Here is a 115,343-nt window from a genome sequence, read left to right as displayed (position 1 = left end):
TGCTGATAAAACGCAGCGATATGACGCTGTATCAGTGCTTCCCACTCAGGATTGCGCGGGTTAGTGCCGGTGACCAGCATTTGCGCACCCGGTAGCGGGTTTTGCACATTGGGGTTATGCGCATCGGCGGTTAGCAGCACGGTTTGCACATGCGGGTTACCCTTGTGAATAGCGGCGATGTAATGCTCAAACGCCTGATAACCATCGAGGTTTTCGCCGTAGTACTGAATGCTGGGCGTCAACACGAAAAAGCCTTGCTGCCGTAAACGCCAGGCCATCTCCTGCTGGGTGATGTCATTCCACTGCTTGCCGACATTACGGCCATTAACCGCTGCGCCCGGCATCATCTTGCCTTCTGTCGTATATTGCTGCGGAATTATCGCAATAGGCGCTTTGGTATTTATCCGGATGGCAGCCACATCGGCCACAGTCCAGTTTTTACCGCTGTAGTTAAAACGCACCCGGTGCATACCCTCCCCCCGGTCAAACTGATAATCGGTGTCCTGCTCCAGTTGAATAAAGTCGGCGGCTGCCGTTTGCTCTGCCAGTGTCGGTTGTACAAACTTAAAGCCGCCACTGCAGGCGGTTAACAGGCTAATGAGCAATAACGAATAAGCTCGCATAAGGTGTCCTTTTTGCGCTGATGTCACCCGATGCTAGCAGCGGCCGTTGACACTGGCATGTTAGTAACTATCGGTTTACACGATATGTCAGGCGCAGACAAAAACCGGCTTGCTGGCGCTTAAGCCCGGCCGCATCCATAGCGTAAACCGATGGTTATTCATTTTCTGCGCGCTTCTGCTGTGCGCACAATGGCGTATTATTTCTTGCCGGAGTTTGCCCTTGAGCCCACTTTATCTGCCTCTGACCGAGCAATTGCGCCAGTTTCATAGCGGCCAGTTATCGCCGGTGACGTTAATGCAGCAAAGTCTTCTGCGTATTGCCCGGCACAACCCGGCGCTAAATGCGTTTAACTTTGTGTTTGCCGATACGGCACTGGCACAGGCGGAGCTGGCTGCAAAGGCCTATCGTGAGGGTACAGCCGGGCCACTTTGTGGCTTGCCGCTGGCGATTAAAGATGAAACCTATATCAAGGGGCAAATCACCACCAATGGCTCACGCTGTCTGGCAGATTTTGTTGCCAAAGAAACCGATCCGGCGGCGCAGCGCTTGCTGGATGCCGGTGCTATAGTGCTTGGCCGTACCACTACACCGGAGTTTTCCACCTCAGCGGTTACCTGGTCAGATTTATGGGGGGTTAGCCGCAACCCATGGAATGCTGATATCACCTGTGGTGGCTCGTCCGGCGGTTCAGCCATTGCGGTGGCCAGTGGCATGGCCAGCTTTGCCAATGCCACTGATATTGGTGGCTCGGTGCGTATTCCGGCGGCGTTTTGTGGCCTGTATGGCTATAAACCACCACATGGCCGGGTCGCTGAAATCAGCCCTTACAACATCGATTTATATTGTCATCACAGTATCTTAACCCGCAGCCTGGCTGACTTACGCTATGTTTACCCCTTGCTGCGCGGTACCGACTGGCGCGACTCTCATTCGTTTGTTCCGGATACCAACCCGGATTTAGCCCCGCGCAAACCGGTTAAGCAGCTAAAAATCGCTGTCTGTGCGCATTTAGGTTTTTACCCGCTGGCAAGTGATATTAAACGCGAATTGCTGCGAAGCGCCGACGCGTTACGCGCACAGGGCTTGCAGGTGGACGAGGTAGAGCTTGACTGGGATGAGCGCGTAATAGACACCGCCAAAATTCAGCAACGCGCGCTGATGGGTTTATTGCTAAGGCGACAGTTTGGTAAGCCAGAGCAGCGCGCGATGATGACACCCTATATGCAGCAGTATCTGGCGCAGGTAGATAGTTTAACGCCGGAGCAAATGCTGGATGCCAATTTATACCTGTGCCAGATGTGGGATGCGCTGGCCAGAGTGTTTAAACACTATGATCTGTTGCTGTGCCCGACCGTCGCCACCAGCGATATCCGGCCAGACTTTGACTACAGCCAGCATCAGGTTAGCGTAGAGGGTAAAACAGTCGATGCCAATAAAGGCTGGTTTATGACCTACCCGTTTAACAGCTTAAGCCAGTGCCCGGTGTTGGCCATGCCCAACGGTTTCTGCGACAACGGCGTACCAAGCTCGGTGCAGATTGTCGGTCAGCCGTATCAGGAAGGTGATGTATTTGCCGTGGCACAGCTGTTGGCCGATACTGTCGCCAGCGGTTTTTACCAAAAGGTGTTGCCGCCACTGGCTGAACCGGTTTAACGGCAAGCCCGGCATTATCGCCGGGCTACCGAAATTGGTCGCATCCGACTAGACTATTACAAAATTAGCAAGCAACATGAATAAATTATTTCTGCAGTGGTGGTGCGGCAATGAAATTAAATTGTGACCTGGGCGAAAGTTATGGCAGCTGGCAAATGGGGCTGGATGCCGATGTTATGCCGCATATTGATATGGCCAATATTGCCTGTGGCTTTCATGCCGGCGATGCCGATGTGATGGCGCGCACTCTGACACTGGCCAAGCAGCATAACGTAACCATTGGCGCTCACCCCTCTTACCCCGACTTACAAGGCTTTGGCCGGCGCAGTATGGCACTGTCACACAGTGAAATTGTTAACTGTATGCGCTATCAGATTGCCGCACTGGATGGCATGGCGTTAAGCGCAGGTGTAACGCTGAGCTATGTTAAGCCTCATGGCGCACTTTACAACGATATGATGGCCAAACCGGCGATATTTGCCGCCGTACTGGACGCCGTAGCTGGCTTTTATAAACCATTAAAGCTAATGATTTTAGCCACCGCCCGCCAACAGGAATTTGCCGCCCAGGCCAAAGCTCAGGGCGTTGCATTATTGTTTGAAGCCTTCGCCGACCGGCGTTATACCGACGAAGGCACGCTAACCCCACGCAGCCAGGCCGGCGCCGTGTTGCATGGCGATGATATGCTGGCACAGGTAAGGCAGTTGGTTAAACATGGCAGTGTTACCACCGCATCCGGCAAACAGCTTGCGCTAAGCGCAGATACGCTTTGTGTGCATGGTGATAACCAGGCCGCAATAGCCCAGGTGCAGCAAATACGGGCACTGTTGGTATGAGTCAGGTGCAATATCAGCTGACTGTCGCCGGTGAAAATGCACTGATGCTGTATTTTGACCAGCGCATCGATCCGGCTATTTCTGCACTGGTGCAGCAAGCCTGTGCACTGATTAAGGCAGAGCTTGCTGAAGATGTCATCGATATCCTGCCATCTTATGCTTCTGTGCTGGTGATATTTAACCCCTTTAGCACCGATTTATACCGGGTGCAGACGCAGCTGCAGCATTGTCTGGCACAGCTGCAAAGCGGTGACAGCCACAGCGGCAAACTGGTTGAACTGCCGGTGTATTACAGTGCAGAATCCGGCCCGGATTTAGCGCTGATCGCCCAGACCAAAAATATCAGTATCGATGAAGTGATTAAGCGGCATCAGGCGATAAGCTATAGAGTCTATGCCATTGGCTTTGCACCCGGTTTTGCCTATTTAGGCGAGGTTGACCCGCTGCTGCAAATGCCGCGTTTAGCCACGCCACGCGCCAAAGTGCCGCGCGGCGCTGTCGCTATTGCCGACAGGCAAACGGCGGTGTATCCGGCGCCTTCTCCCGGCGGCTGGAATTTAATTGGTCTTTGCCCAACGCGGATGTTTGACCCGCAAGCCGAACCCGCGATGCCGGTAGCGGTAGGTGATGAAGTGCGTTTTGTTGCTATTGATAAGGCCGAGTTTATCCGCTTAGGTGGCGAGCTGCCAGAAGCTGAACTGACGGGAGCTAAGCCATGAGCGGATTTAGCGTTATAGCACCCGGCGTACTGAGTTTGCTGCAAGACAGTGGCCGCTTTGGCCAGGGCGCACTGGGCTTAACCACCGGCGGGCCCATGGATGTACCTTCTGCCGCCTGGGCCAACCGTTTGCTGGGTAATGACACCAATGCCACCTTAATTGAGTGCAGCGTTGGTGGCTTGCAGCTACGCGCCGACAGCCCAAGTTATATTGCCGTCACCGGTGCGATATTACCAGTGAGTATCAACGGTAAAGCTGTAGAACAATGGACAGTGCATCAGGTACAGGCAGGCGATGTCATTGAGCTTGGCATGGTAAGCAAAGGCCTGCGTACTTATCTTGCTGTCGCAGGCGGTTTTAACATTGCGCCGCAGTTTGGCAGCACGGCGACCGTGCTGCGCGAAGGCATCGGCGGCTTAAATGGCAATAAACTGCAAGCCGGCGATACGCTTAGCGCGCAGGCCGTTAATAAGCTGCAACGTCAGCGCTTACCGGCGCGTTACCGGCCTCAATTTAACCAGACGCTGACGCTACGGCTGATTGAGGGTTATCAGGCCGGCAGCTTTAGCGCTACCGAGCTCCAGCGCTTTTATCTCAATAGCTACAAAGTGACACCGCAGGCCGACCGCATGGGCTATAAACTAAAAGGTGCGGCTATTCAGTGCCGGCAAACGCAATTGTTGTCAGAAGGCATCTGTTATGGCGCGGTACAAATTCCGCCAGATGGCCAGCCGATTGTGCTGTTAAACGATAGGCAAACCTTAGGCGGCTACCCAAAAATCGGTAGCGTGCTGTCACTGGATTGTGCCTTGCTGGCCCAGGCCGGCGCTGGCACCGAAGTATACTTTACGCCCATTAGCCCCGAGCAGGCGCATAATGCGCTGTGCCTGGCCAAAGTGCGTACCGATGCCATAACCAGCCAATTGGTGAAACTGTAAATGAGCACAGCAGCGGTGGATTATCTGGCCATTAGTCAGCAGATAGAACAATTATTGGTGCGGCAAAATTTGCGCGGTATGGCGACTCTGCAGCCACATTTACGGCCTGGCTATATATTGCGCGCCGCAAAACTACTGAACCAATGCAATGGCACTGTGCTGATTGGCACCGGCTTTCCGGTGCTGGATACTTTTGAAACCGACGGCCCGGTCGGTGCTATTGGTTTATACCAGTTGCTGCAAAAAATCGGCGCCAAGCCGGTAATTGTCTGTGGCGACCCACTGTACAGCGTGTTAAAAGCTGATTATCAGTGCTATCAAATTACAGTAAATCAGTACAATGCATTGCCGGCTATTGCCGAAGCCGCTTTGGCTGAGCTTAACCCCCAGCTGGTGATCTCGATTGAACGGCCCGGTTTTAATGCCAAAGGGCGCTACGCCAATATGCGTGGCGAAGATATTTCAGCCCGCTGTGCCAGCTTTGATTATTTTTTAACGCAGGCGCCCTGCCCGACGCTCGGCATTGGTGATGGCGGTAATGAAATTGGTATGGGCAATGTGTATCAGCAGGTGAGTGCGCTGAATATCACCCCCAGTGTAACCCAATGCGATGAATTGATTGTCGCTGATGTATCTAACTGGGCGGCCTGGGCCTTAGCCGCCATGGTGTCGGTATTGCGCGGTGAGAACCTGCTAAGCGACGCCGATCCGCTGGCCATTTTGCAGTATTTATCGGCCAAAGGCAGTGTGGATGGCGTTACCCGGTTAAATACGCTAACCGAAGATGGCCTGGCGCATACCGAAGGCGAGCAGCTGATTAAAGATCTTGAATTACTAATGAAATGAGAACCGGTTTACCCTAAGCCGACCGTTGCAGGCCAGGATGGCCGAATCGAGCCTACAGGGACGTATTTACGGCGTGTCGGTGTGGGTGAACCGGTTCGATTGACACAACCGAACCGTGTTTACAGCGAGAACCGCAATGACAACAGTATATTTAAACGGCGCCTTTGTACCGGCCAGCGAAGCGAAAATATCGCCGATGGATCGCGGCTTTCTATTTGGCGACGGTATTTATGAAGTGATACCAAGCTACGGCGGCCGCTTTGTTGGCTTTGGCCCGCATATCGAGCGGATGCACAGCGGCCTGGCCCAGCTGTCGATAGACCCAAAGCTAAGCCAGGCCGACTGGCAAAGCATTGCCGACAAATTGCTGGCCGATAACCGCGCCGAGCTGGGCGACAATATCGGCGTGTATTTTCAGGTAAGTCGCGGCACCGATAGCAAGCGCGGCCATGCCTTCCCGGCCAACATAACGCCAACCGTATTCGGTTTTGCCTTTGCTATCCCACCAGAGCCGGTGGCCGATAAAAGTAAAGTCACCACTTATGCTGTGGTCACAGGACAAGACTTACGTTGGCAGCGCTGCCATATTAAATCCACGTCGCTGCTTGGCAATGTGCTGCATTATCAACAAGGCTACAGCCAGGGTGCACAGGAAATATTGCTGTTTGATAAAGACGGCAACTTAACCGAAGGTGCGGCAGTAAACGTATTTATTGTTAAAGACGGCGTTATTGCCACACCGCCACTCAGCCATAAACTGCTGCCAGGCATTACCCGGCAACTACTGCTGGCTATTTTAGCCAAGCACAGCAACATCAAGGTAGAAGAGCGCGATATCAGCGAAGCTGAGGTTTTAGCCGCTGATGAAATCTGGCTTACCAGCTCCAGCAAAGAAATAGCACCAGTGCTGTTTGTTAACGACAAGCCGGTCGGTAACGGCGAGGTCGGTGATGTCTGGCTGGCTGTGCAGCAACTATTTAGCGCGCATAAATTCGACTACTAAGTCATCTTAATCAGGCGCTGTAACCACAGCGCCATATCCTCTCCCCGCCCTGATTAACAAATAATTAATTTACAAAATATTGCCTTTTAGTTATCTTTTAGCAACTTCGTTGGTGCAGAGCTTTCCATGCAAGGTATGAGTACAAAGCGCAAGCCATGGCTGCTGCTAACAGCAGCGCTAGGATTTTTAGTATTTTTTGTTTTTTCACAACAGGTTATGGCAGATATGTTTAGTTGGTTTAAAAAGAAAGAACTACAACTTTCACCGGTAATTCAAGGAAAAATTCTGTTGAATGGTCGGCCGGCTTCAGGAATGACAGTACTTAGAGATCTTAAACACGGTGACGACTCATACAGCGAAAAGCAGGTTACAGATAGCAATGGCCACTTCACCTTCCCAGCAAAAATAATAAAGGTTAGAGAGTCAATGTTTGACACCGCGGTCAAGCACAATATTTACGTTCAGCAAGATGAGATTATTAATATTTTTAGCATCTCAAATTTAAACACTCTCGATTTCAATAGTTTTAATGCCCTACTAAAAGAGATGACATGTGAACTCAGCAACCCAGATTTTGGTTTGGATTTAGAACCTGACCCTTTAAATCCAGGGATTTACTTAGGAGCGATTAGTAAATGCAGCTTCGCTGACGAAAGTGTTATAAAGAATAAGGAAATTATGAAATGAAAACTCTTACACCTCAAATGGCCTCTCAGCTAGCGAATGCAGCATATCAAATACGAACGGCTGAACGAACTGGCTATAGTCTCGGCAAACTGCCTTCACAAATCACCAACAATTTCAGTTTTGATTTAAGTAATGGGCCAATAATGGGCGTCTCTGGCGGCATGCTCTCCCGAGTATTTAACCGTCAAACCGGTTTTGCGGTGATAGGCCATGGTAAAAATCAGTATCAGGGCGATACGGTTTTGGCTATTCGCGGTACTTTTATGAAGATTAGCCTCAAGAGTCTTGAGTTACGTGATGTTGTCACCGACTTACATTTTGGTCTTGCCACTGGCGATAACCAAACACGCATCCACGCCGGATTTAATAAAGTGTTTCAAAGTATCAAACCCGCCCTAACAGAAAGTTTAGACCCGCTGTTACGTGGCAATTCGAGCGGCACTTTACATTGTGTTGGCCACAGCTTGGGAGGCGCGCTGGCTCACCTCGCTGCGGACTGGGTAAAACGTTATTATGGTAACCGGGTCTGTTTATACACTTTTGGCGCCCCGAGGGTTGGGCTGACAGAATTCGCTAAAAAAACAACCTCAACCATAGATAAACACTTTCGCTGCGTACACGCATCTGACCCTATCCCAATGATACCGGTGTGGCCGTTTATTCATGCACCGTATAACAAGCATGAGTTTGTGTTATCACCCGGCATGTCTATCAACCCTTTTGCTCACTCTATGGCCAAACGGCCGGGCTACCTTAACACTGCCAGCGGTCACAGCTGGAAAGAGATAGCACAAAATACCAGAACAAACGCTCAGTCTGTCGTATTGAGATATGCAAACCGCCATCAAGCATCATTTAGCACCTATTGGTCACTGCGAATTACTGATGCCTTGATCACCATCCTAAAAAAGGCGGGACAATTGCCTGTTATTCTGGCAGCAGCCGGGGTTGGAACTGCACTAACATTTTATGATTTGCTGGCTCGTAGCATGGAGCATATTGCTAAACTTACTCCCGAGTTTTTCGAAGATGTTAAAGGATTGCTTGGTCATATGTTAGTGTTTGCCGGTTATGTAACAAAGACAGTTGCGGATCTGACGGCACGCTTTATTCGTTGGGTGTTTGACGTCACTTTGGGTGCACTATATCGCTCTGCTCGGCAGGCGTTTGACAATCTGGAATAGTCGCGGCACTAAAGCATTTCATCCAGCGTTGAATTTATAGTGACAATATTATGACCCCTACCCGTCTTGCCATTTTTAGTATTGTTATTGGCGTCTCGCCATTGCTAATTGCTCTGCTTGGCTCTGCGCTGGCCAGTATGCTCGGCTGTGAGCAAAAAGGCGGTGGTGTTAGCCAGTGCTATTTTTGCGGCAAAGATATTGGCGATATCTTATATGGCATGATGATGATGCACTGGCTGGTGATCATCACCGGCGGTATTGCCGTGTTCGGTGTCATTGCCAGTGTGTTATGGGCCTATGTCAGTCTGAAATGGGCCGTTATCATTATCGCGGCACCTTTTGCTATTGGTTTAGCGGGAGCGATATTTTCTTACGTGCCAATACTTAGCGGGTTTCGTGCCGTTGAAGTGCAACTTAGCCCTGCCGTGTCGGGCGTACTTACCGATAATGGTAAACCGATCGCAGGTGCAACTATCGTGCGTCAATTAACCTATGGCAGTTACGCTGACAGCACAACAGTTACCGATGATAACGGCCAGTTTAATTTTCCGGCGCATAGCATACGTTCACTTCGCCCCGGTTGGCTGGCAGAACGCAGTAAACCCACTTTGGTGAAACATGGTATTTTTCTCAGACAAGGCGATGACCACATAAACCTGTTCTCATGGCAAAGTCACTACAGCTTGGTACAACATCCACTTAGCCAGGTACTCGCCAATTTGCAATGTGAGTTAACCAAAGAGCCTGAACAATACATTATCAACAGTACCATTAAACCGCTGTCTGTCTGGGCACTATGCGAACTACCGCGCCAAAGTGTTGCCAGCGACATTTAACACGGCGTTACAACTGCTGTTTTTTCATCAGCTGCCATACCGTGGTTGACTGCTCGCTTTGCTGCAAATAGTCGATGACTGCCTGCCGCTCAGCCGGCGCTTTATTTTGTGATAGCTTAAAGCGGCCGCTTAGGCTGCTTAAGCTAATTTCCACGCCGACTATCGCTTTAACCAGTTTCTGCTGATAATCCTCAGCTTGCTGCATCGCCGGTGCGCTGTGTGTTTCCTGCTGTCGCACTAATGCCAGGGTTTGTTCAGAATTCAGTAGGCGGGCAGTGCCTTTTAGCTCCACCAGAGCATAGTTCCAGGTCGATACCGCTGGTTGCTGCTGATAACAACTGGCGGGCACAAAGGCATGCGGCCCCTGGACAAGTACAGTCACCTCAGCACCATCCAGCTGGCTTAGCTGTGGGTTATTGCGGGCCAAATGGCAGTAAGCTTTGTCTGCACCAGTTTGCCAGTCAAATAAAAACGGCAGCGGCGTATAGCCTAAACTGCCGGTGCTGCTTAACAACACGCCAAAGTAATGTTGCTGTAAAAACGCCCGTAGTTGTGCCCGGTTTGTAACGTGATAATACGGCGGCGGATACACGAATGACTCCTTACTAATACTGACGCTGAATATAAAAACCATTCTCTACCGGCGTAAAACCGACCTGCGGGTAATACTGCATTGCCGACGGCGCGCTGCGCAGTAACTGCTGCACCTGTGGTCCTGTCGCCTGCTGCACCGCCGCCAGCAGCGCCTTGCCAATCCCCTGCTGCTGGTAAGCTTTATCGACCAGTAAATCACAGATATATACCACATAGGCCTTGTCGGTTAAGCAGCGTGCCAATCCAACTAACTTGCCATCCAATCTTGCCGTCAGCAATAAGTTGCTACTGACCAACATCGTTGCCATCCGGGTGCTGTCGTCTATAGGCCGGTTAATACCAGAGGCGCGGTACAGCGCCAGCATGTCGGGCAAATTAAAACTGCTTTCCTGTTGGTATAGAATATTCATCTGTTGCTCTCCCGTTGTTTGTTGTTAGCTTACTGGCTAAACTGGTACTTAAAAAAGTACCGGTTTAAACAAAAAGAGAGATCCAGTTGCGTTTATTTACTGATGGTCTGCAGCTAAGTGGTAACGGCAGTTTGCAACAACAGCTCTACCAGGTGCTGACACAACAACTGCTAAGCGGACGCTGGCCCGGTGGCGCACTGCTGCCGTCCAGTCGCATGTTGGCAGCCGATCTGGGCTTAAGCAGGAACACGGTAAACCAGGTACTGCAGCAACTGGTGGCAGAAGGCTATCTTGCCGGCCTGCCCGGCCGCGGTTATCAGGTGTGCGCTATGCCAGAGCAGTACTTTCAGCCAGCACCAGCCAGCGCCATGCCGGTAAAGCCGTTGCCACTGCAAAGCTACAAGCTGCCACAAAAACAGGGCCCGGTTAATGGCTTGCTGCAGCCGGGCGTATCGGCGCTGCAGCACTTTCCTTATGCATTGTGGCAGCGCTTGCAGCAGCGCCACGTCTGCCGCGCTGCGCTCAGTGGCTTTGCCGATCCGCTTGGTTATTTGCCACTGCGCCGCGCGCTGGTACCCTATTTGCGGCAGGCGCGCCAGGTTAGTTGCGATGAACACAGTATTCTGATCACCGCCGGTGCCCAGCAGGCACTGTTTGTGGCGGCGAAACTGGTAGCCCGCGCCAATCAGCTGGTATTAATGGAAACGCCGGGGTATCCACGATTAAAACAGGCGCTGCAGCTAAGTGAGCTGCAGGTGCAACATCTGAACGCAGCAACTGCCGACGGGCTGGACATTGCCAGCCTGCCTGGCGATACGGCGGCAAAGGCGTTGTTTTTAACGCCGGGCCATCAGTATCCACTGGGCGGCATTATGCCGTTGCCAAACCGGCTGGCACTGCTGGACTGGGCGCGGCAACATGGCGTCTGGCTGGTAGAGGATGACTACGACAGCGAATTCCAATACCAACACCGGCCCATTGCCAGTTTGCAGGGCTTAGCCGGTGGCGAAGGCGTGTTGTTTGCAGGCTCGTTCAGTAAAACCCTGTTTCCGGGATTGCGGCTGGGGTATCTGGTCGCACCAAAGCGGGTAATTGGCGAGGCCGCGGCGATAGTGCAGGCGCTGCATGGCGATGTGCCGTTATTACCCCAGGCGACACTGGCCGACTTTATCGCAGAAGGCCATTTTGGCCGCCACTTGCGCAAAATGCGCCGCTTTTATCAGCAGCGTAAACAGCTGGCGGTTAAGCTGCTAACCGAGCAACTGCCGCGGTGCCAGTTACACGCCAAAGATGCTGGCCTGCATCTGGTGCTGCAGTTTCCGGCACCGGTAGATGAAGCGGCGTTGCTGCGCGCACTTAGCCAGCATCAAATTAAGGCGCAGCCACTAAGCCGGTATCTGTTTGGCGCTGAGCAGCGTTGTGGTTTGGTTTTGGGCATCGCGAATAACAGCGATGCTGAGTTTCACGCGGCCCTGGCGCAACTATGCCTACTGTGCCGTTTAGCGCTGCGTTGACGATTGCTGCTGACTCATAAAGTCGGCCAGTGGCGCCGGCTTGCCAAAGTAATAGCCCTGAAACTGCTGACAACCTAAATGTAACAGCTTTTGGTATTGCGCGTCGGTTTCAACCCCTTCGGCAATGACCGCCAGCTCCAGGCTTTTGCCTAGTGCCAAAATCGTTTTAATAATGGCTTTGTCGTTCGGGTCACTGAGTATATCGCGCACGAAGGAACGGTCTATTTTCAACTGCTGTAGTGGCAAACGCTTCAGGTAGCTTAGCGATGAGTAACCGGTGCCGAAATCATCCAGTGAAAAACGCACCCCCAGCGCCGTAAGCTGTTGCATTTTGTCTATCACACTGTCGATGTCCTGCAACAGCTGGCTTTCGGTTAACTCCAGCACCAGGCAGTTTGCGTTGGCACCGCTGTCTTGCAGTGCCTTTTGCACATCGGCGACAAAGCTGGCTGCATGCAGCTGGCGGGCGCTGATATTCACTGCCAGATACCAATTAGCGGTTGCGCTGTGGCGGGACCACTCCGCCAGTTGCATGCAACTTTGCTGCAACACCCAATAGCCAATCGCCTGAATTTGGCCACTGCTTTCGGCTACCGGAATAAAGTGCCCCGGCGCCATCATCCCCAGCGTTGGATGCTGCCAGCGCAGTAAGACTTCGGCACCGACAACACCACTACCATGTTGCAGCTGCGGCTGAAAATACAACACAAACTGTTGCTGTAATAACGCCTGGCGTAAACCGGCCGCCAATTCAGCCCGGGCACTGACATCGGCTTGCATTTGCTGATTAAAAAACCGCACGCCATTGCGGCCGCGCTCTTTGGCGTCATACATGGCCAGATCGGCGCGCTGTAGCAACTGATCAGCGTTACAACCGTCAGAGAACATTACCACACCAACACTGGCAGATAAGTTATAAGGCCGTTGCTGTAACATAAAAGGCTCGGCCAGCAACTGCACTATTTTATCGCCAATCAGGCTGGCTTTCTGGCTCGATAACTCAAGGTCGGGGTGCAAATCGGTGAGTAACACCACAAACTCATCACCACCGAGGCGGGCTAGCGTGTCTACCTTGCGTAAATGGGTTTGTAGCCGCTGCGCCACCTGCTGCAGTAACTCGTCGCCCATGGCATGCCCCAGCGTATCGTTTAAGTCTTTAAAATGGTCTAAATCGACAAACAACAAGGCGCCCTGGGCACTGTCAGCCTGGCGCTGGCGTATCGCCACCGCATGTTGCAGCCGGTCCAGCAGCATACGCCGGTTTGGTAAGCCGGTTAGCGCATCATAAAATGCCAGCTGATGTATTTCCTGCTGTTGCTGTTTATGTTCGGTAATGTCGGTAGAAATACCGCACAGCGCATAAATGTGACCTTTATTATCACGTAGCGGTAGCTTTACCGACAGGTAGGTATGGCGTTGCTGGCCATCAAGCGAGGTGTTATTTTCTTCTTCTACCAGACGCTCGCCATGGCGCAGCACTTTTTCATCATTTTGTTGCAGGTTGGCGCATGTGGCAGCATCAAAAAACGCATCATCCCGCCGCCCTAAAGCATCATCTGGCTGACAGCCAAACAACTCTGCCACTTTGCGGTTAATGTACTGGTAGCGCCCCTTGGTATCTTTGATATAAATATGCGCATCAACGCTGTTTAATATGGTGCTAAGCCGCTCTTCACTGGCTTGCAGATGGCGGGTTTTCTCTGCAACTTCGCGCCTTAACCACCAGGCTCCGCCCAGCGCCAGCAATAAAAAACTGCTTAACATGGCCAGTAACCACAACACATTTTGCGGTATAACCGGTGCCGGCACGTCGGTACCCCAACGCTGCAGAATTTGATAATAAGGTGAACTGATATTGGCCTGCCACTGTGCCAGCTGGGTTTCAATTACCGTAAGTAAATCCTGATTACGGCCTTTTTTAGTGGCATAAAACAACCGTGCCGGCTGAAAAATCACATTGCTATGCTTCAGTTGGTACTTCGCCAGCTGGGCCTGACCAAAATAATGATTGGCCGCCACCACGTCGGCCTGACCGGCGGATACCATAGCAAAGGCCTCCGGCATTGAGCGGGCACTAAGCAGCACTGTATCCAGGCCGGCGTCGGTGATCATCTTTTGCAGATATTGCTGCTGCACCGACTCCTGCAGCACCAGCACCCGCTTACCCGCCAGCTCTGCCAGCGACTCAAGCTGCACACCAGGTGCGGTGTACAGCTGCGACCAGCTGTACAAGGCTGGTGTTTGGTGAAAGTCCAGCTGCAACCGGCGCTGCTCGGTTAGCGCCACATCGGGTAGTAAGTCTATTTCACCGGACTGCAGCAACTGCAAACAATAAGCCCAATCACACTGTACGGCTTTTATCTGCCATTGCTGACGCGCCGCGATCTCCAACAACAACTCACCCAGAATACCAGACGGGCTGCCATCCGCAGCAGCAACAATTTTCGGCGCGTTCTGGTACACACCCACCACCACTTCACGCCCGTCGGCTGCAACAAAGGGGCTGCAGGTTAAGGCTAACAACAGGGTGGTGTAGACTCGCTTCATTCCGGCTCCGGCACTGACTTAGTGGCCTAATGTCATCAGCTTATGTCAAAGCCGGCGCTTTGTCAGGCGGCATTTCGCTGGTTACACCTTTAACAGGTAGCCACGCTTATAACACCAGTGCATTAACAGGTAAGACAACAGCAGAAAACTGACCGCAAAGGCTAAAGAGCCATTGTAATGGCCAAACAACGGTTGATAGAGCCTGGCGAACAGCCAGCTGTGCAGCGAGCTTTGGCCAACACTGAGCATACCCAGCAAACGCCCGGCGATACCGGCCAACATAAAAAATAAAATGGCATTGGCGCCAAACACCACAAAGGGCGCACTCCAGCGCCGCCAGCCTTTGACATCGCACAGCCAGATGCAGGCCGCCAGCGCGATGGCGCAATAACCGCTGCTTAACAGCACAAAGCTGGGCGTCCACAGGCTTTTGTTAATTGGCAGGCTAAAATGCCATAACTCAGCCAGCCATACCGCGATCACACCCAACAGCAACAGGCCGCGGATTTTCTGCACCAGGCTACGTTCAGCTTGTAACCATTGCGCCATAAGCACACCACTTAAGCAGCTGGCCACCGCCGGTAAGGTTGACCACAGCCCTTCGGGATCAAAGGCAAAAGGCGTGGCATTACGGTAATAGACGTGAGCCGCCCCCAGCACGGTATAATCCAGCCAGGCAGCAAAGCTGTTACCAAACAACAGCAGGCCGCGAAACTGATTACCCTGCGCATCCTGATAAGGCACAAATAACATCGCCAGCAAATATACCGCACACAGGCCAAGCAACCAGAGGATACGGCCGCGGCTGGCACAGTACAGCACAATAAGCAGGGTAATAAAGTACACCAGGCCAATACGCTGCAGTACCCCCAGCCAGCGCAGCGTCAGCAGTTTCTGCTCAACATAGCTGTAATCCGGCTGCCGAAAATTGTAGTAAAACAGTGCTAAAAACAGCCCCAGGGCAAACAGTTTCAGGCTGCGCAGTGCGCCCTGCCTGATAATGGCCAGCTTACTGGTGGCCTGAGCTTGTTGCAGGCTTAACTGCAGCGACATGCCAACAATGACAATAAAAAACGGAAAAATAAGGTCGGTTAGTGTCCAGCCATGCCAGTCAGCGTGGCGCAGCGGGCCATAGACATAACTCCAGCTGCCGGGGTTATTAACCAGGATCATCGCCGTTATCGTCAGACCGCGCAGGGCATCCAGCGCCAGCAGCCGCCGGGCTGGCAACGGCGCTAAGATGGCATCGGCATAACGCCGGTATAACGCCAGCATCAGTCGTTATATCCGGCCACCGTTACCGGCAGGCGGCCGGTCAGCGGGTATTGCTGTAACAGCGCCTGTGCCAGCGCTTCGTAAGTCGCGTTACCGGCACTGATCGCAGTAACATCTTCGGCCGTGTTATAGGCATAGCTGGCCAGCACCACACCGGCATACTGGCCGTACCGGCTAATATCATAAGGCGCACGCAGGCTAAGAAAGATATGCTTTTTCTGCTGCGCACTTATAAGTGGCAACAGGGTTTCATACTGTTGCGTCTGGCGCTCGTAGGCCGCGGCAATATTCGCAATGCCGGTCATGTCGTCCATACCGCCAATATCGGCCAGGCTTTGCATTGGCGCAATAAAACCGCTAATCAACAGATCGGCCGTGGCAATTTGCTCTGCCACCCGGCTTAAATCGGTTTGCTGCAAACTGATCACGTCAATCTCGAATGCGTTTTGGCTATAGTGCTGCAATGCCGATGCCAGTGCCTGTGCCTTCAGTTGATCCGGCATAATCAGCAGCAGTTTTTTACTGTCGCTCAGGGTAAACGGCCAGGCCGCCTGCGCCGGTTTTACCTGAGTCAGTGCGGCTTTGGCCAGCGCCAGCTCATGAGCGCGATGCACTTTGCTGCCCAGCACGGCCTCGGCCTGCGCCAGCTGTTCTGCATTGCTTACCGCTTGTGGTAGCAACGGATACTGCTGTTTTAACGCCACTATGCGCTGGTAAGACGCGGCCAGCTCAGTTGGGCTGATATCGCCGTTAGCTACCGCGGCGCTCAGCGCTTCCAGCAGCTCGGCCAGGGCACTAAGCTCGCCCGGATGCTGCAGTTTCACCGGCATCAGCGCAATATCGGCACCAGCGGCAAAGGTTTGCACTACCGCTTCTGTATGGCTGAAAAATTTAGCAATACCGGCCATATCCAGCGCGTCGGTGACAATAACGCCGTTATACCCTAACTCTTCACGTAATACACCCTGCAGAATTTTCGCGGATAAGGTAGCCGGTTTCAGCATGGTTTCGCCGTCTTTCGAGACAAAAGTACTGCTGTCCAGCGCCGGATACTGAATATGCGCCGTCATGATCATCCCCGGTGCCTGCTGTTTAATAATGTCGGCAAAAGGCTTTAAATCTACCTGACGGATCTGCTCTGCGCTGTGGTCGACCCGCGGCAAGCCTAAGTGGCTGTCTACTTCAGTATCGCCATGGCCGGGGAAATGTTTTAACGCCGCTATCATGCCACGCTGCTGCATCGCGGCTGTCATGGCCGCGCCCAACTCTGCAACCTGCTGCGCGTTTTCACCAAAGGCGCGCACATTGATCACCGGGTTTTGCGGGTTAACGTTAACATCTACCGTCGGGGCAAAATTCACATTAATGCCCAAAGGCAGCAATTCATCTGCCAGCACCTGCCCCACGGTAGCAGCAAAGGCTGTGCCATGTTCGGCGTAGGTAGCCCCTATGGCCATATTGCCGGCAAAACTGGTGGCCAGGCTGCGCGGCAAGCGCGCTACCCGGCCGCCTTCCTGATCAATACCGATAAACAGCGGCAATTTCAATGCCGAGCCCGCCGCGGCGGCTTGCAGGTCACGGTTTAACTGAATAGTTTGCGCGATACCGCTGAGGTTTTCCGCAAACAGGATCACGCCACCTATATCGTAATCACGGATCAGTGCAGCCAGTTCAGGCGGCAGTTGCGTCATCGCAGTACGGCACTGGCCGCTGGCTGGCGGCTTTGCACAGTAATAGCGTAAATCCAGCATCAGTTTTTGCCCCAGCATTTGCTGTACGCTGGGTTTGCTGCGGTTAACTGCCATGGCAGAGGCCGGCAAAACGCAGCTGAACAGGCTGACAGTAAACAGACAAATTCGCGCTACACATAACATAAAGTTCCTGAAACAGATCACAGCAGCATCCCGGTATTGTGACGAAAGCAGCTGCCAGTACAACAAAAATAAATTATTCATTCAAGAAATATTTAAATGAATACTTTACTCACCCAGTAGACTGTATGTTAAGGTTAAGTACTTTTTATCCGGACATACTACAGATGCAACTGACGTTACTGGACTGGACGGTATTTTTTGGCTATTTCGCCGTGCTGGCCCTGTTGGGCTGGTGGGTAAACCGACGTAAAGCCGGTAACAGCGACGATTACTTTCTCGCCGGCAACAGTATGCCGGTATGGGTGGTAGCCGTATCGGTACTGGCGACCTCACAATCGGCTGCCACCTTTCTTGGTGGGCCCGATATGGGCTTTCGTGGCAATTTAACCTATCTGGCCACCAATATTGGCGCCTTGATCGCCACTTTTATTGTGATTAAATTTTTGCTGCCACGCTACTACCAGCTAAAAGTTACCACTGTGTACGAACTACTGGAACAGCGCTTTGGCGCCAGTGCGAAGGACCATGCCGGCAAAATGTATTTGTTTGGCCGGGTATTTGCCAGTGGCGCCCGCTTGTATATGGCAGCTATTGCTGTTGCTATGTTGTTGTTTAATAACATTCAGGCCAGCAGTGTGCTGGCAGCTATCGTGCTGTTGGCACTTATTGGCCTGGCCTGCACCGTGGCCGGCGGTATTCGCTCGGTGATCTATACCGACGCACTGCAATGCGCGGTGTATGTGCTGGCTGCCCTGCTGGTGCTGGGCTTTTTATACCACAGCCTGGGCCTGGACCTGGCAACCCTGCTGCAGGCATTGGCGCAGCCAGCCGAAGGCGGCCCCTCTAAGCTACTGTTATTTGACTGGCGCTTTGATGTCAGCTCTGGCGGGGTGTTTAATATGTATTCGGCATTAACCGGGTTTATTTTATTGAATATTGCCGCCTTTGGCCTGGATCAGGATATGACCCAGCGCGTGCTGACCTGCAAAGACAATAAAGCCGGTGCCCGGGCGCTGCTGAGCTCGGCACTTATGGTGATCCCCACTATGCTGGTGTTTATTCTGATCGGCTTTTTGTTATATATCTTCTATCAGCGCGCCGACCTATACCAGCCCGCGCAGGGTTTTGCCGACAGCTTTGCCGGCGAAAAAGTGACCGTCTTTATGTACTATGTGCTCAACGAGCTACCGTCCGGCCTGCGTGGCCTGGTGGTAGTGGGCGTGATTGCCGCCGCGTTATCCACTATTACCTCCGGCTTAAATTCTATGTCATCCGTACTGGTTGCCGATATGTATAAGCCCTGGCGCCTGGCACGCCGGCCTGATACCGGCGCCCGGCATTTTGTCCGTGCCGGCCAGTTCGGCATGCTCTTTACCGCCCTGACACTGTCATTAATGGCCATAGTCTGTTTTTACTGGCAGCAATACTCTGATATGCCATTGCTGGCGTTTGCGTTAAGCGTAATGGTGTTTTCTTACAGCGGTTTGCTCGGCGTGTTCTTTACCGCCCTGTTTAGTAAACGCGGCAACCGCTATTCGGTAACAGCGGCACTGCTCAGCGGATTTTGCGTGACCCTGTTGCTGCAACCTTATATTCTGCACCAACTTAGCCCGCCGCTGGCGGCACTGGACTTAGGTTTTACCTGGCAGTTGTGTATTGGCACTGTAATCGCCACGCTGGTGTGTCTGGCCGGCAAAGCAGCACCAACAACGGCCGGCAAGGAGTAACAACATGTGGATCCTGACAGTTGACGGCGGTGGCAGCAAAACCCTGGCCCGGCTTAGCAACAGCAGCACCGGCCAGCAATGGCAACAACAGGCTGGCCCGGCCTCACTGACCAATGACTTTTCCCAGGCACTGGCCAATATTAATTTGCTAAGCCACAGTTTATGTCAGCAAGCCGGTGTTGATAGCCGGCAGCTGGTCGCCGTGATGGGGCTGGCCGGTGCCGGCAACCCACAACAGCAACAGCAGGCGCAGCAACAATTACAACGCCAGTATCAACAGCTATTGCTTACCACTGACGCCCGCACATCGTTATATGGCGCTAATCTGGGCCAGCCGGTGCTGGTGGTCGCTTTGGGCACAGGCTCAGTTGCTATGCGTCTGCAAGCTGATGGCGTTGAGCAGCAAGTTGGCGGCTGGGGCTTTAATATCGGCGATGAAGGTGGCGGCGCCTGGTTGGGTAAACAAACCGTGCGTGAGCTGCTGTGGCAACTAGACAGCCTGGCCGGTATTCAAAGCCCGCTATTACAGCAGGTTGCCCGGCAAATTGGTGATGATGCGGCCACGTTGCTGCCCTGGTTAAAAACCGCCAGCCCGAACGATTTTGCCACTCTTGCCCCGCTGGTGTTTCGTTACAGCGACCGCTGCGCGGTGGCGCAAATGCTGCAACAGCGTCATATTGCTGCGGTGCAACAGTTAGTGTATTGCGCCCGCGAGCACTTTGCACTGCCGGTGGTGTTGCTGGGCGGTTTAGCCGACAGCACGGCCCCTTTGCTGAGCGCCGACATTCGCGCCCTGCTGCAAGCGGCGCGCGGCAGTGCACTGGACGGTGGCCACATACTGGCACAACAACTGATCTCTTCATCATCTTCTGCAGGATAACGCCATGACGAATACTCAACAGGATGCATTGTTGCAACAACTGGACGCCATGAGCTCAGAAGCGCGCAACCCCGACAGCTGGGATATCGATCTGCTGTCCAGCCTGGAGATAGTGCAGCGCATTAATGCCGCCGACCAAACCGTGGCACACAGTGTCGCCGGTTGTCTGGAGCAGGTAGCACAGGTTGCCGACCGCATCGTGAGCGCCTTTGCCAACGGCGGTCGCCTGGTGTATCTGGGTGCCGGCACCAGTGGCCGGCTGGGCATACTGGACGCGGTCGAATGCCCCCCCACTTACAGTGTACCGGCGTCGCAGGTGGTGGCGTTAATTGCTGGCGGCCAGGGTGCCGTATACAAGGCAGTAGAAGGCGCCGAAGATGACCCGCAGCTGGCCGTCACCGATCTAAAGCAGATTGACCTGGCGCCGAATGATATTCTGGTGGGCATCGCCGCCAGTGGCCGCACGCCTTATGTACTGGGCGGCCTGGCTTATGCCCGCAGCCTGGGCTGTTACACCGCCGCTATCAGCTGCAATGCCGATGCGCCGGTGTTAAGCGCGGCCGACACCGGCATTTGCGCCGTCGTCGGGCCCGAGGTGGTTACCGGCTCAACCCGGATGAAAGCAGGCACGGCACAAAAACTGATTTTAAATATGTTGACGACCACGGCCATGATCCGCAGCGGCAAAGTGTACCAGAACCTGATGGTAGATTTACACGCCAGCAATGAAAAGCTGGTGGCCCGTGCCGTGCGCATTGTGATGCAGGCCACCGATTGCCCGGCGCAAACGGCGCGGGAAGCGTTAAAAGCAGCCGATATGAGCGCCAAGCTGGCCATTTTGCATCTACTTAGTGGCCAGAGCATTGACGCCTGCCGTGCTCAGCTGGTGCAACAGCAAGGCTTTATTCGTAAAGCCCTGCCACAGGTGACAAAGCCATGAGAGCCATACTGCTGGTAATGTTACTTAGCTGCTTGCTGGCCTGTCAGGCTGACATTGAGGCGGCTACAGACCGGGTGCCTGTGGCGCCGCTGCAAACCGGTGCAGAGCAGCTAACGCAGTATTTACCCTTATTGCAGGGTAAAAGAGTTGGCCTGCTGGTTAACCAAACATCGCGGATTGGCGACCAGCATCTGGTTGATGTGTTGCTGGCGCATAACGTCAATATTGTCAGCATTTTTGCCCCCGAGCATGGCTTTCGCGGCGATCATGACGCCGGTGCCCATATCCGCAGTGGCACCGACAGCAAAACCGGTTTGCCGCTGTGGTCGCTATACGGCGCCAGCAAAGCGCCCACAGCTGCGCAAATGCAACAGCTGGATATTGTCATTTTTGATATCCAGGATGTTGGCGTGCGCTATTACACCTACATCAGCTCAATGCACTATATGATGCAGGCCGCTGCCACCCATGATGTAGAAATGCTGATACTGGACAGACCCAATCCGAACGGGGCCTATGTTGATGGCCCATTGCTGGACCCTGCCTTTCAGTCTTTTGTTGGTATGCACCCAATTCCGCTGCTGCACGGTATGACAGTGGCCGAGCTGGCACTGATGATTAAAGGCGAAGGCTGGATTAACGCTGCCGACACGCTGCAGCTTAGCGTGGTGCCTGTTGCGCGCTACCGCCGCGATATGCCTTATACGCTACCGGTCAAACCCAGCCCCAACCTGCCGAACAGCCAGGCAGTGGCACTGTATCCGTCACTGGGCTTTTTTGAAGCCACACCGCTCAGTATTGGCCGCGGCACCGCCTTCCCATTTCAGGTTATCGGCTATGATAAATTTGGCCTGGGTAATTTTCAGTTTATGCCGGTATCAACACCAGGCGCGGCACTGACACCGCCACTGATGAACAAAGCGCTGCTGGGGGAAGACCTGCGCCACGTCGCGGCCAAAGGGCTGAATTTAGACTATCTGCTGCGCTGGCACGCGCTGTTTAAGCAGCATAACGAGGTGTTTTTCACAGCGCCGGCTTTTATGGATAAACTGGCTGGTACTGACCAGCTGCGGCTGCAGATAGAACAAGGGCTGAGCCAAACCGAGATCCGTGCCAGCTGGCAGGCCGGGCTGCAACACTTTCGCCGGCAACGCCAGCCGTATCTGCTCTATCCGCCCTAATGCGTGTTGCTGACGCGGCCTTGCCTGCTAACCTTGCTGCTTGGCTAAGCGGTAACGCGCCGCTAATTCACCTTCAATGCGGTTACCTTGCTGATCCAGCATAAACAATTGGTTCTCACCAACAAAAAACTGCTGTGCCTCCCCGCCATCCAGTAATACAGTGCTGCCGGCAGGGTTCCAGCTAAATTGGCCTTGCTGCACAAACGGCGCAGTGGACTTACCAACGTATAGCTGTTGCAGTTGATAACGGCCATCGTGATACAACGTTAGTGTGGTATTGATCGCCTCACAGTCGGCACAGGGCAACATACCCTGATAGCTGCCGGCCCAGTCCAGACTGTTGCGGGCGTTATGCGCTGCATCGGCTATCGCCTTGGCTGGCCCGGCACTGGGTGTGGCAGTGGGTACGCCAGGCTCGCAACCGAGTATGAGTAAAGACGTGCATAGGATTACCGCTGGCTTTAGCATTCTGCCTCCTTGTTTGATATCCGTTGGCCACAGGCGCTGCCCGTTCAGCCGCTACCTGTAGTAATGCCTGGCGCCCGCTGTATGCCAACTGAATCAGCGGCCGCGACACACTGCGGGCAGGCGTTAACAACGCGGGGCACAGGCTCAGGGCAAATCGAACACCAGGGCTTTTACCGCACCACTGGCACTAACGCTGAGCTGGGTTTCATCACTCACTTTAATACCATCACCCGGTTGCAGTTTATAGCCGGCCATATTCAGCTCGCCACTGATCAGATGCAAATACAGCTTACGCCCCACTGCCAGTGGCAGGCTGTGCTGCGCACCATCGGCCAGGATCAGCTGATACAACAGCGCGTCCTGGCGCAACGTTAAGCTGCCGTCACGGCCATCCGGTGACAAAATTAACGTTAAGCCTTCACGCTGGCCAAAGGCTTTTTGCTGGTAGCCCGGCGCGCCGCCCAGCTGATTAGGTTGTAGCCAGATCTGTAAAAACTTCAGCGGTTCTGTGGCACTGGCATTAAATTCACTGTGATAAATGCCACGACCGGCACTCATTAGCTGAAATTCACCGGCCGGCAGCACTTCGGTATTACCGGCCGAGTCTTTATGGGCAATATTGCCCTCAAGCACCAGGCTTAAAATTTCCATATCTTTGTGGCCATGGGTATCAAAGCCCGCTCCCGGCGCTACCGTATCGTCATTAATGACCCGTAACGCAGAAAACCCCATCTGCGCCGGATCGTAATAACTGGCAAACGAAAAGCTATGATAGCTTTGCAACCAGCCAAAATCGGCTTTACCACGCTGCTGTGCTTTACGAAGTTCAAACATGATGCTCTCCCGCTAACTATTGATATAGCCAGCTTAGCCTGCGTAGCATTCGGCTAAAAGCGGAATAATTTGCGCTAAAGGTTCAATTTTTTTGAATTAAAGCAGCGATGTTAACTCTGAACTACACTGAAGCACAGATACCACCGCCTGAGGAAATAAGAATGACGATAAATGTACTGGCCATTTGCGGCAGCTTACGCGCTAAATCAACTAACCGCGGCCTGATCCGCTTTGCTCAGGCCAATGCCCCGGACGGCATGAAGATCCATCTTGCCGATCTACTCGATATGCCATTTTATAATGCTGATCTGGCCGAAAAGCCCGTGGCAGTAGAACAACTACTAAAACAGCTTGCCGCCGCCGACGCCTTGCTATTGGGCTGCCCGGAGTACAATTATTCACTGGCTCCGGCATTGAAAAACGCACTGGATTGGGCCTCACGTGAAGCCGATAACCATTTACTCAGCGGCAAGCCGGTGGCCATTATGGGCGCCGGTGGTGGCATGGGCACCAGCCGGGCGCAGTATCACCTGCGCCAGGTGTGTGTTTACCTTAACCTGCAGCCGCTGAATCAACCAGAGGTCTTTGCTAACGCCTTTAGCGGCAGCTTTGATACCGACGGTAACCTGACTGACGAGCGCATTCAGGCCCTGATTATTAAACAACTGGCTGCGCTGCAAAAATGGACGCAACAGCTGAGAAAATAAGCCTAAGGTGTCTCGCTTGCGGCTTTAGCGCTGGTGGTGGTGACACACTGCCAGCCCCAGCCGCGCTGTTTTTCAGCGAACTCTGCCGCTTTCTGTTCACAATAGCCGGTTTCATTATTCGCCTGCCACAGCACTGAGGTTGCACCGTCTTTGCTGTACTGCACCTCGCACGGTAATTCACCGCCTTGCGGGTATACCACTTCAATAATGCGCACCGCCTCGCCCAACTGGCAATGTATGGTTTGGTTATCAGCCGCGCTGGCGGTAAATGTGGCGGCTAACAGCATTAGCGTAATATATTTCATCCTATCCTCACGTCCGGCAGTTATAAAAACCTGCTTAGTATAGCAAAGCCGCTCAGCTTGGGTTTCAGGTGCCCAGTGGGTTTAACAGTGTCGCGCTGGCTAAATCCAGCAACTGACCATTTAACAGCGCCAGTTGCACCCCGTCAGCATTGACCAGTAAAAACGTCGCGCTGTGCTGGCGCTGTGGTGTGTCACCTGGCAAACGCTTCGGGTTAACCAGCACCGGTAAACTGGTGTTAAGTGTCAGCAGGCTGGCATCGCCACTAAAGTGGCTGTAGCCCTGGCGCAACAACGCGATATAACCGGCCTCGTCCAACGCCAATGGCTGGCTTAGCGCATAGGCTTTCGGTGCCTGATACTGCAAACCCGAGGCATTAAACCGATGGTAACTGCCATAAATAGATAAATCACCCAGGTCACGGATACGGGCGTGCTTAGCAGCCTCAATGTCTAAATCGATAGCCAGATCAACCTGTGCCGTTTGGCCGTTGCTGGCGATTTGCAGCTTATCAATCAGCAAATCTTTAATGCCGCCGTCGCGGTTAAACGGGATCTGCTGATACGCCGTCAATGGCTGTTGCCGGTAAGCATCACTGGCAATGCTGTTCAGGCTCATCACCAGCAGCTGGCTAATCAGCCGCCGGGCTACCTGACGGTTGTCATCGGCCGGGTGGCCGCCTGCTTCTATCAATACGGTGCTGATGCCCATACCGGCGAAGGTATCACCAAACGAGCGCCAGGAGAAAGTGTCATCATATTTTGCCAGATGGCCCGGTAGTTCATGCGCCAGCACTTGCGCCATGTCAGCAATAAGCTGCATGGCTTTACTGCGCGCGGCATCAATATCTTTAGCGGCATTAAACGCCGGCGCCAGCAAGGATATCGTTGCCTGCTTATGGCTGTCGCCAACAGCATGAAAACGGTTTTGATCATGCAGGTTGAGGCCAAAATCGGGTTTGAAGGCCTTTGCCGCCTGCATTAACAGCCTGCCCTCCGGCGTTTGCAGCGCCCTGGCGTCACGGTTAATATCAATACCCATGCTGTTAAAGCGCGAACCGACCGCTGCGCCATCAGGGTTCAGCATAGGGATCACTCTTAGCGTTAGCTTATCCTGCCAGCCTTGCAGCCAGTGCTGGCCTTCTGCTGTCGACAGCAGCGCCAGCAAGTCCAGCAGCGACGCCGTGGCGGTAGATTCATCGCCATGCATTTGTGACCAGGCCAGCACCTTTACCGGCCCATTACCGATATCAATTTGCCATATCGGTGTGCCCAGCAGCGACTGCCCCAGCTGGCTAAAGCGTAGTGCCGGGTTGTGTTGCTGTTGTTGCAGCAGTGGCGCTATATCGGCGTAAGTCAGCTGCGCCTTATCCAGGCCCGCTGCTTTTATCTGCAAATAGTGCTGTGCGGTTAACCCTTGCTGTGCTATCACCTGCTCTGCCTCTGTTTTAAACGCCATGGCCGCCAAGGCCATCGCTACCCCCATCATGGCCACCAGTAGCCCGTTGCTGAAGCGCTGCATACAACACCCTTTACTTAGCCGTAAAGCTGTTAGCATGGCGCAATACTGTTAACAATTGCAAGTCAGTCGCCGGGCAGTGAACCGGCCTGTACAACCGGCTATCGCAAGGCGCTGTGTGCGAAACACTTGCGGCGGCGCGACACAATCTGTATAAATTATTCAGTATTAAAGCAAATTACAATAATAATGACAGGAGGCCATTTTGGCTGATTGGCTAACCCTGCTACCGGCGCTGGTAGCAATTATCGTGGTGTTGTGGCGCAAAGAAGTGATCCTCGCCTTGCTGTTATCACTGTGCACCGCTGAACTGCTGATTTTTTTGCAAGCCGGCCAAAGCAGCGCGCCTATATTGCTGCTGGATGGCAGCATAGCCACGCTGGAGCGCATAGTGGCCGTGACCCGCGATGGCGATAACGCCCGTATTCTGATGTTTTCTTTGCTGGTGGGTGGCTTGCTGGCCTATATGCGCGACTCCGGCGGTGTGTCGGCCACGGTAAAAATGCTGGTAGAAAAAGGCATTGCCAAAACGCCGCGCCAGGCCGGCTTACTGACCTTTTTTATCAGTTCAGTCACCTTTATTGAATCTAACCTCAGCTCGCTGACCGCCGGTATCAGCTCGCGCGGTTTATTCGACAAGTTTAAAATGAGCCGCGCCCGGCTGGCGTATATTATCGACAGTACCAGCGCGCCTATCTGTATTATTATTCTGCTAAACGGCTGGGGCGCTTATATTCTGGGCCTGCTCAGCACCTATTCGCTAGGCGACAACGCCATCAGTGTGCTTATTGGCACTATACCGCTGAATTTTTATGCCCTGTTTACACTGGCGCTGGTGCTATACACCATTATCAGCGGCAAGGTATACGGCCCTATGCGTAAGTCAGAGCAGCAGCTGCATACGCTGGCTGCCCACACCGAAATTGATGTCCCTGCCAGCAAGCCCGCTTTTATGCTGGTACCGCTGCTAACGCTGGTGGCGTCGATGCTGGGTTTTATGTTGCTGACCGGTAATGGCCGGCTGGTAGCAGGCTCGGGTTCACAGTCAGTGCTGTACGCCACCACATTGGCCTGCTTAGTGGCTTATTGCATGATGCTGCTAAGCAAGCGCTTTAAACATCAGCAACTGGTCGATATTGGCTTTAAAGGCATGAGCGAATTGCTGCCGCTGGTTACCATAGTCTTACTGTCACTGGCGCTGGGCAGTAGCTTAAAACTGCTCGGTACCGGCACTTTTATCGCTTCTATTGTTAACGACAGCCTGCCGTTGGTGCTAATTCCGGCGCTGTTGTTTTTAGCCGGCGCGCTTATTTCTTTTACCACCGGCACCAGCTGGGGCACCTTTGCTATTCTCATTCCGATTGGTATGCCGATGGTTGAACTGCTGGGCCTGCCACCGTCGCTGCTGCTGGCAGCAATACTCAGCGGGGGTGTGTTTGGCGATCATTGTTCGCCCATTTCTGACAGTACCGCGGTCAGTTCAGTGGCATCAGGCTGTGACTTACTTGAACACGTAAAAACCCAGCTGCCCTATGCGCTATGTTGTGGTGTGTTGGCGCTGCTGGCCTTTTTGGCCGCAGGCCTGATGATGATTTAACCCGGAGCCGAAAATGAAAACAGCCGTAGCCAGCCTGGCGCTGATATTAAGCAGCACTGTAAGCGCCAATAACATCCCTGCTGATTTTGTTGACGTTGCCAGCCTGATACCTTCAGTGCAAATACAGATGGCCTATGTTGGCCAGCACAACTTTGTTGGCACCCGGGTGGACGGTTACCAGGCCAACAAATGCTATCTGCAGCAAAACGCCGCCCAGGCATTAGTCAAAGTACAACAAGCGGCGCTGGCCCAAGGCTATAGTTTGTGGATTTTCGATTGTTACCGGCCACAAAGGGCAGTAAACCATTTTATGCGCTGGGCGGCCGATTTAACCGACACCCGCACCAAGGCGCAGTACTACCCTAACCTGGGTAAAGACCAGCTGGTGGGTGAATATATCGCCGAGAAATCCGGCCATAGCCGCGGTAGTACAATTGACCTCACCCTGGCCAAACAAGACGAGCAAGGCAGCTGGCGGCCAATTGATATGGGCTCGCCCTTTGATATGTTCGATCCGATATCCAATGTTGGCGCCACCGGTATCAGTGCTGAACAAACGGCTAACCGCCAATTACTGGAAAACGTAATGCAACAGGGCGGCTTTAAGGTATACAGCATGGAATGGTGGCATTTTACCCATCAGCCACCGGCCTACACCGACACCTATTTTGATTTTGTTGTACGTTAAACCACAATAAAAAAAGCCCTGATATCTCAGGGCTTTTTCAGATCAGCATTTAATTATGCTGCAGCTTAGCGCGCTTTGCGCCGGCGTAAGCCGGATAACGCCAGCAAGCCTAAGCCAAACATCGCTACAGACGCCGGCTCGGGCACTGCAGCCGGTGCCGCGCTGGCATTTGCAGTAAACACCAACCGGTTCCAGTTTGTTGCACCATTTAGGGTAATATTAGTGCCACTACGCCAGCCGCCAGCTACCGCTGTTGGTAAGGAGTTATATCCGCCCATCGTATGCCAGCTCAGGCGATCATTTTCCGGTGTGCCACGCCAGCTGCTGCCTTCAATATCAGCTGAACTTTGGTAAATACTGTCACCTAAACCGGCAAAGCCCATAGAGCCACCGTTAAAGTACCAGTTCACATCGTTGGCAGTATGTGTAGTGTTATACGGCGTATAGGTGGTGACATCGGTAAATAATGCCGCGGCCAGCACATCCAGCACCCCTGAACCGTTAAGTTCAGACGCCAGCATCACATAGTCACCATTACAAGCAGAAAACATATTGGCAACCGATACTGAGCTGGCATAAGTGCCCTGATAGCACAAGGTCCAACCCCAATCAGCGGTCACCTGGCTAATAGCAATATCGTTTTGTACACCAACAGGAATAATACCGGCGTTAACCTTACAAGCGAGGGTAAACAGCGCAATTAAAGTAAGTTTTTTCAATGCATACAACCTTTTAAAAGACAAAATGCTAAGCTTACCAAGCAATTATCAGTCCAAAGTTAAATATAGCTATTAATCAACACCTTAAAATAAAGCTTAGCAATCCATTACTTAAGGTTGTAAATAAAACTGACACTAAGAATACGCCGTCTAACAATATAAAGGGTTTACACCGCCTATAACCATCACTAAACGGGCAAATCATCAGGTTAAACAAGGCTGTAAAAATAAATGCCGGGCTAAAAAGGCGCTCAGCTATAGCGGAAGCGCTGTTTACTGTGCCGCCTCGTATTAGCTAAAGCTTGAACACGCAACTTATGCTAACATGCTGTCAGTTTAACCACCGATAGCTGTTAGAGATTGTGACATGGCCAGACGTACCAAAGCCGAAGCCGAAAGCACCCGCGCTGCCATTTTAGATGCGGCCGAAGTGCTGTTTTATCAGCATGGCGTATCCCGTACCACGCTGGAAAAAATTGCCGCGGCGGCCAACGTAACCCGCGGCGCCATCTACTGGCATTTCCAGAATAAAGCCGATTTATTTAACGCCATGCTAGAGCGGGTGCGGCTGCCGTTTCAGCATATGCTGGAAGCACTGGACAACAACACCTCAGCTGAACCTTTTGAGCAGATCCGTCAGCTGTATATCAGCGGTTTGCAACTGATTGCCGGTAGCGAGCAGCACCACAGGGTGCTGACCATAGTGTTTCACCGCTGCGAGTATATTGACGAGCTAAACCCGGCGGTAAATGCCCAGGACCAGTTGGACGAGCAGGCAGTAACGGTGCTGCAACGCGCCTTTGAACGTGCAGCCGCCGCCGGCACTTTACGTGATGGCGTATCGCCACGCTTAGCCGCGATGTCGATGCACATGTATGTCGGCGGTATTATCAGCCACTTTTTGCTTAAACCGCAGCAATGCGACTTACGCCAGCACGCACCGGCGCTGATAGATACTATGCTGCAGGGCCTGAAACAAGCCTGACGCAGACCGGCAGAAAATAATTTCCACTCCATTTACTTGATATTATTTAGTTGCTAGCATTCCGCCAGCTTTAACTAGCTACATAACAATAAAATGGACGCCCTTTTGCCAGTGATGGCGAATGCACTTTGTTGCGGCTCCCCAGTTAATGATCACTATCAGGATTTCAAATGATGCGAACCGTTTTTCTAGCCGGTGCGTTGCTTGCACTGTGGCCAGCGCAGGCCGCGACAACCTTGGCCCCGCAGTTTATTGCCAACCATACTGTACAAAGCCAAGACTATCTGGGCGAGTCTATTAGCTTAACGCTGGGCAGCGAACTGACCGAAAGTATTCTTGGCTACGCCAATATTGTGGCTCAGGGTAATAAAGTAACGGCTATTGCCAGCCAGCAGGGTATCGCCATCTATAGTGTAGAAAACAATCAATATCAGTTATTACACGAAGTAAGGCTGCCAGAGCTGGGCCTTAATGATAATGACTATATTCAGCATCTGATCATATCCGAGGCTGATTTATGGCTGATCTACGTGGTAAATGGTAAAGCCATTACCCTACCAATGGATCCGCAGTACAGCCCACAGCTGAATTCGCGCAGCGAGTTTGAAATGGGTTACATCAATGAGATACAAATCAGTAGTAATGCTTTAGCGGTTAACTACGGCTACCAGATAAATAGCTATGCCATCGACAGTAGCACTGGTGTAATAACGCCCCTGGATACATTAAACCTGACAGAATATGCCTCTTATCTGGGCCTGGCCAATGGTGTAATGACCTTTACGCAATATAATCCGGACACCGAGCAATATCATCTGCAACTGTACCGCTTAGATAATAGCGGACAATGGCAGCAAAGTGCCAGTCACCCACTGCCGTTAGGGCCTTATGGCGCCTACAACCCGAATTATGCCATTCTCAGCCCCAGCGGACAGAATATCCTTTACGGTTACGATGAATTCAGTGCCACCTTATCCTATGACGCTGATACCCAACAGCTGACCGAAACCTATTCCGGCGACTTTCTTGCCGGGTATTATTATGATATCCGCTTTGTGGACGAGGTGAATATTCTACTGTCCACTGGCGACCAACTCGCCGTTTTTGATCGCCAAACCCTACAAACCAAAGGCAGCTACAGCCTGAATCATGTTAACAACAATAGCCTCGCCGTTCACAACCAAAGTATTGCGCTGTTAAACGAATTGGGCCTGACACAGCTGGCAGCTGATACGCTGCAGGTTAACGCCAGCATCACTGCCAGCCAGCAAGGCCGGATGCTGAACTTTGCCAACGATGATGAGTTAGCCGCACTGAACAGCGACTTCATGCTACAGATAACCGGCAATCAGGTTCAACTGTTCCAGCTGGACGCAGCCGGAATGCCAAAGCTGACTCAAACTGGTTCAACCCTAACAATGCTGGGACGTGATCATTATTATTCACGCTATAGCAGCCATCATTTTGGCGATAATATCTATGCTATCTTAGCTAACGATAGCTATTCGGTGCTGAAACTTAACCCTGAAACCGCACAGCTGCAGTTACTGAACAGCGGAACTTTACGCGGCATAAATGGCAGCCAGCTATACAGTTATCGCGATAACGTTACACATAGTGGCAACTACCTGCTGCACGCCAACTACAACACCTTAACTCTGCTGCAGCTAACACCGGATAACCAAATACAATTTATTGACGCTGTCTTGGTGGGCGCCTCAGATATAAACGGCGCTAGCGAAATACAGCTGCTGTTTAGTGTTGGTAATCATATTTACGCTGTAGATGGGCAAAACCAGCAAATTGCTCATTTCACTATCGACAACGCGCGTTTACAGCAGAAAAATCTTTACTCTGATCTGTACCTGCCCTACCTGTCCGGCAAAATAGTGCACGATAATATTGTCACTTTGCTCGGTTCCTCCGATATACATAGCTTTAGCGTTGCCGCAGACGGCGCACTGTCGCTAAATACTACCCGGAATCTGCCGCAAAGCATTACACAATGGACAACCATAGGACAGCGTTTTATGGCGCTGAAATTACATACCACGATGCACGTTATGGAGCTGGATCACACCTCTGGCATCTGGCATACCGCCTTGGTGCTGAATAACCAGCAGCTACGTGATGAGTATAATTTATTGCAACCCTCGCTACTGCCACTGGTTAATAATCTGAGTATCTATGACAGCAGGCAAAAGCGCCTGATACAGTTAGCACATAATAGTGCGCCTTATGTACCCAGCCAGGGGGCGCTTAGCTTGTCACTTAACCAGGGCCAGCCGTTTCAGTTGGCGGTATCCAGCCTGTTTGCTGACGACGAAGATACAAGCTTAACCTTTAGCCTTAGCAACGCTGCCGACAGTTTCAGTTTAACTGACGCTAACCTGCTGCAGTTTAATGGCCAGGCCGTCAGCAGCGGTAGCCTGCAGATCATAGCAGAAGATGAGCAAGGCCTGGCCGTGGCAGCACCAGTTAGCTATCAGCTAAATTTAGCCCCAGTGGCAAAAGAGACAGCGCCGGCCTTTAGCATTGAAGCCGAAGACGCGATGCAATTTGAACTGGCCCAGCATTTTACCGACCCTGAAGGGCAACAGCTGCAGTTTGCGTTACCCAGCCCGCAACAGGGTATCAACCTGTCTTCGACCGGCTTACTCACCGGCTCGTTAAGCGCGGCCGGTCTGCTCAGTTTGACGGTCAACATCAGCGATTCGGCGGGTGCCACCGCTGCGCACCAGGTGCAAATTAATGTTACGGCAAAACCTGCTACCAGCAGCGGTGAAAGCTCTGGCGGCAGTATGCCTTGGTGGCTGCTCAGTATCTTAATGGGCTTGGTAGTACAGCGCGTAAGACGCCACTAAAAAAGCCTAAAAAAACCGGCAAGTCTGCGTGGGACAGAAATGCCGGTAAAGGTACAAAGCGTTAACACAACGGGCAGCAAACACTGCCCGTTTTTATTGGCTATTTCGCCGGGGCGCTATCGGCGTTATACGCCACCTCAGCACTTTTAACGGCAAAGATGCGCATAATCACCAGATAAAACACCGGTACTAAAAACACCGCCAGTACGGTAGCTGAGATCATGCCGCCCAGCACGCCGGTGCCAATGGCATTACGGCTGGCTGAACCGGCGCCGGAGCTTATCACCAGTGGCAGTACGCCAAGCGAAAACGCCATCGAGGTCATAATGATGGGCCTAAGGCGCAGCCGCACGGCTTCCAGAATGGCCGCGGTCAGTTCTCTGCCTTGCTGTTGCAACTCGCGGGCAAACTCCACAATTAAGATGGCGTTTTTCGATGCCAGCCCCATAGTGGTTAATAAGCCAACCTGAAAGTACACATCGTTACCCAGGCCACGCATATAGGCAGCAATTAACGCACCAATAATACCCAGCGGTACCACCAGAATAACGGCAAAGGGCACACTCCAGCTTTCATACAGCGCCGCCAGACATAAAAACACCACTAAAACAGACAACGCATACAGCGCCGGCGCCTGCGAGCCGGACAACTTTTCCTGATACGATGTCGCCGTCCACTCAAAACCAATGCCCGCGGGTAACTGGCTGATCAATTGCTCCATCGTCGCCATCGCATCACCCGAGCTGGTACCCGGCGCCGGCTCGCCCTGAATTTCCATTGCCGATACGCCGTTATAGCGCTCCAGCCGCTGTGGGCCGTAAATCCAGTGACTGCTGGCAAAAGAGGCAAAACTCACCATTTCGCCGCTGCGGTTACGTACATACCAGCGCGCTAAATCTGCCGGCGTCATACGAAACTCCGGCTCGGCCTGCACATACACTTTCTTCACCCGGCCACGGTCAACAAAGTCGTTAACATAGGTTGAACCCCAGCCAATGGCCAGCGTCTGGTTAATATCGTTCAGCGCCACGCCCAGCGCCTGGGCTTTTAGCTGATCGACGTTAATTTGCAGCTGTGGCGCATCTTCCATACCGTTGGGGCGCACGCCCACCAGGTTTGGCTGCTGTGCCGCCATCCCCAGCAGTTGGTTACGGGCATTAAGCAATGCCTCGTGGCCCAGGCCAGCGCGGTCTTGTAAAAACAGCGAGAAACCGGTCGCGCGGCCAAGCTCGGCAATGGGCGGCAGGTTAAAGGCAAAAATCTGTGCCTCTTTTACCGTAGCAAAAAAGCGCCAGGCGCGGCCAATCACCGCTTGTACACTGTCGGCCGGGCCGCGCTCGCTCCAGTCTTTTAACCGCACAAAGGCCAGGCCCATATTCTGGCCGCGGCCGGCAAAGCTAAAACCTGACACGGTAAACACCGACTGCACCGCGTCTTCGCTGGCATAATGCGCCGACACTTTGTCCAGTACCGCTTCAGTGCGCTGCTGGCTGGCGCCGGTGGGCAGCTGCACCATCGATAAAAATACGCCCTGATCTTCTTCCGGTAAAAACGAGGTAGGCAAACGCATAAACATCACGGCCATTACCAATACAATAGCGCCGTACACCAGCATAGAACGCTTCGGCCGGGCCAGCATACCGGCGACACCGCGCTGATAATTACGGTTAGTGCTGTCAAAACCGCGGTTAAACCAGCCAAAAAAGCCCGCTTTGGCCTGATGATCGCCGTGGATCGGCTTTAGCATAGTGGCGCACAGCGCCGGGGTAAAAATCAGCGCCACCAGCACCGACAACGCCATCGCAGTGACAATGGTAATAGAGAACTGTTGGTAAATCGCGCCGGTGGCGCCGCCAAAAAATGCCATCGGCACAAACACCGCCGATAACACCAGGCCTATGCCCACCAGTGCGCCGGTGATCTGGCCCATCGATTTACGCGTGGCTTCTACCGGGCCTAAGCCCTCCTCCGACATCACCCGCTCAACGTTTTCCACTACCACTATGGCATCATCTACCAGCAGGCCAATGGCCAGCACCATACCGAACATGGTCAGGGTATTAATGGTAAAACCAAAGGCAGACATAATGCCAAAGGTGCCCAGCAGTACTACCGGTACCGCCAGGGTGGGGATCAACGTAGCGCGAAAGTTCTGTAAAAACAGATACATTACCAAAAATACTAAGATGATAGCTTCAATCAGGGTTTGCACTACCGAGCTTATCGACACCTCGACAAAGGGCGTGGTGTCATAGGGAATAACGGCGCTTAACCCTTGAGGGAAATACGGCTCCAGCTCGGCCAGTTTGGCTTTAACGGCAGCTGCAGTGTCCAGTGCATTGGCGCCGGTCGCCAGCTCTATGGCTAAGCCGGTCGCATTCATGCCGTTGTAACGGGCTATCACCGAGTAATCTTCACCGCCCAGTTCTATGCGCGCCACATCAGACAGCTTCACCGTGCCACCGTCGGCATTGACTTTCAGTAAGATCTGACCAAACTCTGCCGCCGACGTCAGCCGGGTTTGCGCCAATATCGCCGCATTAAACTGCTGGCCCGGTAAGGCCGGCGCGCCGCCCAGCTGGCCGGCAGTCACCTGATTGTTCTGCACCCGTATGGCGGCGGTTACATCGGCCGGTGTCAGCTGGTACTGGTTTAACTTATCGGCATCTAACCACACCCGCATCGCATACTGGCTGCCAAATACCTGTACATTACCCACGCCTGAAGTACGGCTTAATGGGTCTTTAACATTGGCCACGACAAAATCGGCAATATCATCACGCGCCAGGCTGCCATCTTCCGAGATAAAGCCGACCACCATTAAAAAACCGCCATTGGATTTGGCCACCCGCACGCCGTTTTGTTGCACTTCCTGTGGTAATAGCGGTAAGGCCTGCTGCAGCTTGTTTTGCACCTGCACCTAGGCAATGTCGGCATCAGTGCCGGTTTCAAAGGTTAGCGTCAGGCTGACATTGCCGGATGAGTCGGAGTTAGCCGACATATACATCAGGTTGTCCAGGCCGTTCATCGCCTGCTCTATGACCTGTGTTACCGCATCTTCAGCCGTTTGTGCCGAGGCACCGCGGTAACTGGCGCTGATACTGATCGCCGGCGGTGCAATGCGCGGGTATTGCTCTACCGGCAGCTGTTTAATCGATAACAAGCCGGCCAGCATAATAACGATGGCAATAACCCAGGCAAAAATGGGTCTGTTAATAAAAAAATTAGCCATCTGCGACTCCTTATTGTGCCACAGTCTGGCTGTCAGCCGCAGCCTGCGCCGCCACCACACTTACCCGTGTACCGGGCCGCACTTTTTGCAAGCCAGCCACGATCACCCGCTCACCGGCAGTAAGACCAGACAACACCTGCCAGCTTTGCGCCACCGTACGGCCGGTTTCAATAACACGGGCTTCCACTTCGTTATTGCTGTTAACCACTAACACCGACGCCTGGCCTTTTGGCGTGCGGCTAACCGCGGCTTGCGGTACTAACAGCGCCTGCTCATCGGTACCATGATGCAGCCGTGCCCGCACAAACATGCCGGGCAGCAAATCGCCTTGCTTATTCGGGAACACCGCCCTTAGCGTTACCATACCGGTGCCGGGGTCAACACTCACCTCAGAAAACTGCAGGCTGCCCTGCTGGGCATACTGGCTGTCGTCATCCAGCAGTAAGTCTACCGCCACTTCTGTTGTGGCATCGCCGCGCATTTGCCGCTTTAATTTCAACAGCTCACTGCTCGACTGGTTTAAATCAACATAGATGGGGTCTAACTGGCGAATGCTGGCCAACACCTGGGTCTGGTTTGCCGTAAGCAAGGCACCTTCCGTCACTAAGGATCGGCCAATCTGGCCGCTGATCGGCGCCGTAATCGTGGTGTAAGCCAAATTTATTTGCGCACTTTGTAGCGCCGCTTCGCTGCTGGCCACCGCCGCCTCGGCTTGCATTAATGCCGCCTGGGCATCGTCATAATCCTGCTGGCTTACTGCCTTGCTGCCAAGCAAACCTTTAACCCGTTTCGCCTTTAGCGCAGCATTATGCGCCACCGCTTCAGCACTTTGTAAGTTGGCTTTGGCACTGGCCAGCGCGGCCTGGTAAGGCGCCGCGTCTATTTTGTACAGCACATCGCCCTTTGCCACCATCTGGCCCTCGGTAAACAAGCGCTGCTGCAAAATACCGCTTACCTGCGGCCGGATCTCAGCCTGACGATAATCGGTAGTGCGGCCTGGTAATTCAGTCGTCAGCGCCAGCGCGCTATGTTCAAGCGTTACCACCTCCACTTGCGGTGCCGGCGCCCCCTGCGGTGCTGCGCCCTGCTGCGGCTCGCTGCATGCTGCCAATACGAATATCGCCGCCAGCGCAGCGCCCAGTTTACGTTTCACACCCATACACACTCCTGTTTGACACCACCCTGAAGCGTTACGTGCAGCTTGGGCAGGTTAGGCCGGGGAATATACATACAAGACTGTATGTAATCAAGTGAAAACCGGCACAGCCGAGACAAATGGCGGAAAAAAGCTGACCAACAACCATCAGTGCAGTATAGACTGTCAAAACCCGTAAGGCTGTTAACTAACCACAGGTAGCATATGAGTATACAATTACGCAAAAGCGACAGCGGTATCTACCGCCAGACTATCCGCATTCATCAGCACACTCTTTTTGCCGATGTCAGCAAAGACTTGGGCGGCGACGATAGCGCACCCGACCCACATGATCTTTACGACGCTGCGCTGGCCGCCTGTAAAGCCATTACGGTGATGATGTACGCCAAACGTAAACAACTGCCGCTGGATTATATCGACATAGACATAGCGCGCGACAACAGCCGCGAAGTGCAAGGTACCTATGTATTAAACGTGCAGCTTAAGCTGTTGGGCAACCTGACCGACGAGCAAAAAAGCCAACTGGCCGCCATCGCCGATAAGTGCCCGGTGCACAAACTAATGACAGCGGCAAAGACAGAAGTGCATACCCGTTATAGCTAATACAAGCATTAACCAATGATCAAGTCGACCTAACAGACCTATCTGCCTGAGCCTCGTCCTGTGTTTGACTGTGGTGTTGCCAATACTCTGGTTTCAGATGTAATTCATCTAACTTGTACTGCTCTACCAACTTTGGATGGCCGCCAATTAATGCAATTAAGTCTGCAGCATGATTAATCGGCGCCATGTTGTATGCCTGATCAAGCTTTTTTACCACGTCTTTAAAATATAATGCGGTGCCATAAAGACGCACCGTTTCGTTACTTTGGTAGCGTAGCTCCTGTGCCAGTGCAATCATCCAGAACATTGGCCGCCACCATGAATAAGAAAAATCGCAGCGGGCTATCACATCCCCGGCATCTTTCTGGTATGCCAGGATAGTGAAGAAATTAATTAATTCATCCAGCTTATAGCGGTCATGCTGTTCAGTGGCTTTAAACTCTTCATAACTTTTACAACGACTCACCTTAGATACTTTTGCCCAAACCTGTTCTGTTAACGCCATTTGCTTGGCAACAAAAAAGCGGCTAATCACAAAGTCAAAATATTCCCGGCTCGCCATCGCCGGTATGAGTACATTCATCGATGAATTCTTCACGTTTTGAAAGTACTCACTGCAGTAGGTTTGAAACAAATCAACAATAGCGCTTTCTTTGGCGTAGTCTGCTGTGGTTTTGTTCGCTTTTGCCGTTTCGGCCAGCACTAAACGGGTGTCTTGTAACTCCTGAATTTGTAAGTACACCGTTAAGATAACACCGCAAAACGCAAAGCCGGCAAAAAGCGCATTAACACTGGAAAACACATCAGCCAATGGCTGGCTGGTAAATGCCTTAATCAGCCCCTGTTGGGTTCCGACATACCAGCCCCCCAACCAAACGCCTAAGATCAATGCGCTAGAAAAAGAAATAAGCAACAAGGTTGTTTTACGTTTCATAGAATTTCAGAAATTAAACTATTGATATATGGCAATAACATAACTTATCAAAATTCGCCGGGCCAGTGATAATTGTGTTGTTTTACGATGATGTACACCAACCGCTTAGCTATGTTAAAACGGTATTTTCAACCCAGTATCCGGCCACAATAGTCTGTCATGCACGCCTTAAAGTTAAAATTAAGCCAACTCTATTTGCCTTATCTGCTGTTTAGCCTGGCGCTGCTGGCCAGCTACAACCTCGGCCGCTGGCTGCTGGATATCAAACTGGGTGTCATTCCACTTACCACTGAGATGCTGGACTTATGGCTGCCCATGCTATTGCCCTGGCTATGTATACCGCTGTGGTTAAAGCGGCGCATTAGGCTATTGCGTGGCAATGGCTGGCAAAAAGACGACTATTTTGTCTATTACTTTGTGATCAACTTCTCTATAGCTGGTGTTATCGTTGTTAGTCAGTTTAACCTGGTCAGTGCGCCGTTTTCTTTAATCCCACTGCAACACGTTAACGACGCCGTGCGCCAGCCAACTGAGCAATACTTTGATATAAAAGCATTTAGCGTACAGCGCAGCCGCTGTCGCAATACACAATTTACCAATTCAACCAGCACCAGAGGCGGCACGACTTACTACTTTCACAGCCACTATATTTGCCCGTTTAGCCAGTCAGATAACCTTTGGTACGCCATGCTGTATTCGCGCAGCTACGACCCAAGCTTTGAAGAATCACCACGCCAACTGGAACAACAGCGTTTCTACGCCGAAGCAACGCAGCAGTTTGCCCGGTTAGACCTGCACCAGGTCAGTTACTTTGAACGCCTGCGCCTGTCTGATGACTTAAAAGCGCTGCAAAAAATTATCCCCGCCACCGCTGCAGCCAGCCAACCGCTGGTACTCAGGGCCCGGCATGACCCCTTTAACCAGCGACAAGGCCGCGATTACCGCAATACCCTGTATGCCTTCGCGACAGCCGCAGTGGTGGTGTTGATAATGCTGCTAGTGGCCAAAATTGAACCAGCCACACAACTGCCGATAAATACCCCCGGCAAACCCAAACCCGGCACGGCGGCCAAAAAAGCGAAACCCTGGCGGCGGCGAAAAAGCCGCTAAAGGGCGAAAAAGCAACAAAGTGCCATAACCCGGGAACTGATCTTAATGCCACTGAAGACATGAACCACGCATACCAGCTTGTTATTTAACCACTTTAAGGTGCATGCGCTTATGCGCCTTATCAATGGCGATATCTTCGGCGATAGTTTTTTCTGGCATAACATCCGCCCAACTGCGCAGACCGGCCATTATGCCACTATCAACATGAGCCAGCTCTTCGGGTATTTCAGCGGTAAACAATTCATCAGACCATTTTTGCGCCTTGGCCAACAGCCAGGCTTCAAACTCTGGCGTGCTGGGTTTGGGGTTGCTGTCAGTCGTCATTGTTATCGCTGCCGATACTGTGCAATTGCAATTTACTCAAATGTGTCTGCATAACTGGCTTTTAACATAGCCAGAATGCCGTCTACTGTTTCATGCTGATCGCCGGTATCGCCTGCCTCATCATCACTCAAGCTGTCATAATCAATAGCGTCATAGCGCTGTTTTTCAGCCTCAACAATGGTTATTAATGCAGCTAGCTCTTTTTTTAACAGCGAAACTTTTGCAGTAGCGTTACTCTGCATTTGTGAACTCCGGGCTCTCAAAACTTAACAGCGCAAACCGACCGCACACTATTTAACCACTTTAAGGTGCACGCGCTTATGCGCCTTATCGATAGCGATATCTTCGGCGATAGTTTTTTCTGGCATCACGTCTTCCCAACTAAGCGGACCGGCCATTATGCCGCTATCAACATCAGCCAGTTCTTCGGGTATCTCGACAGTAAAAATTCTTTCAGCTCGCTTTTTGGCCCTGTCTAACAACCATTGTTCAAACTCCGCCGTGCCGGGTCCTGGCTTGCTCTCCGTCATTACTGATACCGCCGCTTGCGCTCGGCAATAAATAATTCAATCTGTGCTGTTACTTCTTCAACAGAGGGCTTAGCACCTAAAGCTTGCTGCTCATCAAACCAATCCAGCACTTCAACATTAACTAAATAGGATAATTCATGACAATATTCCGGCTGACGCACCCACAGCTGCGAGGCAAAAGGCGATGGATTCTCAAGTTTGCTGCAATGAGTAAAACCATGCGCTGCTACATAGCCAGGTAACCAGAACCCCAACACAATGCGCAGCACTAAGGCCACAGCCAGCAACACCAGTGACACTTTCACCCACAATGCAAGATGCTGCTCTGGCAAATTGCCGAAATTGCGGCGTAACGCTATATAAATCAACATCAGTAGCATTGGTGATGTAATTAATAGCGGTAATGCCACCAAAGGTAATCTGAAATAAAAAGGTTTTGAGTCAAAATCGACTAGCAATGATAAAAGCTCCACAGCTTTAAACACCGCAACTGCAATCGCGCCAAGCATAATCAGAGACAAGAATACCGCCAGCCCTTTTTTGCGCTCAAAGTCTTCGCCCTGCTGCATTACCTTAAGCTCCACTTCGGAACCGCAAATCTCTTTGCTGGTTTTGCTGCGCTTTTTGGCAAATTTGGCTGGTACGTTGAATATCGTGCAGTGTTTTCATAATTCGGCCTCATCCCTGAAAGCAGAAAGATAACACGATTTACATTTTTAGAACAATTGAGAACTGCGAATGCGGAGCTTTTAAATATAGCCTAACAGCGTTAGTATCAGAAGGCTTATTGTATTGTTATGGTCGTATTAATGTCATCTGAAACAATAAATTACTATAACCAAAACGCTGCGGACTTTGCTTCTGCGACAGATCAGATTGACATGACAGCCTTATATGCCGAGTTTTTGCCTTGGGTTAAAACTGGCGGCCATATTCTTGATGCCGGTTGTGGCAGTGGCCGGGATGCAGCTTATTTTAAACAGCTAGGCTTTAATGTCAGCGCTTTTGATGCCAGTAGTGCGCTGGCAGAAATTGCCAGTAGGCGCCTGAAGCAGCCTGTAGCAGTACAACAATTCGAGCAGTTAAATGGCCATGAACTATATGACGGCAGCTGGTGCTGCGCCAGCCTATTGCATGTTGCAACGGATAGCTTGCCGTCAGTCCTTTTCCGCTTACAACAAGCATTAAAACCGGGCGCCGTACTATATGCTTCTTTTAAATACGGTGATGGTGAGCGCGAACTAAATGGCCGCTGTTTTACTGATATGAATGAAGAGAAGCTGAAAAGCTTAGTCGCTACAGTTAGCAGCTTAAGCATAAGTAAAACCTGGCTGACGCAGGATCAGCGGCCAGAGCGTAGTCATGAGAGTTGGCTTAATGCGTTGTTGTTTAAGGATGTAATTTAACCATGGCAGGCATGCAGCAACAGCTGGATTTTATCGCCTATATTCAGCGCATGCTAAACGAAGGTGACTTTAGTGCCACCTATAAATTTGCCCTGCTGCATGCCATTGCCGATGTCTGTATCGAACACCCGCTGCAACAACCGGACAGCGAGCTGGTGATCACACTGGACGAACTGGTGGATAAATTTATCCTGCTTTATTGGCACCATGCCATGCCGTTCGCTGCCAATAATAATGGCGACGCGGCACTTTTAAAGCAAAACACCGGCAAGCAATCTAAAGTGATTAGCGTGTTGTATGAATGCCAGCAAAACGACATCCGCAATATCCGCCAATTAAAAGACAGCCCTTACTGGAAACAGATTTACCGCGCTACGCTAACCACGTTAAAAGATGGCCCTTTGTGGCGGCTGCAGATCTTGGCCAAACAGGCCGAGTGTTTTTTATACCCGCATAGCGACAATTGTAAATTTATCAAACTGAATGCCGGTATCGCCTATTCATTTCGGCGGTTTTACGATCTGGTGGTGTATCTGGCAAAAAATGCCTGGCTGCAAAAAATTCAAAGCATTAAAGACAATCAGAAACTGCTCGGCGCGCAAAGCCAACTGCATGAGTTCTTGTTCGGTGTAGACAGGAACACGTTAAATAAAGCCCGGCCCGTGTTAATTGAGATCCAGCGCGGCCTGTGTTTTTACTGCCATAAACCATTAAAAGATGCCAGCAGCGCTGATGTAGATCACTTTATTCCCTTTGCCCGTTACTCTACCGATTTAGGCCATAACTTTGTCGCAGCCCACAGCAGTTGTAACAACAGCAAACGCGACTATCTTGCAGCGCAACAACACCGGGACAATTGGCAGCAGCAAAATCTGGTTAAGTTTGAAAAAGTACTCAGCGCCGAGCTAGCGGCTTACTTTTACTGTGATGCAACAAAGTCATTAGCCGTCAGTGATTGGGCTTACTCTGTCGCACAGGCTAATGGCGCTAAACTCTGGTTGAGTAAAGATGAATTTGTCGTTACCGGTAGCACAGCAACAGTAACAACGCAGCTGGCCAACATAAAGCTAAGCGCAGCAAATGATGCAGATACTGAAGCAGTACAGCCGACCAGTGCGAATACTAGCCCATTAAAATTACGCTATTTCCCCAATATCAAAATTGCCTGTGGTCATTTTAAAACCGGTGATGACAGTGGTGTCGAGTACCTGGATCCCCCTTTCGGCTTTGGTAGCCTTAACCCTGAAAAACACTTTTTAGCCCGCGCCAGCGGTAACTCGATGAATGGCGGAAAAACCCCGATATTGGACGGCCAACTACTATTGCTGGAGCTTATCAGCCCAACCAGCGCCGGTTCACTACAAAACTGTACTGTCGCCATAGAGCGCCAGGACGAAAGTGGTGATAACCAATATCTACTGCGTGATGTGAAAAAAATCGTCGACGGGCAGTATCTGCTAATCGCCAAAAACCCCGATTATCCGCCTCTGGCAGCCGATGAAACCATGCGCACTTTCGCCCGGTTAAAAGGTATCGTTGAATAAACTCGGTATTGAGATGAAACCGGATACAGAGTGCAGTCATTCCGTCCAGGGTTCGATGAGATTAGTGATGAGTGATGTAGAGATAACCCTGAGTTACCGAAAACAAAAAATCACTGATTTGCTTCCACACTCTACATCGCTGATGCGCTCCTACCGTCCATGCACAGTCAAAGGAAGAAAAGGGAGCCATTTAGCCAATCAGAGAAATGGCAAATTTACTAAAAAACCTTCCAAACAGACAGGTGGTTGAATGAGCATAATAAATAGCCTTGATGATGAGTTGCTAAATTCTGACCTGAAGCTGGAGGGTAAATTACTGGATTTTCTTTCATGGGCTTATTCGGATTTATGCGACGACGTTAACAAAGGCATTTTTGCTGAGTGGTTGGTCGCAAAAATTTTAGGCATTAAAAGTTCCAGGCGCTATTTATGGGCGAATAGTGATTTGGAAACGAGTAGCGGTGTTCGAATCGAAATTAAAGCCAGCGCATATTGGCAGTCCTGGAAAGCTCTTAATCCTGATGGGAGCCTCAAAGACTTGTCAAAAGTCATCATCCAACCTGACAATAAAATTAGGTTTGGCGGACTAGTAGCAAGAGATACGATTGATAACAGCAAGCAAGAATTTGGCTCATTGAAGTCAGATTATTACTGCTTTTGTTTTCATACGGAGAAGAATTACGAAGCTTGGAACGGGATGGATATGTCGAAGTGGGAGTTTTATCTCGTTGCTGCTAAAGATATTAAAACAAAAAGTGTTAGCCTGAAGTGGTTAAAGGAACGTGGCTATGGTCCTTACTCAGCTGCTGGATTAAGAAATCATTGGTTGTCTTGTAACCAAGCTTAGAAGCTGAAACTTTCTGAGATCCTACCCCTTTTTCCCTGGATTTTGCCAGTAAAGCCTACCGGATACCGAAAAACGCGTTAAAAGAAGCCTTTGCTGATAACGGCAATAGCTTTGAGCAGGCGATTAATACCCTTCACCAACAAGCGGCCTAGAAAGAATTTAACCAGCAGCTAAAACAGCAATGCGCGGCCTTTGCCAAACAGCATAAACAAGCGGTGATTTTTGTGCACAAACAGGTAGAGCGTTACCTGAGTGAAAACATTGATATGACCATAACCGAAGCACTGCAGCATTTATATGACACCCGGGTAAAACCAGCTGTCGCCAGAAAATAGTCACTTTCCTTAGAGGGATTTAAAGCACAGGTTATGATTTTGCCAGTAAGTTTTCGATTAACCGGATTAAGGTGTGCTTTTCTTGCGGATCTGATTCGGCCACTAACAAAGTAATAGCAGCCAAACCGGTGTCATTTATAACAGCTTGATAGTGTTCATTAAACAAACGTTTGTTTCTATTTAAGAAATCGACAAATAAAAATGCTGCACTGCGTTTATTGCCATCACTGAAAGGGTGGTTCTTCACCACAAAATACAATAAGTGCGCGGCTTTACTTTCAATGCTGGGGTAAGCGGCATCACCAAATACCGTTTGCTGCAAGTTGCCCCAAATACTGGCCAAACCATCTTGCCGCTCTTGGCCAAATAATGCGGTAGCTTCGCCTCTGGCGATGAGTTGTGCTTTTAACTGCGCCAGCGCCGCCCTGGCATCGGTTAGCGGAGTTAGCTCACCACCTGGTTCGCCTTTTGGCTGCTGCAGCAAACCTTCATCGTATTGCTGCAACCATAAAAAGGTTTGCGTATAGCTGGCCAGAATATCTACCAGGCCTGCACCAAACTCACTGTTATAGGGTAAGGCTGCAGCCCGTTTGACCAGTTGCAATGCTTTTTCCAGCTCAGCAGCATTTTGGCTCAAGCGTTGCTGGTTTAAGCTGTAGCCCTTAACTAAATGTTGTTTTAGGGTGGCAGTCGCCCATTGCCGAAAACGGGTGGCATTAATTGAGTTAACCCGATAACCGACGGAAATAATGACATCAAGGTTGTAGTGTTTAACACTGCGTTTTACTTGCCGTTTACCTTCTTGGCGAACTACCGAGAAATCCTCGGTAGTTGCACGCTCATTCAATTCCTGTGATTTAAAAATATTCTTGATGTGCAAACTAATATTGTCAGTAGAGGTCGCAAATAACTGCGCCATTTGCGCTTGCGACAGCCACAGGGTTTCATCCTGCAATTGCACATTGAGCTGCAAACTACCGTCTTCATTTTGATAAATCTGCAGTTCGCCCATTTTTGCCCCCTCAAGGTTTAGCGCAAACTGCGCCGTTAGCTGATTAAACTCAAACATATAGCGGCCTAATCATTTGCGCAACGCTAACAACAGTATTGTTATCATTCACGTGCGCCATGCGCATGAGGATGGGCTAAATAATACCTAACAACTAGCTTTGCTTTTCCATTTAGCGTCATTTATTGCCGATATCAGCGCTATTAAATGGCTGCAAAATTTGCCACACTCGGCCTGATGCTGAAAACTACCCCTAACCAGCAACCCTGAAATACTAACGCCAGCCGGAGCTGTCTATGTTTGCCTTACCTTTGCCATTTTTAACAGCCTGTGTTGCCGCGCTGCTTTGCCTGCTACCTGTTACTGCCAGGGCGGATACGCCAGCTACGCTGGCTTTTGCTGCGGAGCAACAGCTGCTACCCCAATTGGACGCGCTGGAGCAAAATGCGGCGGCAGAGCAAAAATTACTGCTGCTGGTGCTGGGGAGTGACTGGTGTCACGACAGTGTGGCATTGCTTAAGCAGTTTAACCGGCCACCACTGGCGGCACAGCTGCACCAGCGCTTTAGTATTGCGCTGGTGGATGTTGGCTATTTGCAATATGGCGCCGCTACTGCGCAGCGTTACCAACTGCCACTGTACTATGACACGCCTACCGTGATGGTGATTAATCCGGCTAATCGCCAGCTGCTGAACAAAGCCGACTTAATGCACTGGACCAACGCCGCCGCAATGTCGGCCAGCGATTATCAGCAGTATTTTATCGATACAAACTTTTTAACCGCCGCCGCGCAGCAACCCCCCTTGGCAGCGGCGCTAATGCAGCAAATTAACCAGTTTGAGCGCAGCCAAGCCGACAAACTGGCGCTGGCGTATCAGCATTTGGGGCCGTTATTGGCGGCCTATAAAAACGGCGACACAGCGGCCAGGGCCGGCTTTAACCAGGCCTGGGATGAAGTAAAAACCTTTCGCAGCGCTATTTTACCCGCTGTACAGCAATTGCAGCAGCAAGCGGCAACACTACCTGCCGATGCTAAGTTGCAACTGCCCAGCTATCCGCCATTTAGTTTTAGCCAGCCGCAGTAAAGTTTGATCCAGCGCAGCATCTGCTGCTGCGCCAGCTTGTAAATTAGCACAACCTAATTAAACAAGGATTTCTGCATGAGCAACCTGAAAACCGTTACTGTACACGCCAATATGACCGAGGGCTTTGCCATTAGCGGCGAAATTGATGGCCACACTGTGCTGATAGACCAGCCGGTGGCGGCTAAGGGCACAGGCACTGGGCCTACGCCGCTGCAAATGTTGTTATTTGCTATTGGTGGCTGCATTGGCACCATTGGCCGTATCGCGGCGTTTCAGCAGAAAATAAATTTGCGCGGTATGCAGGTAAAAGTAGAAGGTGATTACAACCCGGCGGGTTTACTGGGCAAGCCGACCGATGACCGGGTGGGCTTTACGCAAATTCGCATTAGCGCGGTAATAGATGCCGATTTAACTGATGAGCAAAAAGCGCAGTTTTTAGATGAGGTGTGCCAGCGCTGCCCGCTGCATGACAATTTAAGCCACACCAGCGAGGTGGTGCATAGTTTGGCGTAAAGCTTGAAGATTGGTTAAACAATAGCTAACGGCTTAACCACAAAAACGCTGGCGGGTTGCTGCCCGGCAACTGAGGAGCTAACCCGATGTGGCTTATGCTTATATCCGTCATATTACTGCTTTGTATTAGTATGGCCTGCTGGCGTTGGCTCGACTACTGCGCCGACCGGCGGTTAGTGCGCCAGTTACACCAGCAACAAGCCAGACAACCCGCTTGTTTTAACCTGCAGCTGCTCGATGGCCTGCCTGAGCCTGCACGGCGTTTTTTTACGTTTGCCATTAAACCCGGTACACCGCTATACACCGTGGCAGATATTACAATGACCGGCCAGTTTGGTATGGGCGATGCCGATAACCCCAACTACCTGCCGATGCGGGCCCGGCAAACACTGGCCTTTCCAGCCGGCTTTGTCTGGCAAATGCAGACCGGGCGCAAATGGCTGCGGATCTCAGGTTCAGACAGCCAGCACTGGACACGGTTTTGGTTGCAAGGGCTGTTGCCGGTGGCCAGGCTTGGTGGTGATGCAAACCATAGCCGCGCTGCCTTTGGCCGCTATGTGGCCGAGGCGGTATTCTGGACACCGGCAGCAGTACTGCCAGGCCCCGGCATACAATGGACAGCCGTAAGTGAGCACTGCGCCCGCCTGACGGTAACCTATGCCGGCATGACACAACAGGTTGATGTTACGCTAGCCGAAAACGGCCAGCCCAGGCATGTCAGCTTTATGCGCTGGAGCAATGCCAACCCCGAGCGACGCTACCAACTGCAGCCCTTTGGTGGTTATTTATCGGCATTTCGTGATTTTAACGGTTATTGCCTGCCCAGCCATGTCGAAGCAGGTAATCAGTTTGCCAGCGCAGCGTACTTCGCGTTCTTCATTGCCGATATTCAAGGCATAAAATGGCCGGGTAATTAGCGCGTACAGGCTGTTTTAATTGAAAAAACCGATTAACCCAGCCGGAAAAACTCACTGTCATGAATGCCATTCGCCGTCTATAGTTTGATGCAACCCAAGCAGGTACAAGCCGTATCGCCTGTGCTAATCCAACGACCAAGGAGCACCTAATGGATAACAACTCAGCCGGTAAATGCCCGGTAATGCATGGTGGTAATACCTCTGCCAGCAGCAATGACATGAACTGGTGGCCTAAAGCGCTTAACCTGGATATTCTGCACCAGCACGACAGTAAAACTAACCCACTAGGCCAGGATTTTAACTACGCACAGGCCTTCAAAACACTCGACCTTGCCGCAGTAAAACAAGATTTAAAAGCCCTGATGACCGACAGCCAAAGCTGGTGGCCAGCCGACTGGGGCCATTATGGTGGTTTGTTTATTCGTATGGCCTGGCACAGCGCCGGTACTTACCGTATTGCCGATGGCCGTGGCGGTGGTGGCACCGGTAACCAACGCTTTGCGCCGATTAACAGCTGGCCGGATAACGCCAACCTGGACAAAGCCCGCCGCCTGCTGTGGCCCATTAAACAAAAGTACGGCAATAAATTATCCTGGGCCGATCTGATGATTTTGGCCGGCAATATGGCCTATGAGTCAATGGGGTTAAAAACCTATGGCTTTGCCGGTGGCCGCGCCGACATCTGGCACCCGGAAAAAGACACCTACTGGGGCTCAGAAAAAGAATGGCTGGCGCCCAGCGGCAGTGAAGGTTCACGCTACAGCGGTGAACGTGATTTGGAAAACCCACTGGCAGCCGTGATGATGGGCTTAATTTACGTTAACCCTGAGGGGGTAGACGGCAAGCCCGACCCGCTTAAAACCGCGCATGATGTGCGCATTACCTTTGCCCGTATGGCGATGAACGACGAAGAAACGGTGGCCTTAACCGCCGGTGGCCACACGGTAGGTAAATGCCATGGTAATGGCAAGGCCGAGAACTTAGGCCCAGAGCCGGAAGCGGCTAACCTGGAAGAGCAAGGCCTGGGCTGGAATAACCACAAAAGCCGTGGCATAGGCCGCAATACCATGACCAGCGGCATTGAAGGCGCCTGGACCACCCACCCGACGCAGTGGGATAACGGCTATTTTAAGATGCTGTTAGAGCACGACTGGGAGCTGAAAAAAAGCCCGGCCGGCGCCTGGCAGTGGGAGCCGGTGAGCATTAAAGAGGACGATAAACCGGTTGATGTTGAAGACCCGTCTATCCGCTACAACCCTATTATGACCGACGCCGATATGGCGATGAAGATGGACCCGGCGTACCGCAAAATATCTGAGAAATTTTATAAAGACCCGGCCTATTTCTCTGAAGTATTCGCCCGCGCCTGGTTTAAACTGACGCACCGCGATCTGGGGCCGAAAAGCCGCTATTTAGGGCCGGATGTGCCCAAAGAAGACCTGATCTGGCAAGATCCGGTACCCAAAGGTAACGCTGATTTAACCGACGCCGACATTAATACGCTGAAAAGCCAGCTGCTGCAAAGCGGTTTAAGCCAAAGCGAGCTGATTGCCACCGCCTGGGACAGCGCCCGTACCTTCCGTGGCTCGGATTACCGTGGCGGCGCCAACGGCGCACGCATTCGCTTAGCACCACTAAACCAGTGGCAAGCGAATGAACCTGAGCGTTTAGCCAAAGTGCTTAAGGTACTCGAAGGCATTAAAGCGGGCTTTGCCAAGCCGGTTAGCATAGCTGATTTAATTGTATTAGGTGGCAGTGCAGCCGTTGAACAAGCCGCCAAGGCGGCCGGTGTTAACATTAGCGTGCCCTTTGCACCGGGCCGCGGCGATGCCACAGCAGAGCAAACCGATGCCGAGTCGTTTGAGGTGTTAGAGCCGCTGCACGATGCCTACCGTAACTTCCTGAAAAAGGATTATGTGGTGCAGCCGGAAGAGCTGATGCTGGATAAAACCCAGCTGCTGGGCTTAACCGCGCCGGAAATGACAGTGTTGCTTGGCGGCATGCGCGTGCTGGACACCAATTACGGTGGCAGCAAACATGGCGTATTTACCGATAAACCTGGTGTGCTGACCAATGATTTTTTCGTTAACCTAACCGACATGCGCTACAGCTGGCAGCCGGCTGGACGCAACCTGTATAACATTGTTGAGCGTAACACCGGCAACACTAAGTGGACCGCGACCCGGGTCGATTTAGTGTTTGGTTCAAACTCGATACTGCGCTCGTACGCGGAGCTGTATGCCCAGCACGACAACAAACAAAAGTTTGTGCACGACTTTGTTAAGGCCTGGGTAAAAGTAATGAACGCCGATCGTTTTGATTTGCAGTAGTAAAGCCGGGACAACAAATTACATGCTTTAAAGGCGCTTAGGCGCCTTTCTTTTGAACGGCATATCGGGGTGTTAACAATGCTAAGATAGTTGTTGACATCAACCTAACGGCGGTAAAATCCCGGCGTAAAGCCTTAGGGTACAAAGCAGGTTATTAAAACATTGATGCATCATAAAAACATCATATTTAAATGCGCAATGTAAACAAATTATTCAAAAGCACACAAACAGGTTAACATCTTAAATATCTTCATTAAATAAGGCGGATACAAATTGCGCAGCTAATTTAATATACATATAATGCCGCGCTTTAACATGATGCAAAAAACTGTACCGCCACTTTGCTTTCATAATGAATAACAAACTTTACCTATAGCGTAAAAATGACAACCACCAACGTTTTTACCCGCATGCCTTTGCTTTGCATGCAAGTAGTTTTTTTATTTACGCTTTTTATGTTAGGTGGGTTTGCCTGTACGCCAGTATTAGCCGATAGTGCCGATGCAAAGTCGATTGCATTTTACTATCAACCAATTGACTCGGTACGCGAACTATTAAGTTACGACCGAATTGTAGTAAATGCCGAAGGCATAACTCCAGCACAACTGAAACAACTTCAAAACGCGAAGGTTGAGGTTTTTGCCTATCTCAGTGTTGGCGAAACCTTACCACCTCTGACAGATGGCCTTTATAAAGCCGTTATCGCCGAAAACCCGGCCTGGCAGTCAAAGGTGATGGATTTACAACAACCCTTATGGCAGCAGTACCTGCTGAGTAAAGCAGAGCGCTTAACCGCGACCGGTTTTGATGGCCTGTTTCTGGACACCCTGGATAGCTACACCCTGTCCCCCCCTCCGTTACATGACAATCAGCGCAGCGCATTAACGCAGATTATTAACAACATAGCCAAACGCAGCCCCACCCTGCTGCTTAACCGAGGTTTTGAGCTGCTGCCGGCACTTGACTTTACCCCGGCCGCTATTGTTGCAGAATCCTTGTATGCTGGCTTTAATGCCCAACAACAGGGATATGTTGAACAGTCGGCTGAAGACACCGCCTGGCTTATGCAAAGACTGCAAGATGTCAGGCAGCAGGGTATCGAAGTGATAGTGATTGATTACCGGCCTGATGACATCAACGACCGCATTACGGCGGCACGACAGATTGCGACGCTAGGTTTTACTCCTTATATTGCTGACGGGCTGCTTGAACAGTACGGCGTGTCTTTGCATTATCCATTACCGCGCCGGGTATTAGGGTTATTTGACAGCCGAGACGGCCCAAAGAAACAATCGCGCTGCCATCGTTATTTATCTACCTTAATTGAATATGCTGGCTATGTGCCTGACTGCCAAGACATTAGCACCCTTAAGGGTAATACCCTGTCATTGCAGCCTTATGCCGCAGCCTTCCTGATGCTGCCTGAGGTCTATTATCAACAGCCTCAGGTTATCACGTTGCTGCAGCGTCTACTGAACCGCATTCCTACGGTGTTTGTTGGCACTGTGCCAGAGAACCCAGCCATATTGGCGCAACTTGGGCTGCAGCAGCAGGGGTTTTACTACGGCCAGATGCAAGCCAGTCTTCCTACACTATACCCCTTGCCGCAAGCGGCAAAAGAAGAATACCCAAGGTATGTGCTACAAAATAGCCAGGCAGAAGTTGTGGCAAATTACCATGACAATAGCGGTAATATTGGCGTTGCCGCCTTTACAGCCCCCTGGGGTGGCGCACTATTGGCGCCAGGAGACATTCAAGAGCTGATCAACGATCGACAGCGTTGGATCCTTGACCCTTTCGACGTACTGTTGCCTATGCTGCGTTTACCCTCCCTGCCCGTACCCGATATAACAACGGAATCAGGCCAGCGAATTGTAACGGCACATATTGACGGTGACGGTTTTCCCTCAGTGGCCTGGTTGCCGGGTAAACCCTTTGCCGCCCAAGCCATATTCGATCGCATACTGACACGTTATCAGCTACCACATACGGTATCAGTGGTAGAAGCCGAAGTGGCGGCGCACGGCCTGTACCCACATTTGGCAGATAAGCTTGAACAGATTGCCCGAGACATTTTTCGCTTGCCGAATGTTGAGCTAGCCTCACACACTTTTAGCCACCCGTTTTTTTGGGACCCGCGCGTATCAAGCCGCGAGAAGCTTTATGGTGACGCACTGCCGGTACCAGAATATCAATTGAATTACACTCGTGAAGTGGCTGGGAGTGTCGCTTACATTAATGAAACGCTGGCCCCAGCGGATAAAAAAGTTAAGGTATTTCTATGGTCCGGCATGGCCAACCCCACCCCTGATATTATTGCGCAAACCGATGCCCTGGAGCTGTATAACGTCAACGGTGGCAACACTTATGTGCTCAACGACAATTTTTCATACGCCCAGGTGTCCCCCCACCTGAATTGGTATCCCAATGCGGTTCAAGTGTATGCGCCCATTATGAATGAGAACCTGTATACCGAGTTGTGGACTGAAAACTTCAGTGGTTTTGCCCGGGTAACCGAGACCTTTACCAAGCTGGGAGAACCACGTCGGCTAAAACCGGTTAGCATTTATTATCACATGTACTCTGGCATGTACCCCAGCTCGTTGGGTGCATTGGACTACATTTATCATTGGGCACAAACGCAACCGTTTACACCACTGTACCTCAGTGAATATGCTAAACGAGCACGCGGGCTTTATGAAACTGGTGTTGGCGCCAGCATATTTCAAAACGGTCACCGGGTTCGCAGCACAGGCATACGCAGTTTACGCATGCCTGCCAACTTTATTGTCGGCGCGCGCTCTAGCGGGGTAACGGGCGTTGCAAACGGACCGGATGGCCGCTATTTAAGTTTACTTGGGCCGCTTGCCATTATTGCCCCTGCCGATAGTGCCCGTCACTTTGACGGTGCGCCCTATTTACATCAGGCAAATGGCATGGTTCAGCACTGGCACACCGATGCGACAAGTGTGTCTCTGTCATTACTAAGCCATGTCCCCCTGCACGCAACTCTGTTGCAGACGCAACACTGTCGGGTACAAAGCCATTCACCGGGACTGAGCATTAAACCAAGCCAACATGAACTCACCCTAAGCAGCCATCTGCCGGGCGAATACTCGCTAACCCTGACATGCGAAGCGTCTGAGATAGCAGGTAGCCACTAATGTCTCCACTGCAACAGGTCAGACGACGTCTTGGCGAACACACCGAGCTTGTTAACCGGCGTACGCTAATTACGCTTACATTAGTCACAAGCGTATTGTTGTGGTTATTAAAACCCAACGACAACTTGCTGTTAAGCCTGCTTAAGCAATCGGACGATCCTTCGGTTGCTATTGCATTTACCCGGGTGTTACAGCAAGAACAGCGCTCGGTCGCCATAGACCAGTTATTAGCACAACAACTGTACCGCACAGGCGATTATGAAGATGCCCTTACACTGCTAACCCCGCTGAGTAAGTTTGATGATAGCCCCGACATGCTGGCGGCACACCAGCTTTACACAAGCCTGTTGTTAACGTTAAGTACTAAACAACGCGATGCACGGGCAAATTTGCAGCATTATTTAGCTAATTTACCCAGCGGCTTACCCGAGCAATACCAGCGCAAACTAGCTGATTATGCGTTACAAATAAATCAACCTGAGTTGGCACTGGCAATCAGCAAACAATTGCCAGGCAGCAACCAGAAAGAATTGATTGCACTGGCATTAAAAGCCGGGCAACCACTTCAAGCCACTTTATATGCTGGACAAGTTTATCAACGCGAGCCCAGCCAAGAACATCTGCTGCAATTGCTGAAGTTGCTCGAAGCCTCTGAACGGGGGGAGCAGGCGCTTGCGTTAGCCAAGCGTCATGCCAATAAGTACCGCTGCAGTGCGAGCTGTTTGCAGTATTTTGTTGCACTGGCGCTGCGCAACAACGCGTCAAACAGCGCTTTTGATTTCGCAGTAACCAAGTTAGCCCTTACCAACGCAAATGCTGATTTGCTTCAGGCGGCCAACCTGGCAGAGGCGAATGGCCATCTGGATCAGGCTACAGCTTATCTGGAAACCTTAGGTCAACGTGCGCCCAGCCGGCAACTTTATGAAAAACTGCATCAATATTACCGTTGGCAACAACAAACTCATAAAGCACTGCAGCTAAGCCGCAAACTGGTGACGCAATACACCGATATCAGCACCATTACAAAAGGGTTGGAGGATGCCCTGGCAGAAAGTGATTTATCGGCCAAAGCGGATTTTTATAAGGCGTTAGCTCAACAACGGCATTTAACTGACAATGAAGTGTGGTCCCTGGTGGATGCCAGCGACAAAGCCTATGGTGCCAACAATACCTTAACGACATTAAACACACTGGCACAGTTGTATCCTACCCACGCGCGTATACTAGCGCAGCTAGCCCGTTTTTATTTGTTTATGGGTCAGCCGGAACAGGCCGCTAGTATATGGCCGCGTTATAGCCAAACGGAAGATATGCGCTTTGCCGAGGTACAATGGTTTGCCAAAGCCTTTTCAGCATTGGGTCAGCCAGAACAGGCACTAGCAGTCCTGCACCAAAGCGGACAAACCGAAACACTTAATACCTCGCAGCTTGAAGAGTTGTTAGATTTAGCAAACTACACGGCAAATAGGCCGTTACAGCGATATTATCAGCAACAATTGGTGCTGCAACCCGATAATGCATTAGATGCCTATTTGGCAGTGGCCACGCACAGTGATATGACAGCGCAAGATCAAGCGTTCTTGTGGCAGTTATTCCAACAAAAAGGCGCCTTGAGCATTCTGTCGGCACTGGTAAACCATGCCATTGAACATCAGGATGCCGGGTTACTTGAGCAAGCAATTGGTGTACTAAACCAATTGGATTTTGCTGAGCCACAAGTTTTGCAACTTAGGGTTTATATTTCACTCTACCAGCAAAACTATGCTTTGGCAGAACAGCTGGTTAGGCAACAATTAGCGCAACCCTCCATTCCAGATAGCGTATGGCAAAGTGCTGCCTGGCTTGCACTGTTACGCCAGAATACCGCTTGGCTAAGTCATCTTTATCCTCAACTGTTGCAGCAAAACCAACGCGATGCAGAGCATTTACGCTTACTCGCAGCAGCGGCACAGGCACTGGGTAAATTTCATCAAGCTAGCTATTGGCATCAAATGCTGGCGGCACACACCAACTACCAAGTTCAAGACAAAATAAACCATGCATTGCTCGCCGAGCATATGGGTGATTTCGCTTTGGCTCAGCAACTGCGCTGGTTGGCGCTAACTGACCTAAGCCAGCAATTACAAGCGCTCCCTGAGGGCAAATTAACCTATCAATCGTTGTTAAGCAGCATGGTATCCCCCGGCTCGGGTGCCGCAGGTATGCTGCGCGATCTGTATCAGCAAGCCGATGCCAATACGCTAATGTTATTGGCGCAAAGTAGCTTATCGCGTGATTTGGCGGCGCAGCAATTTTGGTATCAACAGCTTAGGGCCAATGAGGCGCAGTTAAGCGCCAGCCTAAGCCTGGCTATGGCGCTGGCACAACAAGATCATGACAGCATAAAAGCCCTGGTCTATGACAAAGAAAATAGCCTTACCCCATTGGAGCGCGGCAGCGCATTAGAACAAATTGGCCATATGCAAGCTGCCTGGCAGTTTTTGCAATACGCCAATAACCCTATACTGCCAGTATCACAGCGCCCTGTTCTGCAACGCTTAGCCGCGGCGCTACACCCAAACCGCACGCGTGGCATGGCAGCCGACTTTACGCAGTTTTCTAGCTGGGACGTTAACCAGTTGCAAGTCCACTATCAACAACCGCTAGATAACCACCAGTTTATATTAAACACGCAACACATAACGGCAGCAGATACCGCCAGTACAAGTGATTTTTCTGCCACTCAATTATCAGCACACTGGCATATACCCCTGTCAGATAATATTGACTCGTTAGGCCTTAGCGCCCTATTGCGACAGCGTTTAACTCAGCTGACACTGGGCCAGCAGCTGCAGCTTTCTCTGGCGTCGTCACCACGTTGGCAGCATTTACTGCAGCTGCAGCATAGTATGCCCGCCAACCTAAGCAAAAACAGCTTCTTATACGCTCAGCAAGACCGGTTAAGCTGGCAGCCAGTTTGGCAATTTACGCGGCATAATCAGTTAACGGCTTCTGTGGCGAAAACCTGGCTGAACACCGACTTTAACGAGCCAATTGCCTCACAGTGGCAGCTTCAGTTGCAACTCAGTGAACAGCTTAGTCGGCTACCCTTTTGGCAGGTTTATAGCCAGTTTGATATACAACGCAGTGATCTGGCTACGACTTCCCTTGACCGATTATCTGATGCTGTAAGCCGGACACTTGTCGCCACCGACTTTGTCGCGCCTCATTACCGACGCCTGTCGATAGGCCAACGTATAGCGCGTGGCGAAGTGGGCAAACCCGGGGCACAAATGCCACATTATCGTTACCTGTTAGACACGGCTTTGGGATACAACCTGGTGACATCTTCCGTGGAATATAGTGTCAAAGCTGGGGTGGGTGTAAGGGTGTTTGGTAATGACGAAGTGTTTTTTAATATTAACTGGCAAAGTGCCGATCGCCTGGGACAGGAAAATATCGACCTGAGTCTGGGCTATTCGCTTGATTTTTAATGAAGGAGATACCGGTGAAAAAATTAATGCTTATGGCGCTGCTGTTGCTGACAGGGTGCGCTTCACAGATGAGCAGTGAGAGCCCACAACTGGACTTTGGTCAAGTGGTTTACATCATGCCATTTACTAATCAATCTACCAGCCCACTGGCGCAGGCTCAGGCAGAGCAGTTGTTGGCATCGGTGTTGGCCGATGCCGGGGTAAAGGTAGAGATATATCCCAAAGCCGCACTAAGTGATCTGCAGGCCAGTATCGAGCCTGAACAGCGCCAGCGCCTGGCACAACAGTGGCTGAGCACGAAAACCCAAGGCTATGTGATGTATGGAATGGTGCAGGAATGGCAATACAAATACGGGCTGGATGGTGAGCCCGCTGTCGGAGTCACCTTGCAACTGACTGATATGCAGAGCCGTGAGCTGTGGCGGGGTTCAGCAGCACGCAGTGGCTGGGGACGTGAGTCACTCTCACACCTGGCCATCAAAACCTTTACCGATTTAAGCAATGAGCTGGACTGGAATTAGCCACCATGAATCATCGTAAGCGCCGGGGAGCAGGAGGCGTCTTGTTTCGTCTGCTGTTTGGCTATGATCATCAGCTTTTCGCCTGGTTTGAACTCTTTCTGATCACGGCAGCGGCTATGCTTATTTGGGTGTATCAAGCTACCCTGGAGTACAACCTGCCACAGCAATACTTTTTTTGGCCAATGCTGGGGCCAGTGGTGATTGCACTGCGTTACGGTTTTGGTCGCGGCATGATGAGCTTTATTTTGTTATTGGTCGGCTTTTCAATCTGGCAGGCCGCACACCATCAACCGCTTAATTTTACTATGCCCGTTGCAGTGGGTACCGCCTTGATTACCATGCTGGTGGGTGAGTTCCGGGACCATTGGCATGATATTAACGAGCGCTACGAATTAAACCACCGCTACATGGAGCAAAAGCTAAAAAGCTTCACACAAAATTACCATCTGCTGAAAGTGTCTCACGACCAGTTAGAACAGCGTGTTGCCGGCAAGCAAATGAGTTTACGTACCGGTATTCAGCTATTGCAGCAAGACGCGATAAAACATCAGGGTGAGGTGCCAACGCGGCTGGCCGAGCGCAGCCTGCAAATTTTAAGTGACATTATTACCTTATATCAGGCTGGATTTTACCTGGTGCAAAATGGCGAAATTGCCCCTACCGCTTTAGCCAGTATAGGTAACGACCATCAGCTGGTGATGAATGATCCCATGCTACAAGACATGCTCAAAACTAAAGCATTATTATCGCCGGCCGATTTAATCGAGCATAGCGATTTACAATATCAGTTAGCGATACCATTACTAGACATTAATGGTGAGCTACAAGCTGTCATTCTGGCCGAAAAGGTACGATTTGTGCAGCTGACCGATGCCAACATCGCACTGGTGGCTCTGTTGTCCAGCTATATAGCCAACTTTATTGCCAACGAGATGTTTGTGCCAATTTTACAGCCTGAACAGCGTCGGTTATTCCGCCAATATGTGCAAGGGCAGCAACAACATCACAGCCGCTATGCGATTGACAGTTGCCTGGTGGTATTTACTGACTTGACAAGTGAGCGGCGCCTGGCGTTGACACAAGTGACCGACTATCGCCGGGGCGCAGACATTTATTGGTTATGCCAGGATAGTGCAGGGAATCCATCGCTTTGTGTATTGCTACCTATGACCACGCCGCGTGAAGCACGGCAATTCGTAAGCCGGGTGAAGACCGTGTTGGGTCATCACAGCCCATTTACCGACGATGAGCTGAAGCTGGAAGGCCCCCTTAGAGTGAAAGCGCAGCAAGCGGAAATAACCACGTTGTTAGACGATTTAGGTGCATTTGATGAAGATCTGGCTGACACTGCAAACCCTCACGTTTGAACTGGCAAGCCTTTACTTGCTTGAGCAGTCACAAATGACACTTGCGCTTTGGCTGGCCTTTATTAGCAGCCATGCTATCGCTGCTGCCAGTTTTACAGGGCTATGCTGGTTGGTGCTGCCGCGTGTCTACAAAACGCCAGTGATTCCGGCGTTGGCGTTTATCTATACCGTGGCATTTACTATGCCCGTGCTGGGTATGTTGTGTCTGGCCTCGGTGTTTATAGTAGCGTTGTACTTTCCAAAATCAGAGCAGAAAAAGCGCTGGCGATACACATATAACCAGGCACTACCGATTCACCCTGAACAGTTAGAAGCAAATCAATATGGCTATGCTGCGTTAAAAGATATTTTGCTGTTTAACCCGTCTGACGAAAAACGACTGATGGCCACCAACTCCTGTCGTTTCTTACCTCATCAACAGTCCATACCGCTACTGAAACTCGCACTGACCGATAGAGCTGATGATATTCGTTTGTTAGCCTATGCTGTGATTGAAAAAATTGAATTTAATATCAACCGCAAAATCGCGTTGTTAAAACGCAAACTAGAGAAAAAACCCAGTGCCGATACCTTACAACGCATCGCGGAAAGCTATTGGGAACTGTGTTATTTAGGCGTGGCAGAAGGCCCGATACGCGAATTTTATCTGGCTGAAGCGCAACAGTATTTGCAAAAAGCCAGTGAGTTGGCAACGTCTGCTGCTATCGAGTTGAAGCTTGGACGCATACTGCTTGAACGACAAGAGCTGGCATCTGCGCAGCAACACTTAGTGTTAGCTCAGGAAAAAGGTTTACCCAAACGTCAGGTTACACCTTATCTGGCCGAGGTGATGTTTGGCCAAAAGCATTACAAAGAAGTCGCCAGCCTGTTACGCAGCCTGCCTGCTCGCCAGAGTGATTTAGTTACACAACTTAAGGAGTACTGGCGCCGTGCAGCAAGCTGATATTTGTCTACTGCTCGAGGGGACATACCCTTATGTACGTGGTGGCGTGTCCAGCTGGGTACACCAGTTAATTACCGGCTTACCACATTACACTTTTTATCTGGTGTTTGTTGGTGGCACCAAAGAAAGCTACGGCGAACAACGGTATACCTTACCTGACAATGTGCTGGGGCTGGAAACGCATTTTATTATGCAACACGACCAGCTGACGCCGCCCAGGGCTCGTGAAGGTAAAGCCAAAGCCTTTGGCATGTGGCAGCAAGTGCTGGCCCGCTTTAATCGCGTTGATCAAGCATTAAATGCAGAGCAGCTGCAGTTAATGCTTAACCAGTTAGGCCAACGGCGTGGCCTGACTTACGAAGACTTTTTGTACAGTGAATTTTCATGGCACATTTTGGTAGACCTTTATTTGCAGCAGTCGCCTGATCAATCGTTTGTAGACTTCTTCTGGACGTTTCGAAACATTTACACCCCACTGTTCAGTTTAGTAAAAATTGCCAGACAAGTGCCGCCAGCGCGAATTTTACACAGTATATCAACCGGTTATGCTGGATTTTTGGGCGCCTTGCTAAAACAGCGTTTGCAAGTACCCTACTTGCTAAGCGAGCACGGTATTTATACCAAAGAGCGAAAAATTGACTTAACTCAAGCCAGTTGGATTCAAGATCGTCATTTTGTCCTCGACACCAGTATTCATAAAAAGATGGAACAGACGCGGCAAACCTGGATCAGTTTTTTTGAACAACTTGGTAAAACGGCGTATCAACACGCCAACCATATTACCGCCTTGTATCAGGGCAACCGCGAACGGCAGATTGCAGACGGTGCACCGGCAGAAAAAACTGAAATCATCGTCAATGGCATTAATTTGTCACGCTTTGCCCCCGCATTGCAGCAAAGGCCAACCTCTCCACCTAAAGTGGTTGGCTTAATAGGTCGGGTAGTCCCTATTAAAGATATTAAAACCTTTATTCGTGCCATCCGGGTCGCAGTAAACAGCGACCCAACACTGCAAGGATGGATTATCGGTCCCACCGATGAAGATCCCAATTATGTCAAAGAGTGCGAGTTATTGATTAACAGCCTGTCACTTAACGAACAGGTTAAGTTTCTTGGTATGCAAAATGTGGTCGAGATCTTGCCAAAACTGGGCATTTGCATGCTGACATCGATCAGTGAGGCACAACCACTGGTGTTACTGGAAGCCATGGCAGCCGGTGTACCTTGTATTGCCACTGACGTAGGCTCATGCCGCGACATTATTGAGGGTATGCAAGAGGAGGATCAGGCGTTAGGCCGTTGTGGATATGTCATTGGCATTGCCGACCCCAACCAGGGTAGCCAGGCTATTTTACAAACCCTGGGGGATACGCAAAATTGGCATCGCATGAGCGAAGCAGGTTACACCCGGGTAAGCCGGTATTACCAAGAGCAGATAATGTTCACACGTTTTAATCAATTATATGAGAGTTATATCTGATGGCTGGCATAGGCTTTGAGCTACGGCAGATACTGAAAAAAAATACCCTGCTGTCCTATGTTGAGGCATATGGCTTGGCTGCGATTATTGGTTCGGGGCCCTGGGTATTATCTATTCTGGCACTGATGATCATCGGTATGTTGAGTATTGGTCGCATTTTTCCTACCGGGCTCATTATTCAGTTTTTAGTGCTGGTCACTTACATGATGGCAGGGTCGCTGATTCTTAGCGGCTTGTTTCAGCTGCTGTTTACCCGGTTTATCTCAGACCGGCTATTTCAGCGGCAAGACCACCTGGTTACACCAAACTTGCTGGGCTGCATTCTCGTTATGTCACTGTTGTCAGCCGCAGTGGGTTGCACAATTCTGGCGCTTACCCAGCTGCCTGCGGCCATCAAACTGACGATGCTCACCGCATTTGTCGTGCTATGCAATTTATGGCTAATTATTGTGTTTTTAAGTGGTATGAAACAGTACTACCGCATAGTGCTGACGCTGCTGGGTGGATACAGCCTAATGGTATTAGTTGCATGGTTTATGCCTCCTTTTGGCTTACTGGGACTGTTACTGGTATTTGCTTGTAGCCAGGCACTCATTGCCTTTGTGTTACTTTTTTTCGTGCTGCGTAATTATCCCTCATCACAGCTGGTGGCATTTGATTTTCTTCATCGGCGATATGCTTTTGTTTCACTGGCTTTTTGCGGTTTGTTTTATAACCTGGGGGTGTGGGCTGACAAGTTCGTGTTTTGGTTTACGCACAATGTGTCTACCCAGGTTATTGATATTTTTCGGGCGTCCTACATTTATGATTTACCCATTTTTATTGCCTATCTGGCTATTATTCCCGGTATGGCGGTGTTTATGCTACACATGGAAACCGACTTTGCTGCAGCCAATGAAGAGTTTTACGAAACCGTAAGAGAAGGCGGTACCTTAGAAGCCATTTTTTTGTTGAAAGACAAAATGGTTTTGGCGTGTAAAAACAGCTTATATCAAATCTTTAAAATCCAGGGCCTCACCTTGGCATTACTTCTACTGTGGAGCGAAGAAATTTTAACGCTGTTAAAAATAGACCTGGCTTATCTGCACCTGCTGTATGTTGACCTGGTTGGGGTGTCGCTACAAGTGCTGGTTATGGCCATTTTGAACGTCATGTTTTATTTGGATAAGCGTTATCAGGCACTTGGCCTCATCAGCATTATGATGTTGTCAAACCTTGGCCTGAGTATGTTGTCTATTGCACTAGGACTGGCGTTTTATGGCTATGGTTTTGCCTTTGCAATGCTGATTACCAGCTTGCTTGGCCTGATAATGCTTAACAGACAGTTTAACCGTCTTGAATACGAAACCTTTATGCTGCAGCGTTAGATAAGCACGCTTTGTACCAGACCCGGGCGTTGCCAGCACCGCTCGTATTGATTTGCACTACGCCGTCATGTAACCGAATAAAAAAGGGCAGTATGTACTGCCCTTTTTTTGCCTAATGTAACTTAAAGCGCCGGCTTTCGCTGCGTAATTGCCCCGCCATATTTTCCAGCTCAGCAGAGGTTTCATCGGCTTCATGTGAACGCTGCTTAGTATCCAGTGTTAATGTATTAACCCGCAACAGATTTTGATCCATTTCCTGCACCACGGTGCTTTGCTCTTCGGTTGCACTGGCAATTTGCAGGGTCATGTCGGTTATTGCGCTTACCGATTGCATAATGTCTGTGAGTGCGGCACCGGCCTTGTCGGCCATTGCTACCCCTTGCTGCGCCTTGGTTACACCCGCATGCATCGTATTTACCGCATTGGCTGCACTGTGCTGTAAACGCTCGATCAGATTTTTTATTTCCGTAGTGGAGCTTTGGGTGCGTGCCGCTAAGGTCCGCACTTCGTCGGCTACAACGGCAAAACCACGGCCTTGCTCACCGGCACGGGCTGCTTCAATGGCCGCATTAAGGGCCAGCAGGTTAGTTTGCTCGGCAATGGCCTGAATGGTATCCAAAATAGCGCCTATGTTCTGGCTTTCTTGCCGCACCGCGGCAATGGTGCCAGAGGCATTGTCTACCTCGGCGGCAATTTCATTGATACTGCTTATCACCGAGCGCACTATCGTTTGCCCTTGCTGGGCATGTTGCTCTGACTCATGGGTAGCCGCAGAGGTATTCTGCGCATGTTTAGCCACCTCGGCTATGGTGGCAGCCATTTCGTTCATTGCCGTAGCCAGCTGTTCTATTTCAGCAGCCTGCCGCTGTAAGTCAATATCGGTGCGGCTGGTAATATCAGACACCCGGGCAGCATGTTCAGCCACCTGATCCGACTTTTGCACCAAATGACTGATAAGCTGACGCAACTGTAGCTGCATCGTATTAAACGCCTGCGCAGCCAGGCCAACTTCATCGCGGCTTTGGATATTAAGCGGTTCACCAGTCAGATCGCCGGCAGCAATGGCTTCAGCACGTTGGGTGAGCTCTTTCATCGGCAATGAGACCACCCGGCGCAGCCAAAGGCCAAACAACACGGCAGCCAGCAGCGTTAACACCAACACGCCCCAAACCGCGCGCATGGCGTTGCGATCAGTCACTTCTGCCCTGGCAATAATAGCGTCACGCTCAGCCTGAAACAGGCGATGAACTTCACCCAGCGCTTGCTGTACCTGAGTTAATGCCGTTAGCGAGTCGCGCTGATAAATTGCCGCCCGCTGTGCCGGTGCAGCCTGTGTTATATTTACCGCACTTTGGTGTAACTGCTGGTGCGGCTGATCTATCGCGTCTAAAGCGCGACGCAGCGCCGGGCTGCCAGTGCGGTATGTATCTGAGGCTTTAAACTGCTGATACCAGCGGCCAAAAGCGCATTGCTGTGGATTTAACTGGCCGTTAAATGACTGCTGTAACAAGATGCTGTTCGCCAGCTGATTCGCCCACACCAGGTGATCAATTTCCTTCTCCAGCTGTAACACTGCCAGGTTGCGCTTCTCTGCCGCGCTGGCCCGGGCGCTATTCATCGCCAACTGTGCCAGCTGCACCACTATTGCCACAACCAACATTAATGCGCTTAGGCTACCAAAACTGATTAGCAGTTTTTTGCCAACCGATAAACCAATTGACGACACCAGTTTTCCAGAGTTTTCTTGCATAACAACACCTTACAGCGATTATCAAACCCGCTATATTAGCAAAATTTAATTATTTGCAATTTGTTTTAACGCAATATTCTAAGCAGCATTGATATTAGCCTTGCACAAAATCAGCGTAGCGCCTAAAGTACATTAGTATATTCTTTATTAATATATATATATTCCAAATATGAATATGAAAATTCCGCACCAAGCTACAGTCACTGTAGCTGTGACTGGAGGCAAAATGAGTACACAAGTTACTGCAAGCTACGATGTAGTAGTAATAGGCGGCGGTGCAGCCGGTTTGTCGGTAATTGCCAGCCTGTTAAAACGGCAACCCGATCTGAGCATTGCTTTGGCCGAGCCGGCCACAGAACACTATTATCAGCCCGGCTGGACCCTGGTGGGTGGTGGCGTGTTTAAACAGCCTGACACCGTTAAACCGATGGCAGCCTTGATACCCAAACAGGTTTGCTGGTATCAAAGCGCTGCCAGCCATTTTGCCCCGGCCCAAAATCAGCTGACTCTGGCCGACGGCACCTGCTTAGCCTATCGCAGTCTGGTGGTGGCAACGGGACTGTCGCTGAATTGGGCGGCGATAGACGGCCTGGCTGATAACCTGGGCAGCCACGGCATTACCTCTAACTATGCCCGCGGCCTGGCGCCGTACACCTGGCAACTGGTGCAGCAACTAAAACAAGGCGATGCGATATTTACCCAGCCGCCAATGCCAATAAAATGCGCCGGTGCGCCACAAAAGGCGATGTATTTATCCTGCGATCACTGGCTGCGCCAGCAAGTGCTGAACAAGATTAACGTGCAATTTTGCACGGCAGGTGCGGCACTGTTTGGCGTGGCAGACTACGTGCCGGCACTGCAGCAGTATGTAAAGCGCTATGGCATTAAGTTGAATATGCAAACGACCTTAGTCGCAGTCGATGCAGCCAGCCAAACGGCCTTTTTTAGCCAAACGCAGGCAGATGGCAGCAGCAAAACCATTGAAAAGCGTTTTGATATGCTGCACATCACGCCACCTCAGGTAGCACCTGACGTTATACGGCAAAGCCCGTTGGCCGATGCTGCCGGCTGGGTGGATGTCTATCCGGATACACTACAGCACAAAACCTGGCCAACGATATTTGCCTTGGGGGACTGTGCCAACACGCCCAATGCCAAAACTGCCGCCGCGGTGCGCAAGCAAGCCCCGGTGGTGGCCGAAAACCTGCTTAGCTTGCTTAACAACACGCCACTGCGCGCCGTGTATGACGGCTATGGCTCCTGCCCGCTTACTGTAGAGCGCGGCAAAATTGTGCTGGCCGAATTTGTTTATGGAGGCAAGGTAGAACCGACGTTTCCGAAATGGCTGGTGGACGGCACCAAGCCTGCGCGGTTGTCCTGGTTTTTAAAAGAAAAACTGTTACCGCCACTGTATTGGTATGCCATGTTAAAAGGCCATGAATGGCTAGCTGCACCGGACTACCGCGATGATATTCCGCTGGATCGCCATGCCAAACCCGGCTGTAATTTTGATGCCAGCTAAGTAACTTAACTCAAAGGAGCACGCCATGCGTTATGTTATCTATCCACTGTTACTAAGCTTAAGCAGCCTGGCGCTGGCTGAAAGCGCCGCGGCCAATATTGAGGATTTACAAACCGAAGCGCAGCTACGGATAAAACGCTTTTCCGGCGAGCTAAAAACCGCGCTGCAAGCCGCGATTAGCAGTGGCGGCCTGGCCAATGGCGTGCAGGTGTGTAAAGACCAGGCACCGCTAATTGCTGCAAAGTGGTCAACCGATGGCTGGCAAATTGGCCGTACCAGCCTGAAGGTGCGTAACAGCAACAACAGTGCCGATAGCTGGGAGCGACAAATACTGCAGGACTATGCCATTAAACTGGCCAATGGCAGTGCGCCGGCACAGTTAAAACACGCTGAAATTATCAGTAGTGGTGATGGTGAAGTGTTTCGTTATATGCAACCGATTATGCTCGATACCCAGTGCGTAGCCTGCCACGGCAGCCAGGTAGCTGAGCCGGTAACACAACAGATCCGGCACCACTACCCAAACGACTTAGCTACCGGCTTTACCCCGGGCGAACTGCGCGGGGCCTTTAGCCTGCAAAAACAACTTTAACGGGTAAGGGGCCGGCAAGCGCCGGACTGTTGGTTAGAACTGCCAGTTCAGGTTTAGCCATAAGGTGCGGCCGGCCTCGTTGATTTGCGCCAGCGGTAAGTAACCACTTACCATAGCGCCGCCTTTACTCAGGTGCTCGTGGTAGGCTTTGTCTAACAGGTTATCGGCACCGGCAGACAGCGTAACCGGCTTCGAGATACGCCAGCCACCATGCCAGGACAAAACAGCAAAACCCGGGCTGCTGGCGATGTCAGTACCGGCAATGTTGCCCTGCCCCGGTGCTACGCGGTGCTGCGCTGCCACCGCCCGCCACAGTAAACCACTGTTCCAGGCCCCGGCGTCATAATTCAGCCCCAGCTTAAGCTCCAGTGGTGGTTGTTGCGCCAGCGGCTTACTGTCGCTGATATTACGGCCGCGCACATAGGCCAGCGCCAGCGTAGTTTGCCATTTAGCATTAAGCTGATAACTCAAGTCCAGCTCGCCACCCAGGCTTTGGGCGTCGATATTACGTGTCGCGGTAACCTGTTGCATGCCAAGCTGCCAGCCCTGCTGGGTCAGTAAATAATCGTCTATGCGGTTAGCAAACAGTGATAACGACAACTGCCACTGTGGCTGCTGGTACACCAGGCCCATGTCCAGCTGACTAGTGCGCTCGGGTTTTACATAAAAGGCGCTCAGGCTTTGTTCGCTGGCGCGGCCATTACCTGCCAGCTCCCAATAATCAGCAAAACGCTGGTTATAGCCAACGCCGGCATACCATTGCCAGGCCTGATGTTGCCCCTGGTAGCGGATAAAACCGGCGCTAAGGTTATCATCACGGCTTTGGTTGGCAGTAGGGTTGGGCTGCGCCATCATCATGTTGCCCAGCATTTTCCGGCTGTCGGTTACCTGCCAGTGATCCAGTCGGGCACCGGCCACCAGCTGGCCGCTGGCCGTTAACTGATAGGTTAGCTCGTTAAACAGGCCGAGCTGGCTAAAGCGAATGTCTTCCTGCCGCGCTTGCTGCTGATAAGGCATAACCGGTTGATTCATGCTGCTGCGGATACGATGAATGTTTTGCGCACCGTCAACGCCCAGCTGCCAGCTCAGATCATCCGTTAGTTGCCACTGACTAGCCAGCCGCCCGCCCAGGGTGCGCCGGTCCGGGTTACTGGCCGCCGGGTTGGGCATCATCATGCCAGGGCTAAAGCTGCGCAGGCTGTAGTTGTCCATCACGTGGTCAATATAGTTGTAGTGCCACTGCACATCGATTTGGCTTAAGTAAGGGCCGATATTCGCCAGTGACCATTTCAGCCCCAGGTTTTGCCGTTTAAAGGCGCTGCCATCCATTAGCCGGTCAGCATAAGCGGCCTCACCATCACTGCTGCCAAGCTTGAGCAACAGGGTTTGATCATCCGACGGCGTATAGCCCAGCTCCAGCTGTGTGCTCCAGCGTTGGTAGGCCGAATGAATACGCTGGTTGTTGCCATCCTGGTAGTCGTCAGCCCGGGCAGCGGTAGCAAGGGCGCGGATAAAGCCATCCGGGTTACCGGCAGTGACATCCAGGGCATTATCCAGCCGGCCGGCGCTGGCGGCGGTGCTATTCACGCTGCCGCTGACACCCGCTGCGCTTAGCCGGTTGTGGTTACGTTCAAATAACACGGTAGCGGCACTACTGCCCGGGCCATAGCTAACGGTTTGCGGGCCTTTGATAATGGTAAGCTTGTCATAGGCTTGCGGCGCTATATAGGCGGTGGGCGGGTCCATCCGGCTACCACAGCCACCCAGTAGCATATCGCCGTCGGTTAAAATGTTCAGCCGCGAGCCGGCCATACCGCGAAACAGCGGATCACTGCTGGCACCGCCTTTGCGGATAAGGTTAAAGCCGGTAATGCTGCTCAGGTAATCGGCGCCATCGTGCGCCGGCAGGGGCTGCCGTGGCAGTTTGGGGTTAGTGACGACCGTCAGCGGGCTTTGCATCGCCACGGCAGTGACGACAATATGTTCTATCTCAGCGGCATCGGCGTCTGTGCCACTTGGCTCTGCGCTAACCGGTTGCGCTAACAGCAACACACTTAACCACGCTGTTCTACTACTGTTTTTACCTGTTAACACCACCAGTTTAACCTCTGTTTTATAACGGATAATGGCGTTAATACTAACGGTAAGCGGACAGATTGACGATGCGACAGATTGTCGCAGTGCCGCCTTGTATTACGGCGAGATCTCTGCCCCCGGTTTGTCAGCAGACTGATAATGGTAGGCATAATACACAACCGGTATGACCACCAGCGTTAGCACGGTTGACACCAAAATACCAAAAATCAGCGCTACTGCCAGGCCGCCAAAGATAGCCTAGTTGTTACCGGCCAACTTTCCGCTTGAAGTTTGCGCCAGAACAAAGCCCGTACCGGTAGCAACTCGCTTTTGCAGCGGTTGATGACTATATTAATTAAGTAAACCCTAATTTAAGGAAATAGCAAATGCAAGCAAATGTCGGTGGTATTGATAAGGTAGTGCGTATTATTGGCGGTGCGCTGTTAATTGCGCTGGCCGCCACAGGTACTGTTGGGCTTTGGGGCTGGATAGGCGTAGTGCCGCTGTTAACCGGGCTGTTCAACTTTTGCCCGTTATACAGCTTACTGGGCATTAAAACCTGCAAGCTGAATTAAATAACACACCGCAGGCCTTGGCTCAGGCTACAACAAGGGCCGAAGCGCCTGTGCCAGTGCAGGCGCCATACTAATGGCATTGCTGGGGTGGGCAATGCAGTCGGTACTCCAGACCCGGTTTACCCCGGCTTGCTTGATTAGCGCCAGGGCATCGCCGGCAAATAAGGCATGGGTAACGGCGACATCGACCGAGGCAGCGCCAGCGCTAACTAGTAACTTAGCCGCTTCAGCCAGTGTATGGCCGGAGCTGGCGACATCGTCCATCAGCACCACATTTTTGCCGCTTACGCTGATATCAGGCAGCTTAATTTGCACCTGCTTATCGCCGCTGCGCACTTTAGTGCATACGGCATACTCACAACCAATCTGCGCGCCGGCCAGCGCCACCCACTGCTCAGACTCGGCATCGGGGCCCATCAGCAGCGGCTGGCGGCATTCTTTGGCAATCAGCTCGGCTAAACGTGGCGCGCCGCTAAGGGCTATCGCCTCGCCGCTGACAATGGCTTCGTTTAAGTGATTAATGCGATGCAGGTGGGGATCTACCGTGATCACACCATCGAATAATTCAGCTAAAAACTGGCCGATAATTTTCTGACTGACAATTTCGCCGGCGTTAAACGCGATATCCTGGCGCATATAAGCCAGATACGGCGCCACCAGCCAGATCTTTTTAATGCCCAGCGCCCGGGCGTGACGGGCTATCAGTAACAGCTCTATCAGCTTGTCGTTCGGATTATCCAGGCTGCGGTACAGCACCAGCTGCGCGGGCAGCTCGCGGCTAAACGGCAGCGTCAATTTTAGCTCCTGATCAGGAAACCGGTGTTGCTGATACAAAGCCAAAGGCAAAGCCAGCGCATCGGCCAGACGCTGGGCGGCATCCTGCTCGTCCGGGCAAGCTAATAACATTACAGACATCAGATGGCTCCCATCGCTATTTCACACACACTGGCACTCAACAAAGGCTAGTACTCAACAAACAGCGGCTGCAACGCCTCGGCCGGCCCGATAGTGTAACCACTGCTACGCTCACAGGCCTGACGGGCAAATTCCAGCTCGGTTGGAAAAGCCGCGTACACCCGGTATAGCAGCTGGCCTTTAGTAACCGGCTCGCCCAGTTTTACCATTAAATCGACCCCCGAGCCTTTAGCGCGCGGCGCACCGGCCGAGCGGGCAATACGCGCCAGCTGCACATTATCTATGCCAATAACGGTGCCACTGTCTGGCGCAGACACATCAAAACTGAGTTTAGACAGTGGCGGCGCGTCCGGGTCAAAGTCATTTTTACCCTGGGCGGCAATAATATCCTGCATTTTGCTCAGCGCCCGGCCCGAGTCGAGAATATCACGGGCGATGGCAAAGCCGTCGCCGCCGCGTACATCGGGTGCAAACTCCAGCATACGGCCGGCTAAACGCAGCGCCTTTTGGCGTAGATCATTGGGCGCCAGTTCGTGGTTTTGCAGCACCCGCATTACATCGCGCGCTTCCAGCGCCGGACCTATACCGCGGCCAACGGGCTGGCGGCCATCAGTGATCACCACATCGATGGTAATGCCCATGCGTTTGGCGACAAACTCAAACAGCTTACGCAGCTTTTGCGCCTCGGGCATCGAGCGCACCTTGGCGGTGGGGCCAAGCGGAATATCCAGCAATAAATGGGTTGAGCCTGCGGCGACTTTTTTCGACAAAATAGACGCCACCATCTGGCCCGGCGAGTCGATGGATAACGGCCGCTCGACCGAGATCAGCACATCATCAGCCGGTGATAAGTCGCTGCTGCCGCCCCAGGCCAGGCAGCCACGGTGGCGATGTACGATGTCGGTCAGCTGGGTAAACGGCATATCGACATTGGCCAACAGCTCCATGGTATCGGCGGTGCCGGCCGGTGAGGTAATGGCGCGCGACGAGGTCTTCGGACACAGCATGCCATGCGCTGCCACTATCGGCACCACCAGCATAGAGGTGCGGTTACCGGGAATGCCACCAATGCAGTGTTTGTCTACCACCGGGTGTTCGTGCCAGTCCAGATGGCGGCCCACTTTGCTCATCGCATCGCTTAAAAAGAACACTTCTTCGCGGTCCAGCTCGCCCTGATTACAAGCGACGACAAAAGCGGTTAGTTCTATTTTCGAATAGCGGTGGTTGGCAATATCCTGCACAATGCGGTTGAAATCATCGGCAGTTAGCCGCTCGCCGGCAATTTTGCGGTGCAGCGCCGGGATAGAGCGCGCCGGCTCAGCCGGTGACACCGTCACCGCGCTGCCATCACCGGCACCCAGCATGCTAAAGGCCTCTTCCGACAAACCCAGCTGCTGACAGCCCACAATACTGGTGTCGTCCACCACGTTCAGGCTGGCTAAAATACGCTTGCCATTGGCCTGCACCTCAATTTTCGCCAGCGCCTGAAAGCCCTCAGCGCGGTAAATGTCGCAGTCACGGTGTAAATAGGCCACGTTTTCGCGGTAGGTGTCTATACCTACCCGCTTTAACGTCAGCTGCATGGTTTTATTGTTGGTAGTGGTTTTGCTCATTGGCGGCAGGCTTAATGGCGTTACATAAGGCTAATCTAACGGCCTAAGCAGCAGCTGCCAAGTCATTTACACCTTAATTGCAACGGCTTTGCGCTGGCACAAAAAACTAGCACAGGCGAAACCACGTCGCGCGTACAAATTACGCTGTAACGTATAAAAAACCTAACGCGCCAGTAAACAGCAGAGCAGACCCGGGTGAACCGCCCTCTGCTATCATGACTGCTTTCGGGTAAATGGCGCAGTTCAGACAAAACTGCGCCATAATGGTGCCAAATGTCGGTAGGCGAGGAAGAGATCTTCATTACAACCTCTGCAACACCGACGATATTAGAGCAAGTTTTGCCGCCAAACTCGGGCATAAACAAGAAGAGTTATTCTTTTGACCAAACCTGTACCACCTGTGCCAATTTATGTACTTGGTACAGGTGGCACAGGTATATCATCATTTTCACTTCTACTATAACTCCGCCCCATTAGATAAATATCGAATCTTTATCACTTAATCCGTATTGTTCCCATTTTAACTTCGTCGTATGTTAGGCGTGATATCTCAATTTTTAGTACACAGGTCGTATATGGATGTAGCGTTTTGTACCATTGATGGTAAAGAATGGGTCGCTCAAGATTTTTTCGATTTAGGTGAGGCGGTTTATACCAAACTCAGACGTAATCTAAAGTGCCCTTCTTGTGAGGGTGATGCTTGGTTCAGAAAAGCCAGCTATGGCAATAAAGTACCTCATTTCTGTGCGCATCATGTTGAGGGTTGTGGCTATGCGACAACTTACGAACAAATTGGCGAAGGAGATGGCGGAAGTGAATTCCCTGCGGCAAATCCCGACAGTGGAATCATTCTGGATTTAGGCCTTGAGAAAGACTATTCCATCGACGTTAAGCAGCAAGATCCAAAAGATATCGATCCGCAAGGGCAACACCGTATAGCAACTAAAGTTGAAAATGGTGGAGGTAAGGATTTTCCTGCGCATATGACGCTGAAGAACCTACTATACAAACTAGTCCGCTCAGACAAACTGTACTTTTCAGAGTCAAAAGTCTTCATTCCTAATAGCCCTGTTCAAGGCTTGCCTGAAATTGCAAAAGACCTATTCGTAAACTTCAAAGATATTAATGAAAACTTGAGAGACACAAACCGTATTTTTTGGGGCTTTATAAGTGATGCGGGATATACCGCTGATGGTAAGTTATGGTTGAACGCTGGAAGTCGGAACGATGGGCTAAGCGTTTCAATAAACCCCGAAATTGCAGATGAGTTCAGACGGTATTTCAAAGTCGAAGGATCTTTGGACAACCTTGCAGGATGCCACGTTTTGGTTATAGGAAATTGCTACTTCGCATCATCAGGCAAGCCTGTAATATGGTGTGGTCAATTAGATTACATTGTGCTTAGAAGGTACAAATCTGATCTAACTCAATGAGTTGAATAACAATAAATGCAGATTTAAAGGGAATCAACAATGGTCGATACCGTCCACAATCCAGATCAATATATGTACGATTTGAAACATATCCTCACGAGTGGAAGAAAGAAAATTGGCATATTGATTGGAGCCGGAGCCCCAGTAAGCATAAATGTAGGAACCGATAAAAATTGGGAGTCTTTGATCCCTGATATTGCGGGTTTAACAAAAATTGTCATATCTACTTTAACTGACAATGAAAAAGCTGCTTATGAAAACATCCAGAAAGATATTGGCAGCAATAACATAGAGTTAATTTTGAGTCGGATTAGATCTCTTGCAGAAGTAATTGGCACTGCAAAAGTTCACAACTTTGAAGCGACAGATTACGACAATCTCTCTAAAAAAATATGTCAGGAAATAAAAAAAGTAGTAAGCAAGCAATTACCTGATGGTGAGAACCCATTTTCCAACCTAGTTTCCTGGATAAATGGCATTAACAGAGAACACGCTGTCGAGATCTTTACAACGAATTATGATCTGTTAATTGAAGAAGCGTTGGAAAGAACCAGAACCCCGTACTTTGATGGTTTTTCAGGTTCAAGAACTGCATTTTTCGACCCATCTACGATATCTACTAACAATTTGCCAGCACGGTGGGTTCGTCTTTGGAAGCTGCATGGCTCAATTAACTGGTCAAAAAATACAAAAGGTGAAGTTATTCGTTCTGCTGGAAACGACGATGGAACGATGGTTTATCCCTCGCATTTAAAATACGATCAGACTCAGGCCGCTCCGTTCTCGGCTCTTTTCGAGCGTCTAAAGAATTTCCTATTAGAGCCTGATAGCCTTTTGCTAACAGCCGGATTCTCGTTTGCAGATGCGCACATAACAAACAAATTGGATGAATGCTTAGCAGCAAATGGATCGTCTGCATTAATCGCTTTTCAATTCAAGAAACTTGAAGAAGAATCTCATGCGCTAAGCATTGCATCCCGAAGACCAAATATGAGTGTTTATTGCAGAAACGGTGCAACAATTAATGGTGTCTGTGCGAAATGGAAGCTAGGTGAACCACCAAGTAAAAATTGGGCGCCAATTCGAGGGGAATACTGGCAAGACGATAGTTATTTGCTGGGTGATTTTAAATCGTTTTGTAAGTTTCTCGCGGGTTCAAGTGGAGGAAAGTCAACTGTTATCCCAGATTTGGTAAGCGCTTTAGCTGAAGCTCTTGTTGATAAAAACAATGAGGATAACAACGATGGCATTTGAGCCGACATATCTTGGCAAAGTTACTTCGGTTTCCGGAGCATCAGTAAATATAGAAGTAACTCCGCAAATAAAATCGGGATTACTCATAATCGAAGGCAGAACTCACAGAGTTGGACAAGTCGGGAGCTTTATAAGAATTCCTCAGGGCTACAATGATTTGTATGGCGTCATATCGGAAACGTCTGAATCACCATCAAATACTGATTTAGATACAAGAATCTTAAAAGCTGAGTTGGTTGGCGAAGTTATTGGTTCAGATTTCGAGCGTGGTATCGGGCAATACCCTAGCATCTCAGACGAAGTTCATTTAGTTACTGAAAATGATTTAAAGAAAATATATGGAAATAACACTAATGGCCAGATTACCGTTGGGAGGCTTTCAAGTTCTGACAGTATAAAAGTCAGTATTGATTTAGACAGCCTAGTTAACAAACATTCCGCAATTCTTGGTTCAACTGGCGCGGGTAAGTCGACCAGCGTCGCGAGCTTACTTCGCTCAATAGTGACTAATCACCAAGACAATGTCTTAATGCCCTCAGCGAGGATAGTGTTATTTGACATACACGGAGAGTATGCTGCTGCTCTAGGAGACATTTCCGAAGTCTTTTCGATCAGTCCAAGCGAGGGGGAAAGAAATTTTCATATCCCATATTGGTGCATTTCTTCTGATAACCTTATTGAATTTTTGTGTGGACAAAACGAGAACTTAAGAAACAAATTTAATGAGCTGATTCTAGAAGACAAAAAGAAATTTGCGAGAGAACACCCTGAACTAAACATAAAAGACTATAAAATAACAGCATCTACTCCTCTGCCTTTCCGCCTTAAACAAATCTGGTATGACCTTACGTTTGTGGATAATGTTACTTGGAAGGAAAAGGATAAAACCGACTCGCCAGCTTTTAAAGAAGATGGTATGGGTTGTGCCGAAAATCTTATTCCTCCTCGATTTACTCCACCGGGTACAGGTAGCGCGCCACCATTCAAAGGTGGACCGAATAGCTGGAGCAAGCAACTAGACTTAATGAAATCTCGGTTGTTAGATAGTCAGTACAAGTTTCTTTTAGAGCCGTCAGATTGGAATCCTGACAAAGACAACAAAATATCAAAAGACCTAGATGCATTAGTCTCAGAATGGGTCGGTAGCAGCAAACCTATTACAATAATTGATTTATCTGGTATGCCAACTGCCCGTTTAGAGCTTCTTCTTGGTTCTGTACTAGATATCCTATTTGAAGCTGCAATTTGGAGCCGACACTTAGAAAATGGATTTAAGCAAAACCCAATATTACTAGTTCTGGAAGAAGCTCATCGGTACTTGTCTTCTGATAACTCTGGCCTAGCTAAGCAGATGGTAAGACGAATTGCGAAAGAGGGGCGTAAGTTTGGCGTAGGTTCCATGCTTATAAGTCAAAGACCGTCGGAGATAGACGAAACAATACTCTCTCAATGCGGCACAATATTCTCCCTTCGGATTACAAATGCAACAGACCGGAACAGAGTAAAAGCAGCAATGTCGGATGGTTTAACCGGTATCGTGGATTCTCTGCCAGTTCTTCGGACAGGTGAAGCTATCGTCACTGGCGAAGCTGCAAAACTTCCGATGAGATTTAAGTTCCGTTTACCCAAGGATGGCCAGTTCCCTGACAGCCAAGATCCCAAAGTAAGTCAAAATTGGTCTTTAAAATATGAAGAGTCTGATTTTAAAGACTTTATAAATTGCTGGCGTCAACAAGATGCTAAAAATAAAAAAGGAGACAAATGATGGAGAGACAACCAGTATCATCATCAAATATTAGTTCGATAGGGTATGACCTAAATTCAAATGTCCTAGAAATCGAGTTTATTGCTGGCACAGTATATCAATACTTTGATGTTCCTGAATATGTATGGAAGGAACTGATGGAAGCTGGGTCACATGGCTCTTACTTTGCGCAAAATATTAAAAATGTTTATAGCTTTAGTCGCTAAACCAAAGATCAAGCGCTCTGAATTGCTACATAGACGCTACACCGAAAAATTAAAGGCATAAAAAAGGTCTCGCTTTTCAGCTAAGACCTTGATTTATATGGCGCACCCGATAGGATTACTCGGGCTGTCCTGCCCTCGCCCTGCGGGCCAGCGGAGCTGTTCCAAATCGTTCCTGACGATTTGGTCGAACCTAAGGTTTGCTTCCTACGGGGACTATAAACGCAAAAACCGCCGAAATGGCGGTTTTGACGTTTATGGCGCACCCGATAGGATTCGAACCTATGACCTCTGCCTCCGGAGGGCAGCGCTCTATCCAGCTGAGCTACGGGTGCGCAATCTGCAGTGATGCAGAAGCTGCGCATTATAGACAGCCTTGCGGTGTGTGTCTATTGCTTAGCTGCGCGTTTTTTCAACACTCAGTTTAACCCGGCGTATTTACAAGCTTGGCGCCTTAGCGCTAGAGTGGTGGCTGACTTTACTTCTGGCACGACTCATTAACGAATGCGCAATAAATTTTTACTTTCTTACTGGCAATGGCTGCTGTTGCTGGTGCTGCTGGGTAGCGCCTTTTATGCCACTGAAACCCTGGTACAGCATGAGCAGCAACATGCCCGTAGCGAACAGTTGCGCCACGAGATTGCCAGTGCCGGTCAGTTAAGGGCGTTGATTGAGTCGGAGCTGAATATTCCGCTGTACCTGACAATAGGCCTGGCTGCCCATGTGCAGGCCAATAATGGCCAGGTGTCGCCGGCCGAGATGCATTTATTATTGCCAGAGCTGGCACACCAGGCGCGGCATATCCGCAATATTGGCATTGCCCCGGGTAATACTTTGCGTTACGTCTATCCGCTAAGCGGCAATGAAAAGGCCATTGGCATCTACTACCCCGACTTAACAGAGCAATGGCCCGATATTGAAGCCATTATCACCCAGCGCGAGGCGCGTTTGGTGGGGCCCGTGGCTTTGGTACAGGGCGGCACAGCATTTATCTACCGCATGCCGGTGTATATGAATGCCGACACTTATTGGGGCATTATCAGTACCGTTGTCGACATTAACTCGGTCTGGACCCTGCTGGAAAGGCAAACCTCAGAGCAGGAAGTACAGGTGGCACTGCGCAGCTTGTCACCCGAAGGCCGCGCCAGCCCGGCATTTTATGGTAATGACAGCCTGTTTTACGATGACAGCCTGCTGCTGGGGATCAGCCTGCGCGGTGCATTGTGGCAAATGGCCGTGCGCTCGGCCAGCCAGCCGGCAGATCGCAGCGCGCAAATCCGTGCGACCGCCTATGGTTTTACCCTGCTGCTTGCCAGTTTGCTGATCTGGCTGTTTATGTCTCGCCAGCATTTACGCAACTCGGTGCTGGCGCAGCAGCGCAACAAGGCGTATTTACAAAGCATTATGGACAATGTGAATGATGCCATTATTACCACCGACCCAGATGGCACTATTGAACAGGTGAATATGTCCTGCTACCCGATGTTTGGCCATAGCACGGCATCTTTAGCTGGCCAGCACTGGTCGATATTACTGGCCGATCCGCAGCGGCTGGACGAAGTGTACAGCGCCACCTCGAACGCCAAAACCGAGTTTGAAACCCTGGGCCGGCGCCGCGATAACAGCCAGTTCCCGATGGCGGTAAACCGCAGCCAAATCCGCCTGCACCAGCAGGCCAAGCAGTTGCTGGTGCTGCGCGACTTATCTGAACGCCACCAGACCGAGCAGCTAAAGCAGCAATTTATCTCTACCGTCAGTCACGAATTGCGCACGCCGCTAAGTTCTATTTCTGCCGCTTTGGGGCTGGCGATATCGGGCGCGCTGGGGGAAATGACCGCCTCGCAACAGCGCATGTTGCAGCTGGCACATAGCAGCTGCCAACAGCTTAGTAGCCTGGTTAATGAGCTGCTTGATGTGGAAAAAATTGCCAGTGGCACTATAGCAATGCAGCTGACACCACTGCCGTTGCAGCCCTTGCTGGCGCAGGTCATTCACGACATGCAGTTACTGCAACCAGCTATTACGCTGACGCTAAACTGCCCGGATAACTTAAGCCAGGTGGTGGTGAATGCCGATCCCAGGCATCTGCAACAGGTGGTGCGCCATCTGCTGGGTAACGCCATTAAGTTTTCGCCCCGGGACAGTGTGGTGATGGTGACTGTCAGCCGGGTAGCAGACGCTATCCGCGTGACAGTGCAGGATCAGGGCCAGGGGGTGGCGGAACATTTTATGCCGCGCCTGTTTAGCCGGTTTAGTCAGGCAGACAGTTCAGAGCAGCGCCAGCACAGCGGCACCGGTTTAGGCCTGGCGATTAGCCGCAGCTTAATTAACCAGATGCAGGGCAATATGGGCTATCAGCCTGCGCCGGGCAAAGGCAGTTGCTTCTACTTTGAACTGCCCTTTATCGCCGCGCTGCAAGCCAAACAGTTGCCCTGAGCCGGTTTTTATCTTAATTTGTTGGCATCTGGCTGCAAAGCGGGTGTATTCAGGCCACATTTTGGCATACTCGGTGCGGCAGCTGCGCAGCCGCGCCATTATTATTACAATGTCTTACATCTTCCAGGGAGATACTCATGCGTAAAACGCTTATCGCCAGCGCTGTTGGCACCGTACTGGCACTCAGTGCCTGCTCTGACAACACAGCACCTTCACAAACCGACACCGTGCAAACCCAGCAACAAGCCGCACAAAGTGCCGATGTCACCGCCACTAACCCCTTATTGGTGAAGAGCATGCTGCAATACGAAGCGCCTAATTTTGCCGAAATTAAAGACGAGCACTTCTTACCGGCCTTCGAAGAAGGCATGAAACAGCACATGACCGAAGTGTTGGCCATTGCCAATAACCCGGAGCCGGCCACCTTTGACAACACCCTGGTGGCGCTGGAAAAAAGCGGTGCCCTGTTAACCCGTACGTCGCGCATTTTCTACAACCTGGCCGGGTCAGACTCGAACCCGGAGCGGCGCAAAATTCAGTCGGAAATGGCGCCTAAACTGGCCGCGCATTCAGACAATATCAACTTAAACCCACAGCTGTTTGCCCGCATTAAAAGCTTGTATAACCAGCGCAACGAGCTGAACCTGGACAGCGAGTCAACACGCTTAATTGAAGTGTACTATGAGCGCTTTGTGCGCGCCGGTGCTGAGCTGACTGAAGAGCAAAAAACCGCTATTCGTGCGTTAAACGAAGAGCATTCAAAGCTCACCACCCAGTTCTCACAAAACCTGCTGGCCGAAACCAAGAAAATCGCGGTTATTGTTGACACTAAAGAGCAGCTGGATGGCCTGTCTGACGCGCAAATTACCGCGGCCGCTAACGCAGCAAAAGACGCCGGTCATGAAGGCAAGTACTTACTTAACATTACCAACACCACACGCCAGCCGGTGCTGGCCCAGCTGAATAACCGCGAACTGCGTAAGCAAGTGTGGCAAGCCTCAGCTAACCGTGCGCAAAGCGGCGACACCGATAACCGGCCACTGGTGGCCCGTTTAGCCCAGCTGCGTGCCGAGCGCGCCAAGCTGTTAGGTTATGACAACTGGGCCAGCTTTGGCCTGGAAAACAACATGGCAAAAACGCCACAGGCCGTGCTGGATATGTTAGGTAGCATGGTGCCGGCCGTTGTGGCGAATACTAAGCTGGAAGCCGATGCGATCCAGGCAATGATTAAGCAAAAAGGCGGCGACTTTGAGCTGCAGCCGTGGGACTGGGAGTACTATGCCGAGTTTGTCCGTCAGGCCAAGTTTGATCTGGATGAAAACGAAGTTAAACAGTACTTTGAATTTGACCGGGTATTAAAAGACGGCCTGTTCTACACCATGAACCGTCTGTACGGTGTGACCTTTAAAGCCCGGCCAGACTTACCGACTTACCACCCGGATGTAGACGCCTACGAACTGTTTGACGCTGACGGCAGCAGCCTGGCTATTTTCTATGCCGACTACTTTGCCCGTGACGGCAAGCGCGGCGGCGCCTGGATGAGCTCATTCGTTGGCCAGTCACACCTGCTGGGCCAAAAGCCGGTGGTGGTAAACGTAATGAACATTCCTAAAGCACCAGAGGGTGAACCTACGCTAGTCAGCTATGACCACGTAACGACCATGTTCCACGAGCTGGGCCATGGCCTGCACGGCATGTTCTCAGACGTAAAATACCCAACGCTGGCTGGTACTTCGGTATCACGTGACTTTGTTGAGTTTCCGTCTACGTTTGAAGAAGACTGGGCTGCCAACCCGGAAGTCATTGCTAACTACGCCAAGCATTATCAAACCGGTGAGCCTATTCCGGCAGAATTGCTGGCGAAGGTCATGAAATCACGCAGCTTTAACCAGGGCTTTGATACCCTGGAGTATCTGTCAGCCGCGTTGCTGGATATGGAATGGCACTCATTGTCAGCCGATGAGCCACTGCAGGATGTTAATGCGTTTGAAGCGGCAGCCCTGAAGAAACACGGTGTCGATTTAGCCGCAGTACCACCGCGCTATAAGTCGACCTTCTTCTCGCACTCTATGGGCGGCGGCTATTCTGCCGGTTACTATGCCTATATGTGGAGTGAGATTCTGGCCGCTGATGCCTTTGCCTATGTGCAAAGCCAGGGCGGTCTGAAACTGGAAAACGGCCAGAACTACCGTAAAAACATTCTGTCAGTCGGTAATTCACGCCCGCCAATGGAGTCGTATAAAGCCTTCCGTGGCCAGGAGCCGACTACAGATGCACTGTTAATCCGCCGCGGTTTAAAAACCAAAGTAGATTAATGATGCAACTTGACGAACCGATTTGCTTACGTCAACACGCCGTGAACCCATCCCTGGGGGCTCGATTCGGCCATCCAGGCCTGCAACGGTTGACTTAAAGCAAGTCGATTCTCACTGCAGCTCTTACAAAAAAGCCCGGTTCGTATAACCGGGCTTTTTATTGCGTTGATTACACTAACTGCCGGCCACCTGCATCTGGCTGATTAACACCGAGCCGGTTAACACACCACCACGGCGGTCAATGTCATTACCCACTGCCGCTATTTGCATTAGCATATCTTTTAAATTGCCAGCAATGGTCACTTCCGCTACCGGAAACTGAATTTCGCCGTGCTCAACCCAAAAGCCGGCGGCACCGCGCGAATAATCGCCGGTTACAGTGTTCACGCCCTGGCCCATCAGTTCGGTCACCAGCAGGCCTTTGCCCATAGTGCGGCACAATTGCAGCAAATCTTCATCGCCGTGGCTGATTAACCAGTTGTGGATGCCGCCGGCATGGCCGGTGCTGGCCATACCCAGTTTACGTGCTGAGTAGCTGGTGGTCAGGTAAGTGGTTAGCACGCCTTGCTCTATCACCGCTAAGTCACGGGTTTTCACCCCTTCGCCATCAAAAGGGCTGGACGCCAGGCCCTGGCGGATATGCGGCTGCTCTGTGATCGTAATGCCCGGCGCCATAATTTGCTGGCCGACTTTATCCAGCAAAAAGCTCGACTTACGGTAGATGCTACCGCCACTGATCGCCGACACCAAATGGCCAAATAAGCTACTGGCAATATCGGCGCGAAAGATCACCGGCACTTTTTGTGTCGCAATCTGGCGCGCATTTAAGCGGGCCACGGTTTCCAGCGCGGCTTCGCGGCCAATTTGTTTCGGGTCCAGCAAATCCTGGTAGCGCCGGGCCACCGTAAAACTGTAGTCGCGCTGCATGTCGTCGCCATCTTCGCCGATCACCACGCAACTAAAGCTGTGGCGCGAGCTGGGATAACCCACCAGTTGGCCATGGCTATTGCCATACACCTTTAAACCGGTATGAGATGAAAACGAGGCGCCCTCTGAGTTGGTAATACGTGCATCACTGTCAAAAGCTGCCGCCTCGGCACTGGCACACAGCCGGATCGCGTCTTCAGTGCTGATGCTGTCCGGGTGATATAAATCCAGATCCGGTGGCGACATGTCCAGCCAACTGGCATCCGCTATGCCGGTATGCGGGTCTTCTGAAGTATAACGGGCTATATCGGCAGCCGCCTCCACCGTGCGCCGCAGCGCCTGCGGGCTTAAATCAGCAGTAGAGGCCGAGCCTTTGCGCTGGCCAAAATACAAACTGATACCCAGGCCGCCGTCCTGGTTAAACTCTACGGTTTCCACCTCGCCATGGCGGGTTTCTACGCTTAACCCCTTGGTGCGGCTCATCGAGGCCTCAGCCGTAGTGGCGCCCAGTTGCTTAGCATGCGCCAGCACCTCGGCCACCGCTTGTTTTACGTCATCAATTTCCTGCCAGATAGTCGGTTGTGCTTGTTGCATAATCTCGGTTCAGCCAAATTATTTGCTTCAAGCTTACCATAGTCTGTGTAAGCTGGCTGCTGCTGCGGCGCACTATCATGTATACTTAGCGGCATTATTGTTAAGAGTGAACCAAAGATGACCGATTTTATCCACGGCGATACCTGGGACGAAGAAGAAGGCAAAAGTAAGTCGCAGATAAAACGCGAAATGCATGAGCTGCAAAAACTGGGCGAAGAGCTGGTGGCATTAAGCGCTGCCGCCCGCGCCCGGGTGCCGCTGGACGACGAGCTAAAAGATGCACTGCAGCTGGCCGACAAGCTGGGCAACAAACGCGAAGCGCTGCGCCGCCATATCCAGTTTATTGGCCGCTTAATGCGCAGCCGTGATTTAGAACCGATAGAACAGGCACTGGCGCTGATCCGTAATACTAATCAGGCAGCGACACGACAGTTTCATAAGGTGGAACACTGGCGCGATAAGTTGCTGGCCGACAACGACGCGGTGACAGAATTTATTGCCCAGTACCCCGACGTTGATGTGCAGCAGCTACGCCAGCTGATGCGCAATGCGAAAAAAGAACAGGAAAAACAGCAACCGCCTAAAGCGTATCGCGAGCTGTTCCAGTTAATTAAACCACTGATTATTAAAGAATAACCTAATCTGACTGTAGGGGCGCATTATTGCGCCCTGATCACACAGCCAACATCGTGGGGCGCATTATTGCGCCCTGATCACACAGCCAACATCGTAGGGGCGCATTATTGCGCCCTAATCACACCCGCAATAAAAAGGGCGCAAATATGCGCCCCTAGGTTTAGCAGACTTTGGTTAACCAACCGTGCGTATCGGCGGCTTTGCCCCACTGAATATCATTTAGCGCCTGGCGCAGTGCATTAGTGGTGGCGCCACCCTGGCCATTGCCTACCTGATATTCTTTGCCATTGTGAATTAAAGTACCCACCGGCGTTAATACCGCCGCGGTGCCCGACAGCGCTGCTTCTGCGCCCGGCTTGGCCGCGCGCTCTAACAACTCATCTACCGTCAGTTCGCGCTCAGACACCTTCATACCGCGATCGCGCGCCAGTGTCAGGATAGAATCACGGGTAATGCCGTGTAAAAAGCTGGCATCCAGAGCCTTGGTAATCAGTTCATTACCGTCGATCAGCAAAAAGTTCGCTGCGCCGGTTTCCTGCACGTCACCATTAGGGCAAAACAGCACCTGATCGGCCTGTACCGCGGCACGGGCTTTCATAATGGGCTGCAACGCACTGGCGTAGTTGCCACCACTTTTTACCATGCCCATATGCGGGGCACAGCGGGCGTTGTCTTCCAACAGTAACCGCAAAGGTTTGGCGCCACCGGCAAAGTAATCGCCTACCGGTGATAACAGCACATATAGCATCGATTCCAGGCTGGGGGCCGCCGCCTTACCGATAGACGCTTCGGTACCGATATGGGTTGGCCGGATATACATGGAACCCGGCGGTGTTGGTACTTCGCTGGCATAACGGCCGACAATGTCGACAATCATCCGGCTTAACATTGCCGGATCAAATTTAGGCAGGGCCAGCAACGCGCTGCTTTGCGCTAAACGGGCAACGTTTTTGTCCATGCGGAAAATATACACGCTGCCGTCAGCATGCTTAAACGCCTTTAAGCCTTCAAAGCAGGTGCTGGAATAATGCAGTACATGCGCGCCCGGGTGCAGGCTAATGCTGTCAGTGGCGACAAACTGTGGTTCAGTCCAGCTGTCGTTGCTAAAACGGGAGAGGATCATCTCCGGCGTAAATACGGTGCCAAATGCTGCCATTTTGCGTTATATCCCTGTTAATGTTGTCTATTACATCCCAACTGAGTGTGCTAATCGGTCTGCCCTAAACCAACCGTTGGAGCCCCGGATGGGCGGAATCGAGCCTACAGGGACGTATTCATGGCGTGTTGGTGTGGGCTGCCGGTTAGCACACGGTCAGCAGGTCATTAAATAAATTTACTGCGTGCCACCTACAGTCATCGCATCCAGTTTCAGCGTGGGCTGGCCAACGCCTACCGGTACGCTCTGGCCTTGCTTGCCACAAACACCAACACCGGCATCCAGGGCTAGATCGTTACCCACCATCGACACCTGCTGCATTGCTTCCGGGCCATTACCAATTAAAGTTGCGCCTTTAATCGGCGCGGTAATTTTGCCGTTTTCAATCAGATAGGCTTCAGAGGCGGAAAACACAAACTTGCCCGAGGTAATGTCCACCTGGCCACCGCCGAAATTAGGCGCATAAATGCCTTTTTTCACACTGGCGATAATCTCAGTCGGGTCACTTTCACCCGCCAGCATATAAGTGTTGGTCATCCGCGGCATAGGCAGGTGCGCAAAAGACTCTCGCCGGCCATTACCGGTAGGGGCCACGCCCATTAGCATAGCGTTATGCTTGTCCTGAATATAGCCTTTTAAAATACCGTTTTCGATCAGTACATTATGCTGACTGGCTACGCCTTCATCGTCAACATTCAGTGAGCCCCTGCGGTGTGCTAGGGTGCCGTCATCCACTATGGTACACAGCTTAGACGCGACCTGCTGGCCAACACGGCCGCTAAAGGTGGAGGAGCCTTTACGGTTAAAGTCGCCTTCCAGGCCATGGCCTACCGCTTCGTGCAGCAACACACCGGGCCAGCCACTGCCCAAGACCACCGGCATAGTGCCGGCCGGCGCATCAATAGCGGTTAAATTAACCTGCGCCTGGCGTACGGCTTCACGCGCATAATGCTGCCAGCGCGGCTCGCCGTTTACCGTCTCGGTAAAATAGCTGTAGCTGGTGCGCCCGCCACCGCCAGCGCTACCACGTTCACGCCGCTCGCCCTGTTGCAATAGTACTGAACAGTTTAACCGCACCAGCGGCCGAATGTCGCTGGCGTAAGTGCCGTCGCTGGCGGCCACCAGGATCTCTTCATATACGCCGGATAAGCTCACCATCACCTGTTCGGCGCGGCTGTCCAGCGTACGGATATAGGCTTCTATCTGATGCAGTAAGGCCACTTTGTCGGTGTTGGTTAAACTTTGCAGCGGCTCGCACGGCAGGTAAATACTGCTGCCGCCACTCTTACTAAAAGCCTTAACGCTGCCCTGCTGGCCCTGGGCGGCAATACCGCGCGCTGCCGTCGCCGCTTGTTTTAACGCAGCCGTGCTGATGGTGTCCGCGTAGGCAAAACCGGTTTTCTCACCACTGATGGCGCGAACGCCAACACCACGCTCAATATTAAAAGAACCGTCTTTTACCAGGCCATCTTCCAGCACCCAGGATTCATGCACGCTGGACTGAAAATACAAATCAGCATAGTCCAGCTGATGCGCGAATAAATAGCCCAGCGTGGCCTGCAGATCTTTTTCTGTCAGGTCGGAGGCGGTGATCAGGTTCTGCTCTGGTGCAGTCATCATTTGAGCTCACTGTTAAAACGGTTATGCTGTGCCAGCGGCATTTTTTGCCGCAATACAGCGCAATCTGTTACATCAATTTGTGCTGATATCCAGCCTGGTGCCGTGCCAGCATCGGCTAATACGCGGCCCCAGGGGTCGATGATCAGGCTGTGGCCATAAGTTTCACGGCCGTTGGCATGTACGCCGGTCTGGTTTGGCGCCAACACAAAACACTGGTTTTCAATGGCCCTGGCCCGTAGCAAAGTATGCCAGTGCGCCTCCCCGGTAACCCGGGTAAACGCCGAGGGGACTGTCAGCAATTGCATGCCCTGGGCCATTAATGCCTGCATCAGGCCGGGAAAGCGCACATCATAACATACCGACAGGCCAAGCTTTAGGCCGTCCAGCTCAGCCAGGCTGATTTTTTGCCCGGCATAGGTGCTGGCCGACTCGCGGTAACTGCCGGTGCTGTCAGTTACGTCAACGTCAAACAAGTGCATTTTCTGGTAATCCGCCAGGATACGGCCATCAGGACCAAACAAGATACTGCTGGCACTAAAGCGGCCCGGATCCGGGCTATGGGTAGGCAAAGAACCGGCTAATAAAAATACGCCATACTGCTGTGCTAACGCAGCGCAGCGCTGCTGGATTGGGCCTTGCCCCAATGCCGCCTGATGCTGCAACTGCAGGCCGTCACCGCCGCCAAATACCGCAAAGCACTCGGGCAATGCCACCAGATGCGGCAGGCTGTCGCGGTACGCTGTGCTAAGCTGCTGCAGATATAGCGCCACCTGCGCCAGGTTTTGCTCTGGCTCAGGCGTGCTGTTTAGCTGAATGGCCGACAGCCGCCAGTTAACCATGGGGTTGTTTCCTGTCGGTGGCAGGCTGTTGTTCTGCCGGCAATTCAATAATGGCTTCTGGCTGGGCGACCCGCACCGGTACCGGCACTTCGGTGCTGTGGCGGTTTACTTCGGTCACCACCGGTTTGTCAAAGCTGCCGGTCACGGTAAAGTTAATTTTCGAGATCACCTCAGCACTTTGAAATACCTCGTCCAGCGCCAGCGCCGCCAGGCCGGTAGCCGGGTTGACCATCCAGGCGATAATCACCGGTAAACTGGAGGTCACCTTAGGCGCAAAGGCCATCTGGTAGTCCAGCTCTTTACTGACTAAATCGGCATAGCCCTGAATTTGCAAGTTACCCGGTACACCGTCAATGCTGGCATCGCTGGTTTGCGCAACGCCTTGTTCCAGCATCAGGCTGCCGGTCATGTTGTTATAGAAAAAGCCTTTGGCAAACACATCGCGAAAATCCAGCCGCAGTTTGCGCAGCAGCGAGTCCAGGCTGAAGATAGAAAACAGCCGCGAACCCTGATCACTCACTTCAGTCAAGGCGCCTTCACCCAGGCTGTAGCGCACTTCACCTGACAAGTCATCCAGCTGGTATTGATTTGGTGCACCGGGCCAGTTTAGCGCAAACTGAATGTCAGCACTGCTGCCAGCAATCGCGGAGGTCAGCTGAAACTCGTCCAGCATAGCGCCAATATTATTGCTTTGCAGCCGGCCGCTAAAGGTACTGTAACCGGCCGTACCGTCATCCTGCCAATACCCCTGTGCACTGAGCTGGTGTTTTTTGTAATTGGCCTGCAGGCTGCTTAACTGCCAGCGATCGCCGCTGCTATGTGCTTTGGCTTCAACCTGGCCAAAGCGGTAGTTCCCCAGGCTGCAATCGGCACAGCTGACGCTGATCGGAGGTAAGGCTAACAGCCAGCGCTGCGCGCTGAGTGCCAGCTTTTCAGTCACTTGCGCCGCCTCGGCACTGCTATTAACCTGCTGTGCCAATGGCAGGCGCAGATAGTCAAAGGTTGCCGTTATGCCCTGTTGCTGCCAGTCTTTACTAAATTGCCAGCGGCTGGCCAGCTCAGTGCTGTTAAGCTGCAACTGCCAGGCAGCTGCGCCCTGCTCTGCGTCAAATACACTGTTGTTTAGCCGGATACCCGGCGCAATATCCAGCAGGCCAATTTTACCGCGCACGGCGGCCAGCGGCGGAAACAGCCCGGTATTACCCGCCTCAGTGGCTGCAAGCTGCTGCTGGATCAGATCAAACCAGGCCAGAAAGTCCAACTGCGGCAAGTCAACACTGATACTAAAGTCGGCTTTGTTGCGCACCACCTCTGCCGCACCCAAGCTAAGGTGGGCATGGCTAAGCTGCTGGCTGGCGTGCTGCAGCATGGCGTTAAAATGCAGCTGGTCGGCATAGTTCAGTGCTATGGCAGACTGCGTACTGTCGCCGGTTAGCGTCAGCGTTAAGGCTGTCGTGCTATCGGCCGGTTTAGTATAGGGTGCCGGCAGCAGCAAGGCGGTATGCTGCAAGGTGCTGCCCAACTGCGCCTGATAATGTATGCCGCTATCGTTCAGTTGCAGCGCTAACTGCCCCTGCCAGCCGGTGTCGCCGGCGACTAAGGTTGCCGCCGGTGCATGCAGTGCCTGCAGCAGCTGCTGGCTGTTATGCTCACCACTGAGCAGCAGCGCCAGCTGATAGCCGTCAGCGTTACTGTCGCCCTGCAGCGCCGCTGTTATTGGCAAACCACGCCAGTTCAGCTGCAAGCCATCGGCGCTGATCTGTTGATTGTTAAAGGCTAAACGCCCCGTTAGCTGCTGAACCTGCAGCGCCGGCGCTTGTAAATTCAGTTCGGCACCGCTAAAGCCAACCTCGCCTGTCGCCTGCACGCCCGCCTGGCGTAAGCCTATTGCCAGCTTAACGTCGGCGTCTACCTTACCGGCCACGCCCAGATGCGCCAGGGTTTGCCCCAGCTGAGCCTTAAGTGGCGATTGCAGGATTAGCTCAGTCACGTCTGCCGCGTTAACCTGCTGCTTGATGGTAATATCCAGCGTGTCGGCGGCAAATAAATCCGCTATCTCAGCGGTTACGCCCTGTTGCAGCGCTATGCCCTGCAAGCTGCCGCCGTCTGACTGAATTTGCATCGCCGCATTTTCAAACCACAGTGTTGCGCTAAGGTCTTCCAGCAACGGCCAGTCGGGGGCAAAGGCAAACTGGCCCTGCGTTAGCCGGGCATCAACCTGGAACACCCCTTGCTGCTGGCGATACGGAAAATCGGCGACTTTACCCTGCCACAACATGCGGGCGTCACTTACCTGACCGGCCAGAATAGCGCGGCTTAAATAATCGCGGGTGGCCTCTGGCATATAGCGCTGCGGGTAATAACGATAAGCATTGGCCGCATCAAGCTGTTGCAGCCGTGCCAGAATTTGCAGTTTTTCATCCAGTTGGATACTGGCATCCAGCTGCAGATCGTCGCTGTGCAACTGCAGCTTAGGAATACTCAGCCGCCAGTGGGCGCTATCGTCCAACTGTAAATAGGCGGTGGCCGACAGCTGCTGATACGGCGTTGGCGCACTGAATAAGCCGTCCCATTGCAGCTCGCCTTGCTCAGCCTGCAGTGTCAGCCGCGATACGGTATCACTAAGCAGGAAGTCGCCCTGCAGCGCCTTGACGCCGGGGATATCACCCAATGGCTGCGACTGCAGCGCCGCAAAACGGCCGGCCAGTTGCCATTGCTCTGGCGTCACACGCCATTGCAATTGTTGTAAATGCCCGGCCGGCTGGTATGCCACTAACTGCTGCAACAGCGTTATATCATCGGCCAGCAAATGCGCCAGCGGCGTAATGGCATCCAGATAGACATTATCCAGGCTACCCAGCCACTGCCCTTGCTGATAATGCAGTTGTAATTGCAAGTCCTGCCATTGTTGCTGGCCAGCGGCTAAGGTCAATTCACCTGAGTACAGCGACCAGCCTTCGGCCTTGGGCAACCATAACAACTGGCCCTGACCCAGGCTGAGTTGCTGTGCTTCACCCTCGCGCTGCCAGCTTAAGCTGTTATCGGCCAATTCTACCTGGAACCGCTGCAGCAAGCCGCCGTCTATCCGCCCCCAGGCGGCAAAGTTAACACTGGCCTGTTGCAGTTTCTGGCTCGGCGGTAACATACTGGCAAACCAGGGCAGTACATCCAGCCGCTCGCTTTGCAGATATAGCTGGCCAAAGGCCGTTGCCAGGGTCTCGCCGTGTAAATCCAGCACAAAGGACACCGTATTGGCGGTGACACCGGCCAACGATAACTCGCCCGCGCCCTGATGGCGGTTGCCACTGTTATTCCAGTCCAGCTGTTTAATATTCAGCACCAGATCCGGCAGTTGCTGGTTTTGCAATACCAGCTGGCTGTCCGTCACCGAGAAATACGCCAGCTGTTTAAACAACAGGTTTTCCAGCGCATCCAGCAGCGGTGTGTTGTCTAACGGGTTTTGCGGCTCGTTGCCAAGCATGTCGCGGGCCAGAATGCTGCTGCTGTCCAGATAATATGTCAGGCCGTTCAGCTCAAAATGTTGTGCCGTTAGCTGCCGGTTTAGCAGGCTGCGCCAGAAGTCCAGCCGCACCCGGGTTTCGCGGATCTGCAACTGAACGTTTTGTTTGTCGTCAAACAGCTGCACCTGCTTTAACAGCAGCGCCGGGCCAAATTTCTGCCAACCTGCGCTGAGCTCACCAATTTGTACACTGGCGCCATAGCGGTCGCTAATGAGTTGTTCAATCCGATGCTTGTAGTTGTCGGCATAAGGCAAACTGTAGCGCAACACGGAAATCAGCACAGCCAGCAGTACCAGCAGCACCGCCAGTGCAAGCCAGACCTTGTGTAAACAATAAAAACACAGCCGCGTTGCTTTATGCACTACATCATCACCACGTCGAATTGCTCCTGCGTATATAAGGGTTCGGTATGAATACTGATCTGCTTACCAATAAACACCTGCAGTTCTGCCAGACTATGAAACTCATCATTGGTCAGCGCATCTTTGACTGCCGGTGACACATAAACCACAAATTTGTCGGCGGCGTAGGCCCGGTTTACCCGCACAATTTCACGCAGTATTTCAAAACAGACGGTTTCCACCGTTTTTAAACTGCCACGCCCCTCACATACTGGACACTCAGAGCAGAGAATATGTTCCAAACTTTCGCGGGTTCTTTTGCGGGTCATCTCAACCAACCCCAGCGCCGAGAAGCCGTGAATATTGGTTTTTGCCCTATCCCGCGCCAGTGCAAGCTCTAAGCTGTGAAACACCCGCTTTTTATGCTCACTGCTTTGCATATCAATAAAGTCGATAATAATAATACCGCCCAAATTACGCAGCCGCAGCTGGCGTGCTATTGCCTGGGTGGCTTCGGTATTGGTATTAAAGATGGTTTCTTCCAAATTACGGTGACCAACAAAGGCGCCGGTGTTCACGTCTATTGTCGTCATCGCTTCGGTCTGATCGATAATCAGATAGCCGCCGCTTTTTAGCGGCACTTTGCGCTCCAGTGCGCGCTGAATTTCGTTTTCCACATCAAACATATCAAAAATCGGCCGCTCACCGGGGTAGTACTCCAGCAGTGGCGATAAATGCGGAATAAACTCTTCGCAAAAGGCCGTCAGCTGGCCAAAGGTTAACTTGGAGTCAATGCGGATCCGTTCCAGCTCAGCGCCGACAAAGTCGCGCAGTATGCGATAGGCCAGCGTAAGATCCTCATAGACTACGCCTTCTTTACGGGTTTTTTGCTTGCGTTTAATGACCTTGGCCCAAAGCTTTTTCAAAAAGCGGGCATCCTGCGCCAGTTCTTCTTCTTTTGCACCTTCAGCCGCGGTACGCACAATAAAGCCGCCGCTGTCATCCAGATACTGGCTGACAATATCTTTTAAGCGCTGGCGCTCGGTGTCGCTTTCCAGCCGCTGCGACACGCCAACATGCGGTGAGCCGGGCATAAACACCAGATAACGCGATGGCAGCGTAATATCGGTGGTTAACCGCGCGCCCTTGGTACCCAGCGGATCTTTCACCACCTGCACCAGCAGATACTGCCCCTCGCGCACCAGTACACGGATATCTTTACTGACCGCCGGTTTGCCGTCCAGTTCGGCCAGTGGGTCGTGTTGCACGATATCGGAGGCATGTAAAAACGCGGCTTTATCCAGGCCGATATCAACAAAAGCAGCCTGCATGCCCGGCAGCACCCGGCTGACTTTGCCCACATAGATGTTGCCCACCAGCCCCAGCTTGGCCTGACGCTCGATATGCAGCTCCTGCAGCACGCCGTTTTCAATTAATGCCACCCGGGTTTCGCTGGGGGTTACGTTTAGCAGTAATTCTGCACTCATGCTTGCTCCTGCCACTGCTGCAATAACTGTTCAGTTTCACACAAGGGTAGCCCAACCACGCCGGTATAGCTGCCATTAATACGCCGGACAAACTTTGCCGCCAGGCCCTGAATACCGTAACCACCGGCTTTGTCCTGCGGTTCACCGCTGTGCCAGTAGTGGTCTATCTCGTGTATCTGCAGCTGACGAAAGCAAACATCGGTCGTCACCAGCTGTGTCAGGCAGCGCTGGTGGTTAAGCAGTGCTATGGCTGTCATCACCTGATGACAACGGCCGGACAACAGCTGCATAGTGCGGTTAAAGTCGGCAAAGTTGGCCGGTTTACCGAGGATTTGGTTATCGGCCACCACTATGGTATCAGCCCCCAGCACTGGCATCGGCTGGCTTAAACGGGCTAAGCCGGCACGGGCTTTTTGCTGGGCCAGACGCTGTACATAGGCCACGGGTGTTTCGCCCGGCTGTGGCGTTTCATCAATATCAGCGCTCACCAGGGTAAAATTAACACCCAGCTGGGCCAACAATTCACGCCGGCGTGGAGAAGAAGACGCTAAAACAATATCGGGGTAGCTCATTACAAAGAATTCATTGGATTTTTAACTGTCGCCGGTAGCGGCGCAATAGCCAGAATAACCAGGGCCACACCAGCATACCGGTTAGTACCGGCCATAAATACTGCGGCCGGAAATAGACCCCGGTAAGAAAATGGCTAAGCCAGAATAACAGTAGCTGATACAGTGCCAGCAACAAGCCCAGCAACAACGACTGCTGCACCACAGAGAAATTGCGGATTTTAAGATGGTGCTGCGCCACAACAAAGATCACCACCGCAAAGGCCAGCGCATTTACGCCCAGCACGGTGCCCACCAGCACGTCGACAATAAAGCCGGTAAAAAAGGCGGTCAGCACACTGACCCGTTGTGGCAAGGCCATCGCCCAGTACATCAGCACCAGTAACGCCCAGTCGGGCCGCGCCAGTTTCACCATTTGAGGCATCGGCATCACCGTCAGCAGTAAGGCGACAAACACCGACAGATAAATAAAGCCCAGTCGTTCTGGTTTACGCATCAGGGTAGCTCCGCAGCGGCTGCCACTGCAGCATCTGGCTTAGATAACAGTAGCACATGGCGTACCCGATCCAGCTGGGCATAAGGCTCGGCATACACCACCATAAACGGCTGGCTGGCGTCCTGGCTAATACGAACCACTTTAGCTACCGGGTAACCTTCCGGAAAGCGGCCATCCAGGCCCGAACTTAATAAGCGGTCACCTTCGCGGATATCGGTACTGTGGGGTAAATGCATAACCCGCAGCAAGTCCCACTGGCCCAGACCCTCAACAAGAGCACGCACGCCGGTGCGTTCGGCGCGCACGGCCAACGCATGGGTGTTATCAGAAATTAACAGCGCGCGGCTGCTGGTGGGGCCAACGCTGACAATCTGGCCCACCACACCCTGATCGTCAATCACCGGCTGAAACTCCGTGACGCCGTCTTTACTGCCTTTATTCAGCACCACCTGATGGCTGAACGGGTGGCTATATACTGCCAGCACCTCGGCCACCAGCCGCTCGCCGCTGACAACCGCCGATGAACCCAGTAAGGCGCGCAGTTTTTCATTTTCCTGCTGTAAAAAGCGCAACAGCTGCAACTGGCCGCTTTGCTGCAATAAGGTTTCTTTTAAACGGGCATTTTCATCCAGCACGGCTTGCTGCGACATAAATTGTTCAGACGCGCCGGAAAACAGCGCTTGCGGCAAGCTGGCAACATAAAACAGCGGGCTGACGGCACTGGTGAGGTAACTACGCAGTTGGGTAGAGCTGTCGGTAAAGCGGTCGAGGAACATCAGGCCAGCACTTAGCACCACGGCTAAAAACAACCGCAGTGGCAAAGACGGGCCCCGACTATAAATTTGATTCATACCAGTACTAGCACCGCGGCCGTGCTCAGTTAGTCATAACTGAACACATCACCGCCGTGCATATCTATCATCTCCAGGGCTTTACCACCACCACGGGCGACACAGGTCAGGGGATCATCGGCTACCACCACCGGGATACCTGTTTCTTCCATCAGTAAGCGATCCAGATCGCGCAATAAGGCGCCACCACCGGTAAGTACCATGCCACGCTCAGAAATATCCGATGCCAGCTCTGGCGGTGACTGCTCCAGTGCCACCATCACGGCACTGACAATACCAGCCAGCGGCTCTTGCAGCGCTTCTAAAATTTCGTTACTGGTCATGGTAAAGCTGCGCGGTACACCTTCGGCCAGGTTACGGCCACGCACTTCAATTTCCAGTACATCATCGCTGGGGTACGCCGAACCAATTTCGGTTTTAATGCGTTCGGCCGTAGCTTCACCAATTAAGATACCGTAATTGCGACGGATATAGTTGACGATAGCGTCGTCAAATTTATCGCCACCAATGCGCACAGAGGATGAGTACACCACACCGTTTAACGAGATAATGGCCACTTCGGTAGTACCACCACCAATATCAACCACCATAGAGCCAGTCGCTTCTGACACCGGCAGGCCGGCACCAATAGCGGCCGCCATCGGCTCGTCAATTAAATATACTTCACGGGCGCCAGCGCCTTGCGCCGATTCACGGATGGCGCGGCGTTCAACCTGGGTAGAGCCGCATGGTACACATACCAGCACGCGTGGGCTGGGACGTAAAAAACTGTTGCTGTGCGCCTGGCGGATAAAGTGCTGCAGCATTTTCTCTGTCACATAAAAGTCGGCGATAACACCGTCTTTCATCGGCCGGATCGCTTTAATATTGCCCGGCGTTCTGCCCAGCATCCGTTTTGCAGCGTGGCCCACTGCCGCGACACTTTTTGGCCCGCCGGCACGTTCCTGCCGAATGGCCACCACAGACGGTTCATTCAGCACTATGCCCTGATCTTTTACGTAAATCAGCGTATTTGCTGTACCTAAATCGATAGATAAGTCGTTGGAAAAGAGGCCACGCAATTTATTAAACATGAAAGAACCGGATCCTTATTAGCCCGCGCGCCGAACAACCACTCAACAGCGCTGAGCTGTGGCGTCACATGGGTAGTAATTAGTGCTGGGGTTATTCTATGTAACTCCCCGCCAAGTGAATAGCTTTATCTTACATTTTTATGCAATTAAACCAAGCCCCGGCGTTATTTATCTGCCGCCAGCCTGGCGCGCGCAGCATACAGCAGTCAGATGAACCGTCACTGAAAAAGTTCACGCCAGGAAATTTGCCGCGGGTTGCCACGAAAGCGACCAAACATAAATTCAGCTTGCGGGTTGTCGTCAAATACCCCATCGCTGTCCCAGTCGCCTTGCAACCAGATCGGCGCCAGATACTCCATCTCGCCGCGACCGCGCTCTCCTGTTGCCGGCAACAGCAGTGCCGGCACACCATCAATCACACTGCTGCCTTGTTGCATCGCGGTAAAGGCCGCTTGCGGGTTGCTGCTGGCTTGCAGTGTTAGCGTCGCGGCACCAACATAAGGTTGTTCTTTTTGCAGCTGCAAATTTATATTACTGCTACCGGGCTGTACAACGGTGCCAGCGCTTAACACTGTGCAATTATCCTCGCTATTATCGATAAAACGCTGCGTTGGGCTATGCCAGTACTGCGCCTGCAACCTGACCGGCAGGCTTTCGTGCTCCGGGCCATAGGTATTGTCCAGCGCCAGACGGCCAAAGCGCATATTTAACCTGCCATCAAGCGCCGCAGCGTCTGCGCCCAGGGTGTAGCTTTGAAAATCACGGCCATCCTGCTCTAACAGCAGTTTTATACCAGGTTGCAGTGCAGCATAAGGGCCATCTCGCTGTGCTGCACGGTTAAAGCTTGCATTATCTTGCTCAACATTATAGACACCACGCTGCCAGTTAGCCGCGACGACACTGAAACGATCTGCCGGCAGACGAACCGCATCTTGCTCTGCCACCACGGTTGCAACCGCCGTACCGCTATAATCGGTTGAATGGTAGTTAAACAAGGTATTGCCGGCGGCCCCTTTTGCTGCCAACTGATAGTTAATCGTCAGCGCCGGCTGCGACATATAGCTGAAGATGTTATTGCAGCTGTTAGTGACCTCGCTGCTAACCAGTTCGAAGTGGTGTGGATAAAAGCGGCCGATATCAGCGCTGTCCGGTTTAACGGCAACATCAGACGTCGCCAGATAGCTATCATTGTTTAGCCTGGCTTGCAGATTGATACTGCCCACTTCATTCCAGCGAACGTTGCTGACCTGCTGGCGGCCGTTCGCTGCCGGTTGCGTTAAGTCTGTTGCCCCTGCATTTAACACCCCGTTACTGCCAGTATCAGGGTACGCCAGCGCTGAAAAGGCTAACTCAACCTGTTGCCGCGGATTTTCCCGGCCAAAATTAGGCGTCGCGGCACCCGCGGCATTTTGCGCTTCTATCACAACGTTAAACGGCTCACCGGCGGCGATAAAACCATCGCCCGAGTTGGTGGTGCCGGGGTTGGCTGTGCCATCGGGGCGCGTTGCCTGCACCACCGCCAGAGTATGCGGCCGCACGACAAAAGCGTTGCTGCTGGTTTGCAACGTGATTGCCGGATCGGGCAGCTGCTCCGCCAGCGCCAGCCGGGCGTGTAATCTAAGCTGCCCTACATCGCTATAGTTCATTGCTAAAGGCGCTGAGCCTGTATCGTCAAAGTTCAACATAAGCGTCGTGCGGTTGTTAACTGTACCAGCATCGTTGGCGGCAATTGGCGTTTCATCTACTGAAAACTGCTGTCCAGAAATGCAAGTGCCAGGATTTTCACAACTAAAGCCTAGCTCTACTTCTTTAGGGCCGCGTACTCTTGCATCACAGGCACCGGTAGTGGTGTTACTACGTACGGCACGCAACACACCATTAAATGTTTCACCTGCTGTTTGATGATTTACCGGCGCTTGTCCATCCACTTCGGCAAATAATAATCCGGAGTCAACAAAACGGATTTCACAAGGTGTACCACCTGGCTCTGTCAGGCACCTATTGCGCTCGGGGAAAAATGCTTTGGCCGCAGGTACACTGCTAATGGCGTCGATACTCACCTGCGGATTAGCACCAATAGCCGGGTTTCTCAGATAAGCAATGCCGCTGCCGTTGTTCAGTGTAATCGTATTGCCACCAACCCAGCTGGCATTAGCATCGGCGCTTAATGTTACAGCAACCGGATCAGTGTAGGTATCTGAACAATCTTGGTTTACACAGGCTTTTACTTCAACCGCCGCCGCCAGACAGCTGACCATTTCTGCCGGATGGCTTAATTGAAAATGATCGATTAATACGCCAACCGGCTCTGAGCGCAATGCACAGATGCTGAGATTATCCAGCTCGTGAATATTGGTAGAGCCGCCGGTAGAGCCGGTAATGGATAAGAAAAAGTTCTCAGGCACAGGAGCCTGCCCCGTCTGTTCTTGCACGTTGAATGGAAGGATGAGATTTTCGAATCCCTGACCAGACTTTGTATCACGCTGCACTGATACCAGTGTAGTACCAGCCTGAGTCGAATCGATGATAAACCGGTAGCGATGCGGGGTATTCTGGTTGCCATCTACCGCTGGTGATAAGCAATTGGTATTGATATTGGTTGCACCATTGTTGCAGGTACCGCGCAAATAACGATAGCCTGCTGTTCCTTCTCCTGAGCCCCGCACCACCACCGACTGACGCCGCCGGCCAACATTAGTACTCCCCCCTTCATTAGAGTAGTTACCATATTCGTCGATACCAAAACCAAGCCAACCGCCGGCAAAGCCTGGAATACCTGGCTTAAAGCCGTATCCCAGCGGCCCCCCAAAGGCGCCTGGCTGCGGCGAAATCTCGGCATCAGACAAGACCAGCGCCAAGCCATCAGCACCGTTGCCGCCATAAGCCCAGTAATCAAACTCTACCACCACCAGATTATCGGCCGCCGGATATAAACGCTGGTAAGTTGCCGACGTAGACTGATTGGCCACTGCCTGTGTCATACGTAAACGGTTATTAACCACCGTAGGGGTAAAATTACCGCTGCTGCGTGCCGTTACCCAGCTATCAGACAGAGAGGAACTAAAACTGTCGGTTAAGCACTGCGCGCAGCTACTCAAGCGCGCAGTGCCATCAAAGCTATTACCCGCCAGCTGGTTTTGATACATCGCACTAACTTGCGCCGGTGTCAGTGCTTGCTGAAATAGTAACACTTCGTCGATGTCGCCTCGAAAGTCGTCATCAAAAGCGCCATTGCGTTGCCACCAAATACCGACTGCGGCCCGGTTCACACTCAGGCTGGCATTACTTACTGTTTGGCAACTAATACGTTGTTGGTTTAAATACAAACATAGCTGATCATTACTGCGGGTTAACGTCGCCTGAGTCCAGCTGTTGTTGGCCACTACCGGGCTGGCACTGCCGCCGCCAAAATTAACATACTGACCTTTTACACCGGCCCTGACTTCATTAGCCGCGTTGATATAGAACTCCAGTTCAGTGCTGGTTTGGTTATTGCTGGCCGAAAACAGTTGTTTGAAATCATTATGTGCATCCAGCCTGAACCACATTGACACGGTAAAATTGGTTAAGCCATTCAGCGCTGCGGCAGGTACATTGATATAATCACCGCCGGCGGCAGAAAAATCAGCCGCTTCCAGCACCTGGCCATCGGTCACTGCGCCAGCATTGATTGCCGTGGCCGGGTAATTTCCAGTGAGATCAGCAACAATGCTATTATTTTGTGCCGGGCAAAAGTCCAGCGGGTAATGCGCTCTGGCAGAAGGCAATCCGGCTGCTGTACATAAGCCGGGCAGCTGCAGCGCATTAATGGCATCGTCATCACGCACCACGGTGGAATTACCAACACTTATCGCACCATTTGCCGCCAGGCCACCGATAATCACATTTTGTGCATTAATACTGATGCTGCCGGCTGAAAACACTAACGCATTAATTTCAACTAAATTATTCACTGCCACATTGGCGCGCACAACGAGTGTCAGCTGTTCGGTATCGCCATTAGCATTCAATCGCAAAAAATTACGCACATCAAAGGTATCATTGACATAGATAACGGCTTTTTGCCCTGCAGCCACCGACAACTGGTAATTGTTGCCAACATCGAGTGAGCCGAAATAATAATTGCCGCCCGCCAGCACAGTGCCACTGGCAGGCCAGGGCGTGTTTTGCCACGGCACGTTGGCAAGGTCAAAGGGGGAAATACCATTCGCCCCCAGGTTAGGGTTAATGCCGGAGGGGTCGGCAAATAAATCAGAGCATACCGGCTGTGCCAGTAATGGCATCGCCACTACCAGACTCAAGCTTAACAACACAGCGTTTAACCAGCCTTTAAGCATATCAACGTACCTCTATCTGCACTTTGCGGCTGGTGACAAAATCCGCGCTGTTGCAAGTTGACACACTGGTCAGGCGAAACACACTGCCACCGTCGGGTAACGCATTGGTTAGCTCAGCACAGCTTACTGCGGCGCTGCAGCCGGTTAATTCCGTCGCCGAGCTAAAGTTATAGTTTTTAGCACTACAGCTACCGGTGCCAACCAGCGGGAATAATTCGGTTAACGCCAGCTCAAGCCCGCTTTGCGCAGTAAACAACGCTTTAGTGCCCTGCACTTCATACACCACATTTTCACTACTGCTAATCAGCAAACGTGACAAGCTCAGCACCAGCGCCAGCATCACCACTATAATAAAAATGGCGACCACTAAAGCACTGCCGCCTTGTGTATAGGGTTTAGGGTACATTTGGAATATGCACCTCGTAGTTAAAAAACATACCACTGCCGGTGGGGCCAAAATTAAGATACAGGTTTACCAGCGCATTGCGCTCCAGCGTCGCTTCGGCCACCGTAAAACGGCTATCGGCCTGCAGCTGCTGCGCCATCAGCTCACCGTTGCGGGTTAAATTGGCGCCCAGCCGGCAGTAACGTACCGTTTCATCATAGACATAAAATCGTCTGGCCGGCGACTCAACACTAAAAGCAGCGCCGCTAAACGTCAGCGTATTGGCCCCTAGCGCGCTGACCTGTCTGGCTCTGCTCTGTGCGCCGGGCCTGACATGCTGCGGATACTGGGCATAGATCACGATGTAATCGTTCTCCTCTACCTGCGCGCTCAACCAGCTATAGGTTAAGCTATCTGCGGTTAAAGACTGATACAGCCCCACGGCTTTAATCGGCATAAACTCCAGACAATCATTCTCGGCCTTGATACTGTTTGGCAGCGCATTTCTTAGCTCCCGCACCAGGCGTTCGGCAACAAAGCGGCTTTGCGCCAGCAACTGCTCACGCTGGGCCGCATCAACATACATCTGGCTACCAATGCCAATATAGCTGCTGGCACCCAGCGCCAGCACAGCCAGTACCACCATTACGGTAATAAGCTCCACCAGCGTAAAACCGTTGCGGCGCATTACCAGTTACCCTTATAGGCAGTAAAACGCACTTCAGCGCCGGTGGGGGTGGTAACAATAACGCTGATGCGCCGCACATTGGCAAAACTTTCCGGCTGAGTGCCTGCGTCTACCACGTCAACCTCGATCAGATAACTGCGATACAGCTCAGCCAAGGCGCTGTCTTTGGCGTCGGTTAATGTATCGCCACTGGTTTGATAATCATTATAGTCTTCTACGCCGACAAAGCCGGAGCGGGCACCGCTTCTTGGCGGCACAAATACCGGTATAGCGCTGCAGGCAGGGGCGCCGCTTTCACCACAACGCAGCTCACTGCCGTCTTTAAAACTGTTTTTGTCATAGCGACGCGACAGTATTTCATTCATTAAACTGTGGCCCAGCTCGGCCGCGCGTACCTGATGCCAGGGATCGGCAGATTTAACAAATAACGGCCCCAGCACTGAGGTAATAAGCGTTAAGCTAATGGCCAGCACAACGATGCCGGCAATCAGCTCTATCAGCGTAACGCCACGGGCCGGTTTTAACATGGGTGGATATAGCCTTCGCTTTCAATGCAGATGCGCAGAGTATTGGCGGCATTGATTGTCAGCTGGCAGCCACCAGACGTACAGAGGCGGCTTGGCAGGGTTTCGGCAGTAACCGGCTGGCCTAAGCTGTTAAAGGATAAATCAACGCCGTGGCTAAAACTGAAACTGATATTTTCACCACTGCCAACCTGAATAAGATTGTCGCTGCAACTGCTGGGGTTGGTGCCAATAAGGCTGCTGCCGATAAACAGCACCGGGGCATTGCAGCGGCTTAAGTCATTGCGACAAGCGCTGTCGGTGCACTGCATGGCACGCAGTTGGATATTACGCATTACATTGATGATCTGATCGCGATACAGGTACTCCGAGGTACCCGTAGCATCAAAAAAACGGGGTAGCAGGCTAACCGCCAGTACCCCGATTATTACCAGCACCACAACCAGCTCAACTAAGGTAAAGCCGCGGTATGATGCGTTTTTCATGCTGTTGAACTCAGTGCTTAGCAGCCAGTTATAACAAGAGCTGTAGCAAACTGAGTGTCAGCATCTGCCGCTTGCGTGTACTCTACATAGCAACCATCATCCGCTAAGTCGGCCGTGGTTTGTGCAATACGTATTGCTACAGGTGTGCCCCCAGCCGTATTAAACACAAAATCTTCGGCTTTTAAATCTGCCACTGCGCGGATGGCACCAGCATCGGCTGCCGGGTAACCGAAAATAATATCCTCACCCGAAGCACAGGCTGCTGGATCTCCATCAGCAGCCGTCACTGTATTACCGTCAAGGCATGACAGGGCAGCTCTTTGTACACCGGCAATAACCGCTTTGCCATATACCATTGCCGAAGCAGATTTCACCGCGCCTTCAACCCCCTGAAGTACTGATGCCTTAGCATCACCAGAGAAATTTAAAAACCGGGGAGCTGCCGTTACTGCCAGGATACCCAGAATGACGATAACAATGATTAACTCTATTAATGTAAAACCTTGATTGCGTTTCATATTACTACCTATCTCTTATCTAAATTCAGTTCTTGAAAACATTAACTTGGCCGGTGGCAGGATTATAGATAAATCCATTGCCCGGAGTAGCGGTGCCCGTAGGCGCTGCCGCACCAACAGTCGCAACCTGATGGTAATAGCATAAGTTTGCATCAGCACGAACAAACAAAGTATTAGTACTGTCGTTGAAATCTGCAGCAGTATTAGTCGCCCTTGGGGGGGCTTGTAAAATAGTATTTAAAACACCTAAACAATCACCGCTGTTCATCGTTGTGGCAAGAGTATTACTTGTAACAGCATCAGTAGTTGGGTAACCACCAGTACGAGTGGCGGTACCGCCATCTACCCCAACTGGTACGCCGTCATAATTAATCTGTGCACTCGTGGAGTCCTTACCTGGCCGGCTTTCGACTTCCCACTGTGCACGTACAAGGCCCACTGCAGCAGCAAAGCCACCAGCAATACCTTCGATTGACGCTTCTTCCGCCTGTTCGGTTACATTTAAAAACCGTGGTAATGCCGTGGCGGCCAGCAGGCCTAAAATAATCACCACTATAATTAATTCAATTAAGGTAAAACCTGTTTGCCTTTTCATACTTGTGTCTCCCAACTGGTTATTATCATTAGTATATCGCTTATCGTTATAATTACATCCGTATTAATATATTTCCGCTTTGATCCAGCTTAACTGCTACCGCCTTTGTAGGCGTTTAGCATATCCCACATTGGCGTAAAAATGCCCAGCGCCAGTATTAATACCATCACGGCGACAATGGCAATTAAAATAGGCTCTATTTTGGCGGTCAAACTTTTTAAATCAAACGCCACTTCGCGCTCATAAAAGCCGGCCACTTCTGATAGCATATCATCCATAGCACCGGTTTCTTCACCCACGGCCAGCATTTGCAACACCAGCGGGGTAAACATCTGGCTTTGCTGGCTGACCTTAAGCAGGCTTTCGCCGCGTTCGATATTGCGCCGCATGTCACGGATATTGTCACCCAGGTAATCGTTATCCACCGCATCAGCAACCAGTGTTAACGCACTGGTCATCGGCACGCCAGCTTTTAACATCATACCAAAGCTACGGGCGAAACGGCCCAGCGTTGCGCGGTAAATAACACTGCCAATAATGGGAAAACGTATTTTCCAGCGGCCCCAAACCTTACGGCCATTGTCGGTTTTAATGTAATGCCGTAAGCCAAAGCTGCCCCCTACCAGCAACACGATAAGCAGTGGCCAGTAAGCAATAAAAAAGGCAGAACTGGCTAGCAACGCCTGGGTTGACCATGGCAGCTCGGCGTTAAAGCGGGCAAACATATTGGCAAACTGCGGTATTACCAACAGGTTTAAAATAAACATCGCAACAACTAAGGTTGCCAGCACAAAGATAGGATAGCGGGTGGCTTGTTTAATTTGCTTGCGGGTTTCCAGTTCCTGTTCAAAATAGTAGGTCAGCTGTAAAAAGGCTTCATCTAAGCGGCCGGTGTTCTCCCCCACATGCACTATGCTGACCATCAGGCGGCTGAACACAGTAGGGTGCGCCGCCATCGCCTGCGACAGGTTACGGCCATTTTGCAGCTGCTCTACCAGCTCGGTGAGGATCTGCTGCAAGCGTTTTGAGCTGGTGCTAAGTGCTAAACCTTCAATTGCACGGATAATTGGAATACCGGCCTTCATCAGTGAGTACATTTGCCGCGACAACATAATCAGGTCGGTTAGCGATACGTTACGCTGCCACAGCACCGGCATACTCAGGCTGACACCGCTGCTTGGCTGCAGCGGCTGGATGGTGAGTGGAATATAGTTGCGCCGGCGCAGTAAGTCGGCCGCGGCGCTCTCATTGCCGGCTTCAATTTCACCGCTGACGGCTTTACCATTGGCATCGCGGGCGCTGTACTGAAAGTTCGCCATACTCAGTCAACTCCGGCCTGAACATCAGCCACGGCAGCATCAGGGTCGGTATCCAGATATTCCGATACCCGGATCACTTCATCCAGACTGGTCATCCCCTGCTGGGCATAGTGCAGCGCCATAGTGCCCAGGCTGGTAAAACCTTCGCTGTGATGCGCCAGCTGGGCAAAACCGGCGGTATCGTCACGGCGTAGTGCATCGGCCAGTGGCTTGGTGATAATCAGCAGCTCAAAAACACCGAAACGGCCTTTGTAGCCGCTCTGATTGCAGGACTGACAGCCCGGCGCATGCCAGTACCTGGCGTTAGCATTTGCTTTATGATGGCGCAACCAGCTGCTTTCCAGCTCATCCGGCTGATAGGGTTGTTTGCAGTAATCACACAGCCGCCGAACCAGCCGCTGCGCAATAATGGCCCGCAGTGCTGAGGCCACCAGATAAGGCGCCGCGCCCATATCAATCAGCCGCAGAGTACTGGTTACCGCATCATTGGTATGCAGGGTTGATAAGACTAAATGGCCGGTTAAGGCGCCGCGCAGACCCATTTCAGCCGTTTCCTGGTCGCGCATCTCACCTACCATGATAATGTCAGGGTCTTGCCGTAAAGTGGTACGCAATACGTTGGAAAAAGTCAGGCCAATTTTATGGTTTACCTGCACCTGGTTTACCCTTGGCAGCCGATATTCCACCGGATCTTCTACCGTGATGATCTTGCTGCCTTGCTGGTTTAATTCACTTAACAAACCATAGAGTGTGGTGGTTTTACCGGAGCCAGTCGGCCCGGTTACCAATATCATACCGTGCGGGCTTTTTATAATGCGCCTGAGCTTAGCCAGTAACGGTGCCGGCATGCCGGTTTCCTCCAGATGCAACAAGCCCGCCGATTGGTCCAGTAAACGCATTACCACCGACTCACCGTATTGCACCGGCATCGTCGAAATACGCACATCAATGCGGTGCGCTTTCACGTTAATCTGAAAACGGCCATCCTGTGGTAAGCGTTTTTCTGAAATATCCAGATTCGCCATCAGTTTCAGCCGCAGCACCAGAGCCGAGGCAATACTGACCTGATTCAGAATATTTTCCTGCAGCACGCCGTCTACCCGCTGGCGGATGCGCAGCACCTTTTCATCCGGTTCAATATGAATGTCTGACGCCTTAACCTGGACGGCATCTTCAAAAATGGACTGCAGCAGTTTAACGATAGTGTTATCAGCATCGGCCTGTTCGTCCAGCGCGGCCAGATCAAGATCACTGTCTTCACCATGCTCTGCTTTTAACTGGCTGGCAAAGCTTTCAATCTCTTTGGTACGACGGTACAAGGTGTCAAAGGCTTCTATTAACTGGCTTTCCCGCACTACTGCCAGCTCAATCTGCCGTGGCGCCAGCAAAGCAGCAATCTGATCTAAAGCCGCTAAATCAGCCGGGTCGCTCATACCGACCAGTACTTTGCTGCCATGATCCTCCAGCACCAGCGCCCTAAAGCGGCGGGCCTGCACTTCAGGTAACAGTTGTACGGCTTTGGGGTCAATACGCTTTTGCGCGATATCCAAAAAAGGCACATTCAACTGCTGCGCCAGAAATTGCAGTAACTGCTGCTCAGATAAAAACTTCAGCTCGGTCAGGGTTGCGCCCAGTTTGCGGCCGGTTTGCTGCTGTTGCGTTAGCGCCTGCTGCAACTGCGGGGCAGAAATAATCTGCTCATGTACCAGTAAGTCACCCAAACGCATTTTTAAACGAGGTCTTTGCATAGCGTTACTCTGTGGCGGCTAAGCGCTGTTGAATATAATGACGGCTGGCGGGCGATAAGCTGTCGCCACGCTGCAATGCCTGCTGAAAATGTAACCTTGCCTGCTGCCGCTGCTGTAAGGCGTCGTACGCCAGTGCCGCTCCCAGCCACCAGCGCGCTTGCTCTGGCTGCAACCTTACCAGTTGGGCAAACCAATTTAGTGCCGCTTGCGGCTGCCCCAATTGCTGCAGCGCCGTGGCTTTAAGGCCGTAATATTCTACTTGTTGTGCCAGCTCAAACTGCTCTGGCAGTAAATCCGTGACTTGTTGCCACTGCTGCCGCGCAGCCGCCTGTTGTGCCAGCAGCAGCTGGATATCAGCATCAACGATGCGCTGCGCCAACGCTTGCTGCAACACCTGCACTGACTGCGCGGTTTGCCCTAACAGCTGCCAAATTCTGGCTTGCGCCAGATAAGGCCTGCTTTGTGTGGGCGTAAGCGCCTGTACCTGCTGCCAGCGCTGTAAGGCCTGCTGTAACTCGCCGCTTTGCTCGGCAGCCAGGGCTTGCTGCATCAATACCTCGGCCTGTTGCGCCACCGTCAGGCCGGCGCGCTCTATGGTTACCGCCCGGGCGGCCGGTTTTGCCGGCTGCGCTGGCACCTCGGCGCTGCGGCTATCGGTTAACGGCGGTTCGTCGGCTACGTGGCTATCGCCGCGATTTGGCTGGGCCAGCGCCCTATCACCGGGCAGCATAGCGGGGGCACTGGGGCGGTCTTCGTTAATATCTGGCGGGACAGTATCGGCCGGCATAGCAGCAATAACTGCCGGTTGAGGCGCATCAGCTACCCGCTGGGGCACCTGCGCTGCTGTATTATCGGCGGCGATATCAGCTTTATCCGCGGCAGCCTTAACCGGGCTGTCGGCAGCGGTTAGCGCAGCATGCTGCGCGACGCTGGTTGCAGTTTGTTTGCTGGCTGTGACAGAGCGGCTTAAAATGGCGTACACGGCAAAGCACAACAATATAAAGCTAAGCACTAACAGCAGGTTAAGCCATAAAGGCCGGCCATCGTCTACGGCTACGCCCGGCACCGCCCTGTCGTTATCGGTACTGAGGTGTTGCTGACGGTGCTCCAAATCACGCAACATTTTATTCAGGACACTCATAACAGGCTCCAGTTTTGCCACCAGGGCCTGGATGCCGCCAGGGCAACAGCGGTCAGCGCCATAGCCGCTGCAGCACCATACCACCAGCGCAGCGGCTTGGTCCGTACATCCTCAGTGTCGATTGCCGCCAACCTGACATGGCCATAGCCTGCTTGTGGCTTACCTTCACCGAAAGCCAGTAATAAGGCTTTATGCGCCAGAATATTTACTAACCTTGGAATGCCCCGGCTGTATCGGCTAAGCGCACTGAGTGCCGCACGGCTAAATAATGGCCGCTGCGCCCCGGCCTGACGCAAGCGTTGCTGTAAATAAGCCGCCACCTGTGTGCGGCTAAGTAAGGTCAGCTGGCCGGAGAAAGTAATACGCTGGCGCAGCTGACGAAAGCGATAACTGGCCAGCCTGCTATCAAGCTCAGGCTGGGCAAATAACACGACCTGCACTAGTTTACGCTGCTCGGTTTCCAGGTTGGTGAGTAACCGTAATGCTTCCAGGGTGTCATCTGGCAAGGCCTGAGCTTCGTCAATCAGCACTATGGCTTTTTTACCCTGCGCTGACAGCAACATTAGCTGGCGTTGTAGTAACTGCAACAGCTGTGGCGGGTCAATATTGGCGGAATGTTTCAGGCCCAGCTCCAGCGCTAACGCCCAGCGCAGCTCCAGCGGCGTTAGCATCGGATCCGGGATATAAGCCAACTGCCAGTCGGGCAAGGCTTGCTGCAATAATTTGCGGCATAGCAAGGTTTTACCGCTGCCAACCTCACCACACACTTTAATAAAACCTTCACCAGCTGCCAGCGCCGTTTTTAGTAATGCCAGCATATCCTGATGTTGCTGCAACGGCACAAAGAACGCCGTATCCGGCGTTAAGCCAAACGGCATCTGCTGTAGGTGAAAGTGGTGCTGATACATGGTTACTGTGGGTACCAGTCAGAAATATAGTCTGCCGACTGGCGGATCTGTTGCTGCCACACGCCCTCGCCGACTACGGTGGGCTTAAGCAAAATCACCAGCTCTTTTTTCTTCTCGACTTTATTGATACTGGTAAACAATTTGCCCAATACCGGAATAGCACTTAACACCGGCGTACGGGACTCACTGTCGCTGGTCACGGTTTGCATTAAGCCACCGATGACTACGATTTCGCCGCTGCGGGCGCGGATAATAGTATCCGACTCACGGATGTTACTTTGCGCCAGCGGCAGGATCACTTCTTCATTACTGAAGCGGATGGTTTTGCTTTGTTCTGCGGTTTCGGTTACTGAAGGATGCACATGCAAAATAACACTACCGTTTTGATCAATTTGCGGCGTCACATCCAGTGCAATGCCCGAGAAAAACGGCTGCAGAGTAATATTGGGTGAGCTGGTCGTACCGCCGGTGCCCACTATGGTGTCGGTACTGACATTGGTAACAAAATACTCGTCCTGGCCCACTTTAATCACTGCTTTTTGGTTATTCATGGCGGTAACCCGCGGACTGGACAGTACCTGGGCATTGCCCTGTGTTTCTAACAGATTAATCACACCGTTAAAATCGACGTTATTAAACGAAATGGCGGTAACCCCACCCAATGAGGTGCTAATAGCATTGCTGGCAACAGCACCACTGGTACTGAAGTTAAAGCTGGTGTTGCGCAAATTAGCGATGGCATTCTGCCAGTTAATACCTTGCTGGTATTCGTCATTTAAGGTGACTTCAATAATTTTTGCTTCCAGCACAACCTGGCGCTGCAAATGCCGCTCAGACTGGCCCAGATAAGCCTTTACCGCGGCAATTTCGTCCGGCATGCCGCGTACGGTAACTAAGCCAGCTTGCGGTGTCACCACCACCATGCGCTGCGGGCCATTGCCGAGCACGGTGCTAACCGCTTTCTCTAACTCTTTCCAGAAATCGGTTTTACTTTCACTTTGAATGGTGCTGCCGTTAAATTGCTGCTGACCATACTGCGATTGACTCTGATTACCCAAATTACCCTGGCCTAAGTTGCCCTGAGAACCGCTGCTATTGCGGTTGTTCTGTCCGTTCTGGCCATTCTGATTATCTTGCGACACACCGCCGGAATTGACCGCGATGGACGAAAAACCCTGACGCTGTAACATCAGATAGTTTACGGCTATCGTTTCGGTGCGCAGGCCAGCCGGGTAAATTTTATATACCAGCCCTTGCTGGCGGATATCAAAGCCATATAGCTGCTGCACCACAGCCATGGCTTCGGACAGAGTGACCTGCTTTAGCTGCAGACTAATCTGGCCACTGATACCCGGATGCAACACCACACTGTAAGGTGTATCGCTGACCAGCGACTGGAAAAAGTCTGGCAGTTCAGCCTGCAGAGCAGCCACATTAAAACGCGGTAATGCGGGTTGTTGCGGTGCATAGGCGCTGTTGAGCAAATCCTCGGTAACCGCTGCCGGCACCGCCGGCGCAACTGCCGGCTGTGCCGGGCTCTGCTGCGCCTGTTGCAATACGCTGCGGGCGTGTTGCGCCTGTTCGTCAGGGGTAAACGCCTGACAACCTGCCAGCAGTATGCCGACACATCCCCAACCTAGCTTGGCAATAATGTTAATCTTCATATTGTTTTATCGCTGTATTAAGTAACCGCACCACTTGTCGTTCGCCATTTAGCTGCAAAACAACCTGCTTATTCTGGATTTCCAGCACCTGATATTGCTGGTAATACTCACCTTTACGCACCAATTGACCATTGAGCAAGGCGACAGGGCCGCTGTCAGTTTGTTTGATTAACTGCAACCTGATATCGATAGCCGGTTGCGCTTTGCTGTTATCATCTTTACCTTGCCAGCCAGGCGCCGGCCGTGTTGGATCCGCCATGGCTGTCATACTGATGGCGATGACCAGCAGCGCCAGACTACAGCCGGATAAAGTCTTCATTCTCGCTCACTGTAATAAGTTCTAATGTCATATCTGCCTGCGGATACTCAGTCACCTGATACTGCAGTGCGGCCCAGTTAACCAGCCAGGGCAACTGCTCCATGCGCTGTAATACCTGATATAAATTGGCATAACTGCTGCTGATCGTTAGCCTGAGTTTGTGCTGATATAACAGCGTGGTATCCGTTTCACTCTGGCCCTGTAATTTTACCGGCTCGGCTGGCGAGCTGTGCAAGCTTTTCAGCTGCACACCGCGGCTGCTTTGCAGTACATTTTGCAACAAGGTCACCATTTGCTCCGCACCAATAAAGTGGCTGGCGCTTAGCCTGATTTGCTCACTCAGCTGCTGTTGCTGTTGTTGCAGTGCGTCAATGCGCTGACGATAGTCATCTGCCATATCGGTGCTGACCTGCTGGCGTAAGCCAGCACTGAGTTGCTGCGCGTCCGACTGCTGTCGCTGCAGGCTGTGTAGTTGTTTTTCGCTGCTAAGCTGCATTTGCCACATCGGTTGCAGCCAGTAAATCGCCGACAGCCACAGCGTCAGCAGCAGGCTGCTGGCCCACAACAGCAGTTTTTCCCGCTGCTGCAGTTGATTAAAACGCTCATTCAGTAGCTGCCACTGTTTCATGTTTCAGGATCCTGGTTTGCTACCAATTCAAAAGCTACCGCGGCTTTTTCTGCCACCTGTTGCATTTGCACCTGGCTAAAGCGCTGGCCGCGAAAGTAGCTAAGTTGACGCATATCGTCCAGCCAAAGTGGCACCGTATCCGGGCGCAATGCTACACCACGGAAACTGCTATGGTGTTGTCTTAAATCAAAGCCGGTTAACCAGATCTCCGGCCGGTCGATCTGTTGCAAATGTTGCAGTACCGGACTGTAAAACTGGCTGGCCTGCTGCTGTTGTTCCGTTAAGTAGCCGAGTAAATGCTGCTTTTGCTGCACACTACGCTCAATAAGCTGCAACTGCTTTACCAGATCTGCCGGCGGCTGGCGCTGCGCCAATGCTTGCTGAAACAGCGTAATTTCCTGTAACTGCTGGTCCAGTTGCTGCTGCTGTTGTTGCAGTTGCTTGGTCAGTTGTCGCTGCTGCTGTTGCAAGCCCAAACCCAGTAGCAAGATAAACAACACTAGCAACGCCCAGCTTAGCGCCAGGCGCGATAAGCTGAAAGTTTGCCGCACCGGATGCAGCCTTTGCTGGTAAAGATTAACCTGTTGTTTCATCAGGATAGCTCCGCCGTATGCGGCATTAACGCCGCGGCTGCCGGCCAGCACTGTAACAATTGCGCTGTGGTTAATGCTGAGTCCGGCATGGCTTCAGTTAGCGGCTCAACCCGGCTGAAACCACTTTGCGCCAACAGCTCGCATATTAACGGCGCCTCTGTCATTAACAGCCGGATGTCCCGCACCGGTGCCTGTTTCAACTGGCTTTCGAAATAATCCAGCGAGCGTTGCAACTCCAGCTGTAGCCGATCCAGCGTGCCGTCATTAAAACCGCCCGGTGCTTTTTGATCTAAGTTAGCAAAGCCGCGGGTACGGCGCGAAAAATATAAAATACCATTGCGAACAATCTGTATCAGCACTTCCTGAGCTGGCTGGTGAATAACCAGCATCGTTGCTTGGCTGGTAGGCGCAATCAGCCGCGACGCCAACCACTCTTCCGGTTCAATTGACAACACCTCGATGCCTGCTTGTGTTACTTGCTGCACCAGAGGCTGCAGCCAACTAAAGCTGGCCGCCACCACATTGATTTTACTTTGCGCCCCGCCGGCGGCGGGTAAATCGATATAATCTGCCACCATATCTTCCGGGGCTATCGTCACTAAATCCTTTACTTGCCAGGGTAAAGCTTGCAGCATTTCAGTGTCGGCCAGCGCGGGCTTATCCAACTGCACCAGTTGATAAAAGTCCGGCGCTAATACAATGCGCAGCTGACTGCCTGAACTGACAGCTGACAGTATCCGGCTTAGTTCAGCTGCCAGTTTGCCTGGCCCATAGCTAACGCTAACAGAATGCTCTATTTGTGTGTTACTGACTTCAACCAGACTCAGCACACTGCTGCCGACATATAATGCCAGTGATTGCGGTTTGCTTGCCGATATATGACTGAAACGATGTAGAATTTTCCTCAGCATAATGCTGCCATTCACGCCCTGTGTAACGCTATACTAGCGACTATTAGCCTTACTGTCATGTGTCTTACCATGTTGTATTCATCTGAAGTTCAGCTTTTAACAACTAAAACCCATTGGCAGCAGCTTTCGCATCCGGTGTTGGCCCGATACCAGGTGCAGCTTTGGATTTGCTCTGTCGATACGGCAATACCTCAGGTGTCAGGTAATAAATGTCTGAAGCTGAAATACGCCCTGGCAGACGTATTTCAACAACAAAAAGCGGGTGTGTTTACCTTTGGCGGTGCCTTTTCTAATCATTTATCTGCAGTGGCGGCCAGCTGCAAGTTATTGGGTTTGCAAAGTGTCGCCTATGTAAGAAGCGACAGCCTCGACCTGAACAATCCTACGCTGGCCTTTTGTGCCGCGCAGGGCATGCAGCTTAAGACGTTAGACCGCAGCCGTTACCGCCAGCGCCATGACGCGCATTTTATCCGGCAGTTACAGCAACAACATCCGCAATTGCTTAGCCTGCCGGAGGGCGGTACGTCAGCCGAAGGAGCCAGAGGCGTTGCTGAACTTGAGTTAGCCATGACGCCAGAAGGCGCGGCCGATCTGCTCGTCTGTGCATCGGCCAGCGGAGGCACCCTGGCCGGTATCATAAACCGCCACACAACCCCGGTATTAGGTATAGCCGTAGTAAAAGACCGTACTTTGCCAGAAAAGATCAAGCAATTACTGCTGCCACAAAGTAGCACCAGGCTTTGGCAACTTAGTACTGACTATACCGGCGCCGGCTATGCCCGCTTTGACGATGGCTTATTGCAATTTTGTCGCGATATGGCCAGGCATCAGCTGTACGTCGAGCCAATCTACACCGGCAAAGCACTGGCGGGGCTGTTTTCTATGATCACGTCGGGTCAGATAGCCGCCGGCAGCAGAGTCAGCTTTTTGCATACGGGTGGTTTGCAGGGGTTACAGGGTTTGCACTACCGCGGTTTAATTACTGCAACTGACCTTGCGTTATTATCTGGTTCAACGGCTGGCTGAAATAAAAACCTTGGCCACCCGCGATACCCAGTTTCTGTAAGGTCAGCCATTCTTGTTCCAGTTCGACTCCCGTTGCCAGCACGCGGATGCCTTTTCCAGCATAGCTGGCAACCAGGCCACGCACAAATAACTGTTGTTCTAGGTGTTGATCTATATTGCGCACTACCGACGGATGCAGCTTGACCGATTCCAAAGGCAGCTCTTCAGCATAAACTGCAGTTTCAAGCAATAAGCCAACCTGATCCACTATCAGGGTGAAGCCTGCTTTGTGCAGTTTTAGCAGACGTGCTTTTAGCTGCTTATAGTGTTTCAGCATATGATGCTCGGTGACTTCCAGCGCCATTTGCTCAGGTTCCAGTTGGCCTGACAACAGCATCTGTTCCAGCCACTGCCACCACTGCGGATCTAACAGAGACTGGATACTGACATTAATGCTGCACCGGCTGTAAGTACGGGAGTCGACAGCGCATAGCCTGGCCGCTTTTAATAATACATGTTGGTCTATCTGACTTGCCAAACCACAATTATGTGCCATAGGCAGAAAGATGGCTGCCGGCACGGTGTTGCCCTCACTGCTTTGCAAGCGGATCAACACTTCGTGCTGTAGAATTTCGCCGTCCTGCCAGGAAAATACCGGCTGAAATGTCAAAACTAAGCGCTGCTCTTGTAATGCTTTGCTTAACTCCGAACGCCACCAGACTGAGCCTTTGGCCAGCGGCTTACCTTCCTGCTGCACCAGACCATAGGCTGCATTTGGGCCATGTAATTGTGCGGTCTTCAATGCCATATCAGCTTCTGACAGCAGCTGATAGGACGCCTCGCCGCGTTGATAAGCCGCATAGCCAATATGTAATACGTCCTGCTGGCTACACTCGGCAAAACAGCTGGCCCGACTCAATAGTGTCGCCATCCGGTCGCCAAGTTTTTCCATGTCTCTGGCGGATAGACCGGCAACCAGCAAGGCTAAATCATTGTCAGACAAACGTGCCAGAACGGTATCGCTATATCCTGCAGCGAGTCCATGCAGAATATCGACGCATCCTCGTAACCGCTGTAAGTGCTTGATACCGGCATGACCCGCATCCGGCTGGCTTAGTTGAATAATGTATAAGGCTCCTGTATCAGGCTCAGATGCGTCATTCAGATAATGCTGTAATTTGCTCTCAAAAAACACCCTGTTGCCAACTTCAAGCTCATGATCAATAAGCCCTTGTACTCTGACTAAGTGACGAACTTCCTGATCTCGCTTAACCAGATGACTGATGCGCTCAGCTACCTGCTGCAGTATTTCAGCTTTACTCTGTGCCGGCATGGTGGGCAACTCCAGTCGTTGTTCCAGCTGCACGATACTGCTGTGCAGCAGAGCATTATCCTGCTGCAACTGTTTGTGCTGATAGGAAAACAACCACCACAAAGCGCTAGCTGCTGCGAGCAACAGAGCATTGAGCAGGATTAGACCGACCAGACCTACTGACATTAGCGCGTAAAGCAAATTCGAGGACAAAAATAGAACTAGCAAGATGACAAGCAATAACAGTCGCATCCATTGCCGCAGATTATTCACTAATAACAAAGCCTGCTCCTTGTGTACTCGTTTTAGTGTTAATCTTTGTCGGTAATTTGTCGAGCCTTTCTGCATAAATGCGGAAAATAAAAAACCCCGCTCGGTAGAGCGGGGTTTGGAATGGGAGGCTGCGGGGCTGGCCTACCAGCGGTGAACTACAGCATCAGCAATAAAAAAACCCTTCGTTTTCACGAAGGGCTTATTTATTTGGGAGCCTGGCGGTGAACTACTCTCGCATAGCGAATGCTACACTACCATCGTCGCAGCTGCGTTTCACTTCTGAGTTCGGA

At 51.7% G+C, this 115,343-nt stretch carries 95 protein-coding genes, 1 tRNA gene and 1 pseudogene (1 of these 97 running past the window's edge); 46 read left to right on the top strand and 51 right to left on the bottom strand.

All coding sequences use genetic code 11. The features are described 5' to 3' along the window. A protein-coding gene (locus EYB30_RS01670) for a hypothetical protein (protein ID WP_166836370.1) crosses the window boundary here: on the bottom strand, positions 1-623 show its 5' portion. It extends 295 nt beyond the left edge of the window; 623 of the gene's 918 nt are visible here — the first part of the coding sequence; it begins with the start codon at positions 621-623; its stop codon lies off the left edge, out of view. A 220-nt stretch (positions 624-843) separates the two neighbouring features. Between EYB30_RS01670 and EYB30_RS01665 the strand changes: the two genes are divergently transcribed. The 9 genes from EYB30_RS01665 to EYB30_RS01625 all read left to right on the top strand — a co-directional run bounded on the left by EYB30_RS01665 (position 844) and on the right by EYB30_RS01625 (position 9,326). Beyond that, entirely contained in the window at positions 844-2,277 is a 1,434-nt protein-coding gene (locus EYB30_RS01665; protein ID WP_166836366.1) for an amidase, read from the top strand. A 110-nt stretch (positions 2,278-2,387) separates the two neighbouring features. After that, positions 2,388-3,113 carry a 5-oxoprolinase subunit PxpA gene (locus tag EYB30_RS01660; RefSeq protein ID WP_166836362.1) on the top strand — a complete coding sequence of 242 codons (726 nt, stop codon included), beginning with the start codon at positions 2,388-2,390 and terminating at the stop codon, positions 3,111-3,113. Next, complete coding sequence (gene pxpB, locus EYB30_RS01655) at positions 3,110-3,832, top strand: 5-oxoprolinase subunit PxpB (RefSeq protein ID WP_166836359.1); 723 nt, start codon at positions 3,110-3,112, stop codon at positions 3,830-3,832. Before EYB30_RS01660 ends, pxpB begins: the two co-directional genes overlap by 4 nt. Continuing rightward, positions 3,829-4,770: a 5-oxoprolinase subunit C family protein gene (locus tag EYB30_RS01650; RefSeq protein WP_166836357.1), complete on the top strand. Its 942-nt coding sequence runs from the start codon at positions 3,829-3,831 to the stop codon at positions 4,768-4,770. Before pxpB ends, EYB30_RS01650 begins: the two co-directional genes overlap by 4 nt. Next, positions 4,771-5,616, top strand: a complete 846-nt coding sequence (locus EYB30_RS01645) for a DUF4392 domain-containing protein (RefSeq protein ID WP_166836354.1) — start codon at positions 4,771-4,773, stop codon at positions 5,614-5,616. A gap of 136 nt (positions 5,617-5,752) precedes the next feature. After that, positions 5,753-6,619 carry a D-amino acid aminotransferase gene (locus EYB30_RS01640; RefSeq protein ID WP_166836349.1) on the top strand — a complete coding sequence of 289 codons (867 nt, stop codon included), beginning with the start codon at positions 5,753-5,755 and terminating at the stop codon, positions 6,617-6,619. A 126-nt stretch (positions 6,620-6,745) separates the two neighbouring features. Continuing rightward, entirely contained in the window at positions 6,746-7,306 is a 561-nt protein-coding gene (locus EYB30_RS01635; RefSeq protein ID WP_166836345.1) for a DUF6795 domain-containing protein, read from the top strand. Then, a complete protein-coding gene (locus EYB30_RS01630) occupies positions 7,303-8,490 on the top strand; it encodes a lipase family protein (protein WP_166836342.1) in 1,188 nt (395 codons plus the stop codon). The genes EYB30_RS01635 and EYB30_RS01630 overlap by 4 nt, the downstream gene beginning before the upstream one ends. A 50-nt stretch (positions 8,491-8,540) precedes the next feature. Further along, the gene (locus tag EYB30_RS01625) at positions 8,541-9,326 is read left to right on the top strand and encodes a DUF6795 domain-containing protein (RefSeq protein WP_166836339.1); all 786 of its coding nucleotides are present in this window, start codon (positions 8,541-8,543) and stop codon (positions 9,324-9,326) included. Positions 9,327-9,333: 7 nt separating this feature from the next. On the opposite strand, the gene EYB30_RS01620 is transcribed toward EYB30_RS01625, so the two are convergent. Both EYB30_RS01620 and EYB30_RS01615 read right to left on the bottom strand, forming a co-directional pair. Beyond that, positions 9,334-9,918: an FMN-binding negative transcriptional regulator gene (locus EYB30_RS01620; protein ID WP_166836336.1), complete on the bottom strand. Its 585-nt coding sequence runs from the start codon at positions 9,916-9,918 to the stop codon at positions 9,334-9,336. 13 nt (positions 9,919-9,931) lie between these two features. Continuing rightward, positions 9,932-10,330 (bottom strand): GNAT family N-acetyltransferase, encoded by a 399-nt coding sequence (locus EYB30_RS01615; RefSeq protein ID WP_166836332.1) that lies wholly within the window; start codon positions 10,328-10,330, stop codon positions 9,932-9,934. 86 nt (positions 10,331-10,416) lie between these two features. Here EYB30_RS01615 and pdxR point away from each other — a divergent pair, with 86 nt between their 5' ends. Beyond that, positions 10,417-11,844 (top strand): MocR-like pyridoxine biosynthesis transcription factor PdxR, encoded by a 1,428-nt coding sequence (pdxR, locus tag EYB30_RS01610; protein WP_166836329.1) that lies wholly within the window; start codon positions 10,417-10,419, stop codon positions 11,842-11,844. Here the strand turns inward: pdxR and EYB30_RS01605 are convergent. The 3 genes from EYB30_RS01605 to EYB30_RS01595 form a co-directional block, all read right to left on the bottom strand. Then, entirely contained in the window at positions 11,830-14,391 is a 2,562-nt protein-coding gene (locus EYB30_RS01605; RefSeq protein ID WP_166836326.1) for an EAL domain-containing protein, read from the bottom strand. The genes pdxR and EYB30_RS01605 overlap by 15 nt on opposite strands. Positions 14,392-14,472: 81 nt before the next feature. After that, positions 14,473-15,666: an acyltransferase family protein gene (locus EYB30_RS01600; protein WP_166836323.1), complete on the bottom strand. Its 1,194-nt coding sequence runs from the start codon at positions 15,664-15,666 to the stop codon at positions 14,473-14,475. Then, the gene (locus EYB30_RS01595) at positions 15,666-17,471 is read right to left on the bottom strand and encodes a glycoside hydrolase family 3 protein (RefSeq protein WP_241697934.1); all 1,806 of its coding nucleotides are present in this window, start codon (positions 17,469-17,471) and stop codon (positions 15,666-15,668) included. The genes EYB30_RS01600 and EYB30_RS01595 overlap by 1 nt, the downstream gene beginning before the upstream one ends. Positions 17,472-17,665: 194 nt before the next feature. Here EYB30_RS01595 and EYB30_RS01590 point away from each other — a divergent pair, with 194 nt between their 5' ends. From EYB30_RS01590 to EYB30_RS01575, 4 genes are read left to right on the top strand one after another with little or no spacing between them, the layout of a single operon-like run. Next, positions 17,666-19,267, top strand: coding sequence for a sodium:solute symporter (locus tag EYB30_RS01590; RefSeq protein ID WP_241697933.1), 1,602 nt, complete (start codon positions 17,666-17,668; stop codon positions 19,265-19,267). Positions 19,268-19,271: 4 nt separating this feature from the next. After that, on the top strand, positions 19,272-20,147 hold the full coding sequence (locus EYB30_RS01585; protein ID WP_166836318.1) for a glucosamine kinase nucleotide-binding domain-containing protein: 876 nt from the start codon (positions 19,272-19,274) through the stop codon (positions 20,145-20,147). Between the two features lie 4 nt (positions 20,148-20,151). Then, positions 20,152-21,087, top strand: coding sequence for an N-acetylmuramic acid 6-phosphate etherase (gene murQ, locus EYB30_RS01580; RefSeq protein WP_166836314.1), 936 nt, complete (start codon positions 20,152-20,154; stop codon positions 21,085-21,087). Further along, the gene (locus EYB30_RS01575) at positions 21,084-22,268 is read left to right on the top strand and encodes an exo-beta-N-acetylmuramidase NamZ family protein (RefSeq protein WP_174978715.1); all 1,185 of its coding nucleotides are present in this window, start codon (positions 21,084-21,086) and stop codon (positions 22,266-22,268) included. Before murQ ends, EYB30_RS01575 begins: the two co-directional genes overlap by 4 nt. Before the next feature lie 27 nt (positions 22,269-22,295). Here the strand turns inward: EYB30_RS01575 and EYB30_RS01570 are convergent, their stop codons facing one another. Both EYB30_RS01570 and EYB30_RS01565 read right to left on the bottom strand, forming a co-directional pair. Continuing rightward, the gene (locus EYB30_RS01570) at positions 22,296-22,736 is read right to left on the bottom strand and encodes a copper resistance protein NlpE (protein WP_166836313.1); all 441 of its coding nucleotides are present in this window, start codon (positions 22,734-22,736) and stop codon (positions 22,296-22,298) included. A gap of 144 nt (positions 22,737-22,880) precedes the next feature. After that, on the bottom strand, positions 22,881-23,570 hold the full coding sequence (locus tag EYB30_RS01565) for a pirin family protein (protein WP_166836312.1): 690 nt from the start codon (positions 23,568-23,570) through the stop codon (positions 22,881-22,883). A 161-nt stretch (positions 23,571-23,731) separates the two neighbouring features. On the opposite strand from EYB30_RS01565, the gene EYB30_RS01560 reads away from it, so the two are divergent. Beyond that, a complete protein-coding gene (locus tag EYB30_RS01560; RefSeq protein WP_166836311.1) occupies positions 23,732-24,277 on the top strand; it encodes an NADPH-dependent FMN reductase in 546 nt (181 codons plus the stop codon). 2 nt (positions 24,278-24,279) lie between these two features. Here EYB30_RS01560 and EYB30_RS01555 read toward each other — a convergent pair whose 3' ends face one another. Continuing rightward, positions 24,280-24,582 carry a hypothetical protein gene (locus EYB30_RS01555; RefSeq protein ID WP_166836310.1) on the bottom strand — a complete coding sequence of 101 codons (303 nt, stop codon included), beginning with the start codon at positions 24,580-24,582 and terminating at the stop codon, positions 24,280-24,282. Positions 24,583-24,646: 64 nt separating this feature from the next. Beyond that, positions 24,647-26,101 (bottom strand): M14 family zinc carboxypeptidase, encoded by a 1,455-nt coding sequence (locus EYB30_RS01550; RefSeq protein ID WP_166836309.1) that lies wholly within the window; start codon positions 26,099-26,101, stop codon positions 24,647-24,649. A 202-nt stretch (positions 26,102-26,303) separates the two neighbouring features. Between EYB30_RS01550 and EYB30_RS01545 the strand changes: the two genes are divergently transcribed. Both EYB30_RS01545 and EYB30_RS01540 read left to right on the top strand, forming a co-directional pair. Then, on the top strand, positions 26,304-27,695 hold the full coding sequence (locus EYB30_RS01545) for a Na+/H+ antiporter NhaC family protein (protein WP_166836308.1): 1,392 nt from the start codon (positions 26,304-26,306) through the stop codon (positions 27,693-27,695). Positions 27,696-27,708: 13 nt separating this feature from the next. Next, positions 27,709-28,383 (top strand): M15 family metallopeptidase, encoded by a 675-nt coding sequence (locus EYB30_RS01540; protein ID WP_166836307.1) that lies wholly within the window; start codon positions 27,709-27,711, stop codon positions 28,381-28,383. A 65-nt stretch (positions 28,384-28,448) separates the two neighbouring features. Here the strand turns inward: EYB30_RS01540 and EYB30_RS01535 are convergent, their stop codons facing one another. Then, positions 28,449-29,102, bottom strand: coding sequence for a PEP-CTERM sorting domain-containing protein (locus tag EYB30_RS01535; protein WP_206674541.1), 654 nt, complete (start codon positions 29,100-29,102; stop codon positions 28,449-28,451). A 367-nt stretch (positions 29,103-29,469) separates the two neighbouring features. Here EYB30_RS01535 and EYB30_RS01530 point away from each other — a divergent pair, with 367 nt between their 5' ends. Further along, positions 29,470-30,087 (top strand): TetR family transcriptional regulator, encoded by a 618-nt coding sequence (locus EYB30_RS01530; protein ID WP_166836306.1) that lies wholly within the window; start codon positions 29,470-29,472, stop codon positions 30,085-30,087. A 170-nt stretch (positions 30,088-30,257) separates the two neighbouring features. Then, entirely contained in the window at positions 30,258-32,951 is a 2,694-nt protein-coding gene (locus EYB30_RS01525; RefSeq protein ID WP_166836305.1) for an Ig-like domain-containing protein, read from the top strand. Positions 32,952-33,051: 100 nt separating this feature from the next. Here the strand turns inward: EYB30_RS01525 and EYB30_RS01520 are convergent. Both EYB30_RS01520 and EYB30_RS01515 read right to left on the bottom strand, forming a co-directional pair. Beyond that, a pseudogene (locus tag EYB30_RS01520) lies at positions 33,052-36,183 on the bottom strand (efflux RND transporter permease subunit). 10 nt (positions 36,184-36,193) lie between these two features. After that, positions 36,194-37,342: an efflux RND transporter periplasmic adaptor subunit gene (locus EYB30_RS01515; RefSeq protein ID WP_166836303.1), complete on the bottom strand. Its 1,149-nt coding sequence runs from the start codon at positions 37,340-37,342 to the stop codon at positions 36,194-36,196. A gap of 201 nt (positions 37,343-37,543) precedes the next feature. Between EYB30_RS01515 and EYB30_RS01510 the strand changes: the two genes are divergently transcribed. Further along, on the top strand, positions 37,544-37,942 hold the full coding sequence (locus tag EYB30_RS01510) for an OsmC family protein (protein WP_166836301.1): 399 nt from the start codon (positions 37,544-37,546) through the stop codon (positions 37,940-37,942). 19 nt (positions 37,943-37,961) lie between these two features. Here EYB30_RS01510 and EYB30_RS01505 read toward each other — a convergent pair whose 3' ends face one another. Then, positions 37,962-38,876, bottom strand: coding sequence for a hypothetical protein (locus tag EYB30_RS01505; RefSeq protein ID WP_166836299.1), 915 nt, complete (start codon positions 38,874-38,876; stop codon positions 37,962-37,964). A 159-nt stretch (positions 38,877-39,035) separates the two neighbouring features. Here EYB30_RS01505 and EYB30_RS01500 point away from each other — a divergent pair, with 159 nt between their 5' ends. Continuing rightward, positions 39,036-39,986 (top strand): hypothetical protein, encoded by a 951-nt coding sequence (locus tag EYB30_RS01500; protein ID WP_166836297.1) that lies wholly within the window; start codon positions 39,036-39,038, stop codon positions 39,984-39,986. 81 nt (positions 39,987-40,067) lie between these two features. Here EYB30_RS01500 and EYB30_RS01495 read toward each other — a convergent pair whose 3' ends face one another. Genes EYB30_RS01495 through EYB30_RS01480 form a run of 4 tightly spaced genes read right to left on the bottom strand, consistent with a single transcriptional unit; the run spans position 40,068 to position 41,424 of the window. Continuing rightward, complete coding sequence (locus tag EYB30_RS01495; protein WP_166836295.1) at positions 40,068-40,310, bottom strand: hypothetical protein; 243 nt, start codon at positions 40,308-40,310, stop codon at positions 40,068-40,070. 32 nt (positions 40,311-40,342) lie between these two features. Continuing rightward, positions 40,343-40,552 (bottom strand): hypothetical protein, encoded by a 210-nt coding sequence (locus EYB30_RS01490; protein ID WP_166836293.1) that lies wholly within the window; start codon positions 40,550-40,552, stop codon positions 40,343-40,345. A 48-nt stretch (positions 40,553-40,600) separates the two neighbouring features. Next, on the bottom strand, positions 40,601-40,840 hold the full coding sequence (locus tag EYB30_RS01485; protein WP_166836291.1) for a hypothetical protein: 240 nt from the start codon (positions 40,838-40,840) through the stop codon (positions 40,601-40,603). Next, positions 40,840-41,424, bottom strand: coding sequence for a hypothetical protein (locus EYB30_RS01480; RefSeq protein ID WP_241697932.1), 585 nt, complete (start codon positions 41,422-41,424; stop codon positions 40,840-40,842). Before EYB30_RS01480 ends, EYB30_RS01485 begins: the two co-directional genes overlap by 1 nt. Positions 41,425-41,637: 213 nt before the next feature. Between EYB30_RS01480 and EYB30_RS01475 the strand changes: the two genes are divergently transcribed. The 3 genes from EYB30_RS01475 to EYB30_RS01465 all read left to right on the top strand — a co-directional run bounded on the left by EYB30_RS01475 (position 41,638) and on the right by EYB30_RS01465 (position 44,637). After that, on the top strand, positions 41,638-42,246 hold the full coding sequence (locus EYB30_RS01475; RefSeq protein ID WP_338401287.1) for a class I SAM-dependent methyltransferase: 609 nt from the start codon (positions 41,638-41,640) through the stop codon (positions 42,244-42,246). Positions 42,247-42,248: 2 nt separating this feature from the next. Continuing rightward, the gene (locus EYB30_RS01470) at positions 42,249-43,790 is read left to right on the top strand and encodes a S24 family peptidase (protein ID WP_241697930.1); all 1,542 of its coding nucleotides are present in this window, start codon (positions 42,249-42,251) and stop codon (positions 43,788-43,790) included. 250 nt (positions 43,791-44,040) lie between these two features. Continuing rightward, positions 44,041-44,637, top strand: a complete 597-nt coding sequence (locus EYB30_RS01465) for a hypothetical protein (protein WP_166836286.1) — start codon at positions 44,041-44,043, stop codon at positions 44,635-44,637. 366 nt (positions 44,638-45,003) lie between these two features. On the opposite strand, the gene EYB30_RS01460 is transcribed toward EYB30_RS01465, so the two are convergent. Further along, the gene (locus EYB30_RS01460) at positions 45,004-45,984 is read right to left on the bottom strand and encodes a virulence RhuM family protein/type II toxin-antitoxin system death-on-curing family toxin (RefSeq protein ID WP_166837619.1); all 981 of its coding nucleotides are present in this window, start codon (positions 45,982-45,984) and stop codon (positions 45,004-45,006) included. A gap of 293 nt (positions 45,985-46,277) precedes the next feature. Here EYB30_RS01460 and EYB30_RS01455 point away from each other — a divergent pair, with 293 nt between their 5' ends. From EYB30_RS01455 to pelG, 11 genes are all read left to right on the top strand, one after another. Beyond that, positions 46,278-47,066 carry a thioredoxin domain-containing protein gene (locus tag EYB30_RS01455; protein ID WP_166836284.1) on the top strand — a complete coding sequence of 263 codons (789 nt, stop codon included), beginning with the start codon at positions 46,278-46,280 and terminating at the stop codon, positions 47,064-47,066. A 75-nt stretch (positions 47,067-47,141) separates the two neighbouring features. Next, complete coding sequence (locus EYB30_RS01450; RefSeq protein WP_166836282.1) at positions 47,142-47,579, top strand: OsmC family protein; 438 nt, start codon at positions 47,142-47,144, stop codon at positions 47,577-47,579. 86 nt (positions 47,580-47,665) lie between these two features. Further along, a complete protein-coding gene (locus EYB30_RS01445; RefSeq protein ID WP_166836280.1) occupies positions 47,666-48,496 on the top strand; it encodes a DUF6544 family protein in 831 nt (276 codons plus the stop codon). A 149-nt stretch (positions 48,497-48,645) separates the two neighbouring features. Continuing rightward, positions 48,646-50,826 carry a catalase/peroxidase HPI gene (gene katG / locus EYB30_RS01440; RefSeq protein WP_166836278.1) on the top strand — a complete coding sequence of 727 codons (2,181 nt, stop codon included), beginning with the start codon at positions 48,646-48,648 and terminating at the stop codon, positions 50,824-50,826. Between the two features lie 455 nt (positions 50,827-51,281). Next, positions 51,282-53,990 carry an endo alpha-1,4 polygalactosaminidase gene (locus EYB30_RS01435; RefSeq protein WP_166836276.1) on the top strand — a complete coding sequence of 903 codons (2,709 nt, stop codon included), beginning with the start codon at positions 51,282-51,284 and terminating at the stop codon, positions 53,988-53,990. After that, positions 53,990-57,463: a hypothetical protein gene (locus tag EYB30_RS01430; protein WP_166836274.1), complete on the top strand. Its 3,474-nt coding sequence runs from the start codon at positions 53,990-53,992 to the stop codon at positions 57,461-57,463. Before EYB30_RS01435 ends, EYB30_RS01430 begins: the two co-directional genes overlap by 1 nt. A 14-nt stretch (positions 57,464-57,477) precedes the next feature. Continuing rightward, entirely contained in the window at positions 57,478-57,984 is a 507-nt protein-coding gene (locus tag EYB30_RS01425) for a penicillin-binding protein activator LpoB (RefSeq protein WP_166836272.1), read from the top strand. 41 nt (positions 57,985-58,025) lie between these two features. After that, a complete protein-coding gene (locus EYB30_RS01420; protein WP_166836270.1) occupies positions 58,026-59,351 on the top strand; it encodes a PelD GGDEF domain-containing protein in 1,326 nt (441 codons plus the stop codon). Next, positions 59,314-60,294 (top strand): hypothetical protein, encoded by a 981-nt coding sequence (locus EYB30_RS01415; protein WP_166836268.1) that lies wholly within the window; start codon positions 59,314-59,316, stop codon positions 60,292-60,294. The genes EYB30_RS01420 and EYB30_RS01415 overlap by 38 nt, the downstream gene beginning before the upstream one ends. Continuing rightward, positions 60,281-61,774: a GT4 family glycosyltransferase PelF gene (gene pelF, locus EYB30_RS01410; RefSeq protein WP_166836266.1), complete on the top strand. Its 1,494-nt coding sequence runs from the start codon at positions 60,281-60,283 to the stop codon at positions 61,772-61,774. The genes EYB30_RS01415 and pelF overlap by 14 nt, the downstream gene beginning before the upstream one ends. Next, positions 61,774-63,141, top strand: a complete 1,368-nt coding sequence (gene pelG / locus EYB30_RS01405; RefSeq protein ID WP_166836264.1) for an exopolysaccharide Pel transporter PelG — start codon at positions 61,774-61,776, stop codon at positions 63,139-63,141. The genes pelF and pelG overlap by 1 nt, the downstream gene beginning before the upstream one ends. A 112-nt stretch (positions 63,142-63,253) precedes the next feature. Here the strand turns inward: pelG and EYB30_RS01400 are convergent, their stop codons facing one another. Next, on the bottom strand, positions 63,254-64,891 hold the full coding sequence (locus tag EYB30_RS01400) for a methyl-accepting chemotaxis protein (protein WP_166836262.1): 1,638 nt from the start codon (positions 64,889-64,891) through the stop codon (positions 63,254-63,256). A 226-nt stretch (positions 64,892-65,117) separates the two neighbouring features. On the opposite strand from EYB30_RS01400, the gene EYB30_RS01395 reads away from it, so the two are divergent. Together EYB30_RS01395 and EYB30_RS01390 are read left to right on the top strand one after the other, a co-directional pair. After that, a complete protein-coding gene (locus tag EYB30_RS01395; RefSeq protein ID WP_166836260.1) occupies positions 65,118-66,413 on the top strand; it encodes an NAD(P)/FAD-dependent oxidoreductase in 1,296 nt (431 codons plus the stop codon). A 25-nt stretch (positions 66,414-66,438) separates the two neighbouring features. Next, a complete protein-coding gene (locus EYB30_RS01390; RefSeq protein WP_166836257.1) occupies positions 66,439-67,005 on the top strand; it encodes a Tll0287-like domain-containing protein in 567 nt (188 codons plus the stop codon). Positions 67,006-67,038: 33 nt separating this feature from the next. Here the strand turns inward: EYB30_RS01390 and EYB30_RS01385 are convergent, their stop codons facing one another. After that, a complete protein-coding gene (locus EYB30_RS01385) occupies positions 67,039-69,057 on the bottom strand; it encodes a TonB-dependent copper receptor (RefSeq protein ID WP_206674540.1) in 2,019 nt (672 codons plus the stop codon). Between the two features lie 410 nt (positions 69,058-69,467). Between EYB30_RS01385 and EYB30_RS01380 the strand changes: the two genes are divergently transcribed. Next, entirely contained in the window at positions 69,468-69,656 is a 189-nt protein-coding gene (locus tag EYB30_RS01380; protein ID WP_166836255.1) for a YgaP family membrane protein, read from the top strand. A 27-nt stretch (positions 69,657-69,683) separates the two neighbouring features. Here the strand turns inward: EYB30_RS01380 and EYB30_RS01375 are convergent, their stop codons facing one another. Both EYB30_RS01375 and EYB30_RS01370 read right to left on the bottom strand, forming a co-directional pair. Beyond that, positions 69,684-70,571, bottom strand: coding sequence for a ribose-phosphate diphosphokinase (locus tag EYB30_RS01375; RefSeq protein WP_166836253.1), 888 nt, complete (start codon positions 70,569-70,571; stop codon positions 69,684-69,686). A 47-nt stretch (positions 70,572-70,618) separates the two neighbouring features. Next, complete coding sequence (locus tag EYB30_RS01370; protein WP_166836251.1) at positions 70,619-72,184, bottom strand: thymidine phosphorylase family protein; 1,566 nt, start codon at positions 72,182-72,184, stop codon at positions 70,619-70,621. 575 nt (positions 72,185-72,759) lie between these two features. On the opposite strand from EYB30_RS01370, the gene EYB30_RS01365 reads away from it, so the two are divergent. From EYB30_RS01365 to EYB30_RS01350, 4 genes are read left to right on the top strand one after another with little or no spacing between them, the layout of a single operon-like run. Beyond that, the gene (locus EYB30_RS01365; protein WP_166836249.1) at positions 72,760-73,617 is read left to right on the top strand and encodes a hypothetical protein; all 858 of its coding nucleotides are present in this window, start codon (positions 72,760-72,762) and stop codon (positions 73,615-73,617) included. A gap of 39 nt (positions 73,618-73,656) precedes the next feature. Beyond that, positions 73,657-74,871, top strand: a complete 1,215-nt coding sequence (locus EYB30_RS01360; protein ID WP_166836247.1) for an SIR2 family protein — start codon at positions 73,657-73,659, stop codon at positions 74,869-74,871. Further along, positions 74,861-76,636, top strand: coding sequence for an ATP-binding protein (locus EYB30_RS01355; protein ID WP_166836245.1), 1,776 nt, complete (start codon positions 74,861-74,863; stop codon positions 76,634-76,636). The genes EYB30_RS01360 and EYB30_RS01355 overlap by 11 nt, the downstream gene beginning before the upstream one ends. Beyond that, positions 76,633-76,842: a KTSC domain-containing protein gene (locus tag EYB30_RS01350; RefSeq protein WP_241697929.1), complete on the top strand. Its 210-nt coding sequence runs from the start codon at positions 76,633-76,635 to the stop codon at positions 76,840-76,842. Before EYB30_RS01355 ends, EYB30_RS01350 begins: the two co-directional genes overlap by 4 nt. 255 nt (positions 76,843-77,097) lie before the next feature. On the opposite strand, the gene EYB30_RS01345 is transcribed toward EYB30_RS01350, so the two are convergent. Beyond that, a tRNA-Arg gene (locus tag EYB30_RS01345) sits at positions 77,098-77,174 on the bottom strand. 169 nt (positions 77,175-77,343) lie between these two features. Between EYB30_RS01345 and EYB30_RS01340 the strand changes: the two genes are divergently transcribed. Then, positions 77,344-79,275: an ATP-binding protein gene (locus tag EYB30_RS01340; protein WP_166836243.1), complete on the top strand. Its 1,932-nt coding sequence runs from the start codon at positions 77,344-77,346 to the stop codon at positions 79,273-79,275. A 137-nt stretch (positions 79,276-79,412) separates the two neighbouring features. Next, positions 79,413-81,590 carry a M3 family metallopeptidase gene (locus EYB30_RS01335; RefSeq protein WP_166836241.1) on the top strand — a complete coding sequence of 726 codons (2,178 nt, stop codon included), beginning with the start codon at positions 79,413-79,415 and terminating at the stop codon, positions 81,588-81,590. Positions 81,591-81,764: 174 nt separating this feature from the next. Here the strand turns inward: EYB30_RS01335 and pmbA are convergent, their stop codons facing one another. Then, complete coding sequence (gene pmbA / locus EYB30_RS01330; RefSeq protein ID WP_166836239.1) at positions 81,765-83,111, bottom strand: metalloprotease PmbA; 1,347 nt, start codon at positions 83,109-83,111, stop codon at positions 81,765-81,767. Positions 83,112-83,228: 117 nt separating this feature from the next. Between pmbA and yjgA the strand changes: the two genes are divergently transcribed. Then, positions 83,229-83,747, top strand: a complete 519-nt coding sequence (gene yjgA / locus EYB30_RS01325) for a ribosome biogenesis factor YjgA (RefSeq protein ID WP_166836237.1) — start codon at positions 83,229-83,231, stop codon at positions 83,745-83,747. Between the two features lie 160 nt (positions 83,748-83,907). On the opposite strand, the gene EYB30_RS01320 is transcribed toward yjgA, so the two are convergent. From EYB30_RS01320 to EYB30_RS01200, 25 genes are all read right to left on the bottom strand, one after another. Beyond that, positions 83,908-84,903 carry a branched-chain amino acid aminotransferase gene (locus EYB30_RS01320; protein ID WP_166836235.1) on the bottom strand — a complete coding sequence of 332 codons (996 nt, stop codon included), beginning with the start codon at positions 84,901-84,903 and terminating at the stop codon, positions 83,908-83,910. A gap of 177 nt (positions 84,904-85,080) precedes the next feature. Then, positions 85,081-86,520, bottom strand: a complete 1,440-nt coding sequence (tldD, locus tag EYB30_RS01315) for a metalloprotease TldD (protein ID WP_166837613.1) — start codon at positions 86,518-86,520, stop codon at positions 85,081-85,083. Then, the gene (locus EYB30_RS01310) at positions 86,520-87,362 is read right to left on the bottom strand and encodes a carbon-nitrogen hydrolase family protein (RefSeq protein ID WP_166836234.1); all 843 of its coding nucleotides are present in this window, start codon (positions 87,360-87,362) and stop codon (positions 86,520-86,522) included. Before EYB30_RS01310 ends, tldD begins: the two co-directional genes overlap by 1 nt. After that, a complete protein-coding gene (locus EYB30_RS01305) occupies positions 87,355-91,245 on the bottom strand; it encodes a YhdP family protein (protein ID WP_166836232.1) in 3,891 nt (1,296 codons plus the stop codon). The genes EYB30_RS01310 and EYB30_RS01305 overlap by 8 nt, the downstream gene beginning before the upstream one ends. Continuing rightward, positions 91,245-92,711 carry a ribonuclease G gene (rng, locus tag EYB30_RS01300; protein WP_166836230.1) on the bottom strand — a complete coding sequence of 489 codons (1,467 nt, stop codon included), beginning with the start codon at positions 92,709-92,711 and terminating at the stop codon, positions 91,245-91,247. The genes EYB30_RS01305 and rng overlap by 1 nt, the downstream gene beginning before the upstream one ends. Next, positions 92,708-93,283 (bottom strand): Maf family protein, encoded by a 576-nt coding sequence (locus EYB30_RS01295; protein ID WP_166836228.1) that lies wholly within the window; start codon positions 93,281-93,283, stop codon positions 92,708-92,710. The genes rng and EYB30_RS01295 overlap by 4 nt, the downstream gene beginning before the upstream one ends. 10 nt (positions 93,284-93,293) lie before the next feature. After that, positions 93,294-93,776 carry a rod shape-determining protein MreD gene (gene mreD, locus EYB30_RS01290; protein ID WP_166836225.1) on the bottom strand — a complete coding sequence of 161 codons (483 nt, stop codon included), beginning with the start codon at positions 93,774-93,776 and terminating at the stop codon, positions 93,294-93,296. After that, positions 93,776-94,627 carry a rod shape-determining protein MreC gene (gene mreC / locus EYB30_RS01285; RefSeq protein ID WP_166836223.1) on the bottom strand — a complete coding sequence of 284 codons (852 nt, stop codon included), beginning with the start codon at positions 94,625-94,627 and terminating at the stop codon, positions 93,776-93,778. Before mreC ends, mreD begins: the two co-directional genes overlap by 1 nt. Positions 94,628-94,656: 29 nt before the next feature. Further along, on the bottom strand, positions 94,657-95,700 hold the full coding sequence (locus tag EYB30_RS01280; protein WP_008219881.1) for a rod shape-determining protein: 1,044 nt from the start codon (positions 95,698-95,700) through the stop codon (positions 94,657-94,659). 218 nt (positions 95,701-95,918) lie between these two features. Next, on the bottom strand, positions 95,919-100,037 hold the full coding sequence (locus EYB30_RS01275) for a DUF6701 domain-containing protein (protein WP_166836221.1): 4,119 nt from the start codon (positions 100,035-100,037) through the stop codon (positions 95,919-95,921). A gap of 1 nt (position 100,038) precedes the next feature. Then, on the bottom strand, positions 100,039-100,443 hold the full coding sequence (locus EYB30_RS01270) for a type II secretory pathway component (RefSeq protein WP_166836219.1): 405 nt from the start codon (positions 100,441-100,443) through the stop codon (positions 100,039-100,041). Beyond that, positions 100,433-101,110 (bottom strand): type II secretion system protein, encoded by a 678-nt coding sequence (locus EYB30_RS01265; RefSeq protein ID WP_166836217.1) that lies wholly within the window; start codon positions 101,108-101,110, stop codon positions 100,433-100,435. Before EYB30_RS01265 ends, EYB30_RS01270 begins: the two co-directional genes overlap by 11 nt. Further along, positions 101,110-101,637, bottom strand: coding sequence for a type IV pilus modification PilV family protein (locus EYB30_RS01260; protein ID WP_166836214.1), 528 nt, complete (start codon positions 101,635-101,637; stop codon positions 101,110-101,112). Before EYB30_RS01260 ends, EYB30_RS01265 begins: the two co-directional genes overlap by 1 nt. Next, positions 101,631-102,119, bottom strand: coding sequence for a prepilin-type N-terminal cleavage/methylation domain-containing protein (locus EYB30_RS01255; protein WP_166836211.1), 489 nt, complete (start codon positions 102,117-102,119; stop codon positions 101,631-101,633). Before EYB30_RS01255 ends, EYB30_RS01260 begins: the two co-directional genes overlap by 7 nt. Before the next feature lie 17 nt (positions 102,120-102,136). Beyond that, complete coding sequence (locus EYB30_RS18700; RefSeq protein WP_166836207.1) at positions 102,137-102,637, bottom strand: prepilin-type N-terminal cleavage/methylation domain-containing protein; 501 nt, start codon at positions 102,635-102,637, stop codon at positions 102,137-102,139. 25 nt (positions 102,638-102,662) lie between these two features. Then, entirely contained in the window at positions 102,663-103,232 is a 570-nt protein-coding gene (locus EYB30_RS18695) for a prepilin-type N-terminal cleavage/methylation domain-containing protein (protein ID WP_166836204.1), read from the bottom strand. Between the two features lie 89 nt (positions 103,233-103,321). After that, positions 103,322-104,551, bottom strand: coding sequence for a type II secretion system F family protein (locus EYB30_RS01240; RefSeq protein ID WP_166836201.1), 1,230 nt, complete (start codon positions 104,549-104,551; stop codon positions 103,322-103,324). Between the two features lie 2 nt (positions 104,552-104,553). After that, entirely contained in the window at positions 104,554-106,299 is a 1,746-nt protein-coding gene (locus EYB30_RS01235) for a GspE/PulE family protein (RefSeq protein ID WP_166836198.1), read from the bottom strand. Between the two features lie 4 nt (positions 106,300-106,303). After that, positions 106,304-107,440, bottom strand: a complete 1,137-nt coding sequence (locus tag EYB30_RS01230; RefSeq protein ID WP_166836194.1) for a tetratricopeptide repeat protein — start codon at positions 107,438-107,440, stop codon at positions 106,304-106,306. Further along, positions 107,437-108,348 (bottom strand): ExeA family protein, encoded by a 912-nt coding sequence (locus EYB30_RS01225; RefSeq protein ID WP_166836189.1) that lies wholly within the window; start codon positions 108,346-108,348, stop codon positions 107,437-107,439. The genes EYB30_RS01230 and EYB30_RS01225 overlap by 4 nt, the downstream gene beginning before the upstream one ends. Before the next feature lie 2 nt (positions 108,349-108,350). After that, complete coding sequence (gene mshL / locus EYB30_RS01220; RefSeq protein ID WP_166836186.1) at positions 108,351-110,012, bottom strand: pilus (MSHA type) biogenesis protein MshL; 1,662 nt, start codon at positions 110,010-110,012, stop codon at positions 108,351-108,353. After that, positions 110,002-110,331, bottom strand: coding sequence for a hypothetical protein (locus tag EYB30_RS01215; RefSeq protein ID WP_166836183.1), 330 nt, complete (start codon positions 110,329-110,331; stop codon positions 110,002-110,004). Before EYB30_RS01215 ends, mshL begins: the two co-directional genes overlap by 11 nt. Continuing rightward, positions 110,309-110,959 (bottom strand): hypothetical protein, encoded by a 651-nt coding sequence (locus EYB30_RS01210; RefSeq protein WP_166836181.1) that lies wholly within the window; start codon positions 110,957-110,959, stop codon positions 110,309-110,311. The genes EYB30_RS01215 and EYB30_RS01210 overlap by 23 nt, the downstream gene beginning before the upstream one ends. Further along, on the bottom strand, positions 110,956-111,552 hold the full coding sequence (locus tag EYB30_RS01205; protein ID WP_166836179.1) for a PilN domain-containing protein: 597 nt from the start codon (positions 111,550-111,552) through the stop codon (positions 110,956-110,958). The genes EYB30_RS01210 and EYB30_RS01205 overlap by 4 nt, the downstream gene beginning before the upstream one ends. Then, complete coding sequence (locus EYB30_RS01200) at positions 111,552-112,463, bottom strand: hypothetical protein (RefSeq protein ID WP_166836177.1); 912 nt, start codon at positions 112,461-112,463, stop codon at positions 111,552-111,554. Before EYB30_RS01200 ends, EYB30_RS01205 begins: the two co-directional genes overlap by 1 nt. 69 nt (positions 112,464-112,532) lie before the next feature. Between EYB30_RS01200 and EYB30_RS01195 the strand changes: the two genes are divergently transcribed. Further along, positions 112,533-113,489, top strand: coding sequence for a 1-aminocyclopropane-1-carboxylate deaminase/D-cysteine desulfhydrase (locus EYB30_RS01195; RefSeq protein ID WP_166836175.1), 957 nt, complete (start codon positions 112,533-112,535; stop codon positions 113,487-113,489). Here EYB30_RS01195 and EYB30_RS01190 read toward each other — a convergent pair. Beyond that, the gene (locus EYB30_RS01190; RefSeq protein WP_241697928.1) at positions 113,443-114,903 is read right to left on the bottom strand and encodes an EAL domain-containing protein; all 1,461 of its coding nucleotides are present in this window, start codon (positions 114,901-114,903) and stop codon (positions 113,443-113,445) included. The genes EYB30_RS01195 and EYB30_RS01190 overlap by 47 nt on opposite strands. Positions 114,904-115,343 lie beyond the last annotated feature (440 nt).

This window comes from Rheinheimera pleomorphica, assembly GCF_011634895.1.
Taxonomy (GTDB): Bacteria; Pseudomonadota; Gammaproteobacteria; order Enterobacterales; family Alteromonadaceae; genus Alishewanella; species Alishewanella pleomorphica.
This window is presented reverse-complemented; position numbering and strand designations above follow the sequence as displayed.

Coding starts and splice junctions, on each gene's coding strand:
- EYB30_RS01660 (WP_166836362.1), top strand. CDS start 2,388: ATGAAATTAAATTGTGACCTGGGCGAAAGTTATGGCAGCTGGCAAATG.
- pxpB (WP_166836359.1), top strand. CDS start 3,110: ATGAGTCAGGTGCAATATCAGCTGACTGTCGCCGGTGAAAATGCACTG.
- EYB30_RS01650 (WP_166836357.1), top strand. CDS start 3,829: ATGAGCGGATTTAGCGTTATAGCACCCGGCGTACTGAGTTTGCTGCAA.
- EYB30_RS01645 (WP_166836354.1), top strand. CDS start 4,771: ATGAGCACAGCAGCGGTGGATTATCTGGCCATTAGTCAGCAGATAGAA.
- EYB30_RS01640 (WP_166836349.1), top strand. CDS start 5,753: ATGACAACAGTATATTTAAACGGCGCCTTTGTACCGGCCAGCGAAGCG.
- EYB30_RS01635 (WP_166836345.1), top strand. CDS start 6,746: ATGCAAGGTATGAGTACAAAGCGCAAGCCATGGCTGCTGCTAACAGCA.
- EYB30_RS01630 (WP_166836342.1), top strand. CDS start 7,303: ATGAAAACTCTTACACCTCAAATGGCCTCTCAGCTAGCGAATGCAGCA.
- EYB30_RS01625 (WP_166836339.1), top strand. CDS start 8,541: ATGACCCCTACCCGTCTTGCCATTTTTAGTATTGTTATTGGCGTCTCG.
- EYB30_RS01615 (WP_166836332.1), bottom strand. CDS start 10,330: ATGAATATTCTATACCAACAGGAAAGCAGTTTTAATTTGCCCGACATG.
- EYB30_RS01605 (WP_166836326.1), bottom strand. CDS start 14,391: ATGAAGCGAGTCTACACCACCCTGTTGTTAGCCTTAACCTGCAGCCCC.
- EYB30_RS01600 (WP_166836323.1), bottom strand. CDS start 15,666: ATGCTGGCGTTATACCGGCGTTATGCCGATGCCATCTTAGCGCCGTTG.
- EYB30_RS01595 (WP_241697934.1), bottom strand. CDS start 17,471: ATGGCAGTTAACCGCAGCAAACCCAGCGTACAGCAAATGCTGGGGCAA.
- EYB30_RS01590 (WP_241697933.1), top strand. CDS start 17,666: ATGTTAAGGTTAAGTACTTTTTATCCGGACATACTACAGATGCAACTG.
- EYB30_RS01585 (WP_166836318.1), top strand. CDS start 19,272: ATGTGGATCCTGACAGTTGACGGCGGTGGCAGCAAAACCCTGGCCCGG.
- murQ (WP_166836314.1), top strand. CDS start 20,152: ATGACGAATACTCAACAGGATGCATTGTTGCAACAACTGGACGCCATG.
- EYB30_RS01575 (WP_174978715.1), top strand. CDS start 21,084: ATGAGAGCCATACTGCTGGTAATGTTACTTAGCTGCTTGCTGGCCTGT.
- EYB30_RS01570 (WP_166836313.1), bottom strand. CDS start 22,736: ATGCTAAAGCCAGCGGTAATCCTATGCACGTCTTTACTCATACTCGGT.
- EYB30_RS01565 (WP_166836312.1), bottom strand. CDS start 23,570: ATGTTTGAACTTCGTAAAGCACAGCAGCGTGGTAAAGCCGATTTTGGC.
- EYB30_RS01560 (WP_166836311.1), top strand. CDS start 23,732: ATGACGATAAATGTACTGGCCATTTGCGGCAGCTTACGCGCTAAATCA.
- EYB30_RS01555 (WP_166836310.1), bottom strand. CDS start 24,582: ATGAAATATATTACGCTAATGCTGTTAGCCGCCACATTTACCGCCAGC.
- EYB30_RS01550 (WP_166836309.1), bottom strand. CDS start 26,101: ATGCAGCGCTTCAGCAACGGGCTACTGGTGGCCATGATGGGGGTAGCG.
- EYB30_RS01540 (WP_166836307.1), top strand. CDS start 27,709: ATGAAAACAGCCGTAGCCAGCCTGGCGCTGATATTAAGCAGCACTGTA.
- EYB30_RS01530 (WP_166836306.1), top strand. CDS start 29,470: ATGGCCAGACGTACCAAAGCCGAAGCCGAAAGCACCCGCGCTGCCATT.
- EYB30_RS01525 (WP_166836305.1), top strand. CDS start 30,258: ATGATGCGAACCGTTTTTCTAGCCGGTGCGTTGCTTGCACTGTGGCCA.
- EYB30_RS01515 (WP_166836303.1), bottom strand. CDS start 37,342: ATGGGTGTGAAACGTAAACTGGGCGCTGCGCTGGCGGCGATATTCGTA.
- EYB30_RS01510 (WP_166836301.1), top strand. CDS start 37,544: ATGAGTATACAATTACGCAAAAGCGACAGCGGTATCTACCGCCAGACT.
- EYB30_RS01505 (WP_166836299.1), bottom strand. CDS start 38,876: ATGAAACGTAAAACAACCTTGTTGCTTATTTCTTTTTCTAGCGCATTG.
- EYB30_RS01500 (WP_166836297.1), top strand. CDS start 39,036: ATGCACGCCTTAAAGTTAAAATTAAGCCAACTCTATTTGCCTTATCTG.
- EYB30_RS01495 (WP_166836295.1), bottom strand. CDS start 40,310: ATGACGACTGACAGCAACCCCAAACCCAGCACGCCAGAGTTTGAAGCC.
- EYB30_RS01490 (WP_166836293.1), bottom strand. CDS start 40,552: ATGCAGAGTAACGCTACTGCAAAAGTTTCGCTGTTAAAAAAAGAGCTA.
- EYB30_RS01485 (WP_166836291.1), bottom strand. CDS start 40,840: ATGACGGAGAGCAAGCCAGGACCCGGCACGGCGGAGTTTGAACAATGG.
- EYB30_RS01475 (WP_338401287.1), top strand. CDS start 41,638: ATGGTCGTATTAATGTCATCTGAAACAATAAATTACTATAACCAAAAC.
- EYB30_RS01470 (WP_241697930.1), top strand. CDS start 42,249: ATGGCAGGCATGCAGCAACAGCTGGATTTTATCGCCTATATTCAGCGC.
- EYB30_RS01465 (WP_166836286.1), top strand. CDS start 44,041: ATGAGCATAATAAATAGCCTTGATGATGAGTTGCTAAATTCTGACCTG.
- EYB30_RS01460 (WP_166837619.1), bottom strand. CDS start 45,984: ATGGGCGAACTGCAGATTTATCAAAATGAAGACGGTAGTTTGCAGCTC.
- EYB30_RS01455 (WP_166836284.1), top strand. CDS start 46,278: ATGTTTGCCTTACCTTTGCCATTTTTAACAGCCTGTGTTGCCGCGCTG.
- EYB30_RS01450 (WP_166836282.1), top strand. CDS start 47,142: ATGAGCAACCTGAAAACCGTTACTGTACACGCCAATATGACCGAGGGC.
- EYB30_RS01445 (WP_166836280.1), top strand. CDS start 47,666: ATGTGGCTTATGCTTATATCCGTCATATTACTGCTTTGTATTAGTATG.
- katG (WP_166836278.1), top strand. CDS start 48,646: ATGGATAACAACTCAGCCGGTAAATGCCCGGTAATGCATGGTGGTAAT.
- EYB30_RS01435 (WP_166836276.1), top strand. CDS start 51,282: ATGTTAGGTGGGTTTGCCTGTACGCCAGTATTAGCCGATAGTGCCGAT.
- EYB30_RS01430 (WP_166836274.1), top strand. CDS start 53,990: ATGTCTCCACTGCAACAGGTCAGACGACGTCTTGGCGAACACACCGAG.
- EYB30_RS01415 (WP_166836268.1), top strand. CDS start 59,314: ATGAAGATCTGGCTGACACTGCAAACCCTCACGTTTGAACTGGCAAGC.
- pelG (WP_166836264.1), top strand. CDS start 61,774: ATGGCTGGCATAGGCTTTGAGCTACGGCAGATACTGAAAAAAAATACC.
- EYB30_RS01400 (WP_166836262.1), bottom strand. CDS start 64,891: ATGCAAGAAAACTCTGGAAAACTGGTGTCGTCAATTGGTTTATCGGTT.
- EYB30_RS01395 (WP_166836260.1), top strand. CDS start 65,118: ATGAGTACACAAGTTACTGCAAGCTACGATGTAGTAGTAATAGGCGGC.
- EYB30_RS01390 (WP_166836257.1), top strand. CDS start 66,439: ATGCGTTATGTTATCTATCCACTGTTACTAAGCTTAAGCAGCCTGGCG.
- EYB30_RS01380 (WP_166836255.1), top strand. CDS start 69,468: ATGCAAGCAAATGTCGGTGGTATTGATAAGGTAGTGCGTATTATTGGC.
- EYB30_RS01375 (WP_166836253.1), bottom strand. CDS start 70,571: ATGTCTGTAATGTTATTAGCTTGCCCGGACGAGCAGGATGCCGCCCAG.
- EYB30_RS01370 (WP_166836251.1), bottom strand. CDS start 72,184: ATGAGCAAAACCACTACCAACAATAAAACCATGCAGCTGACGTTAAAG.
- EYB30_RS01365 (WP_166836249.1), top strand. CDS start 72,760: ATGGATGTAGCGTTTTGTACCATTGATGGTAAAGAATGGGTCGCTCAA.
- EYB30_RS01360 (WP_166836247.1), top strand. CDS start 73,657: ATGGTCGATACCGTCCACAATCCAGATCAATATATGTACGATTTGAAA.
- EYB30_RS01355 (WP_166836245.1), top strand. CDS start 74,861: ATGGCATTTGAGCCGACATATCTTGGCAAAGTTACTTCGGTTTCCGGA.
- EYB30_RS01350 (WP_241697929.1), top strand. CDS start 76,633: ATGATGGAGAGACAACCAGTATCATCATCAAATATTAGTTCGATAGGG.
- EYB30_RS01340 (WP_166836243.1), top strand. CDS start 77,344: ATGCGCAATAAATTTTTACTTTCTTACTGGCAATGGCTGCTGTTGCTG.
- EYB30_RS01335 (WP_166836241.1), top strand. CDS start 79,413: ATGCGTAAAACGCTTATCGCCAGCGCTGTTGGCACCGTACTGGCACTC.
- pmbA (WP_166836239.1), bottom strand. CDS start 83,111: ATGCAACAAGCACAACCGACTATCTGGCAGGAAATTGATGACGTAAAA.
- yjgA (WP_166836237.1), top strand. CDS start 83,229: ATGACCGATTTTATCCACGGCGATACCTGGGACGAAGAAGAAGGCAAA.
- EYB30_RS01320 (WP_166836235.1), bottom strand. CDS start 84,903: ATGGCAGCATTTGGCACCGTATTTACGCCGGAGATGATCCTCTCCCGT.
- tldD (WP_166837613.1), bottom strand. CDS start 86,520: ATGACTGCACCAGAGCAGAACCTGATCACCGCCTCCGACCTGACAGAA.
- EYB30_RS01310 (WP_166836234.1), bottom strand. CDS start 87,362: ATGGTTAACTGGCGGCTGTCGGCCATTCAGCTAAACAGCACGCCTGAG.
- rng (WP_166836230.1), bottom strand. CDS start 92,711: ATGAGTGCAGAATTACTGCTAAACGTAACCCCCAGCGAAACCCGGGTG.
- EYB30_RS01295 (WP_166836228.1), bottom strand. CDS start 93,283: ATGAGCTACCCCGATATTGTTTTAGCGTCTTCTTCTCCACGCCGGCGT.
- mreD (WP_166836225.1), bottom strand. CDS start 93,776: ATGCGTAAACCAGAACGACTGGGCTTTATTTATCTGTCGGTGTTTGTC.
- mreC (WP_166836223.1), bottom strand. CDS start 94,627: ATGAATCAAATTTATAGTCGGGGCCCGTCTTTGCCACTGCGGTTGTTT.
- EYB30_RS01280 (WP_008219881.1), bottom strand. CDS start 95,700: ATGTTTAATAAATTGCGTGGCCTCTTTTCCAACGACTTATCTATCGAT.
- EYB30_RS01275 (WP_166836221.1), bottom strand. CDS start 100,037: ATGCTTAAAGGCTGGTTAAACGCTGTGTTGTTAAGCTTGAGTCTGGTA.
- EYB30_RS01270 (WP_166836219.1), bottom strand. CDS start 100,443: ATGTACCCTAAACCCTATACACAAGGCGGCAGTGCTTTAGTGGTCGCC.
- EYB30_RS01265 (WP_166836217.1), bottom strand. CDS start 101,110: ATGCGCCGCAACGGTTTTACGCTGGTGGAGCTTATTACCGTAATGGTG.
- EYB30_RS01260 (WP_166836214.1), bottom strand. CDS start 101,637: ATGTTAAAACCGGCCCGTGGCGTTACGCTGATAGAGCTGATTGCCGGC.
- EYB30_RS01255 (WP_166836211.1), bottom strand. CDS start 102,119: ATGAAAAACGCATCATACCGCGGCTTTACCTTAGTTGAGCTGGTTGTG.
- EYB30_RS18700 (WP_166836207.1), bottom strand. CDS start 102,637: ATGAAACGCAATCAAGGTTTTACATTAATAGAGTTAATCATTGTTATC.
- EYB30_RS18695 (WP_166836204.1), bottom strand. CDS start 103,232: ATGAAAAGGCAAACAGGTTTTACCTTAATTGAATTAATTATAGTGGTG.
- EYB30_RS01240 (WP_166836201.1), bottom strand. CDS start 104,551: ATGGCGAACTTTCAGTACAGCGCCCGCGATGCCAATGGTAAAGCCGTC.
- EYB30_RS01235 (WP_166836198.1), bottom strand. CDS start 106,299: ATGCAAAGACCTCGTTTAAAAATGCGTTTGGGTGACTTACTGGTACAT.
- EYB30_RS01230 (WP_166836194.1), bottom strand. CDS start 107,440: ATGAGTGTCCTGAATAAAATGTTGCGTGATTTGGAGCACCGTCAGCAA.
- EYB30_RS01225 (WP_166836189.1), bottom strand. CDS start 108,348: ATGTATCAGCACCACTTTCACCTACAGCAGATGCCGTTTGGCTTAACG.
- mshL (WP_166836186.1), bottom strand. CDS start 110,012: ATGAAGATTAACATTATTGCCAAGCTAGGTTGGGGATGTGTCGGCATA.
- EYB30_RS01215 (WP_166836183.1), bottom strand. CDS start 110,331: ATGAAGACTTTATCCGGCTGTAGTCTGGCGCTGCTGGTCATCGCCATC.
- EYB30_RS01210 (WP_166836181.1), bottom strand. CDS start 110,959: ATGAAACAGTGGCAGCTACTGAATGAGCGTTTTAATCAACTGCAGCAG.
- EYB30_RS01205 (WP_166836179.1), bottom strand. CDS start 111,552: ATGAAACAACAGGTTAATCTTTACCAGCAAAGGCTGCATCCGGTGCGG.
- EYB30_RS01200 (WP_166836177.1), bottom strand. CDS start 112,463: ATGCTGAGGAAAATTCTACATCGTTTCAGTCATATATCGGCAAGCAAA.
- EYB30_RS01195 (WP_166836175.1), top strand. CDS start 112,533: ATGTTGTATTCATCTGAAGTTCAGCTTTTAACAACTAAAACCCATTGG.